Raw genomic sequence first — 115343 nt, 5'->3', positions numbered from 1 at the left:
ATCAAATCCCACAATAGATAATTCTTCAGGTATTTTAATTTGTTTTTGACGACAAATATCTATCAGGCTTATTGCCAATTCATCATTGTAACAAACGATACCAGTTGGACGATCTCCATTGCCTTTATCCAGTATTTTCTCTAATTCATTAACCGTTTTTTCCTCTTTTTCTTCTGTCTTGTACGTAACAATGTTATTCGGATTAATCGGTAAATCGTGCATACGATGCGCCTTTAGATATCCTTTCATTCGTTTAGTTCCTTGTGCATCATCATTTTTAAAGAAGCCAACAATATTTGTATGACCAAGCTGAATGAGATGTTCTGTTTGTAATTGTGCTCCTTTTTCGTCGTCTAATGTAATACTCATTGGTTCCAGTTCATCATAATAAGCATTAATCATAATGTATGGAATATTTTGACGCTCTAAATTTAAATAATAATTGATGTTCGGATTGGAAATCGCACTCTTTGTAGGTTCAATAATTACACCATCAAAATGTTGTGTTAAGATCTTTTCAAGAAATCGTCGCTCATTAGCATGATTGCTATTCGTACTAAATAGGCTGACATGATAGCCATGTTTGCTTAAATAAGATTCTGCTCCACGAATAATAGATGGAAATATATAATCAGATATATAAGTGGTAATAATAGCGATATTTTTTTGATTATTAATATTGGTTGTTTTCTCTTCTTTGGAGCGATCAGCACAAAACGTACCTGACCCTTGTTCACGATACAACCACCCCTGATTCACTAACTCGCCAATTGCTAAACGAACAGTATGCCTACTAACATTAAACTGTTTCATCAACTCACTTTCGGAACTGATTTTTTCATGGGGCTGGAACGTACCATCTAATATTTTTGATTTAATTGCTTGCTTCACGATATTATATTTTGTTTGCATTACTACACCTCATTGCACTATATTAGCTCATTCGTATATGTGTATCTAAATAATTTTAACATTTATGTGCGGAGTAGTGCTACCTATACATACTAATTTTGTTAGAAAAAATCGAATTAAATCAAATGAAATTGTATTATATGATTGCATCCTGTTCATTTCCTACTCAAAATACGGTCATTATAGCTCGGTCTTTCCACAACAATTCACAAAAAAACTAGCAGTGATCTAATAACGATAAATCACTGCTAGGTAAAACCTATTTTCGATAGTAAACTTCATTCCATTTTAGTTCATTTTTAAATTGTCTCAATTTCGTGTTTTCATCAATCACCAAGCACTCAATGTTTGCCATCTCAGCAAAATCACTTAATTGTTCTGTTGTGACATCAAATGAGAAGACTGTATGATGTGCCCCACCTGCGTATATCCAAGCTTCTGTTGCTTCACTTAAGGAAGGCGCTGGCTTCCAAAGCACTTTAGCAACCGGAAGATTAGGAGTAGCCTTTGTTGGTTGTTCTGCCATCACTTCATTAATAATCATGCGGTAACGCCCACCCATTTCTACTAACGTTACATTAATCGCGTCTCCAGCTTTTCCATCAAAGACAAGACGAGCTGGATCTTCTTTACCTCCAATACCTAATGGATGTACAACGATTTTTGGTTTAGTAGCCGCTACTGTTGGACAAACTTCCAGCATATGCGAGCCTAAGATCATTTCATTTCCTGGCTCTAAATGGTAGGTATAGTCTTCCATAAAGGATGTATTTTTATTATTAGAAATTATTTTCATCATGCGTAACAAGGCAGCTGTACGCCAGTCTCCTTCTCCAGCAAACCCGTACCCTTCAGCCATCAATCGTTGAGCAGCTAAACCAGGTAATTGTTTCATTCCATGTAAATCTTCAAAGTTTGTCGTAAAGGCAGTATAATTTCCTTTTGCTAAGAACGATTTTAGACCAAGCTCGATTTTACCTTGATACAAAATTGAATCGCGAACTGGACCAGGTTTATTTGCTTCTTCTGGTAGTTCATAGAGTGATAGATACTCTTCGTATAATTCCGCTAATGCTTCATCAGTAACTTTGCCCATTTCTTCTACTAAGTCACCAATTCCATAGTAATCTACTGTCCAACCGAAAGTCATTTGCGCTTCTATTTTATCGCCATCTGTAACAGCAACATTCCGCATGTTGTCACCAAATCGAGCAACACGAATATGCGATCCTTCTGCTACGGCTATTGCTGTACGCATCCAATTAGAAATTTTACTTCTTACCTCTGCATTTTGCCAGTGACCTACTACCACTTTACGCGCAATACCTAAACGAGATACCATGAACCCGTATTCTCTTCCACCGTGTGCCGATTGGTTCGTATTCATGAAATCCATGTCAATCGCATCCCACGGAATATCACGATTATATTGGGTATGCAAATGTAACAATGGTGTTTGAAGAGATTGTAAACCAGCAATCCATGATTTCGCTGGAGAAAATGTGTGCATCCATGTGATTACACCAGCACAATTTGGGTCTGCATTCGCTTCTCGTACTAAAGCTTGTATTCGATCGGATGTCGTCACTACCTCTTTAAATTCAATAGGAAATGGCAAATTACCTTGTTCATTAAAACCTTCCACAACTTTTTTAGAATTATCTGCTACTTCTTTGAGTGTTTCTTCTCCATACAGCGGTTGACTACCTGTTAAAAACCAAAATGTATACGGTTTAACTGTTAACATAATTCATTCCTCCATTTTTTTGTAGTATTTACTATTGTCCATAGTAAGCATTTTTGCCATGTTTTCTGAGATAATGTTTATCGAGTAATGTTTGTTGCATCTCTGGCGTGTTTGGGTTAATTTGATACGTGTGTAACGCCATTTTCGCTACTTCTTCTACGACAACTGCATTATGAACTGCTTCATTGGGATCTTTTCCCCAATTAAAAGGAGCATGGCTATGCACCAATACACTTGGCACAGCCGCTGGGTCTAGCTGTTTAAATGTTTCTACAATTACATTTCCCGTCTCTAATTCATAAGCACCATTAATCTCTTCCTCTGTCATACGCCTTGTACAAGGTATATTTCCATAAAAATAATCTCCTTGTGTAGTTCCTAATGCAGGAATTGCTTTTCCTGCTTGGGCCCAACTAGTCGCCCACGGTGAATGTGTATGTACCACACCGCCAATACCCGAAAAATTTTGATAAAGTACTAAGTGAGTGGGCGTATCTGACGACGATTTCTTGTTTCCTTCTACCACATTTCCTTCTAAATCTACTACTACCAAATCATCTGTCGTAAGCTTTTCATAAGGTACACCACTTGGTTTAATAACTACTAAATTGGCATCTTTGTCGTAACCGCTTACATTCCCCCAAGTAAAAGTTACTAAATTATGCTTTGGTAACGCTAGGTTAGCTTCTAAAACTTGTTGTTTTAACTCTTCTAACATGTCCTTCACATCCTTTCATCAATCATTTATCATGTACGTATATTTTTCATCTTTTATTTTATATTAATACAATTTGTACGTACAATCAATAGTTGAATTTATATTTTTATAAATTCAATTAAAATCTAATATATTAATATGTATGTAGATATGTAATAAGTTATTGATAATATTTACTTTGATTTGGATGTGAAAATGGAGGATGTCTTTCTTAAGAGTGGGATTATCCAATGGTATTCAAATTGGTGTTTTAAAGTAAATGATTATTAAGGCTGTGCACCTAAATGTGTACAGCCTTGGGTAAAATTATTACTTGAAAATACTATTCTAGAACAGTTCTTTGATTTGTTTTACAATCGTATCCACAGAGAATCCGAATTTCTCCATCAGAACTTCTCCAGGGGCTGATGCTCCAAATGTATCTATTCCAATTATTTTTCCATCCAGACCAACATATCGCTCCCAACCAAACAAAGATGCCGCTTCAATTGCGACACGTTTACGAACATCTTTAGGTAATATCGTATTTTTGTATGTCTCTGTTTGCATTTCAAAAAGGTCAAATGATGGCATGCTTACAACAGATGCTTCAATGTCTACTTTTTTTAACTGTTTCTGAACTTCAATCGAAATACTAACTTCAGATCCAGAAGCCAATAAAATCACATCAGCTTGACTGTTGGAACAAGGTGAAATAATGTATGCCCCTTTCGAAACATTTTCGTAGCAATGTGCTTCTGTACCTTCTAGTACTGGAAGGTTTTGGCGGGATAAAATTAAACCCGTTGGACGATTTTTTGATTCTAGTGCTAACTTCCATGCAGCATTTGTCTCGTTTCCGTCCGCTGGCCTAATAATCGATAAATTAGGCATAGTTCGTAAAGATGCTAATTGTTCAATTGGTTCATGTGTCGGGCCATCTTCTCCGACTGCAATACTATCGTGCGTAAATATATAGGTAACAGGTAGTTTCATAATTGCTGCAAGTCTTATTGCAGGACGTAGATAATCAGAAAACACAAAGAATGTACCACCAAAAGCTCTTAATCCACCATGAAGTGTGATGCCGTTAAGTGCTGTCCCCATTCCGAATTCTCTTACACCAAACCATATATTTTTTCCTTCATAATTTCTTTTAGAAAAATCTTCTTCTTTATTTATCCGTGTTTTATTAGAACCAGCTAAATCTGCTGAGCCACCAAATAAATTAGGGATGTGTTCAGCTATAAAATTAATCATTTTACCAGATGCCGCTCTTGTGGAAATAGAGGTACCAGGTTGATAGACAGGGATAGATTGCGACCAATTATCTGGCAAAACGCAATCAATATTATCTTCTAATTCCCGTGCCAATTCTGGATAGTTGCTTTTATACTTTCTAAATTTTTCTTCCCATTTTGCTTCATTTCTTTCACCTTTTGATTTTACTACCTCTTCAAAGTGATCATAGACCTCTTCTGGAACATAAAAATCTTCATCAAATGTCCATTGGTAATATGTTTTGGTTAGTTTTGCTTCATCTACTCCAAGCGGAGAACCATGAGAACTAGACGATCCACTTTTATTAGGAGAACCAAAGCCTATCGTCGTTTTCACTTCAATTAATGTAGGCTGGTCTTCATTTGCTTGAGCAAGTTCAATTGCTTGTGATAATTCCTCAATACTGTTCCCGTCTTCTACACGTAATACTTGCCAATCATAGGCTTGATAACGTTCTTTGACGTTCTCAGAGAATGACTGACTTAGATCACCATCTAGTGAGATATCATTTGAATCATATAATACAATTAATTTTCCTAAACCTAAATGGCCCGCTAACGAAGAAGCTTCTGAAGAAACACCTTCCATTAAGTCTCCATCTCCACAAATAGCAAAGGTATAATGGTTAACCACATCATACTGATCTCGATTGTATTTTGCTGCTAAATGTTTTTCAGCCATTGCCATACCTACAGAAACACCAATCCCTTGGCCAAGTGGCCCAGTTGTTGCATCTATACCTAAGGTGTGACCATACTCTGGATGACCAGGTGTTTTACTTTGCCACTGTCGAAAAGATTTTATATCATTCATGCTAAGATCATAGCCTGAAAGGTGTAATAAACTATACACCAGCATAGATCCATGACCTGCTGATAAAACAAAACGATCACGATTGAACCAATTTGGATTATACGGATTATGTTGCATAAATTTTGTCCACAGTGTATATGCCATTGGTGCGGCTCCCATCGGCATACCCGGATGTCCTGAATTAGCCTTTTCAATAGCATCAATAGATAATGTTCGAATTGTAGTTACTGCTAACTGTTCAATTGCTTGTTTCATTTTGCACATCTCCCTATCATAAATTCAACTTTAAAAGAATAAATCGATTGATACCTACGTGCGAAATCTATCTTATGTGATATTTCCATCCTTTTCTGGATAAAGAATAACTTTTCCTATAAAACCTTCTTTTTTTGCAATTTGTTCAAAAATTTCTGCCCCCGCTTGCAAAGGTAATCGATGGGTAATAAGTGGCTTCACATCAATCTGTTTTGAAGCCATAAATTGAATCGTTGTTTGCCACTCTTTTCCTGGAAACGGGGCTGATATGGCATTCCATGAACCATAAACCTTTAACTCATTTCGAACAATTTTTTCAAAATAAAATCGATTGATTTTTACATCACCATAAGGAATACCTAAAAATACGACTGAACCACCTTTTTTACAAAGAGAAAACACTTCAGCAGAAGTAGCTGGTGAACCAGCAGATTCAATTGCTACATCTACTCCTTGATTCGCTGTGAGTTGAAGTAATTGTTCATGTGTTGACCCTTTTTTAGGATTAATCACTTCATCAGCTCCTATTGATTTTGCAATTTCTAATTTTTTATCATCAATATCAATTGCAAAAACTTTCCTGGCTCCAAATATTTTCGCCCATTGGATAGCTAATAAACCGATATTTCCAGATCCCATCACAGCTACATCTGCTCCTGGTTGTAGTGATGTTTTATACAGAGCATGAACAACTACGGCAGATGGCTCTATGAGCGCAGCAGTATCATCATCTACTTCATTTGGTAATTTAATAAAGTTCTCGGCTGGTAGTTTCACATATTCTGCATACGCTCCAGGGTACGTTGACCCAATCACGCTAAGGTTCTCACATCTAGCAAATTCACTTTTTTTACAACTATTACAAGTACCGCAATACAAAGCCGGACACCCAGCCACACGATCCCCTATTTTAAATGCATTAACATCGCTACCTAGTTCTACTATCTCACCTGTAAATTCATGGCCATATACCATTCCTTTTACATAAGGTCCTAATTTCAGATATCTTGAAATATCTGAGCCGCATATGCCTGCGGCTTTTACTTTTACAATCACATCGTCTTTCTCTTGAATCGTCGGTTTTGGGGAGCTTTCATAACGTATATCTCTTTTTCCATAAAATTTTAACGAATTCAATTTAATTGTCCCCCTAAGTCATCTATATTGTTTCTTTCATAAAAGCTCGAAAAGTACGAACACTTTCTGCTATATTATCTGTTTGATAGATTGCCGATCCAGCGACAATTACGTTAGCCCCAGCAGCTACAATATCTGCAACATTATTTTTATTAACACCACCATCTACTTCTATATCTACTGATTCACCTAATTGTTGAACCATATTTCGTAATCGTTTTAATTTTTCTATTGTACTAGGAATAAATATTTGACCTCCAAAACCAGGATTAACACTCATTAGTAGTACCATGTCTAATTCTGGTAGAATCGAGGTCAATGCCTCTACTGGTGTGGCTGGATTCAACACTACGCCCGCTTTTACATCAGCCGATTTTATGTGTTGAATGGTACGGTGAAGATGGGTACACGCTTCGATATGTACCGTAATGATATCCGCACCAGCCTCGATAAAATTATCTATATATCTTTCAGGACTATCTACCATTAAATGTACGTCGAAAGGAATAGAAGCAAAAGGTCTAATCGCTTTAATGATATCTGGGCCCCATGTGATATTCGGTACAAACTGACCATCCATCACATCAATATGAATCATATCTGCATGTCCTTCAGCAGTTTGTTTCACGACACTTCCTAATTGCGAGAAATCAGATGCTAATATAGAAGGTGCTAATTGAATCATTCGTTCTCCCTCCAATCACATATAATCAAGATTTCTGTGTGATTACTTTGTTTTTCTTATTTTTATAAAAAATTGTCCCGATACCACATCCAACAACAATGATATTTAGAATCATTTGATTTTCCATATAAAAAGCACTTATTGCTCTACCATGTGGCCCGAGTGCATAATCTAAAAATGCTTCAATCAATATTTTCGCCCCCTTTTTAAATACGTTAGAAGTCGATATAAGCTATTTTGTATCCTTTTACTCTTCTCTTTCAAAATTACAGATGTAATCAATCCTACGTTTATGTCTACCGCCTTCAAATTGCGTAGCAAGCCACACTTTCACAATATCTGTAGCTAGACCTGGGCCAATGACTCTTTCTCCCATACATAAAATGTTGGCATCATTATGTGCACGAGTTGCTTTTGCAGAAAATGTGTCATGAACAACAGCGGCTCTTGCACCCTTCACTTTATTAGCCATGATTGACATTCCAATTCCTGTACCGCAGATTAGTATTCCAAATGCCTCTTCATTGGTAACAACAAGTTCTGCTACGTGCTTTGCGATAGGACCATAATCTGTTGAAATTGCTTCATGTACCCCTAGATCTTCAATATCCACCTGTACATCAGATAGAGCCGAAATAATTTGTTCTTTCAAATGCAAGCCACCATGGTCACAACCAATATATATTTTCACATTTCTTCAACTCCTTCATTAATAAGTAATATCGGCACGTTTTCCCGTCACAATTGCAATGGCTTCCCTTGTTCCAATTCGATTCGCTCCTGCTGCTATGATTTTCTCTGCGTCAGCTAATGTTTGAATTTCACCACCTCAGCTATATCATACTTAACGACACCCAAATCCTTGGATGTCAATGCACCTAGATTCATTAACATGTCAATTTCCATTGCTCCATCTTGAATTGCAGCTTTAATCTCTTCTACTTTAATCTTGGTAAGTGCACCTCCTAACGAAAAACCAATTGGCACATCAACTTTTATATGGTATTCTTTTAATCGTTCCTATACATAGGAGATATAGTACGGGTTAACAAATACTGTTTTAAAACCATACGTAATGGTTTCTTTGCAAAATTTCTCACTATCTTCTTTTGTTGTAATTGGATTTAGGAGCGTATAATCAATCATATCTGTAATCTTTTGCAGATCCATAAATACTAATCTCCCTTTCCTATTCTTTTGTGGTTAAGGTTACTTTAATTTCTTCTCCGTCTTTAATCGCTTTGTATAAACGCGCCCATTCAGTAATGTCATAATTTTTTGTAATTAACGCTTTTACATCTACAAGTTCTTGACCCATAAGAGCTAGAGAAGGTTCCCAGTCACTACGTTTTTGACTTCTACTCCCTATCACATGAATTTCTTTTTGAATTACCTTTGCCATATCAAATGGAATTTCTTGTGTTGGAAAAATACCGACCTGAACATATTGGCCTTTTTTCCGCAGAAAATCTAAGCCCATTCGTACTGCCGGAACTGCACCAGAACATTCGAACACTACATGTGCCCCATAACCATTCGTCAACTCATCTACTAATGCCCGCACATCTTGTTGTTGGATATTAATTGCATAATCAATGCCAATTTCTTCAGCTTTATCCAAGCGTATTTTGTCATGATCCAAACCAGTAATAATTACTTTCGCACCAAACGTTTTGGCTACCTGCGCCTGCAGTAAACCTATTGGTCCGGGACCGAGTACAACTACCACGTCTCCCTTTTGTATTTGTGCTTTAGCAGCCGCATGATACGTACATGCAAGTGGCTCTGTTAAAGCAGCAGATTGATAATCGACATTTACCGGTAGAAGATGCACGCTCTCTTTATTAGCTATTAAATATTTAGTAAACCCCCCGTTTTGCTGTGTACCAATGCCTGCTCTATGATCACAAAGGTTATAATCTTCTGTTTTACAATATTCACATTCACCACAGATATAAAAAGTTGTTTCTGAAGTTACACGATCTCCTACTTTAATAGAAGTAACATTATCACCAACCTGCACAACTTCCCCTGCAAACTCATGCCCCAATGTGACTGGTGTTTTCACTTTATAATTACCTTCATACGTATGAATATCAGACCCGCAGACCCCAGCATATTTAACTTCTATCTTTACCTGATCGGCTCCAACACTCGGCTCTTCTACTTCTTGTATTTCTAAATTACCAAATCCTGGTTTAGTTTTTACTAACGCTTTCATAATATTTTGTCCCCCTGACATGATTGATCTTTTATACATGCACTCCACTGAGATGGAACAAGAAATTCTATGATCGTCTCTCATTTTATTGAGTGAATAAATTGGTATTTTAAACGTTTTAGCTACTTAGCCTTATCTATATCAATTAAACAGATCGAAAATTTTGAATATTAGATAGTTTACAATGTTTCCACCTTGATCAATACTTGAGATTTGTGCAGAACCTTCAGGCATTTCAAAGTTTGCATTTTGTGCCATGTCAGTAAATAAAGGGGCTACATCGGTTGCAATATACAAAGAAACAGCAATCAATATGGTTCCTACAATGACAGAATGCACGATATTACCACGAGCAGCCCCGACGATGAATGCAACAACAAATGGGATGGTTGCTAAATCTCCAAACGGCAAAAGCGCGTTTCCAGGAAGAATAACTGCTAACACAACAGTAATTGGAACTAGAATTAAGGCTGTTGAAATAACAGAAGGATGACCTAATAACACTGCTGCATCAAGTCCTATTGTAATTTCGCTTTGACCAAAACGCTTATTCAACCATTCCCTAGCTGATTCTGAAACAGGCATTAATCCTTCCATTAATATCTTAACCATGCGTGGCATCAGTACCATAACTGCAGCCATCGCCATTCCTATTTCAATGACTTCACCCACTCCAAAGCCAGCTAATATACCAATAATGGAACCGAGTGCTAAACCAATGAAGATAGATTCACCAAAAATACCAAATCGCTTCTGTATAGAATCTGGATCCGCATTTAATTTTCTGATTCCAGGAATTTTTTGAAGCAATTGAACTAACCAAATACCTGGAGCATAAGAGATCGTGCTTCCTGTCGCCACAGAAACACCCGGCATATCATAGAAATCCTGTACCATTGGCGCTGTCCAGTCTGCTACTTTCAAACAAATGATTTGGAAAATCACAGCCCCGACTAATCCTTGAATAATACTGCCAGATACTGCATAAATCATTGCAGCCATAAATGTATAATGCCAATAATTCCAAATATCCACATTCATACATTTTGTTGTTTTTGTAAGTAACATAACAACATTTACAACTAATCCGAGCGGGATAATAAATGCAGCAACAATCGATGCCCAAGCAATTGTCGAAGTCGCTGGCCAACCTACATCAATCACATTTAAGCTGACACCAAGTCTATCAACCATTCCTTGAGCAGCTGGTCCAAGATTATTTACAAGTAAGTCAACAACTAGAAAGATACCTACAAATGCGACACCGATCGTTAAGCCAGACCTAAATGCCTTACTCGGTTTTTGCCCGAATATTAATCCGATAATAAAGATTGCTACAGGTAGAATAACCGTTGCACCCAAGTCTAAAAAACTTTGTACCATATCTACAAAACTCTGCATTCTCATCTCTCCCCTTTTAAGTCAGTCTGTATCCTATACATGCATTCAAATGAATTAGAATTACGGTTTATTATTTTACTAGCTCATTTAAAATTTGTTTCTTTGTATCATCGACACCAATCCCCGTTAGAAATGCTCTGGCATTAATTACTGTAAATGGATATTCTTTTTGCGTCATTGCTGTAGTTACTAAAAGATCTGCAGTATCTACATAACTCCCGACTTCTGCAATTTTGATCTGCTTAATATCTAGTGAAATATTGTTCTCTTTTGCCATCTCTTCGATTGCATTATTAACAACCGTAGAAGTTGCAATTCCAGCGCCACAAGCTACCAATACCTGTTTCTTTTTGTTCATGCTACTCACCCCCTTTCAAAGAGAATTCTAATTGGGTTAATACTTTCTCTTTTATTTTTGATTTATCAGTTTCTTTGCAGAAATAATGCAACATTTCCGCATTTTGAAAAATCTGCATTAACCTTTGTAAAAGGGTTAGTTGAGAATGTTCTTCATCCATTGCTAACATAAATATTAACTTGACTGGTGTTGTCGTACATTCTCCCATAACACCGAATATAACTGGATGTTTTAAAATCGCTAAGCTGATCGCTTTTTGATTTACATGTTTGCTATCTGTATGTGGAATAGCTACGGAGCAACCGTGAGTTGGTAAACCCGTAGAAAATTCCTCTTCTCGTTCAAGTACGGCTTGCTTATAGCTTGATTTAACAAAGCCTTTTTCCGCTAGCCTATCTGCCATTAAGCTAATAGCCTCTTCTTTTGAACTTACTTCCATATCTTTTAGAATTAAAGATTCATCAAATTGTAAAGAGCTCATGTCAATTCCTCCATTATTTACTTCTCTTCCTTTTCTGCATTTGAATATTTTTCAATTATTTTTTGAATCGCTGAGGTATCCTCTGCTTGTATAATCTTTTGCATATCACTCGCATTATTAGAGAGATCCATTAACTGCATTAACGCTTTTAAATGTTGTTGCTTATCTACGGCTGCAATAACGACAATTATTTTCACCAGATGTTCATTATCGAATGGAACGCCTCTTTTGATCCGTAGTAAACTCATTGATACTTCATTGACCCCATCCTCTGAACTTGCATGCGGGATGGCCAAGCCTTTACCAATAATGATATATGGATCGTTTTTACAATGGATTAGCATTGCTTCAATGTACTGAGGAGTAATTTTCTCTTCTGCTAAAAGTGGATTCGCCGCTATCTTGATCGCTTCTTCCCAGTTAGATACTTCATTTTTCAATGTGATTTTCGTTTCTTCTAATAATTCGAGTAAAGAATAACTTGGCATCGTTTCTGGCAGCTCAATTACTACATCATTAACATTGTGAATATACTTATATAAATCTCTTGTAAGCATTTTCTCATTATGAATAGTTGTATGTTTTTCGATAATTTCTTTCATATCTTTCATACAAAAAGTGCGTGTGCTAAAACCAGCGTATTCATTCATCACTTGTTTTCGTAGCCGGTATTTCTCATCTTTATCAAGGAATGAGTTTGCAATATATAATTTTTTATCCGTATTTAAGAACACCGGACTAAACACCACATCATACTCCAATGTATAATTTTTAAATTCTCGCACAGATAAAGAATCTAAAAAGATAAACTCTGGAAACAACTCTTTCAGTTCGCTATACATCAATCTAGATACTGAAACACCTTTTGGACATACAACAATAGCTTTAATTTTGGTTTGGAGTTTTTCTCCCTGTTTGGTAAGCCAACCCCCGATTAACATCGTTAAATAAATAGTTTCATTATCTGGAATCTCCATACCAAGCAAATTAGTAAGCGGTTGCAGAGATTTTTTTACTAGGTGATGTAATTCTCTAAATTCTTCACTTATTAGATCATTCATTTCACCTATAGCGGTCAAGTTGTACTTCACTCTGTAGTAAGCTGGTTTAGCATGTAATAGTAGTTTGTTCAATAGTTGCGGTTTGTCTTGGATAACAATACAAGCATTCCGTTCAAACAAGGAAATGGTCTCTTCTAATGCAGACATTAAATCCGGGATTCTATCTTCCATTGATGGCTCAGACCAATACACGCTAGAAGTAAGTAAGTGTAGCGTAATAAATAATTTTTCTTCTGTTGGTATATTTGCAATATCAAATAAGATTTCTTCCGTTGCTTTTGCTTCTTTTGTATCTGAAAGTTCCTGATAATTAATAGAGGAATAATTTACTTTTTTACCAAGATAGATACGTCTAATTATTAACAGAAGAATGTAAGGCATCGCTTCGATTTTTTCATCCGTGAATTTCAACCCTATATGGTTTTCTGCTCGTTCAATCCGTTTAGAAAATTCTTCTGCTTTTTCACGTTTAATCTGTGCTATATCTTCTATCAAGTCTTTACCATTGTTCATTTCAATGACTTCAGAAGTTATATTGACCAATAATCTACGAATATCGAACTCTTCTCCCTCAATAAGGTAACCTTCTTTTCTTGAATAACGAATAAGTAAGCTATAACGTTCAATAAACGATTGCACCTTCTTCAAATCATTCAGAATGGTATTTTTACTTACATACAATGCACTAGTAAAATGAATAATTGACAGTTCTTCTGATTGGCTAAGGATCATTAGAATAATTAAATAGGAGCGCTCTTCCTCTGTTAATACTTTTGAGACAACTATTTCATCCGCCATTTTGTCAGATAGTGTATTAAAGATGATCGGATCTACAATAAATAATCCTTGCCTTGTTCTTTCAATAGCTGGTAAATTTTTCGTGCTCAACCAATCATTGATTTTTTCAAAGCTGTAATTGATTTGCCTACGAGTAATGGCATATTTCTTTTCTAAATCTTTTGTTCGGATATTAGGATCACTCATTAATTCATTAATAAATTTATTGCTACGATCATCAAGCTGCATCGTTGATCACCTCTCTATATTTTGATTTTAACACCGTCATATCAGCTTTTGTATTCGTTTTCATCCCAGTTTTTGTAGTCGTATATGTACAACGATGTGCTTTACAAAATTTGTTATACAAATTACGCCTTTACCTTGATTAGAACGAACTGATGTGAGAATTTTACTACAATAAGCAAAAAATCAGCGTAGTAAGCAAACCTAACCTTGACAAGGCACTTGTTGACATAAACTAACGTTTGGTAAAAAAGGTAGAACATAAGTCAGCAGTATACGCTAACCTTTAATACCATAAAATTCCATGTTGCTGTTTCCTTTTAACACTTTCATATCCTAGCTATAGAAATAAAAAAAGAGCGAACCCCAAATGATACTTAAACATTTGGGATTCGCTCACATATTCACTATGATTTTTGCACTAAAGTCGATCGATACACAGTTATATTGCCTTGGATATATTATAAACGAACAATAATACGCCCTAAGGATTTTCCTTCCAATAATGTTGGAAGAACTTCAGATAAATCATCTAAGCCAACTTCTTTATTTAAAATCGTTTCCATCACTTGCTCGTTAGGTTTTAAATCCGAAGCAGCTCGTTCCCATGCTTCTTTTCTAGCTTGCATTGGGGTATAAACAGAATCTACCCCAAGTAGGCTAACTCCTCGTAAAATAAATGGATATACCGAAGTTGGCACCTGCACGCCTCCTGTCAAACCGCTAACAGCTACGGCTCCATTATATTCTAATTTACTTAGAATCGAAGCTAATGTTTTACCTCCTACTGGATCTACCGCTGCAGCCCATTGTTGTTTGCTTACTGGACGGATTTTTTCATCTTGTACATCTTCTCTACCAATGACTTCTTTCGCACCAATTGCTTTTAAAAAGTCGACAGCTTCTGCTTTTCCAGAACTTGCAACAACATGATAGCCTTTTTTCGCAAGCATCGCTATGGCAAAACTACCAACACCGCCTGTTGCACCTGTAACCAACACTTTCCCTTCGTCTGGCGTTAATCCGTTTTTTTCTAATCGATTAACAGATAAAGCTGCGGTTAATCCTGCTGTACCATATAACATCGCTTCTTTTAAGGATAAATTGGTTGGGAGTGGAATCACTAAATCAGATGATACCCGGGCATACTCACTGTAACCTCCATCATGTGAGACCCCAATTTCATAGCTAGTTGCAATTACCTTATCCCCTTTTTGGAACTGATCATCCGAAGATTCGACGACTTCACCTGCTAAATCAATACCAGGAACAAAAGGATATTCTTTAACGATCGGACTATCCTGCATATTGGCCATTGCATCTTTGTAATTAATACTAGAATAATGTACTCTTATCAGCAGTTCTCCTTCAGGTAAATCATCCTCTGTTAATTCTCTTACTTCACCTTTTACCTGATCGTTTTCTTTTATTAATTGATAAGCTCGAAATGTTTCTACCATGTTTACTTCCTCCTTCAAACCGCGTAGCTATATGTTTTGTTTTTAAAAATGTTAAATACTTGCTCCTTATTCTCACTTTATCAAACATTACATTAGTTTTGTAACAAAATGCATTTTCTTTGTTTCATAGGTCACTTAATTATGTACATTATGTGAATTAAACTGTTTGTTTCAAGAATAGACCTTCAACTATAGTCTGTATTTCATTGTTTAACACAAAAAAGCTTGAGGAAAAATAACCTCAAACCTCTTTGTGCTATATAATAAGCTGACTTAGCCTGCTTGAACTGTAGCAGTATTTGTCTTCGCTTTTGCTTGTTCTTTTTTTGCCAAGCGAACAAGCAAATAGGTTACCGGCGTGTCGACGATTGCGACTACTGCTTTAAATAAATATTGGGTAATGATCATGCTGATTAATATGGCAGTTGGTACTGTTCCAACAAAGGCCACTACAATAAAAATAACAGTATCCAATAACTGACTGGATATGGTAGATAAATTATTACGCAACCATAATTTTTTCTCCCCATGTTGTTTTTTCAACTTATGAAAAATCGCAACGTCAATGTGCTGACTAACTAGATAAGCAAGTAAGCTCGCAAGCATAACACGGAAGCTTCCTCCCATAATCATTTCAAATTCAGCCTGCATACCAAATGATGCTGCTGCCGGTAAATGGATCGCTGCAAACACAAATACCAATGCTACGATTTGTGTAAAGAAACCTGCTCGAACAATTTTCATTGCTGCGTCTTTACCATAAACTTCACCAACAACATCTGTAATTAAATACGTAATTACATATACAATTGCTGCCGCTGGTAAGATAATAAATTCACCAATACTAAACAATTTTACCGAAATAATATTTGATAAGATCAATAACCCTACAAATAGTGCATTTAAATAAACAAACATCTGCATTTCTCCTTTTGGTTAAAATAAAAAGGAGATTCTTTCGCGCTAACCCTCTATTAGCGATTGTCGATTTTTTCTGGGTACATATCGTGATTCATTAAGCGGTGATCTGCCATTTGTTCATATTTGGTTCCTGGTTTCCCATAGTTGCAATACGGATCAATGGAAATTCCACCTCTTGGTGTGAATTTTCCCCATACTTCAATGTAACACGGGTCCATTAATTCAATTAGGTCATTCATAATAATATTCATGCTATCTTCATGAAAGTCGCCATGGTTACGAAAGCTAAATAAATAGAGCTTCAATGATTTACTTTCCACCATTTTGACGTCAGGGATATAACTAATATACACGGTACCAAAGTCTGGTTGACGCGTCTTAGGACATAGCGTCGTAAACTCAGGACAATTAAATTTTACAAAGTAATCTCTGCTTGGATGCTTATTATCAAATGTCTCAAGCACTTCAGGTGTATAATCAAAACGATATTCCGTTCCTTGACTACCTAATAAGGAAACATCTTGTAATTCATCATCTCTTCTACCTGCCATGTGAATTACCTCCTCTTCTCTCTATTTCAATTTGTGCATAAAAAAAAGCCATTCCTAAGGATATGGCTTGATCACGTCATATGTCCTTAGTTTTTTATAGAGGGTTACTGCTAAGAACCTCTCCCGTTTCGTAACGGAATCGTATCCATTTACTTGCATTATTATATAGATACTAGCTATAGATGTCAACTTGATTGCGATAAAAATAAGCTATCCAATTTTGTTAGTGCTGTATCTATTTCTGCTTGCGTTGTGGTTAGTGGTGGTAATATTCGTAAGACATGTGGCCCAGCTACTAACAGTAACAAGTGATAGTCTTCTCTTGCTTTCGTAACATAATCTATGGCTTTTTCTTCAACCTCTATCCCAATCAAGAATCCTTTTCCTTTTACTAACTTTATCGAACGATACTTATCTTCTAATTGCTTTAAACCTGACCAGAAGTAACTCATTTTTTCTGTGGATGCTTGTAAAAAGTTTGAATCAGTAATCATTTGAAGGGTAGCTAATCCTGCAGTTGTCGCTAAAGGGTTACCACCAAACGTGCTCCCATGTGACCCAGCTTGAAAAGCTTGCGCGACATCATCTTTCGCTAAAATCGCTCCAATTGGAAAGCCAGATCCTAGACCTTTGGCTACACTGACGACATCCGGTTCAAATCCATAATCTTGATAAGCAAACAGCGGACCAGTACGCCCTATACCAGTTTGAATTTCATCAATGAGGACTAATACCTCATTCTCTTTGCATTGTTGTACCAGTTGTTGCACCCATGATGGATCAGCTGAAATAACGCCCCCTTCACCTTGTACAAGCTCAAGCATCACCGCACACGTTTCTGGACGAATGAGATCCGTTAACGCATCTTTATCATTATAAGGTAGATAGCGAAAACCCGGCATCAATGGGTTAAAACCTGTCTGAATTTTTTCTTGTGCTGTCGCGGCTAATGTAGCTAGTGTCCGACCATGAAAAGATTGCTTAAAGGTAACTATTTCATACTGATTGGATTGTTTAACTGTTTGTGCGTATCTTCTTGCTAGTTTTATTGCCGCTTCATTTGCTTCTGCTCCACTATTACAAAAGAAAACTTGATCAAACACTGTGTGCTGAACTAGTTCATTTGCTAGAGCTTCCTGGGAAGGGATTGTATACAGGTTGGAACAATGCCATAATCGGTCTAATTGCTGTTGCATCGCTTTTTTTACCATGTTAGGAACATGACCTAGGTTACAGGTAGCGATTCCTGACGTGTAATCTAAATAAGATTGATCTACTTCATCCCAAACATAGCTTCCTTTTCCTTTTGTCAAGGTGATCGGAAAACGGTTATAGGTTGCCATCACATTACTAGCTTGCTGCTTGAGTTTAATAGACATGAGAAACCTCCTCTAATTGAATGCTCGTTCCGACTTGTTTGCCAGCAATAAAATCGGTTAAACTGTTTGTTTTCATCCCATCAAGTATCGCTACGCATGGTGCACCTTGTTCTAAAGCAGTTAATGCTGCTTGGACCTTAGGAATCATACCCCCATAAATTATATTGGACGCAATTAACGATTCGATTTGTTTCTTCGTAGTCTCGTGCAAGGGGTGCTTTTGTCCATTTTTATCGACAAGGATACCTGGAATGTCACTGATAAAACACAAATTTGCATGCAATGCTTGTGCAATTGCCGCAGCAGCTAGGTCAGCATTAATATTGTACCGTTGATTTTGTTCACCGATGGCTATCGGTGAAATGATCGGAATGTAATCATGCGCAATAATATTTTTTAAGAAAGTGACATTAACATGCTCAACTTCTCCAACAAACCCATATTTATTGATGTCTGTTATAGGTTTAGCGTGAAGTAAATAGCCATCAATACCACTTAAGCCCATCGCTTGCCCTCCTTGTTGAAGTAAAGCTCGCACCATCTGTTTGTTTACCGATCCACTCAGTACCATTTCAACCACATCAAGCACTTCCTTTGTTGTTACACGCAACCCATCGACAAATGTCGTAGCAACATTCATTTGTTTTAAACGGGTTGAAATCATTGGTCCTCCCCCATGAACAATAATCGGTTGAACCTGCTTCTGTTTTTGTAATTCAATGACATTTTTATAAAAATCAGGAGACAGCTGATCGATAATACTGCCACCACATTTAATGACGATATAGTCCATTTCCCTCCTCCTCATGTTCGATACGAAGCATTTATTCTGACATATTCGTAGGAAAGGTCACAGCCCCAAGCTGTTGCTTTTCCTTCTCCATCCCCTACCGTAGCAATAATTTTCACTGTATCTTGCACTAACTGTTCTTTTGCTGCTTGTTCATCAAAAGCAATTGGCATGCCATCTTTAACCACATCGACAGCACCTAACGAGAGGTATACTTGATTTGGATCTAACGTCTGCCTACTATAACCAATTGCCGTAATAACCCGTCCCCAATTAGCATCCGCTCCATGGATCGCTGTCTTGACTAAATTGGAAGAAATAATCGCTTTACTTATGGCTTGAGCCGCTTCGTCCGTTTGTGCTCCTGTTACATTTACTTCAACCAATTTACTAGCTCCTTCCCCATCTCTTGCAATTTCTTTTGCTAGCATTTCGCAAACGATATATAGCCCTTGTAAGAAAACATTCCACTGGGTATGTTCTTCCGTAAGTACTCGATTCTCCGCCATACCATTTGCTAACACTAACACCATATCATTGGTACTTGTATCCCCATCTACCGTGATCATATTAAATGATCGATTTGTGTTTTGCTTCAGTGCTTGTTGAAGCGCATGTTGATCGATAGTTGCATCCGTTGTAATAAATCCAAGCATAGTGGCCATATTAGGATGGATCATTCCAGAACCTTTCGATGCTCCACCAATCGTTACGTTTTGTCCATCAATCTCAAAGGTAACCGCAACACTTTTTTCTTTTGTATCTGTAGTGAGAATAGCACGTTCAAACTTGTTAGCTTGTGCCTCATGTTCTTTGTCTATCTGCGCGATGCCAGAGCGAACCTTATCCATAGGAAGTAGCTCTCCAATCAAACCAGTAGAAGCGACCGCTGCATATTCGGGCGGAATTTGCATTTTTGCTGCAAATAATTGGCGCATTTCATATGCATCTGCTAAACCTTGCTGGCCAGTACATGCATTTGCAATTCCACTGTTTACAATCACTCCTTGCAGACATTTGTCAGTTGCTATACTTTCTTGTGTTACTTGAAGTGGTGCTGCCTGAAATAAGTTTGTCGTATACACTCCTGCTGCTGTAGCTGGTTTTTCCGAATAGATCCAACCCAAGTCCTGCTTTTTCTTTCGAATTCCGCAATGAAGACCACCAGACGTGAATCCCTTTGGTGAAGTAATATTTCCCCTTGGCACTAACTTTATCTTTTCTTCTACTACGTGTTGCATGTTGCCGTCCTCCTTTATGGATAAATCGGTGCGTGCTGTAAACCTGTTGTCTGATCCCATCCGTTACTAATGTTCATATTCTGGATCGCTTGACCAGCTGCACCTTTTACTAAATTATCGATGACTGAAATAATCGTTAGTCGATTGGTTCGCTCATCAACATGAATAGCAATATCACAATAGTTACTACCGTACACTTCCTTTGTGGTGGGAACTTCACCATCAGCACGTACACGAACGAATGGATGTTGTTGATAAAATGTGTGATAAATTGTTTCTATCTGTGCTGTTGTAATGTTTTCTGTTAACTTCGCATAACAAGTAACCATAATCCCTCTAGTCATTGGTACAATATGTGGCGTGAATGTAAGTTGTATATCCGCGGCTATATATTCTTGCAAAGCCTGCTCAATCTCTGGGATATGCTTATGAGAGCCGAGCTTATAGGCTTTGACATTTTCATTCATTTCCGCAAAATGAACATGCTGTGAAAGACTTCTTCCTGCCCCCGAAACCCCTGTTTTGCCATCAATAATAATGCTGTTCGGCTCAATCAATTCCTTTTCTGTTACAGGAATCAACCCCAACAAAGCAGCTGTTGGATAACAACCAGGATTTGCTATTAATTTAGCTGAACGAACACTCGCTGCATTTATTTCACTAAGACCATAAACTGCTTGATGAAGATATTCTTCTGCTGCTGCCTCTGCTTGGTACCATTGTTGATAAACTGCTGGTGAGTGTAAACGAAAATCTCCAGATAAATCGATACAAGTAATGCCGCTTGCTAAAAAGTCCGGAATGATTGTTTTACTTACGTTTGAAGGCGTTGCAAAAAATACTAGATCAATCGTTTCACTTAACTTCTTCACATCTAATTGCTCCATCGTCTGATCAGCAATTTGGTTCATATGTGGATAAACTGTTGAAAAATCTGTCCCCTGTTTGGAATGGGAGATAATTGCTGTTAGTTTTGCATACGGATGTATATGTAGAAGTCTCACTAATTCCGCAGCTCCATAACCCGATCCTCCAATAATAGCTACATTCGTCATTTATTCACCCCTAACCCGTTCTTATTTTAGTTAATTATTATACTTTATTATGTATTTTTATACAATAGGATTGAAATAAAAAGATCATTTTTTATGCAAATGATCTTCTAGGTCAATGTTTGACTCGATATATGCTAAAAATTGCAGTTAGATCTCTCCTAAAGAAATGTTCTCGTACATTGTTGCTAATTTTTACTTTTGTTGCAACTTCTAATAAATCAAAAAGGTGAGCTTGTAACTAACCTCTTTTTCTATTCTTTCTCCATTACCTCGTTCTCCAACTTCCCTATTCCTTCTATTTCTAGTGAGACTATATCACCTTTTTGAAGAAATTGGGGGGGTTCTTGGGCAAATCCTACCCCGTCAGGCGTTCCTGTTAAAATAACATCTCCTGGTGAAAGTGTAATTAAGTTTGAAATAAAGCTAATTAAATATGGGATATCAAAGATAAGATGCTTGGTATTGGATGATTGGCGTATTTTTCCATTTACCTTTGACTGAAGTGCTAATTGTGATGGATCTGGTATGTCATCAGTCGTAACTAACCATGGGCCAATTGGTGTGCTGTGATCCAATGACTTGCCTTGTAGCCACTGTGGCGTCCGTTTTTGTAAATCGCGCGCTGAGACATCGTTCCCAATCGTGTAACCTGCCACGTAATCCAATGCATGCTCTGTTGCTACTTCCTTTGCTTCTTTTCCTATTACTACTGCTAATTCAACCTCATAATCTAACTTCTCTGTTGCGCCTGGCTTTTCGATTGGCTCTTCTGGGCCAATTAAAGCATTCGAAAATTTAGCGAAAAGGACAGGACACTCTGGAATGTTGGTTTTCATTTCCGCAACGTGATCTTTATAATTTGTTCCAATACAAATGACTTTTGATGGATTAGCAACCGGTGGGCCTAAGACAATATCTTCTGGAGACCACTTTTCGACCTCTATTTGTTCTTCCATTACAAACGCAACAGCATCTTTCGCTCGGTCAAAAGCTATTTTCCCTAATGCATAAAAAGATGCAGGATCGGATGGTAATAATGTATGTACAGTATAGGCTAAGTCATATTGCTCCGTATGTGTTAATAGTTTTTGGTACGCGCTTTGCAGATCAATGACATGCTCGTCCAACATAAAACCTGTTCGGTATGGTAATACGAATTGTTTCGGACGGTATGTTACAAATTTCATAATAGCCTCCCCACTCATTTCTTAAAATATACAAGTCGTATGAAGACATTGCTTTTAAAAAGCAACATCCTCATGCAACACCAATCACGCTTATTCTTTCACGGTTACATTGACAGCTGCACCATGTTCGATGGTATTTCCAATCGTACAACCACGTTTAGCTGATTTAATGAGTTTTTCTTGCACATCTTTTTCTAGTTTTCTATCAAAGGTAATCTCTACATCTAATTTTTCTAAACGAGATGGCCTTCCTTCCGCCTTGGTTGCATCTACGCTAATTTCATATGATTTAATTGGTAAACCATCACGGTTAATCAATGCATCTAAGGTTAAGCCCATGCAAATACTAACAGCACTCGTTAAGTAGTCAATCGGACTATACCCATCCACTTCACTTTCTGATGCAGCCGCAACAGTAGTAACACCTTTTTTGTTTGTTATTTCATGGGGTTGATCTGTTGTTTTTTTCAAAGTGACCATATTGTTTCCCTCCAATAATTGTTTGTTTATAGTTATTTTCCCTCTATCATACTAAATTACACATTGAAAGCAAATAAAACTAGTTTTAACCACCTTTTTTTACAAGTCATACAAAAAAGCAGAACAATGTCTGCTTTTTTCACAGTAGTAACTTTAATTTTATTTCATAACGTTTTTTAATGACCATGCTTGCAAGTGGTAGTCTAGCGTGCCATTTACTTGTAACGTTAGCTCATGGTAAGGAATTGCATCAAACAGACGAGCAGAAAACACTTTTTCTCCCTGATTAACGAATACTTCAATGGATGAGGCATCTAAATATACGCGTAATTCCGTGAGCTCTTGAAGGTCTGTTGTGCGTGCCTCAGATTGATATGATTTTATACTATTTCTGTGTAATGTCAGTGTCTGCATTTCCTTATTAAATACGAGTTTAGTATGTTCACTGAAACTGACTTCTAAGGACTTTCCTTTAAACGCATGTACCTGAAAAATAAATTCAAGTGCATCATGATGTATCTCATGTAGTGTAACAACTTCATCCACCAACTTTTGTTGTTGGTTAAGCAACAGCTCCTTGCGAAGTTGTGTTAACTCTTTTACAGGTTGTTGATACAAAATGCCTTGTTTTAAGGTTAATTCTCTTGGAATCGTCATCGCGTGAATCCAGCGATAATCCTTCGTTGGATGAAATGCTTCATCCGTTTCGGGTAGCCCCATCCAACCAAACATAATGCGTCTGCCTTGACCATCTACTGTTGTTTGAGGCGCATAGAAATCAAAACCGTTATCCAATTCAATAAATTCTTGATGGTTAAAATTTGCGGTCTGTCTATCTAACACACCTGATAAATAACCAGTTTGATAAATATTATGGTACTGGTAAGCTTGCGGCTCAATGCCCTGTGGGGAGAACAATAATACATCTTGATTGTCAAACAAGAGTAAATCTGGACACTCCCACATATAACCGAAATCGGTTAGTGGTTTCTCTTTATCTGAAATTTCCCCCACTAACTGCCATTCTGTTATGTTTTGTGACTTATACAATAATGCTCTTCCTTGTAAGTGCTCAGTTTGCGCTCCAATGACCAGATACCACATATCATTTTCTTTCCATACCTTTGGATCACGAAAATGAGGGGTATATCCTTCAGGAACAGTGAATAATGGACCCTTTTTCTCAAACGTAATACCGTCTTCGGATATAGCTAAGCATTGATTCGACTCACGGTTACCTGCTTGATCACGAACATTCCCGGTATAAAATAAATAGAGTTTATTTTCATGAACAATAGCCGATCCAGAATAGCAGCCATTTTTATCAAATGGATCACTAGGAGCTAACGCAATTGGCTGCCACTCCCAGTGGATAAGATCTTTCGATGTCATATGCGCCCAAAATTTTGACCCATGATCTGTTTGAAATGGATTCCATTGAAAAAACAAATGGTATAACTGATTGAAATATACCAAACCATTTGGGTCATTTAGTAACCCTACTGGTGGCATAACGTGATAATGTAATCGATAAGGATCGCGCTGGACAAGTGAGCCATGCTCTCGTATTTGCTCATTTGCTTGTTCTTTCAATAGTTGATCATCTTTATGAAGCATGTCACTGCACCCCTCTCTGTCTGTTCTTACAATGCTTCTTCTTTTTCTTTATAACCAAATAGCCAAGTAAGCGCAAAAGCAGCGCCAATAGATACAATGTTAACCAGAATATATAGTAATAGCTGACTATTTAAATAAAGTAATACCCCTGGAAGCACAGTGATGGACATTCCTGTTCCTGCAAGATCGAACAAGGAAGCTAAGAAACCACCTAATCCACCGGCGATGATTCCCATTAAGAATGGTTTACCTAGACGTAAGTTGACACCAAAAATAGCTGGTTCCGTTATACCTAGAAAAGCAGACAGTGCTGATGGTAAAGCAAGTGCTTTCATTTTCTTAGATTTTGCTTTTATTCCAACTGCCAAAGCAGCACCACCTTGTGCAGCGATTGACGCAGTAATAATAGCGTTAAATGGGTTGTTACCGAAATTCTCAAGTAACTGAATTTCTAATAAATTAAAGATGTGGTGCACACCAGTTACAACGATAAGCTGATGAAATAGTCCAATCAACAATCCACCTAGACCTAACGGTAAGTCTAAGACTGCTAATGTTCCATCCAAAATATAACTTTCTACTTCATGGAAAATTGGCCCAAGCATAAACATTGCAAAACTAATCATAATTAATAACGTTAAAAATGGCGTTAATATCAGGTCTAATGCCTCTGGGACACGTTTGCGAATAAAGCGCTCTACTTTTGCGCCAATCAAACCGGCAAAAAATGCTGGTAAAACGGAACCTTGATAACCTACCACTGGAATAAAGCCAAAGTAAATCGGCTCTACACCACCTTCTGCCACACCCCAAGCATTAGGCAAGGATGGACTAACTAACATCAATCCTAAAACTAACCCAATAATAGGTGAGCCACCAAATACTCGAAATGCAGACCAAGCAATTAATGCAGGCAAGAAAATAAAAGCCGTATCTGTTAGAATTTCAGTAAATAAAATAAAATTACTTGATATATCTGCTTCTGTTAAACCAAATAGCCCTAGAATCGTTTCTTGCATGACTAAACCACGTAGACCCATGAATAGTCCTGTCGCAACGAGTACTGGAATAATCGGAACGAACACATCACCCAATGAACGAATAGCTCGTTGCAAGAAGTTGCCTGACTTTTTCGCTTCTTGTGATTGCTCAGCTTTTGTTGAACCTTCTATTCCTAATTTCTCAACTTCTTCATAGACTCGATTGACTGTACCAGTTCCTAGGATAATTTGATATTGCCCAGAGTTAAAAAATGCGCCTTTAACTTTATCGATATTTTCTACTTTTTCTTGATCAATTTGTTCTTTATCGTTGACCATAATTCGAAGTCTAGTTGCACAGTGCGCTACAGAAGTAATGTTGTCTTGACCTCCGACGGCATGAATAATTTCTTTTGCTACTTTTTTGTTCTCTGACATATTGATTCACTCCTTCATTTTGTCCTTTATGGAATCGTTCCCATACTAGTTATAAAAATAATGAAATTACCTAAGATTCGTCTCAAACAACTAAACATAAACAATTTGTGGTATCGATACCACACCGTTTAAAAAAAGAGATGAAATCGATTTCACCTCAAATCATACACTATCTCTATCTAAAAGTCTATAGTCTAACACGATTTTTTTTGTAACGCTTTCTTTTACGTTTAATTGCTGTATTAATAGCATCGCGGCTTGTCTTCCAGCCTGCTCATATTGATAGTCCACCGTTGTCAATGCAGGTGTTAAATGCTCAGATATTTCAGAAGCTCCAATACCAACAACCGCTATATCATCAGGAACACGATAGTTGTGTTGTTTCAGAAATTGCATTGCACCGATAGCCAAACGATCGGTTACAGCAAAGATAGCTGTTGGTAACTGTTTTGAGTAAGCTAACATTTTTTCTGTTGCAACATATCCTGAATGAATATCAAAAATTCCCTCTTGCACCCATCCTGTTTCCACATTTAGCGAAGCACGCTTCATCATTTCGAGAAAAGCTTTCTTTCTTAGATAGCCAACTGCGCGGTCCTTTTCATTAACTCCAATAAATCCAATACGCTTGTGCCCTTTGCTAATTAGCAATTGTGTGAGATCTTTCGCAGCATGATAATCATCATAAAGTACATTAGGTACACCATCAATTTCTTGCCCAATTACCGTTATAGGAATCGATAAACAATTTATTTTTTCTATTAACGTAGGTTCTACATTGGTAGCTGCGAAAATAATGCCATCTACTTGCCTTGTCTGTAATAACTGGAGAAATTCTAGTTCTTTTTCTCTTTCTTGATTCGTAGTTGCTAACAATACTTGATAACCCGCTTCGGCTAAAATGTAATCCATTCCAGCGACTAATCTACTTGATGTCTCTGTCCGAATGGTTGGTACAATCACACCAATCACTTTCGTCTTTTTCGTTCGTAACGCTTTTGCTTGCACGCTTGGCATGTAACCAGTTTCTTTAATCACTTGTTCTACTCGTTTACGAGCTTCATCGCTAACATAACCTGAATCATTCAATACCCGTGACACGGTTGATCGCGATACACTTGCCATAGTAGCTATTTCTTTTATTGTAGGCACATTTCCTCTTCCTTTACTTCATCATTTTCCTATATTGTACCGATATTATAACGAAACGAAAAGGTAAACTAGATTATATTTTGAATCTATACAAACAAAATCAAAAAGAACAGATAAGCACACAGCTATCTGTTCTTTTTCTATTCAATCAATGCATTAATAAATTCATGATAACTCGTACATTTTATTAATTTTTGCACTAAAACTTTATTATCAACCATATTTCCCAACATTTCATACATATGCTGTAAATCCTCTTGACTATCTTTTTCGACATTTAATAAACAGACAAATTGCACTCTGTTTTCTGCCCAATCAATTGACTTTTCTAACGTACATATGGTTAAAAACGTATGATCGGTTTGCGCAGTAACTGGATGTGGGATAGCAACTAAATTCCCATAGGCAGTTGGTGCTATGCTTTCCCTTTCATAAATAAGGCTTAAATAATTGTCTGGAACTAACTTTCTTTTTTTCAATTCATCTACCAGGAATATTAATATATCATCCCTAGTTTGAAAGGATTGATTAAGAAAAATAAGATCTTTTTTAATATACTCAAACACACTTTGTGTTTGTTCAACTACAAAGGACTCCACTTTCGATAGATCTCTATCTCCCAAAATCGTATTCACTTCAATGATTGGTACAGGAAGATGTTCACGAATAGGAACCGAACTAATAACGAAATCTACTTGTTCAAAAGTAATTTGTTGTAGCTTGTAATATTCTGTAGTACCAACTACATCTAATTTATCGCCGAATTTAGATTTTAGTTTGTATTTTAACAATTGTGCACTACCTAATCCAGAAGCGCAGACGATCATGCAACGTTTGGGACCTGTCTGTATTTTTCTTCGCTCCATCGCTGCACCAATGTGAAGTGCAATGTAACCTATCTCATTTTCATCAATGGTAACGTTCATACTATCTTCTAAAACCATACCAGCAACGATACCTGCTTCAAAGGCTAGTGGATAGTTTGCCTTGATATCATCAATCATTGGGTTACGAATGTTCATTCCATATTTATAACGGTTAATAGCTGGTTTCAAATGTAAGCCCAGTCCAATAATTAATTCACGATCATGCCGAATACCTAGATGTAATTTTTCTTCAATAAAATCCAGACAACGTGTGGTTAAGTTATAAATATCATTTTCGAGTGCTTGCTCAATGTCATTCTCTGTCATGTTAGTTTGGGTAATCATTTTTGTTCCTAACAAATGCAGTGCGATATACGCAATTTCCACCTGTGGAAAAGTAACACCTAATAATACTTCTGTCTGCTTCACAATGTCTTTTGCTACTTGATACTCTTTTTGATCAATTATTTCATTAAGTTCTTTTTTATACATAGACACACGATGCCCACTCTGAATTCGCTTGTATGCGATCGCGATATGAATAAACAAATTATTGATTGCAATATCTGACAAGGTAATGCCGTTTTCTTTAATTTCGTCAATAATCACCTTCCAAATAGCTGTCAGATTATCTTTTGCTGCCAATGATGTTAATTGATCTTGCCATATATCTTTGGCAACTGATTCACTTCGATCAAATACATATTCAGCCAAAGCAAAGCGTAGCTTCACTTCACTCCCCTTAACTTTCAAACCATAATTTGGGCGTTTTTCTAAATAGATTCCATAGTTATCAAATACTTTTTTTACTTGCCGCAAATCATTCTGAATCGTTGACTTACTAATATGCATCTCGTCACATAAATCGTCAAGCTTTAAATAACCTTCTGCTAATAAAAAACGACGTATCAGGTATTTGACTCTAGCTTCTGGAGAATCAGGTGTAACTAGTTCTTCACCTTTCTCTTTTTGAATAAAATCTTGTAAAAAAGAGCGAAATAATTGATCATTTTCAATCACTAATTGATAGCCAGTTCCTCTTATTGAATGAATTTTGGCTCCATTGGAACGCAAAGACTGATCAAGCGATTTGATGTCTTCTCGTACTGTTCGAGAAGTTACTTGAATAATATTTGCTAAATATTCACTTGTAAGAGGCGTTTCTGATGCCATTAATTCACGCAAAATTTGCATCAATCGGGAGTTCAATTCATCATCCCCTTTACCCTCTACTTTCCCCTCATCCAAAACGTCTTGTTCAAATTAATTATACACAAATAATGAGCAGAAAAACGCAGCTGCGTTTTGGCCACGTTTTTCTTCTCCTATTCGGTAAGAGGATCAATCATTAAAAGCCATTGTTTTTTGATACTTCTTCAAACCAAGAAGCACTTTTCTTCGCTGTCCGTTCCTGCGTATCAATATTAACAGCGTAAAACCCATATCTATTCTTGTAGGCATTCATCCAAGACCAATTGTCCATAAACGTCCATAAATGATAGCCTTTTGTGTTACAACCTTCTTGTATTGCTTGATGAAGCCATTTTAGATGACCTTTAATAAAGTCAATCCGGTAATCATCTTCAATTCTGCCATCTTTAAGAAAACGTTCTTCATTTTGAACACCCATGCCATTTTCAGAGATAAATGATTCAATATTCCCGTAATTATCTCTTAAGTTTATCATAATATCGTAAACACCCTTCTCGTAAATCTCCCAGCCTCGATACGGATTCATCCTGCGACCAGGCATTTCATAATTATCAAAAAACCAATCCGGCATAAACGGGCTATATGGATTAGGTAGTTGCTCTTTTGCTTTCACACGACGAGGCTGATAATAATTAACCCCTAACAAATCTACCGTATTGTCTTTCAATAACTGTCGATCGCCTTCTTGTGTAGTGGGCAAGTGACCATGTTCTTTTAAAAGTTCAATTAGATCTTCAGGGTATTCACCTTTAACCGCTGGATCTAAGAAGCTTCGATTGAAAAATAAGTCACAGATATGGGAAGCTTTTAAATCTGCAGGATTTTGACTTCGAGGATAAGAAGGCGTCAGATTTAAAACAATCCCAATTTTACCGTCATAGTTTTTGTGGTATACTTCCACCACTCTTGCATGTGCAATCATCGTGTTATATGCCACTTGAAATGCTTTTTTAGCATCAACTATATTTGGGTAATGAAAATCATATAAATAACCGCCTTCTACTGGAACAATCGGTTCGTTAAAGGTGAACCATGTAGTCACTCGATCTCCAAACAAAGCAAAGCAATGTTTAGCATAAGTTACATAAGCATCAATGACTTCGCGATTTTCCCATCCGCCTTTTTCTTGCATTTCCAATGGCATATCGAAGTGGAATAAATTCACGAACGGTTCAATGCCTTGCGCAATTAATTCGTCAATAACATTATTGTAAAATGTTACTGCTTCTGCATTCACCTCGCCTTCTCCACCAGGAATCAAACGAGCCCATGAGATAGACATACGAAAAGAATTATGACCAATTTTTTTCATATTCTTAATATCTTCTTTGTAACGGTGATAAAAATCAGATGTAGTTTCTGGTCCTACTCCGTCAAAAAAGCGATTTGGTTCTGTTTCATACCAATGATCCCAAGTTGTTTTACCACGACCACCTTCAAAACCAGCACCTTCTGTTTGCATTGCCGATGCAGCGCTACCCCACCAAAACCCTTCTGGAAACTTATGTGTTACTGTCATACTTGATTACCTCCCCTATCTATTTATTGCGATATATCTCTATGATTTCTGTAGCTAAATCTCTCACTGTCATAGCTGTCATCAAATGGTCTTGTGAATGAACAAGTATGACACTAACAGACGATCCTTCCCCGCCCGCTTCTTCCTGGAGCAATTTAGTTTGATATCCATGCGCCTTTCCTAGTTCAGTACTTGCTTCATCCATTAAGCGATCAGCTTCCTCAAAGTTTCCTTCTTTTGCTTCTTGAATAGCTTCCATTGCACTCGATCTGCCGTTCCCAGCGTACAAAATGATTTGGAAAGCAATTTCGGTTAAAGTATTTTCCATTTTTCGTCACCCCATTTTATATGTCTAAAAGGAATACGCACTTCCTAAAATGGATATAGAAGGAAATACGTATTCACCCTTTTTTATTTTATAAAGCTACTATGCTGCTGCATTCTTTTCTTTTTCATAATATTGTTTATCCATGATTTTTAAGAATGGCCACCAAATTAGGAATACAACTCCGATATTAAATAGTTGCAGCAATCCCCCTGCAACACTATTACCTGTAGCTAAAAAGCCACTTATAAATGGTGGTGTCGTCCATGGCACAATGACCCCGACTGGTTTTGGAACAATTCCTGTTGCCATAGAGAAATAAGTGATTAAAGCAATAACAACAGGTGCTACTAACCATGGAATAAGAACTAATGGGTTCATAATAATTGGTAAACCAAAGATAACTGGCTCGTTAACATTGAAAATACCTGCCGGAGCACCTAGCTTGCCTAGTTCTTTTAATTGACGACTTTTTCCGATAATAAAGATACCAATGATAACAGCGAGTGTCATACCTGATCCACCAATACCTACGATAAATGTATCCATAAATTGTTTTGTCACAATGTTAGGTAAATCCGTACCAGCTTGATAAGCTGCTAAGTTTTGGTCATTTAACGTGTACCAAATTGGGTCGAACACAGAGTTTACAATAATTTGACCGTGAAGACCGAAGAACCAAAACACTTGAATTAGCAATACCGCAATTAATGTGGCAGGCAATCCACTACCTAGCGCTGTTAATGGTTCTTGAATAATGGTATAAATAAAGTTCTGTACTGTTTCGAATGGAGTATAACTAAAAATCACACGAACAGCTAAAAAGATGGTCAATGTTAATGTTATTGGAATTAATGCACTAAATGAACGAGATACTGCATCAGGAACACCTGCTGGCATTTTGATTGTAAGGTTTTTCTTCACAAAATACTGGTAGATTTCTGCTGCAAAAAATGCAGTAAATATTCCTAAGAACATTCCCTCTGCTCCTAATAAAGCTGTAGGGATTGCACCTGATACACCTTCAACTACTTTTGGTGTTAATATAAGAAAGGCTGCAACCGCTACCACACCACCATATATTGCTTCGCCACCTCGTTGTTCAACCATTTTATAACCGATACCAATAATGACAAACAATCCCATGATACTTAAAGTTGACGCAGATGCAGGGTCTAAAATGCTTTTATAAGTCGCATATGCGTCCTCACTTAACCATTGATCTAAAAATGGAAAGTTGGCAATAACAACAAAGATAGAACCAAAAATGATCAGTGGTAAAGCTACCATAAAACCATTTCGTAATGCCGTTAAATAACGATTATTATTTAACTTATCGGCTACTGGCATTAGTATATTTTCTAATACTTCCATAAATCGATTCATAGATTTTTCCTCCTCTTTATTAAATGTTTATAATTAAAATCAAGCGCTTTCAAACTCATACTTAAAACATGACCTTCCTACCTATCATCCAATCAATTCTAAGGCTTTATCTAAGACAGCTTTGCCATCGACACGACCATATGCAACAGGATCAATGACATCCAACGGAATCCCTACTTCTTCAGCAGTTTTTGCAAATTTTTTCTTCATAAAGCGCATTTGTGGTCCAATTAACAAAACATCTGCTTCTTCCATTGCTGTTGGTGCTTGATGTTGTGCCACAGCCCAGATTTTCGTATCAATTCCACGCGCCTTTGCTTCTTCTTCCATCTTAGAGACTAATAAACTAGTCGACATGCCAGAAGAACATGCTAAAAGAATTTTCTTCATCTGTATTTCCTCCTTGTTAGGTTATGTTGTGTTGTTCTATATTCATTGTATTTTAAAAGCGTTTTCATCACCACTTATCATTTTTCCGTTTTACAACGGAAATGGTTAAACAAATACCCTTACATAATTTTGTTATAGATGTAAAAGTGCCCAAACACAAAAAAGCGTTCGCCTCTTATGGACCAACGCTCAACGTTAAAAAGTTACTCTCGCACATTTGAATCTGTTTCACCATTCATTATAAGATATAAAAATATCATCTAACGTATAATAGTCAATACAATCGGCAAGGTAATAATCGTTAACAAGGTGCTCGTTAAGGTCGCACTAGAGACAAATGCGGGTCTTGCATTAAACTGAACAGCATACATGGTTGTGTTTGCCGCCGTAGGCATCGCCGCCATTAAAATCATAATTTGTTTGACCATCTCGTCAACCGGTAAAAACAGTGTAATGACATAGGCAATCATAGGCGCAAGTGCTAATCGTAATACCAAGGCCATGGATAACTTACCTACTTCCAATTTCTTTAATGAAATGGTTGCTAACTGCATTCCTAACACAATCATAATGGTTGGAATCGCAGCATTCGCCACCATATTAATGACAGATGTCACTTCATCTGGTAACGTGATATCTATTATATTGCACAACATACCAGCTAAAGCCCCGTATATAATCGGCACTTTGAGTACTTCTTTTAATGGAGAAGTTTGTTGCTTTTGTTCACTTCCCTGCGCGGCAATATAGATGCCGATCGTACACATAATTAATTGTTGTAATACCATAAGAATCACGGCATAGTTAAACCCAATCTCCCCGAACACTAGTAATACTAGTGGGGTACCATAATTCCCATTATTCATGAAAGAAGAAGCAAGAATAAAACCACTTCGATCTTGTTTTGACCATTTCTTAAAAAACCCAATTACATAACAAATCGTAATACAAATAATACATAATGCTAATAAATAAACTGATAAATAAATATAGTCCAGATTGATCGGATTTTGATAAAACGTTTGAAATGCTAAGAATGGTGAAAGTAAATAAATCGCCATTGTTGAAATTGGTTTAACATCCATCTTCCATAGTTTCTTTCCAACAAACCCAATTGCAAATACACCAAAAATAGGCAATAATACACTTAGAAACCCCATAAACAATCCCCTTTAACCTTTACTGCTTTGTTTTTTGTTGCACCACAGTCCACTTCATTTTCCGTATCACTTGATTAATAATTTCTGAAAATACTAAACCTAGTGCAATCGCACCAGATATTAAAAATGCTTTTGCTGCTAATTGAACCGCCATATTATAGTCGTTTTCTACAAACTGTCGCATCGCATCATATGCAAGTCCTCCGGGTACTAATGGTATAATCCCAGAAACAGTAAAGATAATAATTGGGGTTTTATAAAGTTTGGCGCAAAATTGACTTAATACTGCTACGAGTACTGATGAAGCCATCGTAGCTATAGCCGCATCTACATTTTGCATGGTACAAATCGTATACACAAGCCATCCTAACATACCGACAATACCGCATTGTATTAACGCTTTTTTCGGAGCGTTAAAAATCACCGCAAATGCTGCAGCTGCAAAAAAGCTTGTTACTAATTGTTCGAAAATCATGTAGCATCCACTTCCTTAGATAATTAAAAAAATCACTGCAACCCCTGCGCCAATTGCAAAGGCGGTTAGAAATGCTTCTGCCCCTTTGGACAAGCCAGAGACTAGATGACCCGCCATTAAATCCCGGACCGCATTTGTAATTAACAATCCTGGTACTAAGGGCATGACAGAACCAATAATGATTTTATCCAGTTCGATACCAATACCTATATAGATGAATAGATAAGCACATAGCCCGATGATAAATGAAGCAAGGAGTTCTGCAAAGAAACGGATTTCTACCATTTGTTGAAACAACACACTTGCTGAAAAACCTAACGCTCCAACAATAAAAGCCGGCATAAAATCTTGCCACTGCCCTTGAAACATGATGGTAAAACAGCCACTAGCAAGTGCTGCGGCGATAATTTGTAAATAGATTGGATAGGCATGTTTCTCTAATTCAATGGTATGTAATTGCTCGTGTGCTTCATCTACTGTAAGCTGACCTTTCGCTATATTTCGAGAAACGCTATTCACTTGAGTCACCTTATGTAGGTCAGTGGAACGCGTAATAATTCGGACGAAATTGGTCGGTTCAGTTTCCCCCATGGAAAACATAATACCGGTTGGTGTGGCGTGACTCTGCGCACTCTCCACACCAAAAGTAGCCGCAATTCGAAGCATCGTATCCTCCACGCGATAGGTTTCAGCTCCACTTTGCAACATAATTTTTCCTGCAAGTAGACATATTTTTGTGATTTTCTTTTGTTCTGACATAATAGCAACGCTCCCTAACAATGAACTAGCGCTTTCCAAAAGGAAGCAAATGATAAGCTGTCATTAGAATCGTACCTATTAGAGCTAATATCCCCATAAATAAATACAATGTATTACCACCGAAGACGTCCATAATCGTTCCCCCCGCTAATGAACCAACAATACCTGAAAGGCCGAAGAATACCGACATAAAAACTAAATGTCCGGTAGATTGCACGGATTTGGGGATTAACTGCGTGATGTATTGGAAGGCTGTCATATAAAAAATACCAAAAGACAAGCCATGTAGTAATTGCAGAATAACAATTACCATTGGTACATCAATGACTGCATAGAGAAACCAACGAATAGTAAACAATAATCCAGCAGCAATGATAAAAATCAACGGATGAAATTTACGGTACCAAAATGGCGCAAGAGCAAACACCGCGGCTTCACTTGCTACCCCAACAAACCAGGAGACACCAATCAACGTCTCACTTCCACCTAATTGTTCAATAAATAGACCGATATAACTATCATTAGTACGATGAGTAATCGTAAGAAATAAAATTAATGATAGAAAAATGACAAAAGGACGGTTTTGGAATAATCTCTTTATATCACTTAATTGAATAGGGTCGACTTCTACTTTTACATCCACTATACGAAAACAAACGATAAGCGCTAATGATGCCATCACTAAATATGGTACGATAAGATATTGGATACCGATCAAATCAAGTAATTGACCGACTAATAATGAAGAAACCGCAAAACCAATTGAACCCCAGGTCCGAATAGAGCCGAATGAAATCTTCATCGCATCCGCTCTACGCTGGGTAAAACTATCTGATAAAGCTCCAATTGGTGCTGAGAAAAAATAAAAGATGCCAGCAGTAATAATTAACAGTGGTAAGATTGTCATTTGAAAGAAAACCGCGCTACTAATAATCAGACCAATTAAGCAAATGAGCAAAATTCGCTTTACCGTTTGATATTTGTCACTCATATATCCCCAAATTGGTTGCGAAATAATCGATACTGCAGGTCCTACTGCTAGTACTAAACCAATTTGAGTCCCATCTAACTCTCTATACTGCAATAGCAATGGTAAAAAACTAATGACCATCGTATTCGCACCATGAAAACTAAACAACAACATCTTCAACGGTACTAATGATTGTTCTCTGCTCTGCACAAAACTCTCTCCCCGCTCGTTTATCCTTATTATCTAGTCTATCATTATACGGATTAATAATATAGAAGAAAAGCAGTTTGCTGTAAAAACTAAGAAGGTGTAAATTCTTTTTTTACTATACAATAGAATAGCCTCCAAATTTTTGGAGGCCTTTTTGTACAATTATCCTTCTGATCTAGAAAATTTTAAGGTTGCTAACACAACAAATACCGCACTGATAGCAACGACAACCAAAATCTCTTGTGAGAACGTAATGACATGATTAAACACCGATAGATCAAGACCCATTGCTTCACGTAGCGCAGGGGCCATTTGATCAGGCTGTAAAATAATTTTCTTAAACATATCTACCGAATATGTTAATGGATTAATTTTAACTATAAAATCCATCCAAGCTGGCATACCGTTTAAGGGGAATAAAGCACCTGACAAGAATAACATTGGAAAAATTAAAATTTGCACAACCATTTGAAATCCTTGCGATGTTTTTAATGAACTAGCGATCAATAATCCAATGGACGAAATTGCAAATGCAACTAAGAACATAACCGGAATCAATTTGATTACCATCATAAATGAAATAGAAACACCGATAAACGGAACAAAGATTAACATCATTAACCCTTGGATAACAGCAATGGTACTTCCGCCTAATACTTTTCCGATTGCGATAGTGGTACGAGACATTGGTGATACTAGAATCTCACGCATATAACCAAACTCTTTATCTTGTACTACGGAGAGGGCAGAGAATATCGCCGTATTAAATACAGTCATTCCAATTATGCCCGGAAACATAAACTCCACAAAATCAAAGTCAGCTAATGGACCAGCAGCATTACTGCCTCCAATCATAGAAGACATTGCTCCACTCATCCCACTTCCAAACAGAATTAAAAACATAAACGGCATGGCAAACGAACCAATTAATCTTGCTCTATCGCGAAAAAATTTAATAATGTCACGTTGCCAAATAGCGTAAATCCCTTCCATGATTACCTTCCCCCTCTCATACTTTGTTTGTTTCGTTCGTGTTTTGATGCAGTTTCTTCTCGGATTTCTCTACCAGTTAACTGCAAGAAAACATCATTTAGCGTTGGACGTCTTAAATTAACTGTTGTAATCGGGATATCAAAATTTTTCACGAATTCTACTAAAAACGTACTTCCCTCTTTCACTTGAAAACTAAGCTTTCCTTCACTACTTTCATTTACTGTTGTTTGATACGTATCCTCTATCTTTTGTTTCGCTTGTTGATTGTCCGTTGTCGCGATTTCAATAATATCGCCACCAACATCACTCTTTAACTGTTCTGGTGAATCAAGTGCAATTATTTTCCCGCCATCCATAACTGCGATGCGATCACAAATCTCAGCTTCATCCATATAGTGTGTGGTAAGAAAAATGGTAATTCCTGCTTTTTCTTTTAACTTTAAAATATATTCCCAAATATGATTTCTTGTTTGTGGATCTAGCCCGACGGTTGGTTCATCTAGAAATAATACGCGCGGATAGTGTAATAACCCTCTAGCTATTTCTAGACGACGTTTCATCCCACCTGAAAAAGTTTCTACAATTTTAGAACGGTTTTCGGATAAATCTACAATTTCCAGCACTTCTTGAATACGATCTTCTCGCTTTTCTTTAGGAACATTATAAAACTTGCAATGCAGCATTAAATTTTCATTTGCAGTTAATTTCTCATCCAAAGTGGATTCTTGAAAAATTAATCCAATACTTGCTCGAACATCATCTCGCTCTTTTACATTGTCATATCCATTGATTTTAGCTATCCCATCAGATGGTTTAATAATTGTCGATAACATATTGATGGTCGTACTTTTACCAGCACCATTTGGTCCTAAAAAACCAAATATCTCACCTTCTTCCACTTGTAAATCTACACCTTTTACTGCTTCAAAATCTTTGTACCTTTTTTTCAAACCTGTAACTTCAACAATATTTTTCCCCAATTTAATCACCCTTTTTCTCGTGTTCACTTCGTTGAACTAATTTCTTTAACTTGTGAAGTCCAGATATAATTGATGTAACCTCTTCTTTTGAAATATCATCAGTGAGTGCAGCTAAAAAGTTTGTAACGGATTGATGATAGTCTTGGTGCATTTCCTCCATATGAGTAGCCGCCCTCACATAAACCACACGTTTATCTTCTTCACTTCTTACTCTTTCTACAAATCCTTGTTTTTCTAACCGATCTATGATGCCAGATACAGTGCTATTCGCTAGACTCATCTTTTTACTTATTTCACTTACTTTTAAATACTTTTCCTTAGCTAACATAAACATAATCATCATTTGAGGAGGTGTTAAAACATTGTCCTTAAACCTATTTCGCATTTGTTGGTTAATTCCAGCGTTTATTTCTCTAATTAACGTAGCAATCTCTGCCCCAATTCGTTCTTCCATTTATTCACCTCTCTTTTTATTTCGTATGCGAATATTTTGTATACGAAATATTCTAGCAAATATGGTTGAATTGTCAATAAAAAAGACCTATCAATTCATATTGATAAGTCCATCTTATGATTATTTCGCTATAAATAGTTGTGTCCAATAAGCACCATCTTTAGCATAACCAACTCCGATATGTGTTACTTTTTTATTCAAAATATTTTTCCTATGCCCAGGACTATTCATCCATCCTGTTACTACTTCTTGTGCTGATTGTTGTCCAGAAGCAATATTTTCAGCAGCAGTTGTATATTCTACACCAAATTGTTTAAGCATATCAAAGGGCGAACCATACGTAGGCGATGTATGAGAAAAATAGTTATGTTCCGCCATATCTTCTGATTTTGTTTGAGCAACACCTGCTAATTCATTATCCGTTTGAAGCGCTGATAATCCTTGCTTTTCTCTTTCTTTATTGGTTAATTGAACAACCTGTTCTTGAAATTGCTTGGTCTGTTCATCTGCTTGCTTGCCTTGATTGGTTTCTTCTGGCGGAGTTGTGCGTATACCTTGGTTATTGTTTGGATACCCTTCATTTGTAAAAATGTTTTGCTCCCGTCCAGGTTGTGGTTGTATGTCTTTTCGACTGTTCTCTGGCGCTGTTTGTTGTTGCGGATTTTCTCCACTGAAACTAATTGATTCGGTATCTAATTGATTATTTTCTGGTGCAGCTTGATCATTTGTACATCCTACTAACCAGAAGCTGATCAGAAAGAGCATAAATATATATCCATAGGTTGTTTTTTTCATCTATTTTCCCTCCTAACGATACTATTCGCCTTTTCAAATAAATTATTCAAGAAGCGATTACTAAATGGCATGATGGAGAAAAAGGGAAATAAACATACCTACCGCTGTTACAATACCAACAGTCGGTCCACCTTCTTTATAAGCTTCAGGCATCATAGTAGAAGCAATCATTGCAATAATTGCTCCACCCGCAAAAGCACTAGTTATTGCCTTCATACTGTCTGATGCAGCAATTAATAACAAACCACCTCCAGAGCTGATTGCAGAGAATAGCACTACTGCCAACCACAAAAGTAAAATGGTTCGGTTTTCATACCCACCACGTTTTAAGCTAACCGTACTAGATAATCCTTCTGGTAAATTACTGATAAAAATGGACACAACGAGTGCCGCGCTGACGTTATCTCCATTTGCAATGCTCATCCCAATCATTGCAGATTCAGGGAGGGTATCCATAATTGTTCCGATGAACATGCCTAGCCCTGAATTTCCTTGATGAGCTACTTTTTGATAATTAGCGGTTGTTTCTTTCCGACGTTTTCCACCGCTATGAGAAACGATACTATCTAATAAGGTGAATACAATTGCGCCACCCAAGAAACCAATTGCCACTTGCGTAAAACCGCTTATCTCTAGTGCATCTTCCAATAACTCATAACTGGTAGCACCAATTAATGCGCCTGTACCTAGTGCCATGATAAAACCAATCAAGCGCTTAGATATTGCAACGTACAAACTTAGTAATGCACCCAACAATGTAGCAGAAGCAGCAATAGTTCCCCATAAGAGAGCCGTCCACCACAAAACCATCACCTCATTTTAAAAACACGGAACTAAAAAAGCTTCGTATTCGATACGAAGCTTTTTTCTATTTATACTATTCACGTTTTTCTTTCACTTATACTTACGGTTTACGTAATGCTCTTCGCTCTGCATAAGGTACACATTTATAACATACGTATACTTTTTTTCCTTGATCGTCTAGATAAACCTGAGGGTTTGTTGCTTTTTGTCCACATACGTAACATCGCTTTGGAGTGAATAAGCGCTTTAACCAATTCATCAACTACATTCCTCCTTTGTGCTATTTTACAAAGGAGTATATATTCTTTTCAAGATAGATGCATTTTTCTTATGGTTGTATCTTTCGCCGTACAATTGGAGATGTTAACACTGTTGAGGTATTGATGGTACCATAAGGAATTAAACTGTCTATTAATAAACGCATACGCTCAATACCTGTTACTGCAGCTTTTAGAAAATAGCTAACGTGGCCCGTCACCCGATGGCACTCAATAATATCATACTTGTGCTGTACAAAAGCTTCAAATTCTTGTGGTGACACTTTTAACCCACTAACTTGAATAATCAGCAATATCTCTCGACCCATAGCCGGCAAAGAAACTTGTGCACTATAGCCTTCTATTATACCTTTCTCTTGCAAACGAAACATTCTTTCCTTCACACTGGGTCTACTAAGTGCTAATTTTTTTGATAAATCACTAATGGTAATTCGTGCATTATCTTGTAGAATAGACACTAGTTGTTGGTCCAATTCATCCATTTCACATCCCCGCCTTCAAAATGATAATTTTTTTAACTGGATAAATTCAAAAGACATATAATAAACCTTTAAATTATTCTTTTCTATATATATTTTTCCCTTCTAATATTCTAACATAAAGTTTAACAATACTGACGAGGAGTAACTAAATGAAATATGTAAAAATTATTGTTGGCATTTTTATTGTAAGTATTGGCTTAATTACGTTGCAGCTTGCTGAAATAGTGACTGGAGGGACCGCTGGTTTAGCACTAAACGTTTCCTACTTGTTTGATCTTCCCTTCTCATGGATCTTCTTCTTAATCAATATTCCATTCTATTTATTCTCCATTGTTCGTATGGGGTGGAAATTCACCATTACCACGATCCTTTCTGTCAGCCTTCTGTCATTAATGACTGCTCTAAAAGTTTTTTTACCAGCTATCTATGTCCCATTTTGGATTGGAGCTGTATTAGGAGGATCGCTAATCGGTCTTGGTCTTAGTTTATTGTTTGCTAATGGTTCTTCCTTAGGTGGGGCTAATATTCTAGCATTATTTCTACACAAACGATACAAATTTAACCCCGGTATAACCAATTTTTCATTTGACTTTGTAGTGGTACTCACGGGAATATATACAGTAGGTATTGCAAAAGGCCTAGCGTCTATATTAACTATTGTTACCACATCTGTTATTATTAGTTATTTCAAACAACAGTTAAACACAGAAAAACCAGAAAAACAAACAAGCAAAAAGATTTCAATGCAAAAAGATGCACCTACGAATTAATTAATAGTAATTATAAAAAGGAAGATAGGAACTACCTATCTTCCTTTTTATATATGTAACCACTGTTGTTTTAAAGCTTTTAAAACGGCATTTGTCCGGTCAGGTACATTGAGTTTTTTCAAAATAGAACTTACATAGTTTTTTACTGTTTTATCAGATAAATACAGTGTACTTGCTATATCGAAGTTATTGTATCCTTTAGAAAGAAGTTGCAAGACTTCCCACTCTCGTTTAGATAAGATATCATCTGGTCTACTTGGTTGCCAATTTTGTATTCGAACATATTCGTCTAATAAATTATTAGCTAATGTGGGGTTAATATATCTTTTTCCTAATTGAATTATGTATAAAGCATGCAATAACTCTTCTTCTTCCATACCATTATAGAAGTATCCATTTAATCCCATTTCAAATAATTTAGGCAGTAATTTATGATCAGGTTGATCCACCCAAGCAACTACTTTTTTATTCCTAGCTAGGCAGTGTTTAGTTAAAGATAAATCAGGACATTCTAGTGCTACATCAATAATTACTAGATCACATAAATACAAATTATCATCTAATGCTTTTCCATCATTTAAAGCTATTATCCTAGACTGCCATTTCTTTTTTAATAGTTCCATTATGCTATTTTGAAGTAGTGATGACTTCTTTATGAATAAGATATCGATTGTAATCACCCATCTTTTGTTATATTGTAGGAAGCTAATCCTAAGCATGCTGTAGTGTTAAAAAAGATACTTTCATTATAGCAATTTACCGATAAAATTATCGACCGTTTATCATTTTCTTTTCATCGGTATGCTGATTTATATTTAGGACAAACTCCACCATTTCTCGATACCGTTTGACAGGACGTTTTCCAGTGATAAGTTCAGATAAACGCGCTTCAGGTATATTATACTGTTTACAAAAGCTACGTTGATCTAATTGCAATTCAGCAAGCTTCCGTTTGACTTCCCACCCAAATGGAGTAGCTTTGCGATTATCACTCAATTTCTATCCTCCCCCTTCACTAAGATATAACCATTTATTCGCCAAAATGATTAATAATAATTTCCTATAAAGAATATGTATTATAATTAAATAGTACTGATTTAAATCAGTGTAGTCAACTAATTTTTGATAAAAATCATCATATATTCCCAATTTTTTGTTTAAAATCATACATTCTTCCTATATATTGTGTATATACATGCATTAATTAGGAGGGAAACATGGTTATGAATTCCATTGGTTTTCGAATTAGATTCTTACGCACCAAAAAAGGGATTTCTATGGCTAGTCTTGGCAAGGCAATTGGAACGGACTCAGCAAATGTTAGTAACTGGGAGAACAATAAACGTGTTCCAGGAGGGAATTTTATTATCGCCCTGTCAGAATATTTTAACATCACCACAGACTGGCTTTTGAAAGGAGAAAAAGAGGAGGAAATAGAGGGAAGTTCCTCTGTTTTTTTAGAACAATTTTGCGAATTTAGTTCGCATTTAAAGAAAGTAGATAAACAAGATCAACATTTTATCAGATCTTTTATTGATTTCTATATTCAATATAAGAATAAAGCACAATATTATAACGGTTTGCAGCATCAAAAGTTTATTTATTTACCATTATTAAAAGAGCACATCTATACCCATAGAGAATTATTACATGATAACAATTTCTCTACATATCTACCCATTCCAATTGAATTAGGAATGGAGGGACAAGTTATATATTCAAAAACAACAATATCAGATAGTCAGCAATCAAATGATAAACTCGAATTATATGTTATTAAGATTACTAAACAATTAAAAGCAGGACAGATAGTACTAGCTACCTACCAAGGGGATATAAAGTTGTTTAAATTAATTAATGATAAATCTATTTTAAGAGCTATTGAAGAAAAAAAAGAACGATTAGAATTGGATGTAAGCGCAGTAAAAGTTCATGGTGTAGTTACTGGAATATATCAATCTATACCAAGTAATAGCCCCTAACACAAACTTCTATTAAAACTATCACTAATCATAAAAAAACACCTGCTATTGACTGAGATAATAAAATCAATCAATTAGCAGGTATTTTTTAGTAGTAGGCTACAATCTATTTTTTTACATAATAATTGCTCATGCTTTCATTATTTAATGACTTCCCCTTATCTTTAAACCTACTTATACTCTAGGGCCACTATATCATGTCATGTAACTGCATACACTTTATTTGTAAGAAAATCTCACATGGTTTTTGCATAATTTAGATTCATTTAATTAAGTATCTTGAAATAATCTTTTTTCTTTCCATTTTCCAAAACGGTAATAGCTATACGCTAAAACACTACTGATTAAAAAACTAATCCCCATTCCTAATGCAATACCTTGATCTCCAACTATCTTAGTTAGTAGATAAGTTAATGGGAAACGAAGTACCCAAAAAGAGATAAGATTTAACGCCAGTACTTGATACATTGCACCGGCAGCTCGAACAATACCATTTAATACAAAATTCACACCTAAGAATGGATAGAAAAAAGCAATCACTCGTAAGAATCCCTTTCCAAACGCGACCGATTCAGGCGTTTGAATAAACAGACAGATCGCTAGTTCAGAAATGAAAAATACGAAAACAAGTACGACACCCATGACAATGATGTTATAGATTAAACCGTACTTGGCTATCTTTCTTACACGTTCCCATTGTTGCACACCAATATTCTGCCCTGCCATACTATTCATAGCTGTTCCTAGTGCTTGTGCAGGAAGGATAAATAAACTATCTAACCGTTTGGCAGCACTAAAACCTGCAACAATGTTTTCCCCTTGTCCATTAACGACACTCATAATAGCGGCTGAACCAGCAGAGATAACAGCCATTTGTAATCCGGAGGGGATACCGAGGTTTAAAATTAATTTTACCTCTTTCCACGCTGGAACAAACGGTACGGTTAATGGGATTTGCTTCTTGCGAATAATATGGATAATACCATAGATAAATGCGATGCCCTGTGAGCCGATTGTTGCATAGGCAGCGCCTGTTACGCCTAAATCAAACCCTGAAATAAATAACGGATCAAACAAAATATTTAAAATAACGGCTAACAACACAAAGCGCAACGGGGTTTTACTATCTCCAACCGCCCGCAAAGCTGTTCCAATAAAGTTGTAACCAAGTAAGAATAAAATCCCAGCAGCATTAATTTGCAAATAGATGACGGCACTTTCTCGCATGGATGCTGGTGTTTGTAACCATTCGATAATAACATCTGCTGCGAAAACCCCAATTGTGCCTAGTGCTACCCCTAATAAAGTTAATGTGAAAATAAAAGCATTAACATACGTTTTTAACCGATCGGTATTGCCCTTTGCTTTTTGTTGAGACAAAATTGTCAGGATAGTGTTATTCAATCCAATAATAAACGATAACAACGTGAAAATAATTGTACTAGACACAGCGATAGCGCCTAATGCATTTCCACCTAACAAATTTCCTACCCACAAACTATCGGTAAATTGATAAGACACTTGCAATAGGTTGGTTACCATAATCGGAGCAGAGAAATATACCAATTGTTTTAAAATATTGCCTTTGGTAAAATCATGTTGCTGTTGCATAAAAGCGCCTCTCTTCTTTTCCGTGCTTTGCTAAGCTATATTGTAACATTTCTTTCTGGAAAAAGAGAAAATGACGCTTATAGTATTACCCTCCTACTTAGACAACAGTTCGGTTACTGTTTGATACATAATGGATAGACCGATTGGTAAGCAATGTTCATCAATATCGAAGTTTGATGCGTGTAACGCTACATGCGGTTCCCCTGGTTTCGCACAACCTAAGAAAAACATTGCACCTGGTAATTCAGCTGTAAAATGACCAAAATCTTCTCCACCCATGCCATACGGTTCTTGAACTATCCTATAAGCAGAATTAGGATTTTTCGTTACTTGCTCGACTTGGTCAATTAACATCGCATTATTATCAAGAGCAGGTTCACCAACTTCAATATTCAAATCAACGTCTCCACCAAAAGTAGTCACCATACTACTCACTTTTTCAATTTCAGTAATTAATTGCTGTCGGGTTGCTGACGTATAGGAGCGAATAGTTCCAATAATAGTAACCTCGTTTGGAATGACATTAGGCGTCTTGCCCGCCTGCAGTTGTCCGATACTTATGGCACCAACCTGTAATGGGTTAAGTTTTCGGCTAATTAAACTATATAATCCTTGTAAAACAAAGCTAGACATCCAAATCGGATCCTTCGTTTCTTGAGGGTAACCTCCATGTCCCCCTTTCCCCTTTATTGTTAAACAAAAGTTATCGATGTTTGCCATGCTGGGTCCTTTGTATAATTGAATGACACCAGTTTCTTGCCATGGACACACATGCAAAGCCAATACTGCATTTAACTGCTCGGCTAATCCTGCTTTAATAAAATAAGGGGCTCCTGTTTTTCCAAATTGATCTGTATCCTCTTCCGCAGGTTGGAAGATTAACATTACAGAACCCGAAAAGTGGTTTGATTGATAATCCTCTGCTATGAGCTGCGCGACTCCTAATAACATTGCCATGTGGGCATCATGACCACATGCATGCATTACTTCAGGTGCAATTGAAGCATAGTCCGCTTGATTTTCTTCTTTAATTGGTGTTCGTGCATCCATGTCTGCACGAACACCAATTGTAGGGCCATTCCCATTGGTCAGCGTTGCTACGACACCATATTTCGCTATCCCTGTTTCTATGGTATAGACACCAAAAGACTCTAATACCTCCACAATGTAATGACTTGTTTTTTGTTCTTGAAAGCTAACTTCTGGATGACGGTGAAAATGACGGCGCCACTTGACAAGCTGCTCAGTGATACTATCTACCCGTTCTTTTAACAAAGCTGCCACTTTTTCTTTCATAAAGCCCTCCACCTAAATTACTGCACGCTTGTCATGAATTTTTTGAAATGCTTGTTCAAGGTCTTCAATCAAATCCTCAATATCTTCAATCCCTGCCGAGTACCGAATTAATCCTTCTGGAATACCCATTGCTGCGCGTTCTTCAGAGGTGCATTCCACATGACTCGTGGTACGAGAAGGGCCCACAATCGTTTCTACCGATCCTAGATTCGCTGCCCGATTGGCATAGTTTAATTGAGGCAATAGCTTACTAACAGTGGTGACACCGCCTTTCACCGCAAAACTTAACATCCCACCGTATTGTCGCATTTGATTAACCGCAATGTCATAACCGTGATGAGTAGATAATCCTGGATAATAGACGTCCTCCACTATATCTACCGTTTGTAAATATTTTGCCACTGCTAGCGCATTTTCACTCTGTTTATCGACTCGAAGCTTTAGTGTTTTCATCCCTCGTAATAATAGATAAGCAGACATCGGGTCAAGTGTGGCACCGTTAATTTCTCGGTAATGATAAATAGCATCTACTAAATCTGTTGAACCACATACCACTCCGCCTAACGCATCAGCATGTCCGCCTAAAAATTTTGTTGCACTATGAATGACAAGATCTGCACCTAAAGCCAACGGATTTTGGTTAATTGGTGTAGCAAATGTATTATCAACAATAACAATTGCACCCGCTTGTTTTCCAACATCGGCCATCCGCTTAATATCGGTTATTTTCACAGTTGGATTTGTGGGGGTTTCCAAATAAAGAATTTTACATCCTTTGTCAACTTCTGCTGCAATTGCATCATGTGCCCCAGTCTCACATAGAACGACATCTATTTGTTGTTTTGGTAAGAACTCCGTAAAAATCTTATTGGTTCCACCATACGTATCTTTAATCGATACAATCCGATCACCTGGATAAAGGAAGGTAGCTAATGTATTACTAATGGCTGCCATACCAGTGGAAAAACTCGTTGCAGCTTCTGCACCTTCTAAGTCCATAATTTTTGCTTCAAACGCTTGAACAGTTGGATTCGTATTTCGACCATATATATGTCCATGCTTCTTGCCAATGGCTACCTCATACCATTCCTCCATATCGTCATAACCAAAAGAAACACTCTGAACGATTGGCACCTGTGTTGCCCCAAATGCTAATGCGTCTTGTTCCCCTGCCCATATGGCCCGTGTACCAATTTTTGCTTGTTTCATCAAAAGAAAAGACCTCCCTTATTATTTTGCAGTTCATAAACTAACCATACCAGCTTGACCGTTGTGTCTATGTGGTTCTTGTACCACTATTTCTCTCGGATAGTTTGCTAACGTCTCGCAACCATCCGAGGTAATTCGTATGGATTCACTTATTTCAATTCCATGAGTATCGAACCACAAGGCAGGTATAAAATGAAAGGTCATATTCGGTTGCAACACTGTCTTATCCCCTTTTCGTAAACTTGCCGTGTGCTCGCCCCAATCAGGTGGATAATTAAGTCCAACCGAATAACCAAGCCTAGCTTCTTTTTCGAATCCATGCTTTTTGATAGAATCATGCCATACTTTAGCGACTTCTTCACAGGTCACTCCCGGTTTCATCGATGATAATACGTACTCCATACCTTCCAAAACGACCGATTCTAATATTTGCAAGTGATTAGATGGTTGGCCAATCGATACCGTTCTAGCTAGCGGAGCATGATAGCGTTTATAGCAACCAGCTAATTCGACTATAACCGCTTCTCCCTCTTGGTATCTTCGTTCCGACCATGTTAAATGTGGATTTCCAGTATTTTTATTCGCAGGTAGCAACGGAACAATTGAAGGATAATCTCCACCATACTCGGAAGTACCTGTAATTAAGTTATAATACATCGTACCAGCAACATCACATTCTCTATTGCCTGCTCTTATCATATCGGTCCCTCTAAACATTGCCTGCTCTGCTATTCTTGCAGCTCGCTTCATATACGTGATCTCTTGATCAGATTTAACCATGCGCACGTGATTAACGAGTAAATCACCATCTAGAAATGTCGCATCTGGCAAACCACACTGTAATTGCATAAACGCTTTGGCAGTAAAATAATATTGATCCATTTCAACCCCCATACGTTTTGTTCCATATCCGCGTTTCTTTAGTATTTCCGTCATATAATTCATTGGATGATGGCTTTCAGATTGAACATAATAATCGGGATACGACATAATATTCTCGTCGTTTAACCATGTGGTTACTCTCGCTCCATTCGCATCCATATATCTACCAATCCATATTGGTTGATCTTCGTCTAAACTAATGACCAACATCTGATGTACATAAAAAGACCATGCATCATAGCCGGTTAGGTAATACATATTAGCCGGATCGGTAATCACTAACACATCCATGCCTCGTTCCATCATATGATTTTTTGTTTTTTGCAAGCGATTTTGATATTCAATTAAATCAAATGGAAGCATGCTTATCCCCCTTCTATTGTTTAATAAACTGAATTTTCTTATATTTCTGTATTATATAGAATTCATCTGTATAACGGAATGTTTAAAGTGTATGAAAAATAATGAAATGGATACTACAGTTTAATAAAACACCGATGAGTCAGGAACAATGTTAAGGGAATAAAAAAGAACTGCCTACTTAGCAGCTCTAACCCTTATCATATTCTTCTAGTTGTTGTAATTTCCAGATACGCGATGTCAATTCTAGTAAAAAGGCATCGTCTGGATCAATTAATGATAAATTGGTCAACGCTTCAATATTTCTTAACCGATGCAAAAGTGACTGGCGATGTAAATTTAATTCTCTAGCAGCTTGACTAACATTTCCATTATGTTGTTTATAAATAAAAAACGTGTGCAACAAATCAGTTTGCCGTTTGTTATCATAAGCAAGCAGGACACGTAATGTCTCGTTTACTATAGTTCTGACTTCTTCCTCTTCGGCCAAAGCCATTAATAATCGATCCATTTTAGTATCTTCATATAAGGTACGTGATCCCACTGCTTGCTTGCTCCCTCCAATTCGCAAAGCAAGCACAGCATTACTATAGAGCACGGAAAATGAAAATGGATTTGATTTTGGAGCGGCAATTCCCCATGTTATCTTAATCCCTTTTAATAATTCACTCATACGTCTTTCTACTTTATCAAGAAATGAATGAACAATTTCTACATAACTATCTAGTTCAGATTCTAAAAAAAGAATTACCCTTCCTTCTTCAAAGGTGGTCATCGTATTCACTTCAAATAACTCACCAGCATACGTTATTTCTTTTTGAATTGCATAGTTTTGACTGTGTAAGGAAGAATTTTCGGAACGATCATTATCGAAGGATGGTAATTCCTTATATGCAATATGACCAACTAAACAGATATAAGGCACTGTTAAATCATAACCTAACATATCTGCTTTAGTAATTAACTTTTGATCTGTTTGCTGTGCTTGTTTGGCTAACTGCATCACAAAATTATCTTTTATTCTCACTTCTGTAAGCTCTATCGCATTTTCTTTCACAAAATACAATGCACATGCAGTTAACGCATGTTCTAATACATTCATCGCATACCAGGTTAATTGATATTCGTTTGCTTCGATATATAAATAGCCCTGCGTTTTATGATTATTAATAATAGCGAGTTGATAGATTGACTTTTTATGGTCATTATAAACTTGTATAAAATGAAAAAGGGGGTTAGGAGCTTCTGTCTCATCACGATTCATTTTTGAGACTGTTCCTTCTGATAGTTTTGTTTCGTTAAACCAATCAGGAGAGAAATTTTGCCTTGCTCGCAACTTCGACTGATTATCGGTTATAGCGGTTGGGAAAGCAACAAATTTGGAGAGTGTTTGCAAAATATCTTGCAACCCTTTTTCATTTAATACACAATTGGTCAGTTGCTGTCTTGCTAATTCCGCTTCTTCTCGCTGCGCTAACTTATCTGACATAATTAGCTGCATCACTTTACCAACAATGTCACCAAACCTTACTTCCCAAGGTATATCTACGATTACTAACCCAGATTGATCAGCTACTTTTACAATGGATGCTGGTATATCAAATATAAACCTTCCCGTTGCGAAACCAAGAACAGAAGCGCCCGAATGAATCACATCTTTCACAAATGCTACTAATTTTTCGGGTTCATTATGACAACCAATACCTGTGGTTAAAACAAATTCATTTTGTCGAATGAAATTTTCTACAGGTGTTTCAATCACAGAAATCCACTCAATTTTATTTGTTTTTATGAAGTTTTCTCCCGCTCGTATTGTTGACGTATGAAATAGTGGTAATCCTAACACAGCCCCTGCTACCAGTTCCACACAATCACCTCATTAAAAATAAAGTGGCAGCGTAACATTTATTGTTAACTAGCCACTTTTAATAAAAATATACTTACTTTAACGAAATATTCTGATACTATTAAGCACAATTAATCCTTTTGAATACCAAAACGCGCATTGATTTCCCCTCGCAACAATTCTCTTCGTTTTTTTCGCTCCTCTTTTCTTCTTTTCTTTAGCATTTCTTGTCTGATCTCGTACGTCTGCACACCCTCTTCTCGTTTGTTTGCTATATCAATTAATTGTTCAACATCCATAAACGAATATTTCCGATTTCCTTTTGGAGAGCGCTCTGGAAATATTAATTTCCGTTCTTCATAATATCTGATTTGTCTTTCTGTTAAGCCGGTCAATTCACTCACAACACCAATTGTGATCACTTTTCGATCCTTATAAGAAGGATTGTCAGTCATAATCTCACCGCCACAGTTCATTGTTTAGTTAGACTTTATTGTTTCATTATACACACAATTCTGTTCCACTTATATTCTTATGTAAGAAAATCTTACAATAATGATAATAAAATTACTTTAAATGCGTTTCCCTGCGTTAGCTAGATTCACTTATATTATTTGGTATTGATAGCCATATTAACTATACCATCATAAAGGAGTGTTTAACTTGTGGACTGATATGTTAGTTGTGATTGGTCGAATTTTCACCATCTTGCCCATTTTACTTTTTATTACCATCTTCATGGGTAGACGAGCGATTGGCGAGCTACCTGTATTTGATTTTTTAATTGTATTAACACTTGGCTCTGTTGTCGGTGCAGATATTGCCGACCCAAATATAAAACATATCCATACCGTTGTTGCTATTATTTTCATCGCTATTTTGGAGAAGATTATTGCCCGCTTACGATTAAGTCAAAAAGTAGGTCATTACCTGACTTTTTCACCGATTGTTGTCATTCAAGACGGTGAACTAATGGAAGCAAACATGCGAAAAATACGATATTCAATGGATAGTATTTTAGTGATGCTTAGACAAAACAATGTGTTTAATTTAAAAGAAGTTGAACTAGCTATTATAGAAGCTAATGGCCAATTAAGTGTTTTTAAAAAAGCGGCGCAAAGCACACCCGTTCGTGCTGATTTTAGTATGCAACAAAGTAACACTACTCCAATAGCTTTTCCCATTATTATTGATGGAAAGGTATATAAACAGGTATTAGAACAACTTGGTGTAGACGAAGATTGGCTAAAACAAGCACTTATAGCAAAAGGGGTGCTTAATTTTAATGATGTTTTTTATGCTTCTTTAACGAAAGACTTAGCATTATATGTGTCAAAAAAGCAAACAAATGTGCAATTGCCCCCACTTTATTTTTAGCTTAACGCTATTGATTTTGATATAGTAATATAGAAAGGGGATTAAAAAGTAATGGAACTATCGATTACACAACCAGCTGCAAATTGGTTTATAAGTGAAATGGATCTTTCTGAAGGGGATTTTGTACGTTTTTTTGTTCGATATGGCGGACATGGCGGCGTACATAAAGGATTCTCATTAGGTATTTCAACAAATAACACACCAAATGATCCTGCAACGCAAGTAGTTAAGCAAGGAATTACGTTTTATGTTGAAAAATCAGATGCTTGGTACTTTGAGGGAATGAACTTTCATATCAAATATTCGAGAAAATTTGATGATATTGATTTTGTTATTAAATAACGAATGAATCCGCAAACGTAGTACTACATAAATTAATATTTACTTACTATATACTTACGGCTGCCTTTCTCAAGGCAGCCAGTTGTAATTAACGTATTATGTTAGGGTGTTTAATCCATAGCTCAGATTGTTCAAGCTGAGCTGCAAGTGCAAATAACCACTCTTCTCTCCCTTTAGGAGCGATTGCTTGCACCCCCATTGGCATTTGATTGTCCGTCAGATGAACAGGTAAGTTAACAGCAGGTTGTCCTGTTAAGTTAGCCAATTGTGTAAAGGGGGTATACGTTAAGCTTGGCAAGAACATATCATATACTACCTTTTGTTGCTCTTTTAAACTTTGGTGGTTCACTCGCAACAATTGCTCCAAGTCCTCTGCTGAAGGGGTAAGTTCACCGATCAATGGAGCAGGAAAAGCGTTAGTCGGTGTAATTAATAAATCATAGCTTTGATGGAAGACTGCCATTTGGGCTGCTGCTGCATCCCAACCTGCTAAACTTTCGCTATAGTCTGCTGCTGACAGATTTTTTCCTGTTTGGTGTAAAACCCAGGTAAAAATATCCATATCCGTTGCTGTTAAATTTCGGCCTAGACTATCTTCCAATTGCCGAATAACCTTGTTCATTTCACCTGCATTCATTGTATAGTAATCCTTCATTAACGTATATCCATCAACAGGTATGGCTTGTTCTTCCACCTCATACCCCTGTTTTTCTAACCAATCAACCACTTTTTTTACAGCCTTTTTTGCATCTTCACTGACAGGGGTACCTACTGGGGACTGTGTTGTAAATGCAATACGACGTTTTTGACGTTCGCATTGATTGACAATAGTTAAATACTCGCCAGCAAACAATGGTGTCTGAAACGCTGCTTCTGGTTGAATCGTTTGCACATCGTCTAATAGAGCCGCACTATCTCTAACCGTTTTTGATAGTGCAAAATCAATCGAAGCTCCTTGCCATTGACGGCCAACACCTGGCCCAACTGGCGTACGACCTCTGGTTGGTTTCAATCCGAATAAACCTGTAAAGGCAGCAGGAATACGTATCGATCCGCCACCATCACTTGCACCTGCTACTGGCACAATACCAGCTGCAACCGCAGCAGCTGAACCTCCACTAGACCCTCCAGGTGAATGTGCTAGATTCCAAGGGTTTCGTGTTGGTCCATACGCTTCTGGTTCTGTAATATTTTTAAGTCCGAATTCTGGCGCATTCGTATGTCCAATCGGAATGAATCCATTATCTTTTAACTTTGCGACATAATTTGAATCTTGTGTCGCAATATTTTTGGTTAAAAGCTTTGACCCAGAACTCATGACTTCTCCTTTTACAGTTTGAGAGATATCTTTTAATAAAATCGGCACACCCGCAAATGATGCATCTTCTCGAATTGATTTTGCTTCCTGATACGCAGCGGTATTCCTTGTGCGAACGACTGCGTTTATTTGATCATTTACTTGTTCTATCCGTTGAAATGCCGCTTGGATTAATTCATCTGAAGACACTTCTTTCTTTTGAATTAATTCCGCTAAATCCATTGCGTCAAACAATTGATACTCTTCAACTTTCATCTTAACCCTCCATAGAAACAACTTGTCTATTAGTATAGGCGAAAGATAAAAAAAGAAAAAGGAACAAGCATATATAATTCTTTTTGTGAAGGGGCTAACGAAAAAGTTCACAAAATTGTCACTTATGACAAATTTGTTTTGTTGTTATACTAACCAAATGAATAAAAAAGCATAAAGGGAGGCATGTTCGTGCCAAGAACAAAAAAAGAAAGTTTACATTTTGGATTAATGATGTGTACAGGAATGATAGTGGTGATGACGTTTTATAATATGTGGTTAAATGGTCAATTAGGTGAGTTAAGTTTTGGAACTATTGTACTTGAATTCCTTATTGGTTTTGTAATTGCTCTATTATTAGATTTATACACTATCGGACCTTTAGCTAAAAAAGTCGCTTTTTCACTACCATTTGATAAGTCAAATAAACTAAAAGTTGTCCTAGCAATTTCAACTTGTATGGTAGTAGGAATGGCTGCTATGATGTCTATTTTCGGTTTAGTGATGGCTAATTTAAGCCACGGTATGGCTGACGTAAACATCTTCCAAGCATATGCGATGACATTTGTTAAAAACTTTATTGTAGCTTATCCATTACAGTTGTTGATTATGGGACCTTTAGTTCGCGGGCTGTTTACTAACTTTGTGCAATCGAACAACACCGTAAAAGTAGAAATAATTCAATAAAAGATATTTTTATTAAAACAAGGCAAGTAATGGATAAACACCATTACTTGCCTTAGTTTGTGTTAGTTTACTTTTATGGTTGCTTTTACTTTTTGATTGTTGAAATCAACTTTTTCACCAGGATAACCAAAGTAAGGTGTCCCATCTTCTTGCCAGAATAAACGTTGCATACGTGCATGGCGATTGTGATCATATAATGGATTTCCTTCGATTTCTTTGTAAGGACGTGCATGGTACACAAAGATATCAAATCCATCCTCATCAACACTGAAACTATTGTGTCCTGGACCGTACTCACTTGTAGCCTCCGATGTTACAAAGACAGGCTCAGGTGATTTAGACCATGAATCAGCATTTAATAGATCACTATTTTCATCAGCTGTTAACAACCCCATACTGTAGCGATCATCCGTTGCACTTCCTGAATATGCAATGAAAATTTTACCGTCATTCTTTATAACAGCCGGTCCTTCATTTACATAAAAACCATACTGTTCCCATGGTATATCTGGGGTAGATAAGAAGTGTTGTTCTTTAATCGTCCATGGATTCTCCATCTCAGCAATATAAAGGTTTGAGATCGGATTATCTGAGAATTCTTCCACCTTCTGGGCCCAAATTAAATAACGTTTTCCATCATGTTCAAACGTAGTTGCATCTAGCGAGAAACTTTGGAACGATGTATTAATCTGACCTTTTTCGATCCACTTTCCTTCAAGCGGGTTAGCAGAACTATTTTCAAATACATATGGTCGAATTGCCCATACGTCATCTTTATCTCCACCAGCAACATAAAGGTACCATTTACCATTAATGTAGTGTAATTCAGGTGCCCAAATATGTTCTGATAAAATACCAGATTCATGTTTTGTCCACACAATTACTTCTTCCGCTTGTGGGAGTTCATCAATTGTTTTTGCACGACGCAAGACTACACGATCATATAAAGGATAGGAACCAGTAAAATAATAATAACCATCCGTGTGCTTATATAAATATGGATCTGCTCGTTGTTCAATAAACGGATTTGGATAATCGCGTTGATAAACCGTGCCTTCTAATTCAACTGTTTCTCCCTTTTTTATTTCGGTAGCGTTTACATTTTCCCAATTAACAGGAAACTTTGCTTTCATATTATCCTCTAACTCTACTTCAACATAGGAAGGTAACGTTGGTTGTTGCCCTTGGTTTGTTTCGACGGTTAATGACGGAATAGATGTAACTTTCATGACTCATCTCCCTTTCTCCTATAATTACACCTATTATACCAAATTTGTACTTATAAGTAATTGAAAAAATAATTTTTAATTTGACATGTACGTATAATTGAAAATATGTATGTTACTATCCAATTTTTGATTCAAAAAATCTGGATAGCTTTTTATGTCTAGTAATAAGACATAGATAAACTATCCAGGAGTTTTTATTAAAATACTACCAAACACTATTAGAAAAGACCCACTGCATCACCGTTTTCATTCACATCCATTTTTAGTGCTGCAGGCTCCTTTGGTAAACCTGGCATAGTTAGTACATCACCAGTTAAGGCAACTAAAAAGCCAGCACCAATCGATGGCCGTAGTTCCCGCACAGTGATATCGAATGTCTCTGGTCTTCCTAGACGTTTGGGGTCATCCGACAATGAATATTGTGTCTTAGCCATACAAATCGGTAAGTTTGCCCAACCGTTCGCTTCCATTTGTTTGATTTGTTCTTTCGCTTGTGGAGTGAAATGAACCCCATTTGCGCCATACACCTGCTGCGCAATTCGATTAATTTTATTTTCAATTGTCTCTTCAAGCTCGTATAATGGCATGAATTTAGCTTGTTTATTTTGTATCGTTTGCACTGCCTTTTCTGCTAAGTCCAATCCACCATTTCCACCTTTTTCCCACACTTCTGTTAAAGATACTTCAACGCCTTGTTCTTTACACCATGATTGAACAAAATTAATCTCTTCATCGGTATCATGAACAAATCGATTTAGCGCAATAACAAACGGTAAACCAAATGCTTCAATTGTTTCCATATGTTTTTTGAGGTTTTTAATACCTTCACGGAGGGCAACCAAATTTTCTTCTTTTAAGTTCGCTTTTTCAGCACCACCGTGCATTTTTAACGCACGAACAGTCGCAACAATAACAACCGCTTTCGGATCAAGTTCACCCATTCTAGCTTTAATATTTAAAAATTTCTCCGCACCTAAGTCCGCACCAAAACCAGCTTCTGTAACCACATAATCCCCTAATTTACTAGCCATTTTGGTTGCAAGTAAACTATTACAGCCATGCGCAATATTCGCAAATGGCCCACCATGAATAATCGCGGGCGTATTTTCTAGTGTTTGCACTAAATTAGGCATGATTGCTTCTTTTAACAATAAGGTCAGTGCACCTTCCACCCCTAAATCAGCAACTGTCACAGGTGTTTCATCCGTTTGATAGCCGACAACGATACGTGACAAACGACGACGCATATCTGCTAAATCACTTGCTAAACAAAAAATTGCCATGATTTCTGAAGCTACTGTTATATTAAAGCCATCTTCTCTTGGAACCCCTTGTTTTATTCCACCTAAACCGACGACAACATTACGTAAAGCTCGATCGTTTAAGTCCATCACACGCTTCCAAACAATTCTTCTCACATCGATATGACATTCATTTCCTTGGTAGATATGGTTATCAATGAAGGCTGCTAAAGCGTTATTAGCCGCTGTGATCGCATGAATGTCTCCTGTAAAATGAAGATTAATATCTTCCATTGGCACAACTTGGGCGTATCCACCACCACTAGCGCCTCCTTTTAGTCCCATAGTTGGACCTAATGAAGGCTCACGAAGTGCTACAACCGTTCGATGTCCCAATTGGTTCATCGCTTGCCCTAGCCCTACTGTTACTGTTGATTTTCCTTCCCCAGCAGGTGTTGGATTAATTGATGTGACAAGAATTAAATTTCCATCTGGTTGTTCCTTGTATCTGTCCAGTACGGAGAGATTAATTTTTGCTTTATATTTTCCGTATGGCTCCCACTCTTCTTCTTGTAGTCCAATTAATGCTGCGATATCTTTGATTGGTTTTTTTTTCACTTGACTAGCGATTTCAATATCTGTTGGCACATGCACACGAAACACTCCTATCCCAAATAAATTGTCGTACATTTTTTATTTTTTCGCATTTATTATTCGTATTATAACATTATTTCTGTTGATTTAAAGAGGAATAACACTTTTAATCAGTCAATTTCTTAATTTAGATAGAATAGTTTAGAGTAGAAATAAGATATACAGGTTATCCTCGAAATAATAGATATGGGTATTTTTAAAAAAATTCCGCACTTTGGAACGAAAAAACAAGAGCCTTTAATAAAAATTACCAGACTCTTGTTTCATTATTTTAATTTATTTTTGCTTCTACAAATGTTCGCATTCGCTTCATTGCTTGTTCCAGCTGTTTCATAGAAGTGGCATAGGAACATCGAATATATCCCTCGCCGCTTTTACCAAACACATCACCTGGCACAACAGCTACGCGTTGCTCCTGCAATAACTGTTCAGCAAATTCTGTCGAAGTTAATCCCGTTCGCTCAATAGAAGGAAAAACGTAAAAGGCACCGCCTGGTACATGACAAGACAGCCCCATATCTTGTAATGCTTTCACCACAAAATTTCGGCGCTGGCGATAGCTAATGCACATCTCTTTCACACTATCCATTCCGTTTTTCAACGCTTCTAGCGCTCCGTGTTGCGCCATGGTTGGGGCACACATAATCGTATATTGATGAATTTTTGTCATGGCTGCTAAAATTTCTTTTGGACCAGCAGCATAGCCTAAGCGCCAGCCTGTCATAGCAAAAGCTTTGGAAAAGCCTGAAACTAGAATCGTTCGTTCCGCCATTCCGTTGATGGCTGCAAAACTAGTAAACGTTTCATCATACGTAAGATCTGCATAAATTTCATCAGAAATAACTAGCAAATCGTGTTGCTCTACTACACGAGCAATGGCTTCTAGTTCTTGTTTGCTCAACACAGCACCCGTAGGGTTATTTGGACTGCAAAGCAAAATTGCTTTTGTCCGTGATGTAATCGCTGCTTCAATTTGATCGGCCTGTACGTTAAAGGCAAACTCCTCGGTAGCATCAACCGTGACAGGAATCCCTCCAGCTAATCGTACCGCAGGTGCATAGGCAACAAAGCTAGGTTCTACCACAATCACTTCATCACCGGGGTTCAAAATTGCACGAAAAGCCACATCAATCGCTTGACTAGCTCCTACGGTTACAAGTATTTGGTTCTCTGGATTATAAGATACGTGATAATTTTTATTAAGATAGTTGTTAATCTCTTGACGTAATTCTAATAAACCCGCATTCGCCGTATATGCTGTATATCCCCGTTCTAAGGAATGATAGCTTGCCTCAATTACATTCCAAGGCGTAACAAAATCAGGTTCTCCAACCCCTAACGAAATGACATTTCCCATCTGCGATGCCAAATCAAAAAAACGACGGATACCAGAGGGGCTTAAGTCATTCACGTGATCGGCTACATATGATTTCTCTCGTGTTCTCATGGTGACACCATCATTCTTCTGTCTTGATCATCTTCGTCATCAAAGATAATCCCATCGTGTTTATATTTTTTAAGAACAAAATGAGTTGTTGTGGATACGACGTTGTCTAGTGTCGACAATTTGTCAGAAACAAATCGACTAATTTCCATCATGGTTTTTCCTTCTACCGAGATCGATAAATCGTAAGCACCAGACATTAAATATAAAGCTTTCACTTCGGGGAAGCGGTAGATACGTTCAGCCACCTTATCAAATCCAGTTCCTCTTGTTGGGGTAACTTTGACATCAATCATCGCTGTCACACCTTCATATTGAAGTACTTTGCCCCAGTTCACCAGGGTCGAGTACCCTAGAATAGCATTTTCTTTTTCTAGTTTCTCCATCATTTGTTTTGTGTCTGCTACACTAAGGTCGATCATTTGAGCAATTGTTTCAACCTCTAAACGACCATTTTTTTCTAACAATTTCAATAACTCTAATTCTTTCTCTTCCATCCGTTTTCACCCACTTTTCTATGTCGTGAATAATAACATTATTTTGATAATTACCATATAGATTACTACAAACAGCGCTCAAGGTAAATAACCAAATTATCCTATGATTTGCTATCCCCTTTTTTAAAGGCCTGCATATTCTAAATGCAAACACAAATTAATTTTCGCCAAAAAAGGAGCGCCTTCTTATGAAGATAAAATATATGGATATGATTGCGACGTTAGGTATTGGTGGTGCGCACCCAGGTGGATTAACCATCACCAAGCATATTGTGGAAAATTTAAATTTAAGTACAACAGCACAAATACTTGATGTGGGCTGTGGTACAGGACAAACATTAGCCTTTTTAGCCGAGACAAAATCAAACCCATTGTTTGGCGTCGACCAACACCCTGTGATGATTCAGCAAGCAAAAGAAAGGTTACAAGGTTATCACAATGTTACATTACATCAAGCAAACATTGAAAACCTCCCCTTTCCAAAGGCTTATTTTGACGTTATTTTATCTGAATCGGTTACTGCCTTTACTTCCATCCAACAAGCACTAAATGAATATGCTCGCGTATTAAACGATGATGGCGTGTTAGTTTTAATTGAAATGACCGCTAATCATTTGTTAACAGAAGAAGAACAAGCTGAAATTGAGCAATTTTATCATATTTCGAAATTATTAACGGAAGATATGTGGTGTGTAGCCATTGAAGCCGCAGGTTTTAATCGCATTAGCGTTCGTACCATTCCAGAAGAATTAGAAAACATCGTTGATTTTGAACTACGACCAGAGTTGGAACCAACCCATTTAGAGTTAATGGCTACCCATTACTATTTAATTGATAAGTATCAAGATTCTCTAAGTGCACGCGTCTATTATTGCAAAAATAAATGAAAAGGGGGATTCGTTACAATGCAAGTAGCGGATACACAAGCATGGTTGCAAGCGTATATGGTAGAAAAAGAGACGCTTGTTTCCGAGGGTTTAAACATACAACAAGCTACATTATGCCAGCCGTTGGTTTCTTATTTTGAACATGCCTCCCCTCAAGATATTCAAATTCATCTAATACAACATGGGATGTTTCATCCCGATCCTACAGACCGTACGGTTATTGACCGCATCATTGATCAAGACTATTGGGAACAAACAAGGAAACAACTACAAGATTTAGAACGAATCTTCGGCAAGCAAGACGGCACCATTTTTATTTTCCCATCAGATACAACCAATCCACGTTTACAAACAGAATTTGATGGTGTTGCAGGATTGAGTTATCATGACAAATTATTTCTCTTTATTAGTGATCAGATAACAACACTACAATTGAAAATATTACTTACACATGAGTATAGCCATGTTTGCCGTTTACACAAGGTTTCCACTAGTAATTTAACACTCGCTGATGGATTAATATTAGAAGGGATTGCTGAACTTGCGGTGAAAGAGATCGTCGGAGAGGCTTATTGCGCTCCATGGGTCGGATTATATAACCAAGTAGAACTCAAATCAATTTGGGAAGATTGGCTTCAACCTAATCTAACCCTTCCTCCTACTAGTTGGATGCATCATGCATTAATGTATGGCAGTGATTCCATTCCAAAATGGGCGGGATATGCTTATGGCTTCCAATTAGTGCAGGAATTTCAGAGACAGAACCAGGTTTCCCTACAAAACTTAGTAACTATGCCTACTAATGACTTTATACAATTTTTGCACACCGCTAAAAATGTGCATTAGCCGTCGGCGTCTATCCCTTCCAACCCTATACGATTGTCATAGGATATAGTAACCTGCCATGAAAGGAGTTTATCAATGTCACGTTATTATAATATGTGTAATAAAAACATCGGTCGTCCCGTATGTATCCGTACAAAAGACGGGCATGAACATCGTGGAATCATACGTCGTGTTTCTACTAGCCACGTTTTTCTGGAACCAATGCCGTCAAACCTTGGGGGATATGGTTATGGGTTTTGGGGAGTTGGCCCAGGTTTTGGTTGGGGCGTTGCATTTGGAGCGATCGCCACGTTAGCATTTTTACCATTCTTTTTCTGGTAATATCGCAGTAGATAGTGTATAGTTTCAGAGCAATGAATAGGGTCTATGCAAACCTTTATCCCCTCATTGCTCTTTTTTTTATTAGATACATACCACTAAACATGCCGCTCACCCATTTGGTCAACGATCTGTTCCGCTAATCGTCGATACATATTGCTCTGTTGAATGAGCGCTGTAACCAATAGTAGTTGCTCCAAATAACCCCCATGCTCACCCTGCATATCTGCTAACTCTGATTGAACATCTTGATATAAACTCTGCACAGCTACGTGAAATACTTCCACCTGCCTATCTTGTAAATCACTGTAATGCTGATAAATGGGATCGAGTTCAATATCACTTTTCTCCATTTTGTCGTTTAAATTTGCTAAGACAATGCGAACGTCATTGATGGAAAGGCCACCTTTTAATTGATAGATCAATTGAATAAGCATAATGTGTTCACGAGAGTATTTTTTATTTTGTATCGGAAACAGTAACTTTCCTTTTGCATAATTGTTGATCATCGTCTTGGTTAATACTTTTTCTTCATCCCTCCGTTTGCTAGGACGATAGGTGTTTTCAAACAGTTGGGTAACCTGATCCATATATAAGTCAATTGAAGGAATATCCTCTAACCTAATTCGCCGATCAATTCCTAATTGATTAATTATTTCAGAAATATCTTCCATCATAAAATCTCCATTTCTTGTTAAGAATATAAGTTAAGTATAGCTTATCTGCTGAATCAGGTAAACGTTGACTATATGTCGTTAATAGTATATGATAATACATAGTATTAAAAACTACGTGTTGTGATCGGAGTGTGTTTATGCGTCAATTTGTTCGAGAGCCAATGAATGGCTTTACTCATTTAGCTGGAGCGTTACTATCGTTTGTAGGATTGTTAGCAATGGTGATTAAAGCAGCATCCAACTCCAATTCTATGCTTGTGCTAGCTGCTGTCATGGTCTTTGGGATTAGTATGATTTTATTGTATTCCGCCTCTGCGACTTATCATATGGTAATAGCAAGAGATCGAGTGATTGCATGGTTACGTAAACTCGACCATTCCATGATTTTCATTTTAATCGCCGGGACCTATACACCCTTTTGTTTAATTTCATTAAACGGTATAACTGGTTGGGTATTATTTGGCATTATCAGTGCTGTTGCTGTAAGTGGCGTTGTCTTTAAGATGGTTTGGTTTCATTGTCCAAGATGGTTATCCACTCTCCTTTATATCGCGATGGGGTGGATGATCGTTGTCGTAGCAGCACCACTTGCTGCTAATATTCCTACAGGTGGTTTGTTTTTATTGTTCTTAGGTGGGATTATCTATACCATCGGTGGCATTATTTACGCAACGAAGCCTAAGTTTTTAGAATCCAAATATATGGGTTTTCATGAAATTTTCCACATCTTCATTTTACTTGGCACATTAGCACATTTCTTAAGTGTATATTTGTACGTTTTGTAAGAAAAAAGCGAAGATTGCAATCTTCGCTTTTTTATGTGTTAATAAGATATAATTTGCTCGTCTTCATCGGATGTATTTCCGCGTGCTTCTATCTCTACTAATAATTTATGTGGTAAACACACGATCGTTTCGCCTGGTCTGTCTTTCCATCCCATCTTAACACCTATCTGATCTGGACTATTATCTTCTTTTATTCTAATCCTTTCATCATCAACTTCCATCAAGTTATACTGATGACCTTTTCCGTCGATAATAAACTGTTCATTTCCTTCATGTCCCGTTAATGTGATTTCACGTATGACCTCGCCATCTTGTGAAATAACGGCAACAATTTCTCCCCCAGTTTGTGCTGTTTTTGACATAGCGAACACAGTGAGTGGAATAAACGATATAGCAATAAGTAATGCAATGACTACAACGTCAAACGGCTTAAGCACACGTAAGATATTACGCATATAAGAACCTCACTATCTTAAAAATTTCATCATACATATTTTATCATGTTATATGATAATATAGTAGAATAAGCTTAAATTTAAACATAATTAGGTGATTGATTTGCAACTAGCTATTATCCCGGCCATGACAGACTGGTTTGTTGATATTTACTCAGAAACAATTTGGTATTATTATGCCTTGTCCATTATTATTGCTTGTATCGCTTTATTTATTTTGCGGTTTGTATTGTTAAAAATTTTATTAGCTAATGTTAGGGATGATGAAGAGAAAGCACAAGCTACGCGTTATTTTATTAATTGGCTCACTTTTTATAGTTTAACCTTATGTTTGTTTATTTTCTTTAGCGATCAAACATGGATGCGTTATAGCCTTATAAAACTCGGAACCATAGATGTTAGTTTGTTTTTAATTTTGATTTTCTTTTTAATTATTTCATTTGCCCATCGAATTTCAAAATTTGCCACAAGGTTCTTTATGCCACGCATCTATGACCGTTACCAATTGGATCGGGGCATGCAATTTACGTTTAATCGAATATTTCATTACATTATTCTTATTTTTGCTGTATTAATCAGTATTTCAACTGTTGGGATTGATCTCAGCGCGCTAACGGTATTTGCCAGCGTGATAGGGGTTGGGGTTGGTTTTGGATTACAAAATATTGCGTCTAACTTCATCTCTGGTATCATTTTACTATTTGAGCGACCGATTAAAGTTGGTGACCGTGTCATTGTCAATGACATCATTGGCGATATCGAAAAAATTAATATGCGCGCAACGATTATAAAATCGATTGATAACGAGCATATTATTGTGCCAAATTCATACTTTTTAGAAGAACATGTTATTAATCGTTCTTATAGTGACCCAACGATGCGCGTCGTCGTACCAGTTGGCGTTTCTTATGCATCTAATCCAGAAGTAGTTCGAAAATTATTGTTACAAGTAGCAAATGAAGAAGCGAAAGAAACAGAAACAGTGTTGTTAGATCCAGAACCATTTGTTCATTTTGTTGGTTTCGGAGATTCGTCATTAGATTTTGAATTGTTTATTTGGATTTCGAACCCAAACGAGATTATTCGAGTTCGAACCAATGTGAACTTTAAAATATTCCATATCTTCCACGATAATCATATAGAAATTCCATTTCCACAACGTGATTTACATGTTCGTTCTGTGGATACAGCTATCGCTAAGGAATGGCGAATGAAGGAATAAGGTTTTCTTAATTGAATCAATATCATATTTATTTTCACTTGCTAAAACCGGGTTAACAACGGGATGCTTTACCGTTAATAACCCGATTTTTAAAATTGTTGTCTTTATTATATTTACTCTATTAAAATTGTTCGGAATCATTGAAATGATGATTTATCTACATGACCATCATTTTCATGTAATACTGCCAATGCCCTTTCAAAATCATTCTCTTCAACCTCGCATTCTAAGACAACTTGACGATCATCTCCCATCGAACCTGCTAGTTCCTCCTCCGATGGTTTGTAAGGAAAGTATGGTACGATCGGTGAAATAGGTGTACTACTACTGCTAATTACTAACGGGGCAAGTAAAGTGCGATCAAGGCTATCCGGGATTTGATCTATTTTCACATCACGCACTTTTAACACTTCTAGTTTTGCACGCACATCTTCTGCATCATTTTTCGTTTTAAAATAACCTTTTAAATTTCTATACATATTTTCACCCTTTCCTATTTTTATTCAACTTATATATCTGATACCCATTGTTTTCAATTTTAAACAAACGCTTTCTTTACCTATTCATCAAATGTTTCTTTCAATACGACAGCATGATTATATATTTCATCTTTCGCTGCATAAACCAATGTCACTTGATCATGATGATGATTTAATTGTTTTATTTCTTGCAGAGCAGATTGTTTTTCTTGGTCTTCCTGTAATTCTTGTTGGTATTTTTGCTTAAACTCATTAAATTTCTTCGGGTCATGATTAAACCACTTTCGAAGTTCCGATGACGGCGCAACTTCTTTTAACCATAAATCAATTGCTAGCTCTTGTTTTGCAATTCCTCTAGGCCACAATCGATCAACCAAAATTCGTTGGCCATCTTCTTTTTCTACTTTTTGATATGCTCTCTTAATAGCTATGCCCATGTTGAAATCACCTCAGTTATTGTTTTACCCAATCTATTATGAAGAAAACCTAGTACTAGTATTTAGTTGGTGTTAAGTTATTTTAAAGTTGTTGTTAAATTTTACTATACCAAAACTATTACCTTTACAATAGTAGAGAAAACGTTTTTCACTATTATAAAGGGAGTCAGGAGCCATGAAAAAATTATCCAAACGCGAGTGGAGCTGGGTGTCTTACGATTGGGGAAACTCTGCTTTTTCCATTATTATTACCACAGCCGTCTTCCCCATTTATTATAAAGCTGCCGCAACAGAAGCAGGAATTGCGACTGTCGATTCAACAGCTTATTTAGGATATACCATTTCTACTTTCACATTTGTTCTTGCCATGCTTGCACCGATACTCGGAACCATTGCCGATTATCAGGGATTAAAAAAACAATTCTTTTCTTTCTTCTTCATTTTAGGTGTTGGTTCTACAGCCTTATTAGCATTTGTTCCAAATGATAGTTGGCTCCTCTTACTTATCTTATACCTTTTTGCTTCTATTGGATCTACGGGAGCCAATGTCTATTATGACGCTTTCTTAGTCGATGTTACCACACGAAAACGCATGAACCGCGTATCAGCTAGTGGTTATGCCATGGGGTACCTCGGTAGCGCTATTCCTTTCTTCCTCAGTATTGCGATCATCTTGTTAGGACAGCAAGGAACTTTACCTATATCCAGCAGTGTTGCTAGTAAAATTGCTTTTGGGATTACTGCATTATGGTGGGCTAGTTTCTCTATTCCATTACTTCGTTTAGTCAAACAACGACATGGAATAGCGCTCGAACCATCGCTGGTAAGTCAAAGTTTCAAACGTTTAGGACAGACTTTTAAAGAAATTAAACAATACCGTGCTGTTTTCTTATTCCTTCTTGCCTATTTCTTTTATATTGATGGCGTGGGAACTATTATCTCGATGTCTACTGCCTATGGTAAGGATTTAGGTTTAGGCACATCGGGTTTACTATTAGTATTATTAATGACACAAGTAGTTGCCGCACCATTTGCTATAGTTTATGGAAAATTAGCGGAAAGATTTAAAGGGAAGAAAATGCTTTACGTTGGTATCGTTGTGTATATGATTGTTTGTATCTATGCAATTTTCTTAGAAACAATCGTTGATTTTTGGATCTTAGCCATGCTTGTAGCTACCTCACAAGGCGGAATTCAAGCATTAAGTCGAGCGTATTTCGCCAAGATTATTCCTAAAAATAAATCGAATGAGTTTTTCGGATTTTACAATATCTTTGGTAAATTTGCTTCTATTACCGGCCCTTTTTTAGTTGGTATTACTGCACAATTAACAGGTAATACTAGTTTTGGTGTGTTTAGTTTAATTATTTTATTTATTATCGGTTTTATTCTATTACTATTTGTTCCAGAAACGGCTAGTCATACTGCTAATAAAAACGCTCAAACGGAGATCTCTGCTTAACAAACAGATAATTGGACGTTCCTGTTCATCTGACGTATCCTATAAAGTGGATTCATCAGTAGGGTTTCTTCTCAAATTACTTAGGCAAACCTTATCTTTATTAATATACTGCCCTCACTTCTTGCTTCAACTTCTGAGACAGGTGAGGGTAATTTCTTATGTTAAGGGGAAAAAAATTTACTTAAGGAGTGAATGATTTGGTGTCAACAGGTAAAACATTTCAACAAGCTAGACTTTCTGTATTAGATCTAGCACCAATTAATCAAGGTAGTTCTGCCGCTGAATCGTTTAAAAATAGCGTAGAACTTGCCCAAGCTGCCGAAAAACACGGTTTTCATCGTTATTGGTTTGCAGAACATCACAATATGCCTGGCATTGCTAGTTCAGCGACAGCTGTCATTATCGGACATGTAGCGAATGCAACCACGGCAATTCGTGTTGGATCAGGTGGTATTATGCTTCCGAACCATGCACCATTAGTCATTGCTGAACAATTCGGCACACTAGCATCTTTATTCCCCAATCGGATTGATTTAGGCCTTGGGCGCGCTCCAGGCAGTGACCGCCGAACTGCATATGCGCTTCGACGCACATTACATTCTTCGCCTGAACAATTCCCTCAACAATTAGAAGAATTACAGGCTTATTTCTCTGAAGAAGGCCATCTTGGTGTTACAGCCACTCCTGGTGCAGGTTTAATGGTTCCAATATGGTTATTGGGATCAAGTGATTTTAGTGCCCGATTAGCAGCAGAGAAAGGATTGCCATTTGCGTTTGCCAGTCATTTTTCACCAGATTATACGATCCCAGCTTTAACAATCTATCGTAATAATTTTAAGCCTTCAGCTATTTTATCTGAACCGTATGCAATGGTTGGTGTGAATGTCATAGCCGCTGATACGCAGGAGCGAGCGGAATGGTTAGCAACTTCTCAACAACAACAATTCTTAAATATTACCAAAGGTAACCCTACCAAATTACAGCCACCAATTGATGATGTTGAGGCAGTTTGGTCCGAGCGTGAACGTGCATCTGCCAAAAAAATACTACAATCAGATGCCACAATTGCTGGAGATCCCATCACAGTAAAAGAAAAACTAGGCAATTTCTTAAGTAAAACAGGTGCAAACGAAGCAATTGTGAGCTCACAAATCTATCATCAGCAAGATCGCATTCGTTCTTATGAAATCCTCGGTTCCTTGATGGAAGAAGAATAATTTTTTCATACGAAAAGCCAGTACATTCAACATGCACTGGCTTGTTTATTTCAAGACATCCATTTTGGCGGGGTGTCTTTACTCCAAAATATTTCTCCTATATTGTGGTGTACTTCATAGTTATCAGATAAGGTATGGTAATGAAAATTGAACCAATACCCTTCTTGCGGTCGATTATCTCTACGAACATGAAATCGGATGATATCCTTCCCGGTTTCTTCGTTATATACATCAAAAATTTTTTCACCATATCCCGCAGCTTTCTCTTCAGAAATACGCAACTGATTAATTTCTTTTTCAGGTAATTCATCTAGCAACGTCTGTAACACGGATTCAATTCCAGGTAAAATATCCGTTTCTATATCATCATCAATTTGATTTGCGATTTTAGGACCTAGTTTGGTTACCGTTTGTAGTTTTGCTTGTTCGATTAATCGATCAGTCGTACTGTCATAAAGTGGTTCCGGTGCAAACTTGTGATTGTTTGTCTCCAGAACAACTTCCATTGTCTCATTATGTGTACTTTCATCAGATGGTTTTACCTCTTTATTAGAAGCTTCAGCATCTGTATGTATTTGCATGGGCGGAACATACAAACCGAGCGTTACGATTGAAATAAATGTTACAAATATCCGTTTCATCCATAGCTGCATATTCGGTATCCCCCCATCAAAATTATCCTGTACTTAAATTTATTTTATCACTTTCAGCATAGAAATCTATCTTTTTTATACTTTTTTAACAAAATCGAAATATATTACACATGTTTTCCACAAAATATCAAATCCTAAAAACCGATTAACTATTTAAGGAGTGAAATACGTGCAAGACAAAATGAATTTGTTAATGTTCAGCGGTGAATATGATAAGGCTATGGCAGGATTAATTCTAGCAAATGCAGCTCGAGAACTTGATATTGAAGTTACCATGTTTTTTGCCTTTTGGGGATTGTGGCTTGTTCGTGAACCAGATAAAATTTCAAATGAAGATAAATCCCTTTATGAAAAAATGTTTAGTCGTTTTTCCCCCAAAGGCGCAGAAGACTTACCATTATCTAATATGAATTTCAGCGGCCTTGGAAAGAAATTATTAGTTGATATGATCGATGACCACCATGCTCCACATGTCATTCATTTTTTAAAAGGAGCTCGAAAAAAACACGTGAAATTTTATGGTTGTAAACTTTCTTTAGAGATTATGGGGTTTAAAGAAGAAGAGTTGATTCCCGAACTAGAAATTGTCGATGCAAAAACCTATTTAAAAGGGGCTCTACAGTCAAATATGCAATTGTTTATTTGAAAGATTCCTTGTGATAAATGCCTAACATTTTTTCATTCTCTAGCATAGGATAGCACTATAGTATGGATTGCTGGGAAGGTGGACCATTATGTTTAAGGCTAAAATTGGATCAAAAACGCTTTATCCTAAGAATGAGCTGGAGAATTACTTTGACCATTTTCGGAAAAATGTCGTTGGCTATAACCAACTTATTAAAACTCCTTATGGGGATAAACGAATGATTTACGCCGACTGGACGGCGAGCGGGAGACTGTACCGCCCAATTGAGGCAAAGTTATTGCATAAAGTTGGACCATGGATTGGGAATACCCACACAGAATCAACTATTACCGGGAGCACAACAACCGCAGCCTATGATTATGCAAAAGATGTCATTAAAAAGCATGTTAATGCAAATGAAAATGATGTATTAATTGCAACAGGGGCCGGTATGACAGACGCCGTCAATAAGTTACAACGTTTAATGGGGATTCGCGTTCCCAAACAACTGCAACAAAACATGAAAATAAATGAAGCTGATCGTCCGATTATTTTTGTCAGCCATATGGAGCATCACTCCAATTACTTATCTTGGAAAGAAACCATTGGGGATTGCATTATGCTGCCTGCTGATCAATATGGGAATGTAGATACAGTAGTGTTAGAACATTACTTAAAACAATACACTCATCGCAAATTAAAGATTGGCGCGTTCACTGCTTGCTCCAATGTAACCGGATTACAAACAGATTATCACCAGTTGGCTCGTCTCATGCATGAGTATGGTGGAATCTGTTTTATCGATTTTGCTGCGTCTGCGCCTTATGTTGCGATCGACATGCACCCAACTGCCCCACAAGAATGTCTAGACGGAATCTTTTTTTCTCCTCATAAATTTCTTGGCGGTCCTGGTTCAAGTGGTCTCTTGCTCGTTTCAAAAAACCATATTACAAGTGACATACCTGACAATCCAGGAGGGGGCACGGTTTTATGGACAGATAATTGGGGTGGCTATAAGTATTCCGGCCACACCGAAGCACGAGAAGATGGCGGAACACCAGGCTTCCTACAACTTATTCGCGCAGCATTAGCAATTAAATTAAAAGAGCAAATGGGTGTGGATGCCATGCAAGATCGAAAACGGGAAGTCATCCAACTTTTTGTGCCACTTTTAAACAAAATGGAAGGAGTATCGATTTTAGGAAACGCAGCTTTGCAAGCATGTATGGGCATTATTTCTTTTCGAGTAGAAGAAATACATCACCAGTTAGTAGTAAAATTATTAAATGATCGTTTCGGCATTCAAACAAGGGGCGGGTGTTCTTGCGCTGGCCCATATGGGCATTACTTACTAGATATTGATCCAGACAGCTCAGCCAAAATGGCGAAAGCAGCTGAAGCAGGTAATATGGCATTAAAACCAGGTTGGATTCGTGTTTCTTTACACCCAATTATGTCTGATAAAGAGGTTCTTGCAATCAGTTATGCCTTACAACAAATTATTGAACATAAACAAGAATGGGCAGAAGATTACGATTATGATCCGAAAAGCGATACATTTGTGTATAAACATGATAGTGTGATGAAAAATATTAATATGGAGCAATTATTTGATTTTACAGATTAAAACCAAGCGTACCTGTTGTTAAAATAGTACGCTCGATAATCTTATTGCCGCCAACCAAATGACTATATACAAAGTTATTTTTATGGTTATCACGTTAATTAGAGCAACGTAGGCAGATACACTATTTCTATACTTATTTGCTACGTGGATTTAAAACCTCTTTTTTTCCGCTTCAAATTGCTTAGAGATGTGTTTTATGCAATCCTATTAATGAATTAATAAAACATACGATTTGGATCTTTTTTTCTAATAAACAACCCAATAACAATAACGATCACTACGCCAACAGCTACATAGCTTATTACCGAATAAGACGGATAATTTTTCACCGCGATCCCAATCGTCGCCCATATAAATACAAGTGGATAAAAAACATCATGTTGTGTTATTCGGAACCATAGCGCAAGTATACCTGCTACACCAAGCAGGATAATCGTCCAGACTTGATCCGACAGACCAAAACCATCCCATTCCAGATACTTAAGGTAGTAGGCAATATTGGTAATGGTTGCGACACTAATCCAGCCTAAGTAAATCGAAAGTGGCAATAAATCGAATGGACTCTGCTTTCTTGCTTGCACTTTCCTATACAAGGTAATTAATGAAAGTAATAAACCAAGCATCACGATAACAGTGAAACCAAAATAGTTATAATGCCATAATAAAATCCACGCCACATTCAACACACTAGTTATCCAGAATAATCCATACGTATCTTGGTACAGGTCTAGTTCTCTGCGCTGAGGTGGAAGTTGACGTAACACCCATATAACGAGCAATAAATAAATAAGTCCCCATATACTAAAGACATAACCTGCCGGTGTAAACAATACGTTCAGGCGATCGGATATCTCTCCCGTTGTTTGTCCATTAATCGGTAGAATATTTGCTAATGCATTCACGGTAATAACCATGAGGATTGCAACAAGATTAGAAAAAAATACACGCATCATTTTACCTCCTTCATCTCATGATAAGTTGCTAAAGCCCTTTCCCGTGCCGCCTTGTGATCTACTATTTTATTTGGATACGTTTCTCCTAACACAATACCCGCTTCGGCTAGCACTTCCTTAGGCGCGGTCCATGGTGCAAATAAATATTTTGTCGGTAAGCTCGCCAGTTCTGGAACCCATTTCCGAACATAATCACCAGCTGCATCAAACTTATCTCCTTGGGTAACCGGGTTAAAAATACGGAAAAATGGAGAAGCATCGTAACCTGATCCCGCTACCCATTGCCACCCCATAATATTGTTGGCGACATCGTGATCAACGAGTGTATCCCGAAACCATGCTGCTCCTTCTTTCCAATGAATTAACAGGTGTTTGATGAGAAAAGAGGCAGTCACCATACGTATTCGGTTGTGCATCCATCCCGTTTCCCACAATTCACGCATACCAGCATCAACAACAGGATAGCCTGTTAGTCCTTTTTGCCATCTCGTTAAAGCTTGTTCATCCTCTAACCACTGAAATGCTTTAAATTCTGGTTTTAACGGTTGATTAATTACTTGCGGAAAGCTAACTAATTGGTGATAAGCGAAATCACGCCATACAATTTGTCTTAAAAAAGCTTCTACCTGACCGTATGCTTCCTGCTCTTGATTTATATCTTGATACGCAAGCAATTCTGAAATATCATGCCACATCATCCGCGGACTGATTTCTCCCCAAGCTAGGTATGGCGACAGTCCGGAAACGCCATCCTTGGCTGGGTAATCACGTTCATCATCATAATACATAATGGTCGTATTTAAGAAGTCTTGCCATTTTTCAAGGGCGTGCTGCTCGCCAGGCCGCCAATAAGCGTTTAATTTTTTGTACCATAGATAGTTGGGCAATAATGTTAAATCTTGCAGTTTTCCGACACTGACTTGATCGGGCACCCCTGATGTTAAAGTAGGTGGGATAGCTTGAGAAGCTGCGACATATTGTGTTCTAGCTTGCTTCCAAAACGGCGTAAATATTTTATATATTTCACCTTGTTTATTTGTTATCGACCCCGGTTCAAACAAAAGTTCTGAAGTATAAGTCTGAACATCAATCTCTTTTGCTTTCAAATAATCGATTAAGTTACTATCTCTACGCCGAATAGCCGGTTCATAACGAGTATTGAAGTAAACGGCATCAGCATTTGTTTCTGCTAGTAGATCAGTTAAAATTTCTTTGCTTGTCCCTTTCCGTAGCAGTAAAGGTATACCATGACTGGCTAATTGCTCAGATAGTGCTTGTAAACTATGATGAAGCCACCATTTACTCGCTGCTCCGACCGGGACATCTTCTTCCTCTGGTGCAAAAATAAATACAGGTACAACCTCTCCCCTTCTTGCTGCAGCTATGAAAGCTCGATTATCATGTAATCGTAAATCTTTACGAAACCAAACGATAGTACGCTGTTTCACCACGGTATTCCCTCTCTTTTATACAATATCTCTAATTTTTACCCTTTTTGATTAGGAACAAACCTATTTAAACAAAAAAAGCACCTATATGTTAGGTGCTTTCACATTAAGAAATGGTCTTCTTGGATGCAAGTGGGCTGGTTGGGAATGGGTGATGAAATTGATTTTGAATATAGTGATAGATTGCTTGTTCAACAGATAATCCTTGTGTTTTTAATCCTTGATTACCAAACAACACATTAAACTCCAAAATGTATAGCTTCCCATCACTAATCATCACATCAAACCCTGCATGATTAATGTTCAGTTTTCGCGCAACATCTCGAACTAGATTGATCGCTTCAGGTGGAATAAAATCGTAACAAAGTTCGCCACCTTTGGCGACATTGTGCAAAAACTCCCCTTCCAGGCCAATGCGCCAATAGGACGCATACACATCGTCTCCAATCACACAAATCCGGATATCCTTTCCATCATTTTCGAGGTACGATTGAATATACAGCACACTATTGGTGTCCGCATAAGCATAAAATTCTTCTTCATTTTCTATTAAAAATGTACCTCTTCCCATCGAGTTTCGCACTTCTTTTGCCACGAATGGAAACGGGAAAGTATCTAAAATCGCTGCTCGATTTGTCGCTGTATTTGCTAGAATTTCGGTATAAGGGACATGCTCTTTCGCTACTGTCCAAAGTGCACGGGTCATCTCGATTTTACTAAAACCAAGTTGCAAGCTTTCAATGCTTGGAAAAATCGCCTTTTTCCAACCATATACTAACGCTGGAACTTGCCAGGTTTCAGGGAACAAACAAATATCTGCTTCCTGAATACTATCGCTCTCTTGAAACATCAGGTCAGGCTTAATATAACGAACATTGGGCATACCAATCGTACGAAATGCATTAAATGTTACCATTTTCATAATGGTGGTTCACACTCTCCATGTAAAAAGTAAACTACAATTTTTGAAACGAACTAGCAATCTTTTAGAAAAAATCATAAATGCAAATCTATCATAGCACCATGTACGATTTTAGCAAGCCTTTTTTACAATTTTTTTAAAATTTTCCCAACCAATCAGGCATTAACGTAACTGAAAGAGATGGACAAGCAAGTAACCTAGTAATGCTAGTAAAACAGAACCAATTAATGCTGCGGTAAATGCCTTCGTTCCCCACTTACGAAATGTTTGTAAATCAACATTTAAGCCCAGACCTGCCATGGCCATGCCGATCAATAGATACGCTAAGTCCACCACATATCCCGCTACTTGATCTGAAAAAATCCCTAATGAATTGATCCCGCTCATCAGTAAGAATCCAACAATAAACCACGGTACCGAAGAAAAAGAAAATAGTGGTTCTTTTTCTTCCATGTTATGCGCTTCTGTTTTTCGATAAAAATAACCAATAATTAGTGCAACAGGTACTAGTAGCGCAACTCTTGTTAGTTTAACGATGACTGCCATATCAACGGCAGCTGCGCCCCCAATATCAGCTGCTGCAATAACGTGCGCCACTTCATGCAAGGTTCCTCCTGCAAACACACCATACTGAACCGTGTTTAACCCCAACACAGCATAGATTACCGTATACACAAGGGTGAAAATGGTTCCCAATACCGCGATCGTTGCCGCACCGATCGCTGTTTCGTTATCCTTTGCTTTTATCGTTGGAGCAATAGCAACCACCGCTGCAGCTCCACAAATGGCTGTACCACAGGCAACTAAAATCCCTAGCTTTTTCTCCACGCCGAAGAAGCGGGTCAAAGTATAAACAACCACCAACGCAAACGTAACTTGAATCACAGCAATCAAGAACACATTACTACCGGCATGATAGATATCGATCAGATTAAGACGCATACCAAGTAAGACAATGCCAATTCGTAATAGTTTTTTACTTGAAAATGTAATACCTGTGTCCCAATCTGCTCTTTTTCCGATCGTAAATTTCCATAGTGCACCAAGTAAAATCGCTAATACTAACGCACCTAATATTGATAAAAAGGGGATTTTTGCTATTAATCTCGCAAGGACTGCAAGTAGTAAGGTTAAGGCAATCCCTTGCATGAACCCTTGATTTTTTTGACTCATGATTAACACATCCTTATGCTCTTCTCCTTATCACTTTACGCCTGTATAATTGATTAAGGAAATACATATATTTAATGATTACGATTAGTTTTTTTAATAGCAGGAGGATGAAGATGCACTTAGATGCTTTACGAACCTTTGTCACATTGGTTGAAATAAAAAATTTTACTAAAACAGCAGACAAACTATTGATCTCACAGCCTAGTGTAAGTTTGCATATTAAAAATTTAGAAACCATATTCGATACGCAGTTGTTAGACCGTTCAAAAAAAGGGTTTCAAGTCACACCAACAGGAGATATTCTGTACCAGCGCGCCAAACAAATATTAACAATGTTTGAGAATGCCAAACAAGAAATTGCTACGCATCATCACAATGTCTCAGGAAAATTAACCGTTGGTGCTAGTCTCACGATTGGCGAATATATTTTACCGACATTATTAATGGATTTGCAAAAGCATTATCCTAATTTAATCCTAGAAGCTGTAATCGGAAATACCGAAGAAATCGTTGACGCGGTCAAACTTTTCCAAGTTGACATTGGTCTTATTGAGGGGCAGACAAATGAAACAGAAGTAGAGGTTTATCCCTTTATGGAAGATGAATTATTCTTCATTGCTGCACCAACGCACCCCTTAGCAGCTAAGGAAAAACTGTCCATTAAGAACTTGCAAAATCAATTCTGGATTACCAGAGAAGAAGGGTCTGGAACGCGTGAATATCTATATCACGTGATCCGTAAAGAGGCATTAAAAGCAAAAGGTTTTCTTACGATTAATAGTCATCAAGGGATTAAAGAAACCGTGATGCAAGGACAAGGCGTTTCCTTGCTTTCACAAAGTGTTATTAAACGAGAGGTGACAGATGGTCATTTAGTTCAATTACCGATTAAAGATAGGCAACTAACACGAACCTTTTCTTGTATCGTTTCTCCGATTATGAAAGAAAAGAAGAATGTTGAAATCTGTTTGAATTATTTGTTTCACCAGCAACTTCTTCAAGACAGATATAGGTAAAAGAAAGCGTTAGCGACAAAAGTAACCTGTAATTCCCTTCCATCCATACTAACGGTCGCTTATCTTATAAAAAAAATCATTCCTATTCAAAATAAGAATGATTTTTTTACATACTATAAATTATTAAAGAAAAGTCGAACAATATCCGTACCAGCTATAACCGTTCCTAACGTACTGCCTAAGTTAGCTAAGACAACAATTAAAAGCACTCTGGTCACTTTATTTCGCCAGAAACCTTTCACCGTGAAGACATCATCTGAGAGTTGCTCAAAATCAGACACATGCGGACGTTTGATAAAGGCTTGAACAATTCCAGCAAACCAACCAGCTGCGATTAACGGATTTAGTGATGTAATAGGTGCTGCGATAAATGCAGTCAAAATCGTCAATGGATGTCCGAAAGCAATCGCTACACCTAAAGCAGAAAACGAACCATTCCATAACAGCCAACTAATCGTTTGTTGCCAACCAGCGCTAGGATTAGCAAAAAATGTGTACGCAATTAGCGCAATAATTAAAATTGGAATGGACCAGCCAACGATCTTTGGCCACTTTGATTTTGGTGGTACTTTTGTTAAAGCAGTCAAATCATGATCCTTTTTAATTTCTTTTGTGATACCAGGTACATGGGCCGCCCCTAATACAGCGACAACTTTTTGTCCTGGCGCTGTTTTAATTTTTTGGGCTAGATACTGGTCTCTCTCATCAATTAAAGGCGTCTTTAATCGTGGAAATGACTGTGAAAATTCATTCAGTATTGTTTCAATAGAATCTTGGCTTTTCATTTTTTCTAAGTCTTCTTCGGTAATTGTTTCCTTTGTGAAAATACCTGAAAAAACTTGCGCCAGCAGCATCATCTTTCCTTTAAAACCAACGCCTCCCCAAATGCGGGCAAATGTAATTTGAATATTTCGGTCAGCTAGAACTAATTGGGCACCAGTTTCTTTTGCTGATGCTATGCCCTGGATCATTTCCTGTCCCGCTTCGATCCCAAACTGCTTGGCCATTCGTTTTTGAAACGATGAAATAGCAAGATTCATTAACAGTAAAGATGCTTTTTTCTCTTTAATCACGTTAAAAATATCCATGTCTTTCCATTTTTGTCCGTCCATAATTGACGCATACCGTTGTTTATCTAATTCGATGCAAACTGCATCTGGATTTTCTTGTTCGATAACTTGTTTCACTTGTTCTGCACTATCTTTAGAAACATGGGCTGTCCCAATTAGAATAAATTCTTTTCCCTCTTGCATGATTCTTGTTATATTCTCTTCCGCCATAAATGAAACCTACCTTTTTGCGAACGATTGCGTATTATATCGCATCTATCCTATTTTACCATAAAGTCCATTTAAGAACATCGTTATTTCCCTAGCAGATAAACAAGGCTTTTTCACATATAAAAAGGCAATCATCTCGCTTGATGATCACCTTACTTTTCATTATTACAAATGAAATAATTCCGTTAAGTGGGTTTGAAGCTTCTTTTTATAATCATCAAGCTGAAGTTCTTTAAAAACACTATGAATGGAAATACCTTTAAGTGGCTTCATACCAATAAAATCATGCATGTAATGAAATGGAGCTAGTACATCTTCTATATCCCGTTCGCCAAAGAAACCATTACGGTTGGCGAATTCCTCAAAAGGTGCACTCCATGTGGTTGACAACATATAATATTTATTTGTTAGTAATCCACCTTGTCCATAACCTTCCCCTTTGTCAAAAAAAGTACCACGGTTAAGCACTTGATCAAAATATAACTTGAAACTACCAGGTAAACTAAACCAAAAAATAGGTGTTTGATAAATCACCACATCTGCATCTAGAAATTTTTTTCGCTCCGCTTCCACCTCATACCCTTGATCCACAATTGTCGTGGTTAACTCAAATTTAGGTTTCAGATAGTCTTTCATCCATTCAAATATAGTCTGATTTAATTCTCCTTTGCTATGTGGGTACCATTGATGACCATTAATCAGTAAAATATGTTTCATGCTCAGCCCTCCTCTATCACCTTTAAAAAGTATATGACTCGAGAAGCGTAATTATTAGTGAAACTTACTTGTTACCAATGGGTTTATTCAAATTGTTCCTTGGGAATCGGATAACAAAACTAGTATATGGAGGAAGCGATAAATGGAAAAAGCAACAGATAAAAGTAGAAGTTGGCATCATTATGATGCGGAAAAGGTAAAAGCATCGTTAGCGGTCGATCCAAATCACGGTCTGTCTACTGAAACCGCACAACAGCGGTTAAATGATCAAGGTCCAAATAAACTAAATAAAATAAAAAAAGAATCAAAACTCAAAAAGTTTGTTAAACAATTTCAAGATGTAATTATCTATGTGCTAATCGCATCTACAATTATCACGCTGCTAATTAATCATTATATCGACGCTACCGTTATCGGTATGGTAGTAATCGTAAACGCTCTCATAGGCTATTTCCAAGAAAACAAAGCAGAAAAAGCGTTAGATAGTATTAAAAATATGCTCTCCCTCGAAGCTACGGTAGCTCGGGATGGTTCAAGAATAGAATTAGATGCAACAGAGCTAGTCAAAGGGGATATTGTTTATTTATTTCCAGGCGATCGGGTACCAGCTGATTTACGTATTATTGATGCGGATAATTTAAAACTAGAAGAATCAGCTCTAACCGGGGAATCTGCTTCGGTCGAAAAAACAACGGACACACTTTCTGAAGATACTATGCTAGCTGATCGACAAAACATGGCTTTTTCCGGTACTTCTGTCACCTCAGGTGCTGGTATAGGCATCGTAGTCGAAACCGGAAATAACACAGAAATCGGAAAGATTAATAGAAGTATGGCTGAAGTGAAAGAAATGGAAACACCTTTAACAAAACAAACGGAGAAATTCGGAACAGCGGTAACCATTGCCGTCGTCGGTATTGCCGTTTTATTTTTTGTATTTGCCTATTTCTTTCGCGATTATGCGATCGGTGAGCTTTTCCTATCTGTCATTGCTATGGTCGTTGGCTCTATTCCTGAGGGCTTGCCTGCCATTATGTCGATGATCCTAGCCATTGGCGTGCAAAAAATGGCCAAAAAGCATGCCATCGTAAAAAACTTACCATCTGTTGAGACACTAGGATCGGTAACGGTAATAAATTCTGATAAAACAGGAACACTGACCAAAAATGAAATGACGGTTACCACCTTGGTCACACCTAACCAAAGCTACGAAATTACAGGAACAGGGTATAATCCCTCTGGAAGCATTACAGCAACTCATAACGATAATGAAACGGACCCTTTACTACAGAAATTTCTGTTAACTACCAAAACTGCGAATGAAGCAGCTCTATTTAAAGATGACAACGGGAAATGGAACATAAGCGGAGAACCTACCGATGGTTGTTTTATTACGTTAGCTGAAAAAGCATCCATCGACATCCCCAATGCTGATGTAATTGATAAGATACCATTTGATTCGGATTATAAATATATGGCAACCCTTGCAGAAGTTAATGATACCCGATATATTTTTGTCAAAGGAGCTCCCAATGCCATATTTAACATGATACAAAATGATCAAGCATTTCATCGTGATTACTGGGTTGATAAGATGGAGGAATTAGCAGAAAAAGGACAACGCGTTATTGCATCCGCTTATAAACAAGTAGATATAAATCAAGCTGAAGTGACCCATGAAGATTTACAGAGCAACATGACTTACCTAGGATTAGCTGGTATTGTTGACCCTCCAAGAGAGGAAGCAATTCAAGCGATTCAATCCGCGCATCATGCTGGCGTTCAAGTAAAAATGATTACAGGAGACCAACCAACAACAGCAGTCGCAATCGCCAAACAAATGGGAATTACCACAAAGAACAAAGCTATAACTGGAAAAGAAATCGATCAATTAACTGATCAAGAACTTGCCAATGTCATTGAAGATTATGATGTGTTTGCACGAACTAGTCCGGAGAACAAACTCCGAATTGTTAAAGCATTACAAGAAAATGGCGAGATCACCTCCATGACAGGGGATGGTGTCAATGACGCCCCAGCATTAAAGAAAGCTGATATTGGTGTTTCCATGGGTATTAAAGGAACAGAAGTTTCCAAAGATGCTTCCAATATGATTTTAACGAATGATAACTTCAAAACCATTGTTGATGCGATCGAGGAAGGGCGCCGGGTGTATGACAATGTAAAAAAAACGATTATCTTCTTGCTCCCTACTAGTGCAGCGGAAGGATTTATCGTTATGGCAAGCATCCTATTAGGAATTGATATGCCACTAAACCCAGTACAATTACTTTGGATTAACATGGTTACTGCTGTTACGATTTCATTTGCATTTGTGTATGAACCAGCAGAATACGATATTATGCAACGCGCTCCTAGATCTAAAGATGAACAATTTTTAAACAAGTATTACGTATTTCGGATATTTTATGTTGCAGCAATTGTTGCTGGTGCAGGTGTGCTTACCCACACGTTAATGACAGGTAATGGGATCAGTCATGCGCTTGCAAGTACTGTCACATTACACATTGTTGTTTTTGGTAAAATGTTTTATCTGTTTAATGTTCGAACAGCGCATTTTGCATTAAACAAAACATTCTTTACTAATAAAATTGCTTTTTTAGTATGTGGGATTTTATTAGTATTACAGTTATTCATTACGTATGCACCATTTATGCATACCGTCTTCGGCACTGGATCTATTAACTTATCTTTCTGGATACCACCTATTCTATTGGGTCTCCTTGTATTTATAGTTGTAGAGATAGAAAAATTAATTAGAAGGAATGTTACAAGACAGTAACTACCAGGAATAGTAACATGTATTCTTCCTTGTAACGAGCAACTTTTTTGCTTTTACAATTTTTAAATCTTATAATGACTAGTAGAAAAAGTAAGGAAAGGGGTTTTACAGTGAAAGCAGTAGTTATTAATCAATATGGAGATAGTAATGTTTTAGAAGAAATGGAGCTTTCCAAACCAACTCCTGATGAAAATCAAGTATTAGTGGAAATATATGCAACTTCTATTAATCCGATTGATTGGAAATTGCGTAGTGGATATCTAAAAGATATGCTACCACTTGAATTCCCTATTATATTAGGATGGGATTTAGCAGGAAAAGTTGTTGCGACAGGAGATAAGGTCGAAAATTTTCAAATAGGAGATGAAGTTTTTGCTCGACCAGCCACCAACAATCGCGGAACTTATGCAGAATATGCGGCGGTTGATGAACATTTATTAGCAAAAAAACCTGCTAGTTTAACTTTTGAACAAGCTGCATCTATTCCGTTAGCCGGCTTAACCGCTTGGCAATGTCTAGTGGATGTAACAAAAGTGAAGGCTGGTGAAAAGGTATTAATTCAAGCTGGTGCAGGTGGTGTAGGTAGTCTTGCTATTCAAATTGCTAAGTCTATCGGTGCTTATGTAGCCACTACAGCTAGTGCAGATAATGAAGCTTATGTAAAAGAATTAGGTGCTGACCTGTTTATCGATTACCGTAAAGAAAACTTTGAAGATGTATTAGCAGACTACGATGTTGTTATTGATACAATGGGCGGTGAAATCCTTAATCGCGGATTCACCGTTTTAAAACCAGGCGGACGAATTGTTACTATTTCAGGCCAACCTGACCAATCATTAGCTGATAAATACCAAGTAGAAGCAAACGGCTATTGGTTAAATCCTGACGGCACACAACTTGGAGAATTGGGTGAATTATTAGAGAAAGGTGATGTAAAACCACAAGTTGGTCATACCTTCCCATTCTCAGGCGAAGGACTCAGAAGAGCGCATCAATTAAGCGAGACTCACCATGCTAAAGGAAAAATTGTAATTAACATGAAATAAGAATATACTGAAAAACGCATGAGCTTAGTTAAGCTCATGCGTTTTTATCCATTCTATAACTTTTGCTGCTTCCATCGGCTTACTAAAATAGTAACCTTGGAATAAGAAAGAAGATGCAATCTCTTGTAAATACGTAACCTGTGTTTTTGTTTCTACGCCTTCAATGACTACTTGTAACCCTAAAGATTGCCCCAAATTAATAATTGCTTTTAGGATATTTGCGTCTTTTTCTGATTCTGGGACACGATCGACAAATGACTTATCAATCTTCAAAGTTGTAATAGCCATTTGCTTAAGATATGACAACGAAGATAATCCAGTACCAAAGTCATCAAGCGCAACAGAGAACCCTAATTCACGAAATTGACTGATGGAATGGTTTGCTGTCTCAATTGAACTAACAAAACTCGTTTCCGTTACCTCTAGCTCAATTTTTGCATTGATATTATAAGTTGTCTTCATTTGGGTTAATTTTTCTAACAACCGCTGCGAACTTACATAATCACCTGGAATATTAATCGCTATATTAATTGAACAACGTAATTCCTTATTCCATTCTAGTAATTGTTGGTATACTGTTTCGATTACCCAATCGGTCAAATCAAAAATACGATTGCTATGTTCAAGAATAGGGATAAAAACACCTGGCGATAAAAAGCCAAATGTGGGATGCTCCCAGCGTACCAGAGCTTCAAACCCCTTTACTTTTCCATCGTCTGAACTTACTTTTGGTTGATATACCAAAAACAACTCGTCTGCCTCCATTGCCTGATCAAGATCTTCACTAATCTTTTGGTCAAAAGAAAACCGATGAATAGCAGGGTCATAACGAACCACCTCTTGCTGAAACATGGTAGATGGATGTTCAAATACAGTTAAGGCATCATTATATAGTTTATTGACATCTACACTATCTTCAATACAAGCAATCGAACAAGATGATTTTAATTCCAATAATTCACTGTCTGCGAAAGTTAACCTCTTCCAACGCTTAGCAATATACGCCATCTCCTCCTGCAATAGCGACAACTGATCATCACGATGCGTTAGGAATGCAAATCGATTGGATTCCATTCGATACAATGTGACAGAAGGTATGCGAACCATTCGCAACGTCTTCGCAATAAATTGCACCAATTTATCACCCGTTTCATACCCGTATTCATTGTTTACTTTATCAAGATCATTAATTTGCCAAACTGCAATCGCTTGACTATTCCTATTTTTTTGTAATTCTCGTTCGTAATAGCGTCCATTCGGTAGTCTAGTCTCTAGATCAAAAAAACGCACACGATAATCAATATAACGATCAAGAAAAATAGACACTAAAAATAATAATAATAATATAAATACGGAAACAAACACACCAGCTATTAGTAAGTTCATATCCATATGCCACGCTTGATGATGGCTGGAAATGTATTCGGTCGGAACATAAAACTTCGTGCCAAACATACCGACATAATGCATCGATGAAACGGCAACTGCGAGTAATACTGCTATTCCTGCATTAACCCATGCGCGCTTCCTTCTTTCTTGTAAAGACGAAAGAATGTAAATAGCGATAAAAGAAACCACAATCGCAATAATAATTGATAGGACAAAAATCTCAAGCGTATAAACCATCTTCGCTTCCATAACCATCGATTCCATTCCGATATAATGCATCGATGAAATCCCTAATCCCATAACAATAGCTGACCCTATGTTTAACCATGGCGAACGATTGTTCCGATTCACCAAATAAAAAGCTAAAAAAGACGCCCCAAATGCAGGAACGATAGATAGGATGGTTAGCAAGTGGTTATAACTCATTTTCAAAGGCATCATAAATGCACTCATGCCAATAAAATGCATGGCCCATATGCCAATTCCCATCGCAATAGATGAAAAAAGTATCCAAATGCTTTTACTAAAAAAACTGTGTTGAACAATACGCTGATTGGAAGTTATTGCAACATAAGCTGCAAACCAAACAATCGCTATGGATATAAGGACAATCACCCATTGATAATGACCTTCCAGCACAACGTAATAATTAGGATCTGGCTGTTTAAACATTGGAGCAACTCCTATTTTAAAAATGTTATTATTATAGTTATCGGAAAAAATTCACTTATTTCAAGGAGTAGACGTACATGATAACACTTTTTTACAATAAAAAATAAAAGGAAGCAACCATTTTATGTGAGAAAAAAATAGTTGCTTCCTTTTATTTTATTCTATACCTTCAATTTCTTTAATGTCATCCTTGATTTCTTGTGATACATCTTGCCCACCAAAAAATTCACCTGAGAGTTTCGTTAATGTTCCATCATTTTTCATTTCTTTTACTGTTTCATCTATCTTATCAGCAAGTATCTGGTCTTCTTTCGGTGTTACGACGCTGACTGTTTGTGGATGAAACTTCAAGTCTGGATGTAGCTCAATATCCAATTCAGGGAAAGCTTTTAATGCAAGCGACTGTAAATAATAATCATTGATAATGACATCTGTTCTTCCATTAGCTACATCTCGCAAATAAACATCATTGGTTGCATTTCCATATGTTTTAACTTCAGCGCCATATTTACGAGCGATATCACTATAAACAGTTGTTGCAGCGCCACCTGCTACTTTACCTTTAAGATCTTCTAATGATTCGATGCCCGAGTGATCTTCTGAGCGAACAATCATGGTGGAATATGAATATTTAAACGGTTCACTAAAATTAAATTTTTCTTTACTTTCATCTCTTGGTCCAGCCATCACCACATCTACACGTCCCGATTGTAAGGCAGCCATTTTGGAATCAAAAGACATGATTTCAAACTTTGATTCCAATCCTAGTCGTTTAGCGACTTCCCTGATCACTTCAACATTATAGCCTGTAATACGATCAGAACCTTCTGGATAGTAAGAAGCCGGATACAATGTTCCTGATGTTCCAACAACCAATTTTCCAGATTCTTCTACGTCTTTCCATTTGCTATCATCTATGTTTGTGGTTGTCGAATTTTTGTCTGTAGTTCCACAACCAGAAATAATCATAAGAGATACAAACAAGACAAATACCCCTATTACCTTTCTCACATACATCACCCTATATTATTTTTTATTTCATTAAGAATATAACAGATCTATTCTATTGTAGCAATAATTTTATAACTGTATCACTCATTTCTGTAAACTTGTACTATTATTAAGCCTGCTTTTTTATCTTTAGACACAGATCAAGAGGGATAGGTAATTTGTCTCTTCGTTAAACTTTAAATTGCCTAATTTGTTGCGTTAATTGCTCTGCTAATTGAGATAATTCTTTCGAACTAGCTGCTATTTCTTCCATGGAACTAGCCGTTTGTTGTGCGGAAGCCGCTGTTTCTTCAACACCTGCTGCTGATTCTTCAGCTACGGATGAAATATCTTCTACCGACTTTCTCATACCATTCCCATTTTTCGAGATATCTTGCAAATCTGCAGATATGTTTTCGATTCGATTAACCATGTTAGACATAGATTCCCCAATTTCTTCAAATGTTTGACCTGTTGTATTGATTTGTTTTGTACCTTCATTTACTTGTTGATATCCTGTTTCCAGTGTAACAGCTACGTTATTCGATTCTTGTTGTATACCGGTGACAATTCCAGTGATTTCTTCGACTGAAGACGCCACTTGTTCAGCAAGTACACGAACCTCATTCGCAACAACAGCAAATCCTTTTCCATGTTCTCCAGCACGAGCTGCTTCTATTGCCGCATTCAAGGATAGTAAGTTTGTTTGATCGGCAATCCCTTTGATAACATTTATTAGTTTCGTGATTTGCTTCGATTGCTCGTCTAATCCTTTTACTTTTTGCACTGCATCTTGAACAATACTATCGATGGTTTCCATTTGATTAATGGAGGAATTCATCAATCGACGTCCTTCAGCTGTTTTAGACTGTACTTCTGCAGATAACCTTAAGACAGCTTGACCACTATCGTTGGCTGACTGGACTTTAGTTGTATAACTATCAATCGTTTCTGTTAGTTCCATTGCACTGTTCGCTTGTGCATCTGTCCCACTTGATAGTTCTTGCATCGAAGTAGATATTTGTTCACTTCCGACTTTAATTTCATTCATTGACTCTGTTAGTGAATCACTATTACTAGAGACTTTTTTGGCTGCTTCGCCAACATTTGTTATCACTGTTTTTAAATTTTTTTGCATCGCTTGCATTGCTTGTATTAGTTTGCCAATTTCGTCATTATATTTCACTTGCAATTCATTTCCTTGCAAATCACCTGCAGAAATTTTTCCTGCTACATAAACCATGTGTTTCAATGGTTTAGTAATTAAATAATTAAATAAAAACAATCCCATGACACTTATCGCTATAATAATAATATTTGAAATTAGTAATTGGAGTTTCAGATTTCCTACCTTTTTATTTGCAAAAGTTTCATACATAGAAACAGCACGATTCATTTCTGAGACTAAATTCATATTATTGTCTAAAATATATGCTACAGCTTGGTCTACATTCCCATTGTCATTTGCTATCATTTGTAAATTTTCTTTAAAAGGTTGCCAAAGTAATTCTACACTTTGTAGCTGATTAGCAACTTCTTCAGAAGGCATTTTCGGTAAGCCCAAAGATTTACTACCACCCATAAGTCCTTCTATAGCTTCATCAAACATATTGATTGTTTCAACAAGATCATCCGCAGAACCATTTCCATCAGAAACAATCAATGCTTCTTTACTCATCTTTTGGATTAGCATTCTTTGTTTTCCTGCTACATTAATAATGGTTGCATCTGTCTCCTGTTCTGTCAGAAACATATTCGTAAAAAAGAAACTTACACTACTAACCACAACCAGTATTCCAAAAAAAGTTGCCAATTTCACACCAATACCCAAACTCAAGATTTTCTTCATTGTTTACCACTCCAGATCAGCACATTTTTGTGATGTTTATCACAATATTATTATCGACATAATTTGGAGAATTTTTTAATAAAAAATAAACTATCAGAACAGTTGATTAATTCTAATAGTTTATTTTATACAAACGGTATTTATCGAAAAAAAAATAATAAGTTTTTACTTAGGTATGTTGCTGTTCAAATTTCTTCATAAATGCAATTAAAACTTCTACCCCTTCTATTGGCATGGCATTATAAATACTAGCTCGCATCCCGCCAACCGAGCGATGCCCTTTTAAAGTGTGTAAACCCGCTGCTTCTGCTTGTTTGATGAATGCTGCTTCTAGATCTTTATTCCCGTCCACTGTAACAAACGGAACATTCATTAGCGAACGACTTTCTGGTGAAACAGGTGCGGTAAATAGTTTTGACGCATCGATGTAGTTATAAAGCATAGCAGCTTTTTCACGATTCACTGTTTCTATTGCTGATAAACCTCCTGCTTCTTTAATCCATTCAAAGACGAGTTTTGCCATATAAATCGCAAACGTCGGTGGTGTATTATATAATGAATGACTATCACGATGCGTTTGATAATTAAACATCGCAGGTGTATCGGCCGGCGCGTGACCAATCAAATCATCTCGAACAATAACAACGGTCAGGCCCGCTGGAGCAATATTTTTCTGTGCACCAGCATAAATCAAGCCAAACTTAGACACATCGATTTCTTCAGATAAAATACTTGATGACATATCGGTGACGAGCGGTACATCTCCTGTGTCTGGTATCTCTTTAAATACCGTTCCTTCAATCGTATTATTCATCGTGATATGCACATAATCAGCTTTCGGATCGATCATGCTTTTCTCTACTTTTGGAATGTAGGTGAAATTTTCATCTTCAGAAGAAGCGATGATTCGAACATCTCCCAATTTTTTGGCTTCTGCAATTGCTTTTTTTGACCAACTACCGGTGTGCACAAAATCAACTACCTTACTCCCTGTCATTAAATTGATTGGAACCATCGCAAATTGTTGGGAGGCACCACTTTGCAAAAATAACACACGATAATTACTTGGAATATTCATTAATTCACGCAAGAGTGCCTCTGCTTCTTTAATAATATCTGTGAACAAAGCGGAGCGGTGACTAATTTCCATGACGGACATTCCAGAACCTTGATAGTTAAGTAATTCTTGTTGGGCTTTTTCTAGAACGGGTAGCGGTAACATAGAAGGTCCAGCTGAAAAATTATATACTCGTTTCATCTCATCACACCTATCCATTTTAATAAAAACTATTGTTAGAAAATCGTACATATAAATGCTTGTGAACATTTTATCAATATTATTATTTTCAATCAACTTAAAATTTTCAAAAAAATTAATTTTCGTCTAAGAATTTTCTTACTGGTTTATTCTATCGTGTTATGATAACTACATAACGAGTTTTACATAGGAGTGTTTTTTATGCTGACAATAATTTTTGACGTTGATGATACACTATATGACCAATCTAGACCCTTTAAAATAGCAGCGCAAGCTTTTTTTGATAGAACCTTTACCGAAGAAGAGCTACACGAGCTTTATATTAGCAGTCGCAAGTTCAGTGATGAATTATTTCATCAGAGTACTACTGGCGAAGTATCGGTAGAAGATTTGCAAGTTTATCGCATTACTGAAGCTGCCAAGACATTTGAAATTACGTTAAATCGACAAGAGGCTTTGCATTTTCAAGCAGATTATTTAGCGGAGCTTAAGAAAATGACCTTATTTGAGGAAGTAGAACAATTACTAACACTACTCCATCAACAAGACGATATCCAATTGGCGGTGTTAACCAATGGAGAAAAGGAGCACCAAGCCATGAAAATCGATAAGCTTAGACTTGATCGCTGGATTCCAGATAATCATCTATTTATTTCAGGTGCACTGGGTGTAGCTAAACCAGATAAAAGGGTCTTTGAAATCATTGAAGTACAACTTGGTTTAGACAAAGAAAATACGATCTATATTGGTGATTCCTTTGATCATGACATTGTTGGTGCTAAGCAAGTTGGGTGGAAAGCAATTTGGATGAATCACCGTAAACGAACAGCGCCAAGAAAGGACCTTGCACCTGATTATGAAGTCCAGCATCCGAAAGCATTGCTGGATTTATTTAAGAACGAATCGTTATAAAAAATGTAAGAATCTTCACAGTTATGCTCCCTCTTTCGGGAGCTTTTTTCGTGGTATAAGCGCTCCGGTTAATGGTTAAGTTAAGAAACGGAATACCACTAATGAAAGAGGTAGACAAATGAACATACAATCAGGAACTTATTATTGGCCAACTACCATGCCAGATGCACCTACTTATCCTACATTAACAGAAGATATAGCTTGTGACGTACTTATCGTTGGAGGCGGTAGTTCCGGTGCACAATGTGCCTATTACCTTGCTTCGTCAGGCTTACATGTTGCCTTAATTGAAAAAAACAATATTGGTAATGGCAGTACGAGTGCCAACACAGCACTCATTCAATATGCCGGCGAAAAAATGTTTATTAACTTACGAAATACATTTGGGTCCTCCTACATTTCCAAACATTTACAGCAATGTCGCCGAGCAATTAATGATATTGAATTAGCTGCGAAGCAAATCGAGTTTGACTGCTCTTTTACCAGAAGAGATTCTTTATATTTTGCAAGTTATCCAGAAGATATTGGCAGATTACAACAAGAATACCAGTTACTCAAAGAAGAGCAGTTCCAATTACAATTTTTAACTAGAAAAGATATCGAAGAACTGTACCCCTTTTCTAAAGCTGCAGCAATTTATTTTAAAAACGATGCAGAACTCAATCCGTATATTTTTACCCATGGTTTAATAAAGTACGCTATGGATAAAGGAGTGCAGGTATTTGAGCATACGAAGTTAAATGGTCATGTTTATCACGAGGATGGGGTCGAGATTCATACAGATACGGATCATGTCATCCAAGCAAAACAGGTTATTTATTGTGCTGGTTATGAAAATATGGAGTTTAAAAAAGAAAAACAAGCAACTTTTGTTAGTACTTATACAGTAACCACAGAACCAGTTGCTGATTTATCTAGCTGGCCAAATCAGACGTTGATTTGGGAAACGGCTCGCCCCTATTTATACATCCGTACAACAGCCGATAACCGCGTGATTATTGGTGGTTTAGATGATAACACCATTTATCCAGAAGACCGAGATAGCAAATTAATTGCGAAAAGAGATCAATTAATCACTGGTTTTCATAAGTTATTTCCAACTATACCGGTAAAACCCGCCTATTACCTTACCGGACAATACGGTGGCATGCGAGATGGCTTACCCATAATCGGAAGATATCCAGATGCGCCGCATAGTTATTTTTTAAATGCTTATGGTGATAACGGGACGGTTTATAGTCAATTATTATCACGGATTATTGTAGAGGATATCTTGCAAGGACCTAGTCAAGATCTCTCTTATTATGTACAAGATCGACCACTCTTAAAAAGCTAGCCACTCGCGATTCGATGTAGCTAGTTTGTTTTTATGATGTAAAAGTTTAAATTCTTGACACAACTTTGTACCGCTCTGTATAATTGCTTTTGCGCAATTGACCATCCGGTTTGTTTTTTGACCAATTGGTTAAAGCAAAGGGGGTACAGTTATTTCAAAAAAGCAAGTGATTAAAAATTCGGCTTTACAATTATTTGCAGAACATGGATTTCATCAAACGTCGGTTCAGCAGATTGCTGCGCAAGCGGGTATGTCAAAAGGAGCTTTTTATCACCATTTCGACTCTAAAGATCAACTATTTGTTGAATTAATTGAGGATCATCATCATGGGTTACTACAAACACTACATACCATCCAAAATACGAATCACCAGAGTAATCGAGAAGTATTTAAGCAGCGGATTAAAACGGAATTAGACCAAATTAAACAAGATCGCTGCATCCTACCAATTTTGTTGCAAGAAGCTTCCCAAGAGACAAACAATACGTTTGCAGAAGTGATGCAAGGCTTTCGTTTTAAATTATTACACCAACACAAGACCTATCTGATCGATGCATACGGTACCCAGACAGAAGCATCTATTTGGGATCTTACGATTATCTTAGAAGCGGTGCTAAGAGAGTATGCCTCACTTATCATTATTGATCAAATGACAATTGACTCTGAAAAGTTAGCGAATTTCATTGTCACGAACATGGATATTTTAGTTGCTAATATTGAACAACAACAACCGATTTTAACAAGCGATATGTTGGAAACGAACATCAAAAACAAAGACATGAGTGATGAAACAAAAGTACGGCACCTTCTTGATCAAATGAAGGTAATTACGAATCATTTACAGAGTGATTCGGATACAAAAAAGAAAGTGCTACAAGCACTTGAACATCTTAATGATCTTTGGCAAAACCAGCATGAAGAATATCTTATAGAAGCATTATCTTCTTATATTAAAACACAGCCTGCTTTAGAAAAACACATGCAGGAACTAGAGCAATTATTTGCGAAAAAGGGATGAGGAGGAATTAATTATGTCACAACAAGTGAATCAAACAGAAAATCTAAAAATAGGACCAATGCTGGTCGTTATGTTAGTCGGTGCATTTGTCGGCATACTAAATGAAACGTTGCTTGCTACAGCTTTACCGAGCATCATGGAGGATTTAGGCGTGACGCAAAATAAAGTACAATGGTTAACCACCGCCTTTCTATTAACCAATGGAATTATGATACCAATCTCTGCTTTCTTAATTGAAACGTTCTCCACTAGGAAACTATTTTTGACTGCTTTCTCTATCTTCGGGATAGGAACATTAATCGCTGCGATAGCTCACACATTTCCTATCTTATTAGCAGGACGTGTCGTTCAAGCTGCTGGTTCTGGTATCATGCTACCACTTATGATGACCGTTATTTTAACTGTCATTCCAAAAGAAAGACGTGGCTTTACGATGGGAATGGCTGGTATAGTTATTTCATTCGGTCCAGCGATTGGCCCTACCCTATCTGGATGGATTGTAGAACACTTCGAATGGCGCGCTCTATTTTACGTTGTGTTACCGATCGTTGTTTTGACGGTTATTTTAGCATTCTTTGCTGTTAAAAATGTTACAAGAATTTCTAAACCTAGAATAGATATCTTATCTATTTTACTGTCTTCCTTTGGATTTGGTGGATTATTATATGGATTTAGTACAGCCGGTGAAGGTGGCGGATGGTCCGAACCTAAAGTAATTATTTCTCTTATTGCTGGAGCGATCATACTTACCCTTTTTATCATTCGTCAATCAAGGTTAGAAACACCATTACTACAGTTTAAAGTATTCAAGTTCCGTACCTTTACACTAGGGCTAATCATTACCATGATTGTTATGATGTCAATGATTGGTGCAGAAATGGTGCTACCAATGTACATGCAACGATTACGCGGATTCTCACCATTAGAATCGGGGTTAATGCTTTTACCTGGTGCCATTTTGATGGGCCTCATGTCGCCTATCACAGGGATGTTATTTGATAAATTTGGTGTCCGAAAGCTTGCAGTTCCTGGTTTGGCAATCGTGGCCGCAACGACATTTGTCTTTACGAATTTAACGACAGAAACATCTTTCGCTTTCTTATCAACCATTTATGCCATTCGTATGTTAGGGCTTGCAATGGCGATGATGCCTGTCATGACAGCTGCGCTTAACGAAATCCCAGATGATTGGAATGCGCATGGTTCAGCAATGGCGAATACCATGCAACAAGTAGCCGGATCAATTGGTACTGCGATTTTATTCACTGTTTTAACAACGAGTGCCAACAATTATGAACCAGACACTGCAGCATTAGTGAATTTGTCACAAGCAGAGGCTGCCCAACAAATAACGCAAAACGCTTCATTACATGGATTTAATAATGCGTTCTTATTTGCATCCATTTTATCCATCGCAGGAATGGTTATCGCATTATTCGTTGTTGATAAAGATAAACAGAAAAAAGAAAAAATTGCCGCTTAATAAATAGTACCCGTCATTCTACCGAATGGCGGGTGTTTTGGATCTTATTATAATCGTGCTATCCTTAACAGCATACTTCTTCATCTTCCATGGCAACTAACTTTGTTTGGTACACACCAGCTTCAATTTCTGCCTGTAAAGCTGTAATATAACGCGCAATATCTTGTCGTTGGTCATTTTTTTCAGACAATGGAAAGTATACAAAACCTTCTTCTTGATGAAGCACTGTTACATGAATATCTTCGCCATCTTTATTAGCTGCCACTAATCTACATGTTTCTCCCTTTGGTGCTATTTCTATTGAGATCGCAATCTCCTCCTGATCAAAATTTCTTCCGTCAAGCTTTTCGTAAAAAATTCTAACATAAGATCTTATATTATAAAAATCGAATGAAGTCCATCCTATTAACGAATAGCGAGTTTATGCCTAATTATACCACTTTACGTTTCCCATTCGCTTTTTTCATCCGTTATACACGTAATTAGAAGAAAACACGCAGCCTATCGCTCTATTAGTCAAAAAAAGTTCAAATTTGCCCAGAAATACCGCTATCCATTGGGATTCTAAAATTTTGATAAGAGGATGACCACTAAGGGTTTTTCTTGATGACCAATACATTGATGTAAAAGATACTTTAAAACAGGGTTAACTTGAACGATGAGATCATTTTTATCCATTACAACAGCTTTTAATCATTTCGTTTATTTTTAACAATTGATTCAATTTCATAATTGCATCCACACTTATAAAACACGAACATTACATGGCTATTTCTTTTACATGTTTTCTTTACAAATAAGAGAAGGAAGCAACCGGGGGAGACTCCTCGAAAATAAAAAACTATTTTCTTCGTGCGAGGATTCGCTGCCGAAGCGTTCCTTATCCTGAAGGAAACGCATCAACCGAAGATCCACTTTTGTTGATGAAGGAATGTTAAACTAAAATCGTCACGTCGTGTGACAACGTCTAACTGACCCACGTCTTGTGGGCCCGAGGTGATGCCTTCGGAAAGCGACCCCATTTGCTGACTGAACGAAGCAGTATGCTACATTTAGTCTAAAATATCATTCGTATTTTTCAACCAAACATTGAATTATAAAATTGATTCAATTAAATCCCACAAAAAAATCAGACGCTTATGAAAAACGTCTGATTTCTATTAAAAATCGTAAGATGCCTCTTTTTCTTCACGAATGCGTGTAAACGTATCAGTTAACATCACCGTATCTTCAACTAATCGTTCGATGCGGAAGAACACATCATCATTAATAATTTCTTTGTTAAGAAAGTCTTCAGCTTCGATAAAAACATAGGTTTGCACTACTTGCGCTTTCATATAGGCAAGAATTGGTTTTATTTGTTGTTCTGCGATTAAATAATGTTTCGCTGAACCTGCTGTTACGACTATGCTTACCACTTTATCACGGAATGCATTCACCGGTAATAAATCAAAAATATTTTTCAATGTGGCCGGAATTGATGCTTGGAAAATTGGTGTTCCAATAATTAATGCATCCGCATCCATAATTGTTTGCAGTACGTGTGCAGCATCTCCAGTGTAATCCAAGTAATTCCGACCATCACTGAAAGGAAGTTCATAATCGGCTAAATCCAATAAACTTACTTCGGCATCTGAATAGTTGTCTTTTATTTTATTCATGGTGTGGGTCATCGCTATTTTTGTTTTTGAACCAATGATTGACCCTGATATACCTACAATTTTCACCGTTTCATCCCTCCTATTTCTTTGCTGTGTGTTTTTTAACTGCTGGTAATATTTCTGTCGCAATTAATTCAATATTTTTTTCTAATCGTTCAAATGGTACACCACCAAAATCAATTTGCGCAATGTAACGTTGGTGACCAAACATTTCATGCTGATAGAGAATCTTTTCAATAATCTCTTGTGGGCTTCCAACATTGATTATATTGTGTGGATCTGCTCCTTGAGCAAAGTGTTGTTTCGGAAATCCTTGCCCATTCGTCCGTTTCATTCCTTCATTAATATGTGGGTACATCTCACGTAACGCTTGTTGGGTCGTTTCGGCTGCATAAAAGAAACCGGCAGTTGCAACTGGTAATTCAGCTGGATTGTGACCACCCCGCTCAGCCGCTTCACGATAAGCATCTACCGTACGCTTAAAGACGAATGCTGGCCCGCCTAAATGCGCCATGAACATCGGTACTCCAGCATATCCCGCTTTAATCGCACTAGCAGGAGATCCACCAACCGCACGCCAAATTGGTAATGATCCTTCTTGTGGCCGAGGAATTACCTCTGCATTACGTAATGGGGCACGAAACTCTCCACTCCAATTGACTACGTCATTTTCATTAATTTGACGTAGCAAATCGAATTTTTCTTCAAACAACGCTTCATAGTCCTGCACATCATAACCTAATAAATCAAATAGACCGATGCGTGATGCTCGGCCAGCAACTATCTCCGCACGACCACCTGAAAGAAGATCAATGGTAGAAAAATCTTCATACACGCGCACGGGATCAGAAGTACTAATAATGGTGGAAGAACTTCCGATTTTAATATTTTCTGTCGCTTGTGCAATAGCGGCAAGTACTACCGAATGCGCCTGGGTTGCAAAATAAGATTGGTGACTCTCTCCGACACTAAAGTAATCCAATCCTGCTTGATCTGCTAACTTTGCATATTCAATAATTTCCTTTAGTCGTTGTTGAGCAGGAATTCGTTTTCCTGTAGTTGGATCAGCTAAGTGATCCCCTAGTGTATAAATACCAAATTCTAATCCTTTTTCTGGGTTCATGTTGTTTTCCATTTTTTAAAATTCACCTTGCTTTCTAGTAACATTTTATATTATTATTTTAGTATATAATATTTTATAAAGTAAGTACGCACTTAAAAGTGGTATAGTATCAAAAAAGATACCAAAGGAGAGATCAACAATGGCTGAACGTGTACCAGAAAAATGTCGCGTGGAAGATGCGTTAGGTATACTCGTAGGAAAATGGAAACCAATTATTATCCTGCATTTATTACAACAAGGTACGAAGCGTTTTAGTGAATTAAAACGCGCCATGCCTGGAATTACCCAGAAAATGCTCACCAAGCAGTTACGTGAATTAGAGGATGAAGATATTGTTGAACGCGTTGTTTATCCTCAAGTTCCTCCAAAAGTAGAATATTCAATTACAGCTTACGGAAAAACATTAGAACCGATTCTCGAAGCAATGCATGAATGGGGTACAAAGCATACCTTTCATAAATCTGAAAAAGAAGAACAAGAACAAAGTGAGCGAGCAAGCTCATAAGGATAACCCCCTCACCCATAGGAGGGGGCTATTACTATTTTTAAATATTCATATTTCCTATTTTGATATTTTTAAAATTCATTATTTACTTACTTCTGGCTCGGCTACTTTAACAATTAGTTTCCCGATGTTTTTGCCTCTAAATAAATCAAGAAATGCTTCTGGTGTCTGTTCAAACCCTTCTACCACTGTCACACGGTCTGTTAATTTGCCTTCGCGCAACCACTCAGCAAGTGCCTTGGTACCTTCATCAAAACGATTAGCAAAATCACCTAGCGTAAAGCCTTGCATACGAGCACTTTTCTTAATTATTTGGGTTTGGATACGTGGACCTTGATCCACACCTTCTAAATTATAACTTGAGATAGCTCCGCATAATGGGATTCGTGCGTATTTATTAAGATGTTGCATAATAGCGTCGGCGATGTCACCACCAACATTATCAAAGAAAACATCGACGCCATTCGGGCAAGCACGTCCAATCGCTGCTGTCATATCGTCGGTATTACGATAATTGATCCCTTCATCAAAACCTAATTCTTCAGTTAAGTAATTAATTTTTTGATCTGATCCGGCAATTCCAACAACATGGCAGCCTTTAATCTTGGCAATTTGCCCCACAACAGACCCTACTGCTCCAGCTGCTCCAGTTATCACCACCGTTTCACCTTCTGTTGGTTCACCTAGATCAAGTAAACCGAAATATGCGGTTAAACCAGTCATACCTAAGATACTTAAGTAACTAGAAATCGGCGCGATCGTTTGATCGATCTTTCTTACTTCCGTTTCATTTGCGGTATAATAAGTTTGCCAACCATAACTACCGATTACGATATCCCCTTCAGTCAAGTTAGTCGCATTTGATTGAACAACTTCACCTATAACTGATCCAGTGATTACTTGGTTTAGCTCAAATGGTGGTACATAAGAAGGCGCATCGATCATTCGTCCTCTCATATATGGATCTACGGAAAGATACAGCGTACGGATGACTACCTCTCCTTCTGCGGGTTCTTTCACTTCGTTTTCATCAAATAAGAATGTATCTTGCTCTGGCATTCCTGTCGGTCTTTTTGCTAAACGAATTTGTTTACTAGTTTGACTCATGATCATCACTCCTTTAATTTTCTTACTTAATTAACATACTAAAAATGGATTAAGAATGAAAATATTCTGTTTTGAAATTTTTATCTGAGCGCTTTACTATAAACGAGACATTCATAGTGCTAAACTAGAAATAGGTTAAATATCATTTAGCTGAACTGAAAAATGAAGCTAGCAATCGAAAAGGAGTGGTCGTATGAATACAAAACATTTGGAAAAAATGCAAAATGGAAATGGGTTTATCGCTGCATTAGATCAAAGTGGCGGTAGTACACCAAAAGCCTTGGCTGATTACGGTATAAGTGAAGATGCCTATTCAACAGAAGAGGAAATGTTTGAGCTCGTGCATCAAATGCGTACACGTATTATTACAGCTCCAGCATTTAATTCTGATCAAGTGATCGGCGCAATTCTTTTTGAACAAACCATGGATAGTAAAATTGAAGGTCGTTATACTGCGGATTATTTAGCAAATGTAAAAGGAGTTGTTCCTTTTCTAAAAGTTGATAAAGGATTAGCAGAAGAGAAAAATGGTGTCCAGTTGATGAAACCAATCCCGGACCTTGATGATTTATTAGCTCGAGCTAACGAACATGGTATCTTTGGTACGAAAATGCGCTCTGTGATTAAAAAAGCAAATCCAGAAGCAATCAAAGAAGTCGTTGATCAGCAATTTAAGCTAGCAAAACAAATTATTGGTGCTGGATTAGTCCCTATTATTGAACCAGAAGTAGATATTCATAGTCCGGAAAAGGCAGAAGCCGAGGATCTATTAAAACAAGAACTATTGCACCATCTGGATACATTAGCAACAGATGAGCTTGTCATGCTTAAGTTATCCTTACCTAATAAAGAAAACTTATATAAAGAGTTAGTTGATCACCCACAAGTAGTGCTTGTTGTAGCGCTATCCGGTGGCTATACTCGAGAACAAGCAAATAATAAATTGAAACTTAACAAAGGCGTTATCGCTAGCTTTTCTCGTGCATTAACTCAAGACCTACATGCCGATCAGACAGACGAAGCGTTCAATGAAGAATTACGGAAAGCAGTTAATTCTATTTTTGATGCTTCCGTTTATAAAAAATAAGTAATTGTACTTTATTCGCACACGATTAGAAAACTCTGATCGTGTGCTTTTTTATTGCGGTGGATGCGCTTCAATTGAATGAAATGAAATTTAGTTACATCCTATATGTTTTTAGATCCAGTTGAGTATCATTCGCTATAATCACAAGTAATTTACTTTACGGCAAGCTCACTTCTTCGCTCCAATTTACTAATAGCTTTCAAAAACTCAAATTTGGTTATTGGAAATTTAAGCAAATTCCATTGTTTTCACATAAATCTTATTTTATAATATGCACCAACACGATTCTTTTCAAACAATTCGAGGAGGGTTACGATTGAAGAAGGAAGGTTTATCTGTGGATAGAAAAAACTTTCGGAAGCAATTACAAAAGACTGGCTTTCCATATTATAAAACGATTCGATTCGTATGGAGTGTCCTTTTTACTACTCTGGTATTGACCTTTATTTCCTATACACTTATGGAATATTATTTCCCTTTAAATGAGAATAGTTTATCTATAGGCGATTATTTTTATATGGTAGCATTTGTCGGTGTTTTAACCGGAGTCGGCGAGACTCTCTATGAAAGTATATCTAGTCAGTTTAACGTAAACAAGTGGCTAATCAATCCATGGACCGTGTTTATGATACCTTCGTTGCTCGATAGCGCTTTGAAAACTCCTCTTCTTTTTGAAAATCCAAAACAATACCAAAACGGACTTTGGTTAGATTTATATGCCGCTCCAATTGGCGCGTTTATTTATCTTATTTTTCGGTATTTATTTAATTTAATTTTCTCACGTTTTAAAAAGGAGAGATGATAGTGGCTAAACAAGCCATCAATAAAAGAAAGCTTATTATTCCCCTCTCATTATTTGTTGTGAATGTTATCTTTTTTGCATTTTTCATTGAAGAAACGATCGATGCTTCCCCTCCCAACTATGGATCATTAGGCTTCTCTTGTCCCATTATTGGATTTATTTCTCTACTATACATTGGAATTACTTTTGAAAAAAAGCACTGGTTACTTAGAACATTACAAGTATTTAATGGCATTTTTATTCTTTATCCGATAGCAGAAATTATCTATTTTATCATGCTTATGGTTTAGTGAGCACAAGTGATAAAAGGACGTGGTTTGTTAATTAATGAATAAAATAATGAATGTGTTAGTAGAATGATTGTTTCGTTATGTATTAATTTAAGAGAGCTAATAGATTCATTAAAGATGCTATATTAGTTGCCACTGTAAAAATATCACTGTTCACAATTATAATAAAGGTGTTTGGTAGAATTTTGCGAAAATAATAGTTACTATCTTTCAATCCGTTTCCCTTTAGGGAGTTTGCCTAAATAAATTTGTGTGCGAAGCGAATAATCGGTATAAGATGTAAGTTGCCCACAGTAAAACACTCCATTCTTTGAAATGTGTCAATTTTTTAAAAGTAATATTATATATATTGCTTTTAGCATGATTTAGATTTATTGTAAAAAAGTATTTAATATATATCTTTTAGCAGACCTTGAATGTGAAGAAATTGATAAGTCTAAACTTATATTATTGATAATTACCTTATGCGCCTAAAGTATTTACTTATGTATAGTGAATTTAGCACTTTCAAGCAATGAAAGCACAAAGGGTTTATCTTATGCTTAATGAAAGTACAATTGAAATTGTTAAATCAACCGCTCCGATAATTAAGGAGCACAGTCAATCCATTCAGCCCTATTAGCCCCATTGAAGAATAAGTATATATGTTGAAGGAGATGAAATTGATGGATGAAAAAGCAGTACGCCTGCAAGCAATGCTTGAAGAAGCACTAAAACCAATTATCGAGAAAATGGATACATTGGAGAACGAAGTAAAATCACTTCGCAAAGGACAAGAAGAACTAAAAGCGATGATACAAGAAGATAAATAAACGTTTCATTGACTTATGAGTGAAATAACGATAAGCCTAAATCCTCACTATTAATTGAAGATTTAGGCTTATTTTATTAAATCATCATTATGTTAGTTTTGGCTATTCTTGCTACCGTTTCGCAAGGGAAATTTGTTTCCTCGCACACGACTTGTTTATCATATTTTTCCACCCAAGATGTAAACGCAAAGCTAGTGATGCGATCGTTTTCTGTCAGTAGTGATTTCCCATGTCTAATTAATGTTATTTCCATTACTTTCCTACCTCCCCGAATAACGCAACATCTGGTTTCACCTCCCTTTTTTATGTATTATTGCTAATAAAAGCTTCAAAATTGGTTGCACTGTTTTTACTGAACCGTTGCTTTTGCTTTACTAGCCAAAGATTTCGTTTGAAATGAACATCTTTGATTTTCGCTTCCGATAGTACCCCTTGCGTCAACTCTCTTGTCACGGCTAAGCGCGATACAATACTGACACCAAGACCTGCTTCTACTGCACTTTTAATTGCTTGGGTACTTCCTAAATCCATGTAACTCTGCATTTGATCCAACACACCATTCGTTTTTAAAAAGTTCTCGATGATCAGCCTCGTTCCTGAAGCTGGTTCTCGCCATAACATGTGTTCCTCAGCTAATTCTGCCACATCAATCGATTCTCTGTCTTTCCAACGGTGGCCGGGACTATGGATGAGCACAAGCTCGTCATCAGCTATATTCTCCACCACTAAATTGTCATCTTGAACAATTCCTTCTACTAAGGCAAGATCAATCACATTATCTAGCAGTGCTTCAATAATTCTTGGTGTGTTTTCAACTAATAGAGAAACATTTAGCTCTGGATGTTGTTGTTTGAATCGCCCTAGCAAACCTGGTAAAAGATACTCCCCAATCGTCAAGCTTGCTCCAATGTTTAGTGACTGATGAAAGGTTGTTTGATTCTCAGCAATTATCGCTTTCGATCGATTAAACTCTGCTACTATTGATTTAGCAAATGGGTATAGTATTTTACCGCTATCGGTTAGTAGTAAACGCCCATCTGTTCGATCAAATAGTAGCGTATTATAAGTCGTTTCAAGTTGATGCATTTGTTTTGTAACTGCGGGTTGTGAAACATACGATAATTTAGCCGCTTGACTAATGCTACCTGTATCAACAACGAGACAGAACATCCGTAAGGTTTCAATATTCATTTCCATGCTCCTTTGCCAATCCGTATTCTATCTCTATTATATACGAAGTTTTATGATGGCAAATGCATGCGCCTCAAATGGTTCTATTTTTTTGAAAAATAACGCCAATAAAAAAGTTTCAATGCATTCATATGCTACATTGAAACTTTTTGGGGGTTATAGAGTAACAACTACATTCACAATATTGTATAGATTGACCGAAATAATAAGGAGCACCGTAATATTAAATATTTTTTCAATTTGCGTATTCGATAGTTTAACTGTAATATTCGCTCCTATCAGACCACCAAATATGCCACCCGGAATCATGTACCATAACATCGATAGATCATAGTCGCCAAATCCAGTAGTAAATGCAATTAATAGTAGCGCAGATAATTGTGAAAAAAAGATAATAAAGATCGAATTAATGGCTGCATCTCTTGCATTCATAGAAAAAAGTAAGATGAGTACGGTTACGTTCAACGGTCCTCCACCTATACCCAGAAATGCGGAGAAGAAACCAAGTGTAAAACCAATCGTGAAAATCATGATTCGATTTTTAAAAACAAATGATTTTAGTTTATTCTTATTTAAAAAGTAGACAAAGATAAGCGTGAGTAGTATTGCTAATACAGATGATTGAATAATTTCTGTAATTGTTGGTATATCTAGAGAAATTGCAATAAAATTAAAAACTGCTTTTCCGATAATGCCACCAAGGATGGAACCTCCAGCAAGGATTGAGCTTACGATTTTATCAATTTTCACATCCTTATTCCTAAGTTTAATTAATGACATGGTAGCCATTGAGAATACGGTTGCTGCTGATAAAACACCGATTGTTTGTAAATTGAAGTCACCAAAAAAGTCTAGAACTGGTTTGATGATGACCCCCCCACCCAAACCAGCAATCGCTCCAATCGTAGAAGCTAAAAACCCAATAAGAAAATATAAAACAATGATTGCCATCATCTCCTAAAAAATCGTCCACTACTATCTTCACTTAGTTTAGCAAACAATTCTTTAATCGAAAAATAGCTATATCTCATAGGGTATAACCTTTGGCTATGGCTTTTACTTCACGTGACGTACGTCAATTGGAATTGTTACAATAAGGGACTATACTATCCCTTACTAAATAAAGCCTTCCAATAAAAAATGATATAATCCTTTGACATATACTATCACGTATAAATAGCGGGTAATGATTTTCTGTAGCCTAAAACAAAACCATCATTAACTGTACTTTAGTTATTTAATTGATCATAAGACAATAACCGATGAATATGCACGGCTAAATACGTTAACTCATCATTCGGTATATTCTCTCCATATACTTGATCAATATATTCTTTAATTTTGAAAGCTCCATTCATAGCTTCTGGATACAAATTAGCGATTTGTTCAAAAAGCATATCATCTTTATCTTGTAGCATCTTACCACCATAATAACGTTCTACAAAAAACTTAACATGTGTAATAAAACGTGTATAATGAATACTTTCCGTATCAATATTACTATTAATGGAATATCTAACTAAGTTCACAATACTACCGATCATCTTTGCGTGCTTCATCCCATCACGCGTTTCATGTTCTTTTCCATGCGCATTAATGATATGAAAAGCGATGTTTGCGGCTTCTTCTTTAGGTAAATCCACATCAAATGTTTCATTCACTCGATTTAGTGCAAACTCACCAACCTTAAATTCTTCTTTATAATAACTCTTAATTTCCCAATAGACACGATTTGTTAAGTTAATATTTTTCTTATATCGCTCCACAGCAAAGCTTAGATGATCCATAAGCGTAAAGAGTATACCTGAATTTAATTTTGTCTCTAGTTTTTGTTCTGCGTAATTGACTATTTCTTGTGTTAAATCTATTAATTCAGGCGACATGGAATCTAAAACCTGCATAAATTCTTTTACTTTATAATTATCAATTGGCATAAACAGTTGATCAGCTTGTTCTTCCATAATTTGATTTCCAACTTTTTGTCCGAATCCAATACCTTTACCAAACATAATAAACTCTTTTTTATCCTCATTTTCGACCAATACAACGCTCGTATTTAAGACTTTTTTTATTTTTATCATCTGATCACCCTTCTGTTTAAAGGAATGGATGTTAATCTAGGTCTTCACCATTTGTTTCAATTACTTTTTTATACCAATAAAATGAATCTTTCTTCTTACGCTCTAAGGTACCATTTCCTTCGTCATCTTGATCAACATAAATAAAACCATACCTTTTTGACATTTGAGATGTACCAGCACTTACTAAGTCAATACTTCCCCAACTCGTATAGCCGAATAGATCCACACCTTCTTCAACGGCTTCTTTCATTTGTTTAAAATGCTCTTTAAAGTAATTAATTCGGTACGGATCATGGATAGATCCATCGTTCTCCACTTGATCATATGCTCCCATTCCATTTTCGACGATGATTAGTGGTTTTTTGTAACGATCATATAATTCAATTAAAGATATTTTAAGACCTACAGGGTCAATTTGCCAACCCCAGTCTGTCGCAGGTAAATAAGGATTTTTAACACCCATAATTGTATTTCCTGCTGCTTTTTCCATACCTTCCTTAGCAGACTCCGTTAGTGACATATAATAGCTAAATGAAACAAAGTCTACGGTATGTTCACGTAAAATTTCTCTATCACCAGGATCCATTTTGATATGAATATTTTTTCTTTCTAACATACGTTCAATCATAGTTGGATATTCACCGAACACTTGTACATCAGCAAAGAAATAATTGTGCAGATTTTTCTTTAGTGTGACTTCTACATCTTTCGGATCGCATGTGTTTGGATAAGTGGTTAGCTTCGTTAACATACATCCTACTTGACTTCCTGGAATGATACGGTGGCAGTCTGCTGTTACGCGCGCCGATGCAACAAATTGATGATGCAATGCTTGATAAACGATCTCTTCTTCTTTACCTTCTGGACAGCGATCTGGAATAATACCTGCTGTTGTGAATGGGTGCCTATGGATACTATCAATCTCATTAAAAGTTAACCAATACTTCACTAAATCTTTATAACGGTGGAAACACGCCTGACTAAACCTGACAAAATCATCAATTACTGACCTTTCTACCCATCCATTGTATTTGGTGCTTAATGCTAATGGCATTTCATAGTGAGATAGCGTAACAATAGGTTCGATACCTAAACGGTTCATTTCTGTAAATAGGTTTTCGTAAAATTGTAATCCTTTTTCATTTGGTTCCGTTTCTTCTCCAGTCGGGAAAATCCGACTCCATGCAATGGAAACACGCAAAACCTTAAAACCCATTTCTGCAAATAATGCTAAATCTTCTTGGTAGCGATGGTAAAAATCAATACCTCTACGTTTTGGATAATCTTTATCAGATGGATCATTGGCTGCCTTTTCAATAAATTCTGATGAAATAGCAACATGACCCTCGTAATCTTCTAACTTAAGATTTGACTTAAATGTAGCCATATCTGCTACTGATAACCCTTTACCATCTACATTCCACGCACCTTCCACTTGATTAGCAGCCATTGCGCCACCCCATAGAAAATCTTTCGGAAATCCTTGTTTATCCATATTTTATTCTCCTATCTTCGTTATTGTCATAATTTCACTTTCTTCCGTTACTTGCTTATCTTGATTTTGCACTTCAACCTGATAATCCTCATTGTTTGTAACAACACAAACAATAGTAGGTTCAAACCCTTCCGTAATAATTTTATTAAGATCAAACGTTAATAATTGTTGACCTTGTTTTACTTCTTCACCAACTTCAACATGCGCTTCAAAATATTCACCTTGTAATTGAACCGTATCAATACCTACATGAAACAACAGCTGTGCTCCATTATCTAGTTCGATCCCTAACGCATGCTTCGTGTTAAAGACCATCTCAATTTTTCCATCTGCTGGGGCAAAAAGAGCTCCTTCTTCCGGTTGTATCGCTAACCCGTCTCCCATCACTTTTGTTGAAAACACATCATCTTTCACATCTGTTAAAGGTATCAATTCTCCTTTTACAGGGCTATAGATTGTTAGATCCGTATGATGGGACAAGGATGTGTTACTACTGTTAGATTTAGCTTTATCTTCTTTCTTTTCTTTAAATAAAATCAAAGTAACGATAAAAGTCGCTAAAAATGATATTAGTAACCCAAAAATTGCATAAATGATATTTCTCGGTAAATCTTCCGAAATAAACATTGGTAGACTAGCAACCCCCGGGCCAACTAAGGCAAAGGCTTGTAAACCGACTAGACCTATAAATGTACCACCAATAAAGGAACCTATCATGACGCTTGATAGTACTTTCTTATTTTGAATGGTGACCCCATACAAAGCAGGTTCTGTTATCCCAAAGAAAGCTGATATTCCAGCTGAAATCGCTGTTGCTTTTAGCTTTTTATCACTCGTACGCATTGAGACAGCAAAACACGCCCCACTTTCGGCAATGTTATGTGCCAAAGAGGCTGGTAAATATAGAATTTCTCTTCCCATTTCTCCCATAGTGGTAATGGCATAAGGAAGCATTGCTTTGTGCATTCCAGTCGCTACCATAAACGGAAGTACTGCTGCTAACAACGCCACTGCTATCCATCCTACCGATTCAAAAATGGTGAGTATAACAGAGGATAATCCTTGACCTAACGTATATCCAAATGGCCCTAATAGTAACAAAGCAATCGGTACAGTCACAACTAAACTCATCATTGGAACGAAGAAAATTCTAATTGGCTTCGGTGACACCTTCGTCCATAGCTTTTCAACCTGAGCAAATAAGATAACAGTTAAAATAGCAGGAAACACTTGATATGCATATGCAATACTTTGCAGATTAAAGCTAAATAATTGTGCACCGTCCTCTATCATTGACAATAAATTTGGTAGCAATAATGCGCCAACAGCAGAAGCAGCCACTAATGCATTAGCTTTTAATTTGTTTGCTGTTGTTATGGCTACTAATATTGGAAGGAAATAAAGTGGTGCATCCCCAATCATTGTAAAAATTTGATAGGTTTGACTTTCAGCGTCCATCAAACCTAATAAGGATAACAACATTAAGGTGGATTTTAGCACACCACCTCCGGCTATCGCAGGAACTAAAGGTTGAAATACTCCGACTAGAAAATCCAATATAACGCTTCCAATTTTTCGCTTCTCTTTTGATTGATTCGTCGTATTCTCACTTTCAACGACAGTATCCCCTAGTTCATTTACTACTTCATCATACACTTCAACAACTTCATTTCCAATCACAACTTGACATTGTCCAGACATCTTGACAGCCATTACCCCGTCTATTGCTTCTAATTGCTCCGTGTCCACTTTGTTGTTATCATACAACGAAAATCGAAGTCTTGTAGAACAATGTTCAAGATGTGATACATTTTCTTTTCCACCTACAAATTTAATAACTTTTCTTGCAACCTGTTTATAATCCATTTCCTTGCCTCCTTTTTGATTTCTCTATAGATGTAATCAAATAAAAAAGGACCTAAAATGACAAAAATTAAAATTTGTCAATTTAGATCCTGCCTGCTTTACCAGTCACATGTCTTTAGTTTATTTGATTTGTTTTTATTATACACCCCTATATTGAAAGCGTCAACATTTTGTTATTAATTATTTGTAGAAAGCTTAAATTCTCTTATACTTTCTTCTCCAAACAAAATAGGTGATCCCTCCGATCACTAATAACCCAACTCCAATAAGAAGATACGTGAACATGTTTGTAGACGTATGAGGCAATTGATTACCGTCCTGTTGATTTTGTTGTTGATTATCAGTTTGTCCACCCATTTCACCAATAGTGCTATCACTTCCTGATGAATCCTCTTCATCCACAATCGTTTCATCCGGTAGCTCTTCATCAGATGGGCCTTCTTCTCCTGCTTCTTCTTCAGGTTGTTCAGCAGGGCCCCCTGGGTTTTCATATAGCATGGTTATTTCGTCACTAGGAAGCGCGACACCGTCATAGACACGCACTTCATCCATTAAACCTTTAAATGGGGTATCCCAATAATTCACGCCTAAACTAAAGGCACCATCTACTGACGTAAAAATGTTTGGAAAGTCTTCTCCTGTGAATCTTTCTTCCCCATTAATATAAAAAGTAGCTGTACCATCATCTACTGTTAAAGCTAGATGAGACCACTGGTTCACCGGAATCGTAGAATCTGTCGCAACATCATACCAATCATCACCATTGTGCGACCATACCATGGTATTTCCCCATGAAGTTTCTGGTACAAAGCTAATCCAATTATTTTCCGTTCTTGCACCAAAAAAGGTAGTGGAATACTCCGTTAATTCCTCTGGATTGACCCAGAGGGAGATCGAATAGCTATCATCAGAAATTAATCCATCAGCTAAACGAAGGCCTGTGTTGCCATCAAACTGTGAGGCTTTACCTGTTTTTCCTTCTGCAAAAGTGATCTCACCACCTTCATTATCTATCCGGTTACCAGTTACCGTCGCATCCTCTTGATTACCTGATTGATCGCCCAATCCATCATCAAAATTATACCAAGCTGTTAATTTACCTTCCTTGGCTGCTTTTACTGTAATTGGTATGGTAACTTCTTCCTTCATCTCTCCTAACAAAATCGTAGCTGTCATATCAACCGTTGCATCTTCTCCTGTTGGACGGTTTACGGTACCGTCGGTTGCAATAATCGCTGGTTGCGCTGATTCCCATGTGATTGTTGCCCCTTTGGTCCCAGTTGTCGGTAAAGCAATGTCACTGATGACTGGGTCTGCAAAACGCTCTGACAACTCTTGTTTAATACCATCAATTATATCTTGATCAGAACCATTAACCGCATGACTACCCCAAATAACAACACCATCACCTGACATTGCACTAAATGTCATCGCCCATGCTTCCGCGGTTGGATCCCACTGCTTGATAAACACACCATCGTAGGTTTCTCCATCCACGTTTACTTCCGCTCGATAATCATCATATTTTCTCCATGTTCCAGTAACAGCACCCGAGATACTTCCGTCTTTATTAAAAGAAATCCATGAAGACGTAGTAATATCGCCTGTTATTTCTTTGCCATGATTAATATATTTATAATCTCCAGTAATAGTCGCTTCATCTACTGGTTTAATGGTTTCACCAGCATAACGATATGGCGTTGGAACAGGCCAATTGTTGCTATTTTTAAACGTTTGATGCACACGAACTTCATGCATTTCTCCTTGTTGCGGAAAACGTGTATGTGTTACAAGAAATTCTTTTCCTAAATCATCGTCAATCAAATAAGAATTGTGACCTGGTGATACATATCCAGTACCAATGCCTTCTCCAGCTTCACCTAATGCCCGTTCAAATAGGAAGTTACCGATCATTTTATTCCCGATTTGTTTATGGTCATCATTTCCTGGAAAATTCCCTACACCCATATCAAATGATTCTGGAAATACCGCTTGATTGCCAGCTGCGTCCACATATGGTCCATCGATATTTTCAGAACGGAATTGTCTGATTTGGTAGCCACCATCTGACGCTAAACCACCATAAGTGATGTAGAGATAATAATAACCTGTCGCTTCATCGTAAACGGCATACGTTCCTTCGCCCGAGCGACCATATCCACCAGCAATTTTTGTACCAAAATAACGATCAATCATACGACCATCACTTGTTTGCCCATCTTCGCCTGGATAGATTGGCAGACCTGTTTCCTTATCCAATTCCAATACAAACGTTCCGCCAGACCAAGAACCATAAGTCATCCATAACTTACCATTTTCATCATAAAGAATATTGGCATCAATGGCATTTGTGTATAAACTATTATTGTATGCTCCTTCTTCCGTGAACCAATCGGGATTGACTTCATCGATTACACCTTCCTCAATTAGGTCACTCAGATTGGTATTTTCCCAATGTTTATTGACATCACTATTTGCATCATAAGCTTCTTCATTATGAAAACCAGAATACATGATGGTATCTACATATTTGTAAGGCCCTTCAATATCTTGAGAAACTGCAACACCAATTGCAGAGCGAATATAAGTAGAAGAAACACTATAATAAATCATGTAAGCCCCTTTTGAACCATCTTCATTGACATAATCCTTGTTCCAAAAAACATCTGGTGCCCATACAGCAAAACCACCACTACTATCCGCATCATCTTCACCTGCCCACTCAAAGGATGCTGCTAGATTTTCAGACAAATTACCATACAGTGTGTTACCAGGCGTCTTATAACCGTTAGTAAAGTTATTCCAATTAATTAAATTCTCTGATTTTGCAGCAGCAATATGCGAGCCAAATACATAGTACATCCCGCTATCTCGATCTTGAATAATGGATGGATCATGGACAGACGCATTTTCAAATGTTGGTGTTTCAGGTTCTGCCATTACCTCGTTCCCCTCTCCATATAACGTAATAGGTAAAAATAACACAGCAATGAACAACAATAAGATTAACCGTTTTCGAATCAAATGCATTGTTTTCCCCTTTCGATAGCATAATTAAGAAAGCGCAATCATTTTTTTAGAAGTCAATTGAATGATGTTCTATTTAAGCAGATGTTCTCTCTGGTGATGTCAGTTGGTAAATAAATGTTGCAATGCTCCTCCTCTCCACACGTACTTATAACTTGATGATGTTAAGCAAGGTTGTATTACATTAACTAATAACAATATCATACGACAATTAAAGCGTTTTCACAACGTTTTAATTGGAAAAATAATATAATTTGTACGTACCTGTTGTGTGAAAAGACAAGTGATTATTTTTTTCAAAAAGCTATCGTATGATGTCATTAAAAAAAGGGGGGTACCAACCATGACATACCAATTTACTACTATTACACAGGCACAAGTAGAAATGATTGCTTTTCACTGGCATTATGACGGTATTTATTCTTTTTATGATATGGAATCCGATCCAGAAGATTTAGTGGAATTCACAGATCCTAACGCAAGGGGAAACGTTTTTGCTGTTACTAGCGATGATGCACTAGCCGGGTTTCTATCAATTGAACAGAGAGAGTCAAACACGGTGGAGATTGGATTGGGCATGCGACCCGATTTAACTGGAATAGGGCTTGGAGCGGATTTTTTAGCACAATGTTTAGCATTTATTCAAACGACATTTTCTCCTGAACGTATCACGTTAGCGGTAGCGACATTCAATCAACGAGCGATAAAGACGTATCGCAAGATTGGCTTTGTCGATAGAGAAACATTCATGCAAGCGACAAATGGAGATACTTATGAATTTGTGAGAATGGAATATCTTAACCAATAATTAATGTGCGGAGCTTATGAAGTAGATAGAAAAAGCGCCTGGAGCCAGTTATCCAGACGCTTTTTGTTTTTGTGGTCGCGTGAGTACATAGGCGGTAATCATGGCAGTTACAGGAATAATTAATGCAACGCCGATTCCACCACACAGAATCGTAAGCATTTCAGAACTAAATATTTTGGCATTGATGATTTCACCGATGGTGTAGTTTAAATCCTTATAACGAATTAACAACGCCAAGTAACCACCGAAGAAAGCGAAAAACAACGTATTGGCATTAGTCCCTAATAAGTCTTTCCCAATACGCATCCCTGCAAAAAATAATTGTTTACGACTAATCGTTGGATTATGTTTACGAATTTCGTACATCGGCGAACTGACAGCAATGGCCTCATCGGTAATCGAGCCAATTGTGCTCATAATAATGACAGAAGCGGCAATTTTAACAAAATTAATCCCTAAATAGTACGAATAGATCGTTTGTTCTTCCACTTCTTCTTCTCCAAAGCCATGGATCATTGATTGGTCTGTCACCATAAAAATAAACAACAACATGAGCGCTGTGGTTAAAAATGTCGAGATAAATGCCGTTTTTGTTTTGATATTTATCTCATTAATAAAAAACAACGTCACACAACTAATAATCGCGCAGGCAATTAACGTTAAAATGATTGGATCGGCATTTGGATCTGTCATCATAAAGACAGCAACAATAAGCACAAAGAAATTAATAAATAGCGCAACAAAGGAACGAACACCTTTTTTTCCACCAATAATGGTCATTAATAAAAACAAAACAGCTGCTAAGACAATAAGCGCATTCATGCTTTCACCCGCTTCCGATGAATAAAGTAAATCGTGGTGTACAAGCCGATTGGAATCGTTAAGACAATCCCAATCCCACCAGCGAGGGCACGTGTTAATTCAAGTGATAGGTTCATTGAAAAAGTAAAGCCTACCGTTGCGTCATTCATTAAATAAAGTAATAAGGAAGGAATCGTTCCACTCACATAGGCAAAAAACAAAATATTGGTCATCGCTCCCATAATATCCTTGCCAATTTCAATTCCCGACGCTTTTAAATCTTTATTTGAAATCGCATTATTTTGCTCATACAAGCTAAACAGCGAGGTAGACATGGAAACACCAATATCCATCACGGCCCCTAACGCACCAATTAAAACCCCTGCCATAAAAATAGCCTGTGGTGGTCGACTTAAAAATGCCATTTCTTCAAACCTGATTCCTTGTTCATCGGTAAGCCACAGAACAAACATCGTAATAAATAGTAACACAAATGTCCCCAAAAGCGTGGACACAGCAGCTGCATAGGTTTGTGCTTGAAAGCCACTAATAAACACTAGCGACAGAACTGTTATTAAAATAACTGCCCCGCTCATGATCAGTAACAAACTTATATTTGAAGTGGCAATATACATGTCAATAGCCAACGTAATAATCACAGCGTTTACAGCCAAACTAATCATCGCATATAACCCTTGTTTCTTCCCAACTGCTAACAAAACCATAATAAAAATCCACGAGACAATGAGCAATGCTTGGTCACGTTTCACATCGGTAATATCTCCCTTTAGTTGACCGCTATCATTCGAGTCCACCGAGACAAACACATCTTGTCCAACGGTTAATTTCGGGTGATATGCTCTTGATTCTGAGTATTCATTGGTCAGCGTCAAAGCCTTTCCTTTCTGCACTCCATTTTTCAATTTAGCAACGATATGTTGCGTATATACGATATCTTGATTCTGATGCTCATCTGCTACTTCCGTTTGCGTTTCGTCAGTAATTTTCACAATTTGCGCAATCGGTTGTTGATAAAACATCGCATTATGTGTAACAAAAATAAGGGAGGCGATAAATAGTACAGTCAGTCCTCCGATAATCCACCAAAACCTATGGTTGATATTCTTTAGCCAATCGATTAATGTTGCCAAAAAAACATCTCCTGATCTCTATAATAACTAATGTTATAAAACCCTTATAACGATTATCTATTTTATCACATGGTGCTTATGTATGTGTGGAATTTGAATGGAATTAATTTTTCAAAAATTTATTAGAATGTCGGATAAAAATTGAAATGATTAACATACTAGAGGTGAAAAAATCGTTCAGAAACTGAATGAAGGAGGAATTAACGATGTTGAAACGTAAATTAGCGATGGTACTAGTAGTGATGATGATGGTGATGGCTTTTGCCACAAATGTCAGCGCAGCGGAAAATCCAACAGGTGGAAAGGACATTGTCGATGTAGCAAAAGAGGCTGGTAACTTTAGTATCTTACTTTCCGCTCTTGAGAAGGCTGAATTAGTCGATACATTAAAAGAAGATGGTCCTTATACGGTATTCGCACCGACAGACGAAGCGTTTAAAAAGTTATTAAGTGATTTAGGAATTACGGCAGAGGATTTACTTGCACGCGATGATTTGAAAGACATCCTACTCTATCATGTCGTTTCAGGTAAAGTGCTATCTAGTGACCTTAAAGATGAGATGAAAGTGAAAACACTAGCTGATAAAAAAGCAAAAGTTACCCTTAATCCCGTTCGTATTAATGATGCCAGTGTCATTACTCCGGATATAGAAGCGTCTAATGGTGTCATTCATGTCATTGACAAGGTGTTAATACCGTAAAATCCTTAACAAGGAGAAGCTCTTTGATACTTTCTCCTTGTTTTTTTCTTTATTACATTTAATCAAATTCCCCTATTCTTTGCTATACTAGATATTAGTTGAATAGGAGGGATTTTTGTTGAATGTAAATGAATTTCAAGAATGGGTTCGTACATATTATCAAAAAAGGGGCTGGTCAGAGCTGGATATTTTTATTCGTATCGGTTTTTTAGCAGAAGAAACAGGAGAAGTAGCTAGAGCGGTTCGAGCATTAGAAATTGGACGAGACAGACCAGATGAAAGTACAGGAACTTTCACACGAAAAAAACAAGAATTAATGGAGGAACTTGGTGATGTACTGGGAAACTTGAGTGCCATTGCTAATAAATATGATATCTCACTTGAAGACATCTTTCGATCACACCGAAATAAGTTAAATAAACGCTATAACTCGTAAGATGATAGAAGCTTCAATGCTTCTATCATCTTATTAGCCCAAAGTTTGTTTTAAGCGAATTATATC

The 115343-nt window shown here is 37.1% G+C and carries 114 protein-coding genes and 1 riboswitch (2 of these 115 cut by a window edge); of the genes, 29 read left to right on the top strand and 85 right to left on the bottom strand.

Features of this window, described 5'->3' with window-relative positions:
• The 43 genes from DES48_RS04165 to DES48_RS03965 all read right to left on the bottom strand — a co-directional run.
• Positions 1-912, bottom strand: the 5' portion of a protein-coding gene (locus DES48_RS04165) for a GntR family transcriptional regulator (RefSeq protein WP_113867102.1). It extends 204 nt beyond the left edge of the window; the window shows 912 of its 1116 coding nt (coding positions 1-912); its start codon is at positions 910-912; its stop codon lies off the left edge, out of view.
• Between the two features lie 259 nt (positions 913-1171).
• Positions 1172-2659 carry an L-arabinose isomerase gene (gene araA, locus DES48_RS04160; RefSeq protein WP_113867100.1) on the bottom strand — a complete coding sequence of 496 codons (1488 nt, stop codon included), beginning with the start codon at positions 2657-2659 and terminating at the stop codon, positions 1172-1174.
• A 31-nt stretch (positions 2660-2690) separates the two neighbouring features.
• A complete protein-coding gene (gene araD / locus DES48_RS04155) occupies positions 2691-3377 on the bottom strand; it encodes an L-ribulose-5-phosphate 4-epimerase (RefSeq protein WP_113867098.1) in 687 nt (228 codons plus the stop codon).
• A 327-nt stretch (positions 3378-3704) separates the two neighbouring features.
• Positions 3705-5705, bottom strand: a complete 2001-nt coding sequence (gene tkt, locus DES48_RS04150; RefSeq protein WP_113867096.1) for a transketolase — start codon at positions 5703-5705, stop codon at positions 3705-3707.
• A gap of 72 nt (positions 5706-5777) precedes the next feature.
• On the bottom strand, positions 5778-6842 hold the full coding sequence (locus DES48_RS04145) for a galactitol-1-phosphate 5-dehydrogenase (RefSeq protein ID WP_113867094.1): 1065 nt from the start codon (positions 6840-6842) through the stop codon (positions 5778-5780).
• Between the two features lie 22 nt (positions 6843-6864).
• Positions 6865-7527, bottom strand: a complete 663-nt coding sequence (gene rpe, locus DES48_RS04140) for a ribulose-phosphate 3-epimerase (RefSeq protein ID WP_079710461.1) — start codon at positions 7525-7527, stop codon at positions 6865-6867.
• 25 nt (positions 7528-7552) lie between these two features.
• Positions 7553-7717, bottom strand: a complete 165-nt coding sequence (locus DES48_RS15870; RefSeq protein WP_170126163.1) for a hypothetical protein — start codon at positions 7715-7717, stop codon at positions 7553-7555.
• A gap of 57 nt (positions 7718-7774) precedes the next feature.
• On the bottom strand, positions 7775-8218 hold the full coding sequence (gene rpiB, locus DES48_RS04135; RefSeq protein ID WP_113867092.1) for a ribose 5-phosphate isomerase B: 444 nt from the start codon (positions 8216-8218) through the stop codon (positions 7775-7777).
• 116 nt (positions 8219-8334) lie between these two features.
• On the bottom strand, positions 8335-8514 hold the full coding sequence (locus DES48_RS16075; protein WP_211318467.1) for a hypothetical protein: 180 nt from the start codon (positions 8512-8514) through the stop codon (positions 8335-8337).
• A gap of 33 nt (positions 8515-8547) precedes the next feature.
• Entirely contained in the window at positions 8548-8697 is a 150-nt protein-coding gene (locus DES48_RS16070) for a hypothetical protein (RefSeq protein ID WP_179123934.1), read from the bottom strand.
• A gap of 19 nt (positions 8698-8716) precedes the next feature.
• On the bottom strand, positions 8717-9748 hold the full coding sequence (locus DES48_RS04125) for a zinc-binding dehydrogenase (protein ID WP_113867090.1): 1032 nt from the start codon (positions 9746-9748) through the stop codon (positions 8717-8719).
• A gap of 141 nt (positions 9749-9889) precedes the next feature.
• Entirely contained in the window at positions 9890-11149 is a 1260-nt protein-coding gene (locus DES48_RS04120) for a galactitol-specific PTS transporter subunit IIC (protein WP_113867089.1), read from the bottom strand.
• 70 nt (positions 11150-11219) lie between these two features.
• Positions 11220-11507 carry a PTS sugar transporter subunit IIB gene (locus DES48_RS04115; RefSeq protein WP_079710457.1) on the bottom strand — a complete coding sequence of 96 codons (288 nt, stop codon included), beginning with the start codon at positions 11505-11507 and terminating at the stop codon, positions 11220-11222.
• 1 nt (position 11508) lies between these two features.
• The gene (locus tag DES48_RS04110) at positions 11509-11988 is read right to left on the bottom strand and encodes a PTS sugar transporter subunit IIA (RefSeq protein ID WP_113867087.1); all 480 of its coding nucleotides are present in this window, start codon (positions 11986-11988) and stop codon (positions 11509-11511) included.
• Positions 11989-12005: 17 nt separating this feature from the next.
• Positions 12006-14075 (bottom strand): BglG family transcription antiterminator, encoded by a 2070-nt coding sequence (locus DES48_RS04105; protein ID WP_113867085.1) that lies wholly within the window; start codon positions 14073-14075, stop codon positions 12006-12008.
• Between the two features lie 458 nt (positions 14076-14533).
• On the bottom strand, positions 14534-15532 hold the full coding sequence (locus DES48_RS04100) for an acrylyl-CoA reductase family protein (protein WP_113867083.1): 999 nt from the start codon (positions 15530-15532) through the stop codon (positions 14534-14536).
• A 273-nt stretch (positions 15533-15805) separates the two neighbouring features.
• Complete coding sequence (locus tag DES48_RS04095; RefSeq protein ID WP_113867081.1) at positions 15806-16450, bottom strand: queuosine precursor transporter; 645 nt, start codon at positions 16448-16450, stop codon at positions 15806-15808.
• A gap of 56 nt (positions 16451-16506) precedes the next feature.
• The gene (queF, locus tag DES48_RS04090; protein WP_113867078.1) at positions 16507-17004 is read right to left on the bottom strand and encodes a preQ(1) synthase; all 498 of its coding nucleotides are present in this window, start codon (positions 17002-17004) and stop codon (positions 16507-16509) included.
• Between the two features lie 80 nt (positions 17005-17084).
• A riboswitch (PreQ1 riboswitch) is annotated at positions 17085-17131 on the bottom strand.
• A 58-nt stretch (positions 17132-17189) separates the two neighbouring features.
• Positions 17190-18383, bottom strand: coding sequence for an acetylornithine transaminase (locus DES48_RS04085; protein WP_113867076.1), 1194 nt, complete (start codon positions 18381-18383; stop codon positions 17190-17192).
• The gene (gene argB / locus DES48_RS04080) at positions 18373-19176 is read right to left on the bottom strand and encodes an acetylglutamate kinase (RefSeq protein ID WP_113867074.1); all 804 of its coding nucleotides are present in this window, start codon (positions 19174-19176) and stop codon (positions 18373-18375) included. Before argB ends, DES48_RS04085 begins: the two co-directional genes overlap by 11 nt.
• A gap of 11 nt (positions 19177-19187) precedes the next feature.
• Positions 19188-20414, bottom strand: coding sequence for a bifunctional ornithine acetyltransferase/N-acetylglutamate synthase (gene argJ, locus DES48_RS04075; protein ID WP_113867072.1), 1227 nt, complete (start codon positions 20412-20414; stop codon positions 19188-19190).
• A 14-nt stretch (positions 20415-20428) separates the two neighbouring features.
• The gene (gene argC, locus DES48_RS04070) at positions 20429-21469 is read right to left on the bottom strand and encodes an N-acetyl-gamma-glutamyl-phosphate reductase (RefSeq protein ID WP_113867070.1); all 1041 of its coding nucleotides are present in this window, start codon (positions 21467-21469) and stop codon (positions 20429-20431) included.
• A 251-nt stretch (positions 21470-21720) separates the two neighbouring features.
• Positions 21721-22656 carry a fumarylacetoacetate hydrolase family protein gene (locus tag DES48_RS04065; protein ID WP_113867068.1) on the bottom strand — a complete coding sequence of 312 codons (936 nt, stop codon included), beginning with the start codon at positions 22654-22656 and terminating at the stop codon, positions 21721-21723.
• 90 nt (positions 22657-22746) lie between these two features.
• Entirely contained in the window at positions 22747-23136 is a 390-nt protein-coding gene (locus tag DES48_RS04060; protein WP_079710446.1) for an OsmC family protein, read from the bottom strand.
• Between the two features lie 159 nt (positions 23137-23295).
• The gene (locus tag DES48_RS04055; RefSeq protein ID WP_113867066.1) at positions 23296-24753 is read right to left on the bottom strand and encodes a glycoside hydrolase family 32 protein; all 1458 of its coding nucleotides are present in this window, start codon (positions 24751-24753) and stop codon (positions 23296-23298) included.
• A gap of 26 nt (positions 24754-24779) precedes the next feature.
• Positions 24780-26171, bottom strand: coding sequence for a sucrose-specific PTS transporter subunit IIBC (locus tag DES48_RS04050; protein ID WP_079710444.1), 1392 nt, complete (start codon positions 26169-26171; stop codon positions 24780-24782).
• A 162-nt stretch (positions 26172-26333) separates the two neighbouring features.
• Positions 26334-27323, bottom strand: a complete 990-nt coding sequence (locus tag DES48_RS04045) for a LacI family DNA-binding transcriptional regulator (RefSeq protein WP_113867064.1) — start codon at positions 27321-27323, stop codon at positions 26334-26336.
• A gap of 140 nt (positions 27324-27463) precedes the next feature.
• A complete protein-coding gene (locus DES48_RS04040) occupies positions 27464-29398 on the bottom strand; it encodes a BglG family transcription antiterminator (RefSeq protein WP_245911288.1) in 1935 nt (644 codons plus the stop codon).
• A gap of 139 nt (positions 29399-29537) precedes the next feature.
• Complete coding sequence (locus DES48_RS04030; RefSeq protein ID WP_113867060.1) at positions 29538-30920, bottom strand: glycoside hydrolase family 1 protein; 1383 nt, start codon at positions 30918-30920, stop codon at positions 29538-29540.
• Positions 30921-30939: 19 nt separating this feature from the next.
• The gene (locus DES48_RS04025; RefSeq protein WP_079710439.1) at positions 30940-31248 is read right to left on the bottom strand and encodes a PTS sugar transporter subunit IIA; all 309 of its coding nucleotides are present in this window, start codon (positions 31246-31248) and stop codon (positions 30940-30942) included.
• A 99-nt stretch (positions 31249-31347) separates the two neighbouring features.
• Positions 31348-32631, bottom strand: a complete 1284-nt coding sequence (celB, locus tag DES48_RS04020) for a PTS cellobiose transporter subunit IIC (protein WP_079710438.1) — start codon at positions 32629-32631, stop codon at positions 31348-31350.
• An 84-nt stretch (positions 32632-32715) separates the two neighbouring features.
• A complete protein-coding gene (locus tag DES48_RS04015; RefSeq protein WP_079710437.1) occupies positions 32716-33021 on the bottom strand; it encodes a PTS sugar transporter subunit IIB in 306 nt (101 codons plus the stop codon).
• A gap of 260 nt (positions 33022-33281) precedes the next feature.
• On the bottom strand, positions 33282-34181 hold the full coding sequence (locus DES48_RS04010; protein ID WP_113867058.1) for an AEC family transporter: 900 nt from the start codon (positions 34179-34181) through the stop codon (positions 33282-33284).
• A gap of 19 nt (positions 34182-34200) precedes the next feature.
• Complete coding sequence (locus tag DES48_RS04005) at positions 34201-34656, bottom strand: threonine/serine exporter family protein (protein ID WP_113867056.1); 456 nt, start codon at positions 34654-34656, stop codon at positions 34201-34203.
• A gap of 15 nt (positions 34657-34671) precedes the next feature.
• Positions 34672-35415 carry a threonine/serine exporter family protein gene (locus DES48_RS04000; RefSeq protein WP_113867054.1) on the bottom strand — a complete coding sequence of 248 codons (744 nt, stop codon included), beginning with the start codon at positions 35413-35415 and terminating at the stop codon, positions 34672-34674.
• Between the two features lie 25 nt (positions 35416-35440).
• Entirely contained in the window at positions 35441-36595 is a 1155-nt protein-coding gene (locus tag DES48_RS03995; RefSeq protein WP_342769927.1) for an MFS transporter, read from the bottom strand.
• Between the two features lie 162 nt (positions 36596-36757).
• Positions 36758-37588 (bottom strand): ABC transporter permease, encoded by an 831-nt coding sequence (locus tag DES48_RS03990; protein ID WP_113867052.1) that lies wholly within the window; start codon positions 37586-37588, stop codon positions 36758-36760.
• 2 nt (positions 37589-37590) lie between these two features.
• A complete protein-coding gene (locus DES48_RS03985) occupies positions 37591-38568 on the bottom strand; it encodes an ATP-binding cassette domain-containing protein (RefSeq protein WP_245911287.1) in 978 nt (325 codons plus the stop codon).
• 1 nt (position 38569) lies between these two features.
• Positions 38570-39022 (bottom strand): MarR family winged helix-turn-helix transcriptional regulator, encoded by a 453-nt coding sequence (locus DES48_RS03980; protein WP_113867050.1) that lies wholly within the window; start codon positions 39020-39022, stop codon positions 38570-38572.
• A gap of 120 nt (positions 39023-39142) precedes the next feature.
• Positions 39143-39817 carry a CAP domain-containing protein gene (locus tag DES48_RS03975; protein WP_113867048.1) on the bottom strand — a complete coding sequence of 225 codons (675 nt, stop codon included), beginning with the start codon at positions 39815-39817 and terminating at the stop codon, positions 39143-39145.
• A gap of 60 nt (positions 39818-39877) precedes the next feature.
• On the bottom strand, positions 39878-40621 hold the full coding sequence (locus tag DES48_RS03970) for a ZIP family metal transporter (RefSeq protein ID WP_245911286.1): 744 nt from the start codon (positions 40619-40621) through the stop codon (positions 39878-39880).
• A gap of 100 nt (positions 40622-40721) precedes the next feature.
• Complete coding sequence (locus DES48_RS15865; protein WP_170126155.1) at positions 40722-40883, bottom strand: hypothetical protein; 162 nt, start codon at positions 40881-40883, stop codon at positions 40722-40724.
• A 66-nt stretch (positions 40884-40949) separates the two neighbouring features.
• Positions 40950-41381 (bottom strand): Lrp/AsnC family transcriptional regulator, encoded by a 432-nt coding sequence (locus DES48_RS03965; protein WP_079710429.1) that lies wholly within the window; start codon positions 41379-41381, stop codon positions 40950-40952.
• 149 nt (positions 41382-41530) lie between these two features.
• Between DES48_RS03965 and DES48_RS03960 the strand changes: the two genes are divergently transcribed.
• Positions 41531-42151 carry a YitT family protein gene (locus DES48_RS03960; protein WP_079710428.1) on the top strand — a complete coding sequence of 207 codons (621 nt, stop codon included), beginning with the start codon at positions 41531-41533 and terminating at the stop codon, positions 42149-42151.
• A 47-nt stretch (positions 42152-42198) separates the two neighbouring features.
• Here the strand turns inward: DES48_RS03960 and DES48_RS03955 are convergent, their stop codons facing one another.
• Both DES48_RS03955 and DES48_RS03950 read right to left on the bottom strand, forming a co-directional pair.
• Complete coding sequence (locus DES48_RS03955) at positions 42199-42831, bottom strand: response regulator transcription factor (protein WP_245911285.1); 633 nt, start codon at positions 42829-42831, stop codon at positions 42199-42201.
• An 88-nt stretch (positions 42832-42919) separates the two neighbouring features.
• A complete protein-coding gene (locus tag DES48_RS03950; protein WP_079710427.1) occupies positions 42920-43147 on the bottom strand; it encodes a Rha family transcriptional regulator in 228 nt (75 codons plus the stop codon).
• A gap of 227 nt (positions 43148-43374) precedes the next feature.
• On the opposite strand from DES48_RS03950, the gene DES48_RS03945 reads away from it, so the two are divergent.
• Positions 43375-44133: a helix-turn-helix domain-containing protein gene (locus DES48_RS03945; protein WP_170126162.1), complete on the top strand. Its 759-nt coding sequence runs from the start codon at positions 43375-43377 to the stop codon at positions 44131-44133.
• Between the two features lie 270 nt (positions 44134-44403).
• Here the strand turns inward: DES48_RS03945 and DES48_RS03940 are convergent, their stop codons facing one another.
• From DES48_RS03940 to DES48_RS03915, 6 genes are all read right to left on the bottom strand, one after another.
• The gene (locus DES48_RS03940) at positions 44404-45744 is read right to left on the bottom strand and encodes an MATE family efflux transporter (RefSeq protein ID WP_113867042.1); all 1341 of its coding nucleotides are present in this window, start codon (positions 45742-45744) and stop codon (positions 44404-44406) included.
• 93 nt (positions 45745-45837) lie between these two features.
• A complete protein-coding gene (locus DES48_RS03935; RefSeq protein WP_113867040.1) occupies positions 45838-47040 on the bottom strand; it encodes a M20 metallopeptidase family protein in 1203 nt (400 codons plus the stop codon).
• A 12-nt stretch (positions 47041-47052) separates the two neighbouring features.
• A complete protein-coding gene (locus DES48_RS03930; RefSeq protein ID WP_113867038.1) occupies positions 47053-48249 on the bottom strand; it encodes a cystathionine gamma-synthase family protein in 1197 nt (398 codons plus the stop codon).
• A 33-nt stretch (positions 48250-48282) separates the two neighbouring features.
• Positions 48283-49494 (bottom strand): M24 family metallopeptidase, encoded by a 1212-nt coding sequence (locus DES48_RS03925; protein WP_113867036.1) that lies wholly within the window; start codon positions 49492-49494, stop codon positions 48283-48285.
• A 187-nt stretch (positions 49495-49681) separates the two neighbouring features.
• A complete protein-coding gene (locus DES48_RS03920; protein ID WP_113867034.1) occupies positions 49682-51358 on the bottom strand; it encodes a PucR family transcriptional regulator in 1677 nt (558 codons plus the stop codon).
• A gap of 110 nt (positions 51359-51468) precedes the next feature.
• On the bottom strand, positions 51469-51792 hold the full coding sequence (locus DES48_RS03915) for a MerR family transcriptional regulator (protein WP_079710423.1): 324 nt from the start codon (positions 51790-51792) through the stop codon (positions 51469-51471).
• Positions 51793-51991: 199 nt separating this feature from the next.
• On the opposite strand from DES48_RS03915, the gene DES48_RS03910 reads away from it, so the two are divergent.
• Positions 51992-52714, top strand: a complete 723-nt coding sequence (locus tag DES48_RS03910) for a DUF421 domain-containing protein (protein ID WP_245911284.1) — start codon at positions 51992-51994, stop codon at positions 52712-52714.
• Positions 52715-52765: 51 nt separating this feature from the next.
• On the top strand, positions 52766-53056 hold the full coding sequence (locus DES48_RS03905; RefSeq protein WP_079710422.1) for a HesB/YadR/YfhF family protein: 291 nt from the start codon (positions 52766-52768) through the stop codon (positions 53054-53056).
• An 88-nt stretch (positions 53057-53144) separates the two neighbouring features.
• Here the strand turns inward: DES48_RS03905 and DES48_RS03900 are convergent, their stop codons facing one another.
• The gene (locus DES48_RS03900; RefSeq protein ID WP_113867032.1) at positions 53145-54629 is read right to left on the bottom strand and encodes an amidase; all 1485 of its coding nucleotides are present in this window, start codon (positions 54627-54629) and stop codon (positions 53145-53147) included.
• A gap of 189 nt (positions 54630-54818) precedes the next feature.
• Here DES48_RS03900 and DES48_RS03895 point away from each other — a divergent pair, with 189 nt between their 5' ends.
• On the top strand, positions 54819-55313 hold the full coding sequence (locus tag DES48_RS03895) for a DUF2798 domain-containing protein (protein WP_113867030.1): 495 nt from the start codon (positions 54819-54821) through the stop codon (positions 55311-55313).
• A gap of 62 nt (positions 55314-55375) precedes the next feature.
• On the opposite strand, the gene DES48_RS03890 is transcribed toward DES48_RS03895, so the two are convergent.
• The 4 genes from DES48_RS03890 to DES48_RS03875 all read right to left on the bottom strand — a co-directional run bounded on the left by DES48_RS03890 (position 55376) and on the right by DES48_RS03875 (position 60378).
• Complete coding sequence (locus tag DES48_RS03890) at positions 55376-56542, bottom strand: family 43 glycosylhydrolase (RefSeq protein WP_113867028.1); 1167 nt, start codon at positions 56540-56542, stop codon at positions 55376-55378.
• A 218-nt stretch (positions 56543-56760) separates the two neighbouring features.
• Positions 56761-58473 carry a formate--tetrahydrofolate ligase gene (locus DES48_RS03885; protein ID WP_113867026.1) on the bottom strand — a complete coding sequence of 571 codons (1713 nt, stop codon included), beginning with the start codon at positions 58471-58473 and terminating at the stop codon, positions 56761-56763.
• 235 nt (positions 58474-58708) lie between these two features.
• Positions 58709-59884 (bottom strand): aminotransferase, encoded by a 1176-nt coding sequence (locus DES48_RS03880; protein WP_113867024.1) that lies wholly within the window; start codon positions 59882-59884, stop codon positions 58709-58711.
• Positions 59881-60378 (bottom strand): Lrp/AsnC family transcriptional regulator, encoded by a 498-nt coding sequence (locus DES48_RS03875; protein ID WP_079710416.1) that lies wholly within the window; start codon positions 60376-60378, stop codon positions 59881-59883. The genes DES48_RS03880 and DES48_RS03875 overlap by 4 nt, the downstream gene beginning before the upstream one ends.
• 188 nt (positions 60379-60566) lie before the next feature.
• Between DES48_RS03875 and DES48_RS03870 the strand changes: the two genes are divergently transcribed.
• The 3 genes from DES48_RS03870 (at position 60567) to DES48_RS03860 (ending at position 62432) form a co-directional block, all read left to right on the top strand.
• Positions 60567-61265 (top strand): class I SAM-dependent methyltransferase, encoded by a 699-nt coding sequence (locus DES48_RS03870; protein ID WP_113867022.1) that lies wholly within the window; start codon positions 60567-60569, stop codon positions 61263-61265.
• 18 nt (positions 61266-61283) lie between these two features.
• A complete protein-coding gene (locus tag DES48_RS03865; protein ID WP_113867020.1) occupies positions 61284-62111 on the top strand; it encodes a DUF2268 domain-containing putative Zn-dependent protease in 828 nt (275 codons plus the stop codon).
• A gap of 75 nt (positions 62112-62186) precedes the next feature.
• Positions 62187-62432: a hypothetical protein gene (locus tag DES48_RS03860; protein WP_113867018.1), complete on the top strand. Its 246-nt coding sequence runs from the start codon at positions 62187-62189 to the stop codon at positions 62430-62432.
• Positions 62433-62527: 95 nt separating this feature from the next.
• On the opposite strand, the gene DES48_RS03855 is transcribed toward DES48_RS03860, so the two are convergent.
• The gene (locus DES48_RS03855) at positions 62528-63103 is read right to left on the bottom strand and encodes a DUF1836 domain-containing protein (RefSeq protein WP_113867016.1); all 576 of its coding nucleotides are present in this window, start codon (positions 63101-63103) and stop codon (positions 62528-62530) included.
• 140 nt (positions 63104-63243) lie between these two features.
• On the opposite strand from DES48_RS03855, the gene trhA reads away from it, so the two are divergent.
• Positions 63244-63891: a PAQR family membrane homeostasis protein TrhA gene (trhA, locus tag DES48_RS03850; protein ID WP_113867014.1), complete on the top strand. Its 648-nt coding sequence runs from the start codon at positions 63244-63246 to the stop codon at positions 63889-63891.
• Between the two features lie 38 nt (positions 63892-63929).
• On the opposite strand, the gene DES48_RS03845 is transcribed toward trhA, so the two are convergent.
• Positions 63930-64346: a NusG domain II-containing protein gene (locus tag DES48_RS03845; RefSeq protein WP_113867012.1), complete on the bottom strand. Its 417-nt coding sequence runs from the start codon at positions 64344-64346 to the stop codon at positions 63930-63932.
• A 103-nt stretch (positions 64347-64449) separates the two neighbouring features.
• On the opposite strand from DES48_RS03845, the gene DES48_RS03840 reads away from it, so the two are divergent.
• Positions 64450-65568, top strand: a complete 1119-nt coding sequence (locus DES48_RS03840) for a mechanosensitive ion channel family protein (RefSeq protein WP_245911283.1) — start codon at positions 64450-64452, stop codon at positions 65566-65568.
• A gap of 137 nt (positions 65569-65705) precedes the next feature.
• On the opposite strand, the gene DES48_RS03835 is transcribed toward DES48_RS03840, so the two are convergent.
• Together DES48_RS03835 and DES48_RS03830 are read right to left on the bottom strand one after the other, a co-directional pair.
• Positions 65706-66047: a hypothetical protein gene (locus DES48_RS03835; protein WP_079710405.1), complete on the bottom strand. Its 342-nt coding sequence runs from the start codon at positions 66045-66047 to the stop codon at positions 65706-65708.
• Between the two features lie 80 nt (positions 66048-66127).
• Positions 66128-66484 carry a DUF488 domain-containing protein gene (locus DES48_RS03830; RefSeq protein WP_113867010.1) on the bottom strand — a complete coding sequence of 119 codons (357 nt, stop codon included), beginning with the start codon at positions 66482-66484 and terminating at the stop codon, positions 66128-66130.
• 175 nt (positions 66485-66659) lie between these two features.
• Here DES48_RS03830 and DES48_RS03825 point away from each other — a divergent pair, with 175 nt between their 5' ends.
• On the top strand, positions 66660-67946 hold the full coding sequence (locus DES48_RS03825) for an MFS transporter (protein ID WP_113867008.1): 1287 nt from the start codon (positions 66660-66662) through the stop codon (positions 67944-67946).
• Positions 67947-68146: 200 nt separating this feature from the next.
• A complete protein-coding gene (locus DES48_RS03820; RefSeq protein ID WP_245911282.1) occupies positions 68147-69163 on the top strand; it encodes an LLM class flavin-dependent oxidoreductase in 1017 nt (338 codons plus the stop codon).
• A gap of 50 nt (positions 69164-69213) precedes the next feature.
• On the opposite strand, the gene DES48_RS03815 is transcribed toward DES48_RS03820, so the two are convergent.
• Entirely contained in the window at positions 69214-69816 is a 603-nt protein-coding gene (locus DES48_RS03815; RefSeq protein WP_079710401.1) for a YpjP family protein, read from the bottom strand.
• Between the two features lie 169 nt (positions 69817-69985).
• Here DES48_RS03815 and DES48_RS03810 point away from each other — a divergent pair, with 169 nt between their 5' ends.
• Together DES48_RS03810 and DES48_RS03805 are read left to right on the top strand one after the other, a co-directional pair.
• Positions 69986-70462, top strand: a complete 477-nt coding sequence (locus DES48_RS03810; RefSeq protein ID WP_113867004.1) for a DsrE/DsrF/DrsH-like family protein — start codon at positions 69986-69988, stop codon at positions 70460-70462.
• Between the two features lie 88 nt (positions 70463-70550).
• Positions 70551-72068 (top strand): aminotransferase class V-fold PLP-dependent enzyme, encoded by a 1518-nt coding sequence (locus DES48_RS03805; protein WP_113867002.1) that lies wholly within the window; start codon positions 70551-70553, stop codon positions 72066-72068.
• A gap of 215 nt (positions 72069-72283) precedes the next feature.
• Here DES48_RS03805 and DES48_RS03800 read toward each other — a convergent pair whose 3' ends face one another.
• The 4 genes from DES48_RS03800 to DES48_RS03785 form a co-directional block, all read right to left on the bottom strand.
• Entirely contained in the window at positions 72284-73018 is a 735-nt protein-coding gene (locus DES48_RS03800) for a tryptophan-rich sensory protein (protein WP_113866999.1), read from the bottom strand.
• Positions 73018-74472 carry a cryptochrome/photolyase family protein gene (locus tag DES48_RS03795; RefSeq protein WP_211318466.1) on the bottom strand — a complete coding sequence of 485 codons (1455 nt, stop codon included), beginning with the start codon at positions 74470-74472 and terminating at the stop codon, positions 73018-73020. Before DES48_RS03795 ends, DES48_RS03800 begins: the two co-directional genes overlap by 1 nt.
• 103 nt (positions 74473-74575) lie before the next feature.
• Positions 74576-75391 carry an ATP-grasp domain-containing protein gene (locus tag DES48_RS03790; RefSeq protein WP_079710398.1) on the bottom strand — a complete coding sequence of 272 codons (816 nt, stop codon included), beginning with the start codon at positions 75389-75391 and terminating at the stop codon, positions 74576-74578.
• A gap of 162 nt (positions 75392-75553) precedes the next feature.
• Complete coding sequence (locus tag DES48_RS03785) at positions 75554-76564, bottom strand: YeiH family protein (protein WP_113866997.1); 1011 nt, start codon at positions 76562-76564, stop codon at positions 75554-75556.
• Positions 76565-76677: 113 nt separating this feature from the next.
• Here DES48_RS03785 and DES48_RS03780 point away from each other — a divergent pair, with 113 nt between their 5' ends.
• Complete coding sequence (locus tag DES48_RS03780) at positions 76678-77580, top strand: LysR family transcriptional regulator (RefSeq protein WP_113866995.1); 903 nt, start codon at positions 76678-76680, stop codon at positions 77578-77580.
• Positions 77581-77693: 113 nt separating this feature from the next.
• Here the strand turns inward: DES48_RS03780 and DES48_RS03775 are convergent, their stop codons facing one another.
• Together DES48_RS03775 and DES48_RS03770 are read right to left on the bottom strand one after the other, a co-directional pair.
• The gene (locus DES48_RS03775) at positions 77694-78860 is read right to left on the bottom strand and encodes a TraB/GumN family protein (protein WP_113866993.1); all 1167 of its coding nucleotides are present in this window, start codon (positions 78858-78860) and stop codon (positions 77694-77696) included.
• 165 nt (positions 78861-79025) lie between these two features.
• Positions 79026-79577, bottom strand: a complete 552-nt coding sequence (locus DES48_RS03770; RefSeq protein ID WP_113866991.1) for an NAD(P)H-dependent oxidoreductase — start codon at positions 79575-79577, stop codon at positions 79026-79028.
• 142 nt (positions 79578-79719) lie between these two features.
• Here DES48_RS03770 and DES48_RS03765 point away from each other — a divergent pair, with 142 nt between their 5' ends.
• On the top strand, positions 79720-82380 hold the full coding sequence (locus DES48_RS03765; RefSeq protein ID WP_113866989.1) for a cation-transporting P-type ATPase: 2661 nt from the start codon (positions 79720-79722) through the stop codon (positions 82378-82380).
• Positions 82381-82490: 110 nt separating this feature from the next.
• Positions 82491-83426 carry an NADP-dependent oxidoreductase gene (locus tag DES48_RS03760; protein ID WP_113866987.1) on the top strand — a complete coding sequence of 312 codons (936 nt, stop codon included), beginning with the start codon at positions 82491-82493 and terminating at the stop codon, positions 83424-83426.
• Between the two features lie 24 nt (positions 83427-83450).
• Here the strand turns inward: DES48_RS03760 and DES48_RS03755 are convergent, their stop codons facing one another.
• The 4 genes from DES48_RS03755 to serC all read right to left on the bottom strand — a co-directional run bounded on the left by DES48_RS03755 (position 83451) and on the right by serC (position 89584).
• Complete coding sequence (locus DES48_RS03755; RefSeq protein WP_113866985.1) at positions 83451-85487, bottom strand: bifunctional diguanylate cyclase/phosphodiesterase; 2037 nt, start codon at positions 85485-85487, stop codon at positions 83451-83453.
• 156 nt (positions 85488-85643) lie between these two features.
• Positions 85644-86504, bottom strand: coding sequence for a transporter substrate-binding domain-containing protein (locus DES48_RS03750; RefSeq protein ID WP_113866983.1), 861 nt, complete (start codon positions 86502-86504; stop codon positions 85644-85646).
• A 163-nt stretch (positions 86505-86667) separates the two neighbouring features.
• A complete protein-coding gene (locus tag DES48_RS03745) occupies positions 86668-88326 on the bottom strand; it encodes a methyl-accepting chemotaxis protein (protein ID WP_113866981.1) in 1659 nt (552 codons plus the stop codon).
• A gap of 169 nt (positions 88327-88495) precedes the next feature.
• The gene (serC, locus tag DES48_RS03740) at positions 88496-89584 is read right to left on the bottom strand and encodes a 3-phosphoserine/phosphohydroxythreonine transaminase (RefSeq protein WP_113866979.1); all 1089 of its coding nucleotides are present in this window, start codon (positions 89582-89584) and stop codon (positions 88496-88498) included.
• Positions 89585-89785: 201 nt separating this feature from the next.
• On the opposite strand from serC, the gene DES48_RS03735 reads away from it, so the two are divergent.
• The 4 genes from DES48_RS03735 to DES48_RS03720 all read left to right on the top strand — a co-directional run bounded on the left by DES48_RS03735 (position 89786) and on the right by DES48_RS03720 (position 94333).
• Positions 89786-90496: an HAD family hydrolase gene (locus tag DES48_RS03735; RefSeq protein ID WP_079710387.1), complete on the top strand. Its 711-nt coding sequence runs from the start codon at positions 89786-89788 to the stop codon at positions 90494-90496.
• A 118-nt stretch (positions 90497-90614) separates the two neighbouring features.
• A complete protein-coding gene (locus tag DES48_RS03730; protein WP_113866977.1) occupies positions 90615-91832 on the top strand; it encodes an NAD(P)/FAD-dependent oxidoreductase in 1218 nt (405 codons plus the stop codon).
• Positions 91833-91998: 166 nt separating this feature from the next.
• The gene (locus tag DES48_RS03725; RefSeq protein ID WP_170126161.1) at positions 91999-92850 is read left to right on the top strand and encodes a TetR family transcriptional regulator; all 852 of its coding nucleotides are present in this window, start codon (positions 91999-92001) and stop codon (positions 92848-92850) included.
• Positions 92851-92863: 13 nt separating this feature from the next.
• A complete protein-coding gene (locus DES48_RS03720; RefSeq protein ID WP_113866973.1) occupies positions 92864-94333 on the top strand; it encodes an MDR family MFS transporter in 1470 nt (489 codons plus the stop codon).
• 64 nt (positions 94334-94397) lie between these two features.
• Here the strand turns inward: DES48_RS03720 and DES48_RS03715 are convergent, their stop codons facing one another.
• From DES48_RS03715 to DES48_RS03705, 3 genes are all read right to left on the bottom strand, one after another.
• On the bottom strand, positions 94398-94598 hold the full coding sequence (locus DES48_RS03715) for a hypothetical protein (RefSeq protein ID WP_113866971.1): 201 nt from the start codon (positions 94596-94598) through the stop codon (positions 94398-94400).
• 895 nt (positions 94599-95493) lie between these two features.
• Positions 95494-96060 carry an NADPH-dependent FMN reductase gene (locus tag DES48_RS03710; RefSeq protein WP_113866969.1) on the bottom strand — a complete coding sequence of 189 codons (567 nt, stop codon included), beginning with the start codon at positions 96058-96060 and terminating at the stop codon, positions 95494-95496.
• 13 nt (positions 96061-96073) lie between these two features.
• Positions 96074-97129: an LLM class flavin-dependent oxidoreductase gene (locus DES48_RS03705; RefSeq protein WP_113866967.1), complete on the bottom strand. Its 1056-nt coding sequence runs from the start codon at positions 97127-97129 to the stop codon at positions 96074-96076.
• Positions 97130-97256: 127 nt separating this feature from the next.
• On the opposite strand from DES48_RS03705, the gene DES48_RS03700 reads away from it, so the two are divergent.
• Positions 97257-97622, top strand: a complete 366-nt coding sequence (locus DES48_RS03700; protein ID WP_079710380.1) for a winged helix-turn-helix transcriptional regulator — start codon at positions 97257-97259, stop codon at positions 97620-97622.
• A gap of 81 nt (positions 97623-97703) precedes the next feature.
• Here DES48_RS03700 and DES48_RS03695 read toward each other — a convergent pair whose 3' ends face one another.
• A complete protein-coding gene (locus DES48_RS03695) occupies positions 97704-98729 on the bottom strand; it encodes an NADP-dependent oxidoreductase (RefSeq protein ID WP_113866965.1) in 1026 nt (341 codons plus the stop codon).
• Positions 98730-98922: 193 nt separating this feature from the next.
• Between DES48_RS03695 and DES48_RS03690 the strand changes: the two genes are divergently transcribed.
• The 4 genes from DES48_RS03690 (at position 98923) to DES48_RS15860 (ending at position 101720) form a co-directional block, all read left to right on the top strand.
• Positions 98923-99816 (top strand): fructose bisphosphate aldolase, encoded by an 894-nt coding sequence (locus tag DES48_RS03690; RefSeq protein ID WP_079710378.1) that lies wholly within the window; start codon positions 98923-98925, stop codon positions 99814-99816.
• A 316-nt stretch (positions 99817-100132) separates the two neighbouring features.
• On the top strand, positions 100133-100618 hold the full coding sequence (locus tag DES48_RS03685) for a hypothetical protein (RefSeq protein ID WP_113866963.1): 486 nt from the start codon (positions 100133-100135) through the stop codon (positions 100616-100618).
• Positions 100619-100620: 2 nt separating this feature from the next.
• On the top strand, positions 100621-100908 hold the full coding sequence (locus DES48_RS03680; protein ID WP_113866961.1) for a hypothetical protein: 288 nt from the start codon (positions 100621-100623) through the stop codon (positions 100906-100908).
• Positions 100909-101573: 665 nt separating this feature from the next.
• A complete protein-coding gene (locus tag DES48_RS15860; RefSeq protein ID WP_170126160.1) occupies positions 101574-101720 on the top strand; it encodes a hypothetical protein in 147 nt (48 codons plus the stop codon).
• Positions 101721-101796: 76 nt separating this feature from the next.
• Here the strand turns inward: DES48_RS15860 and DES48_RS15855 are convergent, their stop codons facing one another.
• From DES48_RS15855 to DES48_RS03650, 7 genes are all read right to left on the bottom strand, one after another.
• Positions 101797-101973, bottom strand: coding sequence for a hypothetical protein (locus DES48_RS15855; protein WP_170126159.1), 177 nt, complete (start codon positions 101971-101973; stop codon positions 101797-101799).
• A 50-nt stretch (positions 101974-102023) separates the two neighbouring features.
• Positions 102024-102911: a LysR family transcriptional regulator gene (locus DES48_RS03675; RefSeq protein ID WP_113866959.1), complete on the bottom strand. Its 888-nt coding sequence runs from the start codon at positions 102909-102911 to the stop codon at positions 102024-102026.
• A 156-nt stretch (positions 102912-103067) separates the two neighbouring features.
• Positions 103068-103862 carry a sulfite exporter TauE/SafE family protein gene (locus tag DES48_RS03670; RefSeq protein WP_211318465.1) on the bottom strand — a complete coding sequence of 265 codons (795 nt, stop codon included), beginning with the start codon at positions 103860-103862 and terminating at the stop codon, positions 103068-103070.
• Between the two features lie 278 nt (positions 103863-104140).
• Positions 104141-104992, bottom strand: coding sequence for a PRD domain-containing protein (locus DES48_RS03665; protein WP_113866957.1), 852 nt, complete (start codon positions 104990-104992; stop codon positions 104141-104143).
• Positions 104993-105023: 31 nt separating this feature from the next.
• Entirely contained in the window at positions 105024-106487 is a 1464-nt protein-coding gene (locus DES48_RS03660) for a glycoside hydrolase family 1 protein (protein ID WP_113866955.1), read from the bottom strand.
• 3 nt (positions 106488-106490) lie between these two features.
• Complete coding sequence (locus DES48_RS03655; protein ID WP_113866953.1) at positions 106491-108353, bottom strand: beta-glucoside-specific PTS transporter subunit IIABC; 1863 nt, start codon at positions 108351-108353, stop codon at positions 106491-106493.
• A 195-nt stretch (positions 108354-108548) separates the two neighbouring features.
• A complete protein-coding gene (locus DES48_RS03650; protein ID WP_113866951.1) occupies positions 108549-111383 on the bottom strand; it encodes a LamG-like jellyroll fold domain-containing protein in 2835 nt (944 codons plus the stop codon).
• 340 nt (positions 111384-111723) lie between these two features.
• Here DES48_RS03650 and DES48_RS03645 point away from each other — a divergent pair, with 340 nt between their 5' ends.
• Positions 111724-112188, top strand: a complete 465-nt coding sequence (locus tag DES48_RS03645) for a GNAT family N-acetyltransferase (protein WP_113866949.1) — start codon at positions 111724-111726, stop codon at positions 112186-112188.
• A 48-nt stretch (positions 112189-112236) separates the two neighbouring features.
• Here the strand turns inward: DES48_RS03645 and DES48_RS03640 are convergent, their stop codons facing one another.
• Positions 112237-113010, bottom strand: a complete 774-nt coding sequence (locus tag DES48_RS03640) for a YibE/F family protein (RefSeq protein WP_113866946.1) — start codon at positions 113008-113010, stop codon at positions 112237-112239.
• Positions 113007-114140, bottom strand: coding sequence for a YibE/F family protein (locus tag DES48_RS03635; protein WP_245911281.1), 1134 nt, complete (start codon positions 114138-114140; stop codon positions 113007-113009). Before DES48_RS03635 ends, DES48_RS03640 begins: the two co-directional genes overlap by 4 nt.
• Before the next feature lie 206 nt (positions 114141-114346).
• Between DES48_RS03635 and DES48_RS03630 the strand changes: the two genes are divergently transcribed.
• Together DES48_RS03630 and DES48_RS03625 are read left to right on the top strand one after the other, a co-directional pair.
• Positions 114347-114841 carry a fasciclin domain-containing protein gene (locus DES48_RS03630; RefSeq protein ID WP_113866944.1) on the top strand — a complete coding sequence of 165 codons (495 nt, stop codon included), beginning with the start codon at positions 114347-114349 and terminating at the stop codon, positions 114839-114841.
• A 118-nt stretch (positions 114842-114959) separates the two neighbouring features.
• Positions 114960-115277 (top strand): MazG nucleotide pyrophosphohydrolase domain-containing protein, encoded by a 318-nt coding sequence (locus DES48_RS03625; protein ID WP_113866942.1) that lies wholly within the window; start codon positions 114960-114962, stop codon positions 115275-115277.
• A gap of 33 nt (positions 115278-115310) precedes the next feature.
• On the opposite strand, the gene DES48_RS03620 is transcribed toward DES48_RS03625, so the two are convergent.
• Positions 115311-115343 carry the 3' end of a GNAT family N-acetyltransferase gene (locus DES48_RS03620; RefSeq protein WP_113866940.1) on the bottom strand. The gene runs 423 nt beyond the window's last position, so the window shows 33 of its 456 coding nt (coding positions 424-456); its start codon lies beyond the right edge, outside the window — the gene reads right to left on this strand; the stop codon is at positions 115311-115313.

The sequence above is a fragment of the Paraliobacillus ryukyuensis genome, from assembly GCF_003315295.1.
GTDB classification, from domain to species: domain Bacteria; phylum Bacillota; class Bacilli; order Bacillales; family Amphibacillaceae; genus Paraliobacillus; species Paraliobacillus ryukyuensis.
Note: the sequence above shows the minus strand (reverse complement) of the source record. Positions and strands in the feature narration are given on the sequence as shown.

Bases quoted from the DNA above. Each gene is read 5' to 3' on its own strand.
- araA (WP_113867100.1), bottom strand. From the start codon at position 2,659: ATGTTAACAGTTAAACCGTATACATTTTGGTTTTTAACAGGTAGTCAA.
- araD (WP_113867098.1), bottom strand. From the start codon at position 3,377: ATGTTAGAAGAGTTAAAACAACAAGTTTTAGAAGCTAACCTAGCGTTA.
- tkt (WP_113867096.1), bottom strand. From the start codon at position 5,705: ATGAAACAAGCAATTGAACAGTTAGCAGTAACTACAATTCGAACATTA.
- rpe (WP_079710461.1), bottom strand. From the start codon at position 7,527: ATGATTCAATTAGCACCTTCTATATTAGCATCTGATTTCTCGCAATTA.
- DES48_RS16070 (WP_179123934.1), bottom strand. From the start codon at position 8,697: ATGGATCTGCAAAAGATTACAGATATGATTGATTATACGCTCCTAAAT.
- DES48_RS04125 (WP_113867090.1), bottom strand. From the start codon at position 9,748: ATGAAAGCGTTAGTAAAAACTAAACCAGGATTTGGTAATTTAGAAATA.
- DES48_RS04120 (WP_113867089.1), bottom strand. From the start codon at position 11,149: ATGCAGAGTTTTGTAGATATGGTACAAAGTTTTTTAGACTTGGGTGCA.
- DES48_RS04115 (WP_079710457.1), bottom strand. From the start codon at position 11,507: ATGAACAAAAAGAAACAGGTATTGGTAGCTTGTGGCGCTGGAATTGCA.
- DES48_RS04110 (WP_113867087.1), bottom strand. From the start codon at position 11,988: ATGAGCTCTTTACAATTTGATGAATCTTTAATTCTAAAAGATATGGAA.
- DES48_RS04105 (WP_113867085.1), bottom strand. From the start codon at position 14,075: ATGCAGCTTGATGATCGTAGCAATAAATTTATTAATGAATTAATGAGT.
- DES48_RS04100 (WP_113867083.1), bottom strand. From the start codon at position 15,532: ATGGTAGAAACATTTCGAGCTTATCAATTAATAAAAGAAAACGATCAG.
- DES48_RS04095 (WP_113867081.1), bottom strand. From the start codon at position 16,450: ATGTTTGTTTATTTAAATGCACTATTTGTAGGGTTATTGATCTTATCA.
- queF (WP_113867078.1), bottom strand. From the start codon at position 17,004: ATGGCAGGTAGAAGAGATGATGAATTACAAGATGTTTCCTTATTAGGT.
- DES48_RS04085 (WP_113867076.1), bottom strand. From the start codon at position 18,383: ATGTCTATTAAACTCAAGCAGCAAGCTAGTAATGTGATGGCAACCTAT.
- argB (WP_113867074.1), bottom strand. From the start codon at position 19,176: ATGGACTATATCGTCATTAAATGTGGTGGCAGTATTATCGATCAGCTG.
- argJ (WP_113867072.1), bottom strand. From the start codon at position 20,414: ATGCAACACGTAGTAGAAGAAAAGATAAAGTTAGTGCCAAGGGGAAAT.
- argC (WP_113867070.1), bottom strand. From the start codon at position 21,469: ATGACGAATGTAGCTATTATTGGAGGATCGGGTTATGGAGCTGCGGAA.
- DES48_RS04065 (WP_113867068.1), bottom strand. From the start codon at position 22,656: ATGAAATTTGTAACATACCGTCCGAAACAATTCGTATTACCATACCGA.
- DES48_RS04060 (WP_079710446.1), bottom strand. From the start codon at position 23,136: ATGGTCACTTTGAAAAAAACAACAGATCAACCCCATGAAATAACAAAC.
- DES48_RS04055 (WP_113867066.1), bottom strand. From the start codon at position 24,753: ATGCTTCATAAAGATGATCAACTATTGAAAGAACAAGCAAATGAGCAA.
- DES48_RS04050 (WP_079710444.1), bottom strand. From the start codon at position 26,171: ATGTCAGAGAACAAAAAAGTAGCAAAAGAAATTATTCATGCCGTCGGA.
- DES48_RS04030 (WP_113867060.1), bottom strand. From the start codon at position 30,920: ATGACAGTAACACATAAGTTTCCAGAAGGGTTTTGGTGGGGTAGCGCT.
- DES48_RS04025 (WP_079710439.1), bottom strand. From the start codon at position 31,248: ATGGAAAATACTTTAACCGAAATTGCTTTCCAAATCATTTTGTACGCT.
- celB (WP_079710438.1), bottom strand. From the start codon at position 32,631: ATGAATCGATTTATGGAAGTATTAGAAAATATACTAATGCCAGTAGCC.
- DES48_RS04015 (WP_079710437.1), bottom strand. From the start codon at position 33,021: ATGAAGAAAATTCTTTTAGCATGTTCTTCTGGCATGTCGACTAGTTTA.
- DES48_RS04010 (WP_113867058.1), bottom strand. From the start codon at position 34,181: ATGGGGTTTCTAAGTGTATTATTGCCTATTTTTGGTGTATTTGCAATT.
- DES48_RS04005 (WP_113867056.1), bottom strand. From the start codon at position 34,656: ATGATTTTCGAACAATTAGTAACAAGCTTTTTTGCAGCTGCAGCATTT.
- DES48_RS04000 (WP_113867054.1), bottom strand. From the start codon at position 35,415: ATGTCAGAACAAAAGAAAATCACAAAAATATGTCTACTTGCAGGAAAA.
- DES48_RS03990 (WP_113867052.1), bottom strand. From the start codon at position 37,588: ATGGAAGGGATTTACGCTATTTGGCAACGTGACATTATTAAATTTTTT.
- DES48_RS03980 (WP_113867050.1), bottom strand. From the start codon at position 39,022: ATGGAAGAACGAATTGGGGCAGAGATTGCTACGTTAATTAGAGAAATA.
- DES48_RS03975 (WP_113867048.1), bottom strand. From the start codon at position 39,817: ATGAAAAAAACAACCTATGGATATATATTTATGCTCTTTCTGATCAGC.
- DES48_RS03965 (WP_079710429.1), bottom strand. From the start codon at position 41,381: ATGGATGAATTGGACCAACAACTAGTGTCTATTCTACAAGATAATGCA.
- DES48_RS03960 (WP_079710428.1), top strand. From the start codon at position 41,531: ATGAAATATGTAAAAATTATTGTTGGCATTTTTATTGTAAGTATTGGC.
- DES48_RS03945 (WP_170126162.1), top strand. From the start codon at position 43,375: ATGAATTCCATTGGTTTTCGAATTAGATTCTTACGCACCAAAAAAGGG.
- DES48_RS03940 (WP_113867042.1), bottom strand. From the start codon at position 45,744: ATGCAACAGCAACATGATTTTACCAAAGGCAATATTTTAAAACAATTG.
- DES48_RS03935 (WP_113867040.1), bottom strand. From the start codon at position 47,040: ATGAAAGAAAAAGTGGCAGCTTTGTTAAAAGAACGGGTAGATAGTATC.
- DES48_RS03930 (WP_113867038.1), bottom strand. From the start codon at position 48,249: ATGAAACAAGCAAAAATTGGTACACGGGCCATATGGGCAGGGGAACAA.
- DES48_RS03925 (WP_113867036.1), bottom strand. From the start codon at position 49,494: ATGCTTCCATTTGATTTAATTGAATATCAAAATCGCTTGCAAAAAACA.
- DES48_RS03915 (WP_079710423.1), bottom strand. From the start codon at position 51,792: ATGACTGACAATCCTTCTTATAAGGATCGAAAAGTGATCACAATTGGT.
- DES48_RS03905 (WP_079710422.1), top strand. From the start codon at position 52,766: ATGGAACTATCGATTACACAACCAGCTGCAAATTGGTTTATAAGTGAA.
- DES48_RS03900 (WP_113867032.1), bottom strand. From the start codon at position 54,629: ATGAAAGTTGAAGAGTATCAATTGTTTGACGCAATGGATTTAGCGGAA.
- DES48_RS03890 (WP_113867028.1), bottom strand. From the start codon at position 56,542: ATGAAAGTTACATCTATTCCGTCATTAACCGTCGAAACAAACCAAGGG.
- DES48_RS03885 (WP_113867026.1), bottom strand. From the start codon at position 58,473: ATGTACGACAATTTATTTGGGATAGGAGTGTTTCGTGTGCATGTGCCA.
- DES48_RS03880 (WP_113867024.1), bottom strand. From the start codon at position 59,884: ATGAGAACACGAGAGAAATCATATGTAGCCGATCACGTGAATGACTTA.
- DES48_RS03875 (WP_079710416.1), bottom strand. From the start codon at position 60,378: ATGGAAGAGAAAGAATTAGAGTTATTGAAATTGTTAGAAAAAAATGGT.
- DES48_RS03870 (WP_113867022.1), top strand. From the start codon at position 60,567: ATGAAGATAAAATATATGGATATGATTGCGACGTTAGGTATTGGTGGT.
- DES48_RS03865 (WP_113867020.1), top strand. From the start codon at position 61,284: ATGCAAGTAGCGGATACACAAGCATGGTTGCAAGCGTATATGGTAGAA.
- DES48_RS03860 (WP_113867018.1), top strand. From the start codon at position 62,187: ATGTCACGTTATTATAATATGTGTAATAAAAACATCGGTCGTCCCGTA.
- DES48_RS03855 (WP_113867016.1), bottom strand. From the start codon at position 63,103: ATGGAAGATATTTCTGAAATAATTAATCAATTAGGAATTGATCGGCGA.
- trhA (WP_113867014.1), top strand. From the start codon at position 63,244: ATGCGTCAATTTGTTCGAGAGCCAATGAATGGCTTTACTCATTTAGCT.
- DES48_RS03845 (WP_113867012.1), bottom strand. From the start codon at position 64,346: ATGCGTAATATCTTACGTGTGCTTAAGCCGTTTGACGTTGTAGTCATT.
- DES48_RS03835 (WP_079710405.1), bottom strand. From the start codon at position 66,047: ATGTATAGAAATTTAAAAGGTTATTTTAAAACGAAAAATGATGCAGAA.
- DES48_RS03830 (WP_113867010.1), bottom strand. From the start codon at position 66,484: ATGGGCATAGCTATTAAGAGAGCATATCAAAAAGTAGAAAAAGAAGAT.
- DES48_RS03825 (WP_113867008.1), top strand. From the start codon at position 66,660: ATGAAAAAATTATCCAAACGCGAGTGGAGCTGGGTGTCTTACGATTGG.
- DES48_RS03815 (WP_079710401.1), bottom strand. From the start codon at position 69,816: ATGCAGCTATGGATGAAACGGATATTTGTAACATTTATTTCAATCGTA.
- DES48_RS03805 (WP_113867002.1), top strand. From the start codon at position 70,551: ATGTTTAAGGCTAAAATTGGATCAAAAACGCTTTATCCTAAGAATGAG.
- DES48_RS03800 (WP_113866999.1), bottom strand. From the start codon at position 73,018: ATGCGTGTATTTTTTTCTAATCTTGTTGCAATCCTCATGGTTATTACC.
- DES48_RS03790 (WP_079710398.1), bottom strand. From the start codon at position 75,391: ATGAAAATGGTAACATTTAATGCATTTCGTACGATTGGTATGCCCAAT.
- DES48_RS03785 (WP_113866997.1), bottom strand. From the start codon at position 76,564: ATGAGTCAAAAAAATCAAGGGTTCATGCAAGGGATTGCCTTAACCTTA.
- DES48_RS03780 (WP_113866995.1), top strand. From the start codon at position 76,678: ATGCACTTAGATGCTTTACGAACCTTTGTCACATTGGTTGAAATAAAA.
- DES48_RS03775 (WP_113866993.1), bottom strand. From the start codon at position 78,860: ATGGCGGAAGAGAATATAACAAGAATCATGCAAGAGGGAAAAGAATTT.
- DES48_RS03770 (WP_113866991.1), bottom strand. From the start codon at position 79,577: ATGAAACATATTTTACTGATTAATGGTCATCAATGGTACCCACATAGC.
- DES48_RS03765 (WP_113866989.1), top strand. From the start codon at position 79,720: ATGGAAAAAGCAACAGATAAAAGTAGAAGTTGGCATCATTATGATGCG.
- DES48_RS03755 (WP_113866985.1), bottom strand. From the start codon at position 85,487: ATGTTTAAACAGCCAGATCCTAATTATTACGTTGTGCTGGAAGGTCAT.
- DES48_RS03750 (WP_113866983.1), bottom strand. From the start codon at position 86,504: ATGTATGTGAGAAAGGTAATAGGGGTATTTGTCTTGTTTGTATCTCTT.
- DES48_RS03745 (WP_113866981.1), bottom strand. From the start codon at position 88,326: ATGAAGAAAATCTTGAGTTTGGGTATTGGTGTGAAATTGGCAACTTTT.
- serC (WP_113866979.1), bottom strand. From the start codon at position 89,584: ATGAAACGAGTATATAATTTTTCAGCTGGACCTTCTATGTTACCGCTA.
- DES48_RS03735 (WP_079710387.1), top strand. From the start codon at position 89,786: ATGCTGACAATAATTTTTGACGTTGATGATACACTATATGACCAATCT.
- DES48_RS03730 (WP_113866977.1), top strand. From the start codon at position 90,615: ATGAACATACAATCAGGAACTTATTATTGGCCAACTACCATGCCAGAT.
- DES48_RS03720 (WP_113866973.1), top strand. From the start codon at position 92,864: ATGTCACAACAAGTGAATCAAACAGAAAATCTAAAAATAGGACCAATG.
- DES48_RS03705 (WP_113866967.1), bottom strand. From the start codon at position 97,129: ATGGAAAACAACATGAACCCAGAAAAAGGATTAGAATTTGGTATTTAT.
- DES48_RS03700 (WP_079710380.1), top strand. From the start codon at position 97,257: ATGGCTGAACGTGTACCAGAAAAATGTCGCGTGGAAGATGCGTTAGGT.
- DES48_RS03695 (WP_113866965.1), bottom strand. From the start codon at position 98,729: ATGAGTCAAACTAGTAAACAAATTCGTTTAGCAAAAAGACCGACAGGA.
- DES48_RS03690 (WP_079710378.1), top strand. From the start codon at position 98,923: ATGAATACAAAACATTTGGAAAAAATGCAAAATGGAAATGGGTTTATC.
- DES48_RS15860 (WP_170126160.1), top strand. From the start codon at position 101,574: ATGGATGAAAAAGCAGTACGCCTGCAAGCAATGCTTGAAGAAGCACTA.
- DES48_RS15855 (WP_170126159.1), bottom strand. From the start codon at position 101,973: ATGGAAATAACATTAATTAGACATGGGAAATCACTACTGACAGAAAAC.
- DES48_RS03675 (WP_113866959.1), bottom strand. From the start codon at position 102,911: ATGAATATTGAAACCTTACGGATGTTCTGTCTCGTTGTTGATACAGGT.
- DES48_RS03670 (WP_211318465.1), bottom strand. From the start codon at position 103,862: ATGGCAATCATTGTTTTATATTTTCTTATTGGGTTTTTAGCTTCTACG.
- DES48_RS03665 (WP_113866957.1), bottom strand. From the start codon at position 104,992: ATGATAAAAATAAAAAAAGTCTTAAATACGAGCGTTGTATTGGTCGAA.
- DES48_RS03660 (WP_113866955.1), bottom strand. From the start codon at position 106,487: ATGGATAAACAAGGATTTCCGAAAGATTTTCTATGGGGTGGCGCAATG.
- DES48_RS03655 (WP_113866953.1), bottom strand. From the start codon at position 108,353: ATGGATTATAAACAGGTTGCAAGAAAAGTTATTAAATTTGTAGGTGGA.
- DES48_RS03650 (WP_113866951.1), bottom strand. From the start codon at position 111,383: ATGCATTTGATTCGAAAACGGTTAATCTTATTGTTGTTCATTGCTGTG.
- DES48_RS03645 (WP_113866949.1), top strand. From the start codon at position 111,724: ATGACATACCAATTTACTACTATTACACAGGCACAAGTAGAAATGATT.
- DES48_RS03640 (WP_113866946.1), bottom strand. From the start codon at position 113,010: ATGAATGCGCTTATTGTCTTAGCAGCTGTTTTGTTTTTATTAATGACC.
- DES48_RS03630 (WP_113866944.1), top strand. From the start codon at position 114,347: ATGTTGAAACGTAAATTAGCGATGGTACTAGTAGTGATGATGATGGTG.